80 protein-coding genes and 3 pseudogenes are annotated in these 87,722 nt (G+C 65.4%); 45 read left to right on the top strand and 38 right to left on the bottom strand.

Going from position 1 to position 87,722, the window contains the following annotated elements; genetic code table 11:
- The 10 genes and pseudogenes from RMP09_RS03440 to RMP09_RS03485 all read left to right on the top strand — a co-directional run.
- A pseudogene (locus tag RMP09_RS03440) lies at positions 1 to 310 on the top strand (3-isopropylmalate dehydratase small subunit); the annotation flags it as partial.
- 111 nt (positions 311 to 421) lie between these two features.
- Positions 422 to 1,492, top strand: a complete 1,071-nt coding sequence (gene leuB / locus RMP09_RS03445) for a 3-isopropylmalate dehydrogenase (protein WP_310564609.1) — start codon at positions 422 to 424, stop codon at positions 1,490 to 1,492.
- Positions 1,493 to 1,791: 299 nt separating this feature from the next.
- Positions 1,792 to 2,922: an aspartate-semialdehyde dehydrogenase gene (asd, locus tag RMP09_RS03450; protein WP_310564610.1), complete on the top strand. Its 1,131-nt coding sequence runs from the start codon at positions 1,792 to 1,794 to the stop codon at positions 2,920 to 2,922.
- Between the two features lie 172 nt (positions 2,923 to 3,094).
- Complete coding sequence (locus RMP09_RS03455; RefSeq protein WP_310564611.1) at positions 3,095 to 5,893, top strand: FimV/HubP family polar landmark protein; 2,799 nt, start codon at positions 3,095 to 3,097, stop codon at positions 5,891 to 5,893.
- 98 nt (positions 5,894 to 5,991) lie between these two features.
- Positions 5,992 to 6,771 carry a tRNA pseudouridine(38-40) synthase TruA gene (gene truA, locus RMP09_RS03460; RefSeq protein ID WP_310564683.1) on the top strand — a complete coding sequence of 260 codons (780 nt, stop codon included), beginning with the start codon at positions 5,992 to 5,994 and terminating at the stop codon, positions 6,769 to 6,771.
- A gap of 113 nt (positions 6,772 to 6,884) precedes the next feature.
- Positions 6,885 to 7,562 (top strand): phosphoribosylanthranilate isomerase, encoded by a 678-nt coding sequence (locus RMP09_RS03465; protein WP_310564684.1) that lies wholly within the window; start codon positions 6,885 to 6,887, stop codon positions 7,560 to 7,562.
- Positions 7,563 to 7,614: 52 nt separating this feature from the next.
- Complete coding sequence (gene trpB, locus RMP09_RS03470; protein ID WP_310564612.1) at positions 7,615 to 8,901, top strand: tryptophan synthase subunit beta; 1,287 nt, start codon at positions 7,615 to 7,617, stop codon at positions 8,899 to 8,901.
- Positions 8,898 to 9,707 (top strand): tryptophan synthase subunit alpha, encoded by an 810-nt coding sequence (trpA, locus tag RMP09_RS03475; protein WP_310564613.1) that lies wholly within the window; start codon positions 8,898 to 8,900, stop codon positions 9,705 to 9,707. The genes trpB and trpA overlap by 4 nt, the downstream gene beginning before the upstream one ends.
- A 120-nt stretch (positions 9,708 to 9,827) precedes the next feature.
- The gene (gene accD / locus RMP09_RS03480; protein WP_310564614.1) at positions 9,828 to 10,706 is read left to right on the top strand and encodes an acetyl-CoA carboxylase, carboxyltransferase subunit beta; all 879 of its coding nucleotides are present in this window, start codon (positions 9,828 to 9,830) and stop codon (positions 10,704 to 10,706) included.
- Between the two features lie 10 nt (positions 10,707 to 10,716).
- Positions 10,717 to 11,382 carry an LON peptidase substrate-binding domain-containing protein gene (locus RMP09_RS03485; protein WP_310564615.1) on the top strand — a complete coding sequence of 222 codons (666 nt, stop codon included), beginning with the start codon at positions 10,717 to 10,719 and terminating at the stop codon, positions 11,380 to 11,382.
- 109 nt (positions 11,383 to 11,491) lie between these two features.
- Here the strand turns inward: RMP09_RS03485 and nagZ are convergent, their stop codons facing one another.
- The 22 genes and pseudogenes from nagZ to RMP09_RS03595 form a co-directional block, all read right to left on the bottom strand.
- A complete protein-coding gene (nagZ, locus tag RMP09_RS03490) occupies positions 11,492 to 12,577 on the bottom strand; it encodes a beta-N-acetylhexosaminidase (protein WP_310564616.1) in 1,086 nt (361 codons plus the stop codon).
- 269 nt (positions 12,578 to 12,846) lie between these two features.
- Positions 12,847 to 13,230 (bottom strand): annotated as a pseudogene (acpS, locus tag RMP09_RS03495) (holo-ACP synthase); the annotation flags it as partial.
- Positions 13,231 to 13,265: 35 nt separating this feature from the next.
- Positions 13,266 to 14,045, bottom strand: a complete 780-nt coding sequence (locus RMP09_RS03500; RefSeq protein ID WP_310564617.1) for a pyridoxine 5'-phosphate synthase — start codon at positions 14,043 to 14,045, stop codon at positions 13,266 to 13,268.
- 7 nt (positions 14,046 to 14,052) lie between these two features.
- Positions 14,053 to 14,832, bottom strand: coding sequence for a DNA repair protein RecO (recO, locus tag RMP09_RS03505; RefSeq protein ID WP_310564618.1), 780 nt, complete (start codon positions 14,830 to 14,832; stop codon positions 14,053 to 14,055).
- Between the two features lie 96 nt (positions 14,833 to 14,928).
- On the bottom strand, positions 14,929 to 15,957 hold the full coding sequence (gene era, locus RMP09_RS03510; RefSeq protein WP_310564619.1) for a GTPase Era: 1,029 nt from the start codon (positions 15,955 to 15,957) through the stop codon (positions 14,929 to 14,931).
- A gap of 35 nt (positions 15,958 to 15,992) precedes the next feature.
- Positions 15,993 to 16,691: a ribonuclease III gene (gene rnc / locus RMP09_RS03515; RefSeq protein ID WP_310564620.1), complete on the bottom strand. Its 699-nt coding sequence runs from the start codon at positions 16,689 to 16,691 to the stop codon at positions 15,993 to 15,995.
- Between the two features lie 31 nt (positions 16,692 to 16,722).
- A complete protein-coding gene (locus RMP09_RS03520) occupies positions 16,723 to 17,067 on the bottom strand; it encodes a DUF4845 domain-containing protein (protein WP_310564621.1) in 345 nt (114 codons plus the stop codon).
- A gap of 27 nt (positions 17,068 to 17,094) precedes the next feature.
- The gene (gene lepB, locus RMP09_RS03525) at positions 17,095 to 18,072 is read right to left on the bottom strand and encodes a signal peptidase I (RefSeq protein WP_310564622.1); all 978 of its coding nucleotides are present in this window, start codon (positions 18,070 to 18,072) and stop codon (positions 17,095 to 17,097) included.
- On the bottom strand, positions 18,072 to 19,880 hold the full coding sequence (gene lepA / locus RMP09_RS03530; RefSeq protein WP_310564623.1) for a translation elongation factor 4: 1,809 nt from the start codon (positions 19,878 to 19,880) through the stop codon (positions 18,072 to 18,074). The genes lepB and lepA overlap by 1 nt, the downstream gene beginning before the upstream one ends.
- Before the next feature lie 538 nt (positions 19,881 to 20,418).
- Entirely contained in the window at positions 20,419 to 21,897 is a 1,479-nt protein-coding gene (locus tag RMP09_RS03535; protein ID WP_310564624.1) for a Do family serine endopeptidase, read from the bottom strand.
- 89 nt (positions 21,898 to 21,986) lie between these two features.
- Positions 21,987 to 23,039, bottom strand: coding sequence for a MucB/RseB C-terminal domain-containing protein (locus RMP09_RS03540; protein ID WP_310564625.1), 1,053 nt, complete (start codon positions 23,037 to 23,039; stop codon positions 21,987 to 21,989).
- Positions 23,040 to 23,046: 7 nt separating this feature from the next.
- Positions 23,047 to 23,679: a sigma-E factor negative regulatory protein gene (locus RMP09_RS03545; protein WP_310564626.1), complete on the bottom strand. Its 633-nt coding sequence runs from the start codon at positions 23,677 to 23,679 to the stop codon at positions 23,047 to 23,049.
- Between the two features lie 121 nt (positions 23,680 to 23,800).
- Complete coding sequence (gene rpoE / locus RMP09_RS03550) at positions 23,801 to 24,445, bottom strand: RNA polymerase sigma factor RpoE (protein WP_310564627.1); 645 nt, start codon at positions 24,443 to 24,445, stop codon at positions 23,801 to 23,803.
- A gap of 71 nt (positions 24,446 to 24,516) precedes the next feature.
- A complete protein-coding gene (locus tag RMP09_RS03555; RefSeq protein WP_310564628.1) occupies positions 24,517 to 24,906 on the bottom strand; it encodes a hypothetical protein in 390 nt (129 codons plus the stop codon).
- 110 nt (positions 24,907 to 25,016) lie between these two features.
- Positions 25,017 to 26,261: a beta-ketoacyl-ACP synthase II gene (gene fabF, locus RMP09_RS03560; protein WP_310564629.1), complete on the bottom strand. Its 1,245-nt coding sequence runs from the start codon at positions 26,259 to 26,261 to the stop codon at positions 25,017 to 25,019.
- A 7-nt stretch (positions 26,262 to 26,268) separates the two neighbouring features.
- Positions 26,269 to 26,508 (bottom strand): acyl carrier protein, encoded by a 240-nt coding sequence (acpP, locus tag RMP09_RS03565; protein ID WP_310564630.1) that lies wholly within the window; start codon positions 26,506 to 26,508, stop codon positions 26,269 to 26,271.
- 107 nt (positions 26,509 to 26,615) lie between these two features.
- Positions 26,616 to 27,377, bottom strand: a complete 762-nt coding sequence (gene fabG, locus RMP09_RS03570) for a 3-oxoacyl-ACP reductase FabG (RefSeq protein ID WP_310564631.1) — start codon at positions 27,375 to 27,377, stop codon at positions 26,616 to 26,618.
- 24 nt (positions 27,378 to 27,401) lie between these two features.
- Positions 27,402 to 28,352 carry an ACP S-malonyltransferase gene (gene fabD / locus RMP09_RS03575; RefSeq protein ID WP_310564632.1) on the bottom strand — a complete coding sequence of 317 codons (951 nt, stop codon included), beginning with the start codon at positions 28,350 to 28,352 and terminating at the stop codon, positions 27,402 to 27,404.
- A gap of 34 nt (positions 28,353 to 28,386) precedes the next feature.
- The gene (locus RMP09_RS03580) at positions 28,387 to 29,364 is read right to left on the bottom strand and encodes a beta-ketoacyl-ACP synthase III (protein WP_310564633.1); all 978 of its coding nucleotides are present in this window, start codon (positions 29,362 to 29,364) and stop codon (positions 28,387 to 28,389) included.
- Between the two features lie 19 nt (positions 29,365 to 29,383).
- The gene (gene plsX, locus RMP09_RS03585; RefSeq protein ID WP_310564634.1) at positions 29,384 to 30,445 is read right to left on the bottom strand and encodes a phosphate acyltransferase PlsX; all 1,062 of its coding nucleotides are present in this window, start codon (positions 30,443 to 30,445) and stop codon (positions 29,384 to 29,386) included.
- A gap of 135 nt (positions 30,446 to 30,580) precedes the next feature.
- Positions 30,581 to 30,763, bottom strand: a complete 183-nt coding sequence (gene rpmF, locus RMP09_RS03590) for a 50S ribosomal protein L32 (protein WP_011794326.1) — start codon at positions 30,761 to 30,763, stop codon at positions 30,581 to 30,583.
- A 167-nt stretch (positions 30,764 to 30,930) separates the two neighbouring features.
- Complete coding sequence (locus tag RMP09_RS03595; protein ID WP_310564635.1) at positions 30,931 to 31,494, bottom strand: DUF177 domain-containing protein; 564 nt, start codon at positions 31,492 to 31,494, stop codon at positions 30,931 to 30,933.
- 47 nt (positions 31,495 to 31,541) lie between these two features.
- On the opposite strand from RMP09_RS03595, the gene RMP09_RS03600 reads away from it, so the two are divergent.
- On the top strand, positions 31,542 to 32,156 hold the full coding sequence (locus RMP09_RS03600; RefSeq protein ID WP_310564636.1) for a Maf family nucleotide pyrophosphatase: 615 nt from the start codon (positions 31,542 to 31,544) through the stop codon (positions 32,154 to 32,156).
- Positions 32,157 to 32,185: 29 nt separating this feature from the next.
- Entirely contained in the window at positions 32,186 to 32,953 is a 768-nt protein-coding gene (locus RMP09_RS03605) for an SAM-dependent methyltransferase (RefSeq protein ID WP_310564637.1), read from the top strand.
- A 6-nt stretch (positions 32,954 to 32,959) separates the two neighbouring features.
- Here the strand turns inward: RMP09_RS03605 and galU are convergent, their stop codons facing one another.
- Complete coding sequence (gene galU / locus RMP09_RS03610) at positions 32,960 to 33,850, bottom strand: UTP--glucose-1-phosphate uridylyltransferase GalU (protein ID WP_310564638.1); 891 nt, start codon at positions 33,848 to 33,850, stop codon at positions 32,960 to 32,962.
- A gap of 223 nt (positions 33,851 to 34,073) precedes the next feature.
- Here galU and uppS point away from each other — a divergent pair, with 223 nt between their 5' ends.
- The 18 genes from uppS to RMP09_RS03700 all read left to right on the top strand — a co-directional run bounded on the left by uppS (position 34,074) and on the right by RMP09_RS03700 (position 55,396).
- Positions 34,074 to 34,808, top strand: coding sequence for a polyprenyl diphosphate synthase (gene uppS, locus RMP09_RS03615; RefSeq protein WP_310564639.1), 735 nt, complete (start codon positions 34,074 to 34,076; stop codon positions 34,806 to 34,808).
- Between the two features lie 102 nt (positions 34,809 to 34,910).
- A complete protein-coding gene (locus RMP09_RS03620) occupies positions 34,911 to 37,190 on the top strand; it encodes an SLBB domain-containing protein (RefSeq protein ID WP_310564685.1) in 2,280 nt (759 codons plus the stop codon).
- A 16-nt stretch (positions 37,191 to 37,206) separates the two neighbouring features.
- Entirely contained in the window at positions 37,207 to 38,394 is a 1,188-nt protein-coding gene (locus RMP09_RS03625) for a Wzz/FepE/Etk N-terminal domain-containing protein (protein ID WP_310564640.1), read from the top strand.
- 10 nt (positions 38,395 to 38,404) lie between these two features.
- Positions 38,405 to 39,538: a glycosyltransferase gene (locus RMP09_RS03630; protein WP_310564641.1), complete on the top strand. Its 1,134-nt coding sequence runs from the start codon at positions 38,405 to 38,407 to the stop codon at positions 39,536 to 39,538.
- A 33-nt stretch (positions 39,539 to 39,571) separates the two neighbouring features.
- Positions 39,572 to 41,032, top strand: coding sequence for a mannose-1-phosphate guanylyltransferase/mannose-6-phosphate isomerase (locus RMP09_RS03635; protein WP_310564642.1), 1,461 nt, complete (start codon positions 39,572 to 39,574; stop codon positions 41,030 to 41,032).
- Between the two features lie 13 nt (positions 41,033 to 41,045).
- Positions 41,046 to 42,020: a GDP-L-fucose synthase gene (locus RMP09_RS03640; RefSeq protein ID WP_310564643.1), complete on the top strand. Its 975-nt coding sequence runs from the start codon at positions 41,046 to 41,048 to the stop codon at positions 42,018 to 42,020.
- A 62-nt stretch (positions 42,021 to 42,082) separates the two neighbouring features.
- Positions 42,083 to 43,231, top strand: coding sequence for a GDP-mannose 4,6-dehydratase (gmd, locus tag RMP09_RS03645; protein ID WP_310564644.1), 1,149 nt, complete (start codon positions 42,083 to 42,085; stop codon positions 43,229 to 43,231).
- 30 nt (positions 43,232 to 43,261) lie between these two features.
- A complete protein-coding gene (locus tag RMP09_RS03650) occupies positions 43,262 to 44,536 on the top strand; it encodes a flippase (RefSeq protein ID WP_310564645.1) in 1,275 nt (424 codons plus the stop codon).
- Between the two features lie 11 nt (positions 44,537 to 44,547).
- Positions 44,548 to 46,905: a polysaccharide pyruvyl transferase family protein gene (locus RMP09_RS03655; protein WP_310564646.1), complete on the top strand. Its 2,358-nt coding sequence runs from the start codon at positions 44,548 to 44,550 to the stop codon at positions 46,903 to 46,905.
- The gene (locus RMP09_RS03660; RefSeq protein WP_310564647.1) at positions 46,902 to 48,164 is read left to right on the top strand and encodes a glycosyltransferase; all 1,263 of its coding nucleotides are present in this window, start codon (positions 46,902 to 46,904) and stop codon (positions 48,162 to 48,164) included. The genes RMP09_RS03655 and RMP09_RS03660 overlap by 4 nt, the downstream gene beginning before the upstream one ends.
- Positions 48,165 to 48,172: 8 nt before the next feature.
- A complete protein-coding gene (locus RMP09_RS03665; protein ID WP_310564648.1) occupies positions 48,173 to 48,889 on the top strand; it encodes a glycosyltransferase in 717 nt (238 codons plus the stop codon).
- Positions 48,879 to 49,697, top strand: coding sequence for a glycosyltransferase (locus RMP09_RS03670; RefSeq protein WP_310564649.1), 819 nt, complete (start codon positions 48,879 to 48,881; stop codon positions 49,695 to 49,697). Before RMP09_RS03665 ends, RMP09_RS03670 begins: the two co-directional genes overlap by 11 nt.
- 21 nt (positions 49,698 to 49,718) lie before the next feature.
- Positions 49,719 to 51,002 carry a hypothetical protein gene (locus RMP09_RS03675; RefSeq protein WP_310564650.1) on the top strand — a complete coding sequence of 428 codons (1,284 nt, stop codon included), beginning with the start codon at positions 49,719 to 49,721 and terminating at the stop codon, positions 51,000 to 51,002.
- Between the two features lie 121 nt (positions 51,003 to 51,123).
- Positions 51,124 to 51,585: a DapH/DapD/GlmU-related protein gene (locus RMP09_RS03680; RefSeq protein WP_310564651.1), complete on the top strand. Its 462-nt coding sequence runs from the start codon at positions 51,124 to 51,126 to the stop codon at positions 51,583 to 51,585.
- The gene (locus tag RMP09_RS03685) at positions 51,570 to 52,706 is read left to right on the top strand and encodes a glycosyltransferase (protein ID WP_310564652.1); all 1,137 of its coding nucleotides are present in this window, start codon (positions 51,570 to 51,572) and stop codon (positions 52,704 to 52,706) included. The genes RMP09_RS03680 and RMP09_RS03685 overlap by 16 nt, the downstream gene beginning before the upstream one ends.
- Positions 52,707 to 53,549, top strand: a complete 843-nt coding sequence (locus tag RMP09_RS03690; RefSeq protein ID WP_310564653.1) for a glycosyltransferase family 2 protein — start codon at positions 52,707 to 52,709, stop codon at positions 53,547 to 53,549. It abuts the gene before it with no gap.
- Positions 53,550 to 53,825: 276 nt separating this feature from the next.
- Positions 53,826 to 54,347 carry a YdcF family protein gene (locus tag RMP09_RS03695; protein ID WP_310564654.1) on the top strand — a complete coding sequence of 174 codons (522 nt, stop codon included), beginning with the start codon at positions 53,826 to 53,828 and terminating at the stop codon, positions 54,345 to 54,347.
- 41 nt (positions 54,348 to 54,388) lie between these two features.
- Positions 54,389 to 55,396: an NAD-dependent epimerase gene (locus RMP09_RS03700; protein WP_310564655.1), complete on the top strand. Its 1,008-nt coding sequence runs from the start codon at positions 54,389 to 54,391 to the stop codon at positions 55,394 to 55,396.
- A 30-nt stretch (positions 55,397 to 55,426) separates the two neighbouring features.
- On the opposite strand, the gene RMP09_RS03705 is transcribed toward RMP09_RS03700, so the two are convergent.
- The 8 genes from RMP09_RS03705 to xdhC all read right to left on the bottom strand — a co-directional run bounded on the left by RMP09_RS03705 (position 55,427) and on the right by xdhC (position 62,810).
- The gene (locus tag RMP09_RS03705; protein ID WP_310564656.1) at positions 55,427 to 56,410 is read right to left on the bottom strand and encodes a S49 family peptidase; all 984 of its coding nucleotides are present in this window, start codon (positions 56,408 to 56,410) and stop codon (positions 55,427 to 55,429) included.
- Positions 56,411 to 56,432: 22 nt separating this feature from the next.
- Positions 56,433 to 56,813 (bottom strand): Rieske (2Fe-2S) protein, encoded by a 381-nt coding sequence (locus tag RMP09_RS03710; RefSeq protein ID WP_310564657.1) that lies wholly within the window; start codon positions 56,811 to 56,813, stop codon positions 56,433 to 56,435.
- Between the two features lie 19 nt (positions 56,814 to 56,832).
- Entirely contained in the window at positions 56,833 to 57,492 is a 660-nt protein-coding gene (locus tag RMP09_RS03715; RefSeq protein WP_310564658.1) for an HAD-IA family hydrolase, read from the bottom strand.
- A 65-nt stretch (positions 57,493 to 57,557) separates the two neighbouring features.
- Positions 57,558 to 58,424: an S-formylglutathione hydrolase gene (gene fghA / locus RMP09_RS03720; protein ID WP_310564659.1), complete on the bottom strand. Its 867-nt coding sequence runs from the start codon at positions 58,422 to 58,424 to the stop codon at positions 57,558 to 57,560.
- Positions 58,425 to 58,450: 26 nt separating this feature from the next.
- Positions 58,451 to 59,359: an alpha/beta hydrolase gene (locus tag RMP09_RS03725; RefSeq protein ID WP_310564660.1), complete on the bottom strand. Its 909-nt coding sequence runs from the start codon at positions 59,357 to 59,359 to the stop codon at positions 58,451 to 58,453.
- Between the two features lie 2 nt (positions 59,360 to 59,361).
- Positions 59,362 to 60,468 carry an S-(hydroxymethyl)glutathione dehydrogenase/class III alcohol dehydrogenase gene (locus RMP09_RS03730; protein WP_310564661.1) on the bottom strand — a complete coding sequence of 369 codons (1,107 nt, stop codon included), beginning with the start codon at positions 60,466 to 60,468 and terminating at the stop codon, positions 59,362 to 59,364.
- A gap of 128 nt (positions 60,469 to 60,596) precedes the next feature.
- Positions 60,597 to 61,793, bottom strand: coding sequence for a urate hydroxylase PuuD (locus tag RMP09_RS03735; protein ID WP_310564662.1), 1,197 nt, complete (start codon positions 61,791 to 61,793; stop codon positions 60,597 to 60,599).
- A 195-nt stretch (positions 61,794 to 61,988) separates the two neighbouring features.
- Positions 61,989 to 62,810: a xanthine dehydrogenase accessory protein XdhC gene (gene xdhC / locus RMP09_RS03740; protein ID WP_310564663.1), complete on the bottom strand. Its 822-nt coding sequence runs from the start codon at positions 62,808 to 62,810 to the stop codon at positions 61,989 to 61,991.
- A 204-nt stretch (positions 62,811 to 63,014) separates the two neighbouring features.
- Between xdhC and RMP09_RS03745 the strand changes: the two genes are divergently transcribed.
- A complete protein-coding gene (locus RMP09_RS03745; RefSeq protein WP_310564664.1) occupies positions 63,015 to 63,560 on the top strand; it encodes a hypothetical protein in 546 nt (181 codons plus the stop codon).
- Positions 63,561 to 63,787: 227 nt separating this feature from the next.
- Here the strand turns inward: RMP09_RS03745 and uraH are convergent, their stop codons facing one another.
- Positions 63,788 to 64,141: a hydroxyisourate hydrolase gene (gene uraH, locus RMP09_RS03750; protein ID WP_310564665.1), complete on the bottom strand. Its 354-nt coding sequence runs from the start codon at positions 64,139 to 64,141 to the stop codon at positions 63,788 to 63,790.
- A 71-nt stretch (positions 64,142 to 64,212) separates the two neighbouring features.
- Between uraH and RMP09_RS03755 the strand changes: the two genes are divergently transcribed.
- The 13 genes from RMP09_RS03755 to RMP09_RS03815 all read left to right on the top strand — a co-directional run bounded on the left by RMP09_RS03755 (position 64,213) and on the right by RMP09_RS03815 (position 80,555).
- Positions 64,213 to 64,881 (top strand): GntR family transcriptional regulator, encoded by a 669-nt coding sequence (locus RMP09_RS03755; protein WP_310564666.1) that lies wholly within the window; start codon positions 64,213 to 64,215, stop codon positions 64,879 to 64,881.
- Entirely contained in the window at positions 64,878 to 65,828 is a 951-nt protein-coding gene (gene puuE, locus RMP09_RS03760; RefSeq protein ID WP_310564667.1) for an allantoinase PuuE, read from the top strand. Before RMP09_RS03755 ends, puuE begins: the two co-directional genes overlap by 4 nt.
- Before the next feature lie 10 nt (positions 65,829 to 65,838).
- Positions 65,839 to 67,695, top strand: coding sequence for a 2-oxo-4-hydroxy-4-carboxy-5-ureidoimidazoline decarboxylase (gene uraD / locus RMP09_RS03765; protein ID WP_310564668.1), 1,857 nt, complete (start codon positions 65,839 to 65,841; stop codon positions 67,693 to 67,695).
- A gap of 8 nt (positions 67,696 to 67,703) precedes the next feature.
- A complete protein-coding gene (locus tag RMP09_RS03770) occupies positions 67,704 to 68,951 on the top strand; it encodes an ArgE/DapE family deacylase (protein WP_310564669.1) in 1,248 nt (415 codons plus the stop codon).
- Between the two features lie 142 nt (positions 68,952 to 69,093).
- The gene (locus RMP09_RS03775) at positions 69,094 to 71,394 is read left to right on the top strand and encodes an NADP-dependent malic enzyme (RefSeq protein WP_409559680.1); all 2,301 of its coding nucleotides are present in this window, start codon (positions 69,094 to 69,096) and stop codon (positions 71,392 to 71,394) included.
- Positions 71,395 to 71,603: 209 nt separating this feature from the next.
- On the top strand, positions 71,604 to 73,091 hold the full coding sequence (locus tag RMP09_RS03780; RefSeq protein ID WP_310564670.1) for a nucleobase:cation symporter-2 family protein: 1,488 nt from the start codon (positions 71,604 to 71,606) through the stop codon (positions 73,089 to 73,091).
- Between the two features lie 54 nt (positions 73,092 to 73,145).
- Positions 73,146 to 74,180: a BMP family protein gene (locus RMP09_RS03785; protein WP_310564671.1), complete on the top strand. Its 1,035-nt coding sequence runs from the start codon at positions 73,146 to 73,148 to the stop codon at positions 74,178 to 74,180.
- A 271-nt stretch (positions 74,181 to 74,451) separates the two neighbouring features.
- Positions 74,452 to 75,483, top strand: a complete 1,032-nt coding sequence (locus RMP09_RS03790) for an ABC transporter substrate-binding protein (RefSeq protein WP_310564672.1) — start codon at positions 74,452 to 74,454, stop codon at positions 75,481 to 75,483.
- Between the two features lie 67 nt (positions 75,484 to 75,550).
- Positions 75,551 to 76,381, top strand: coding sequence for an ABC transporter ATP-binding protein (locus tag RMP09_RS03795; protein WP_310564673.1), 831 nt, complete (start codon positions 75,551 to 75,553; stop codon positions 76,379 to 76,381).
- 92 nt (positions 76,382 to 76,473) lie between these two features.
- On the top strand, positions 76,474 to 77,238 hold the full coding sequence (locus tag RMP09_RS03800) for an ABC transporter permease (protein ID WP_310564674.1): 765 nt from the start codon (positions 76,474 to 76,476) through the stop codon (positions 77,236 to 77,238).
- A 128-nt stretch (positions 77,239 to 77,366) separates the two neighbouring features.
- The gene (locus RMP09_RS03805) at positions 77,367 to 77,843 is read left to right on the top strand and encodes a nucleoside deaminase (RefSeq protein WP_310564675.1); all 477 of its coding nucleotides are present in this window, start codon (positions 77,367 to 77,369) and stop codon (positions 77,841 to 77,843) included.
- Between the two features lie 29 nt (positions 77,844 to 77,872).
- Positions 77,873 to 78,703 (top strand): urease accessory protein UreD, encoded by an 831-nt coding sequence (locus RMP09_RS03810; protein WP_310564676.1) that lies wholly within the window; start codon positions 77,873 to 77,875, stop codon positions 78,701 to 78,703.
- A 160-nt stretch (positions 78,704 to 78,863) separates the two neighbouring features.
- Positions 78,864 to 80,555, top strand: a complete 1,692-nt coding sequence (locus RMP09_RS03815; RefSeq protein ID WP_310564677.1) for a response regulator — start codon at positions 78,864 to 78,866, stop codon at positions 80,553 to 80,555.
- A 5-nt stretch (positions 80,556 to 80,560) separates the two neighbouring features.
- On the opposite strand, the gene RMP09_RS03820 is transcribed toward RMP09_RS03815, so the two are convergent.
- The 3 genes from RMP09_RS03820 to RMP09_RS03830 are packed head-to-tail and all read right to left on the bottom strand — an operon-like array spanning position 80,561 to position 84,559.
- Positions 80,561 to 82,000 (bottom strand): sulfatase-like hydrolase/transferase, encoded by a 1,440-nt coding sequence (locus RMP09_RS03820; RefSeq protein WP_310564678.1) that lies wholly within the window; start codon positions 81,998 to 82,000, stop codon positions 80,561 to 80,563.
- A gap of 13 nt (positions 82,001 to 82,013) precedes the next feature.
- Positions 82,014 to 83,591: a sulfatase-like hydrolase/transferase gene (locus RMP09_RS03825; RefSeq protein ID WP_310564679.1), complete on the bottom strand. Its 1,578-nt coding sequence runs from the start codon at positions 83,589 to 83,591 to the stop codon at positions 82,014 to 82,016.
- Entirely contained in the window at positions 83,588 to 84,559 is a 972-nt protein-coding gene (locus RMP09_RS03830; protein WP_310564680.1) for a tripartite tricarboxylate transporter substrate-binding protein, read from the bottom strand. The genes RMP09_RS03825 and RMP09_RS03830 overlap by 4 nt, the downstream gene beginning before the upstream one ends.
- A gap of 108 nt (positions 84,560 to 84,667) precedes the next feature.
- Between RMP09_RS03830 and RMP09_RS03835 the strand changes: the two genes are divergently transcribed.
- The gene (locus tag RMP09_RS03835; RefSeq protein ID WP_310564681.1) at positions 84,668 to 85,390 is read left to right on the top strand and encodes a Crp/Fnr family transcriptional regulator; all 723 of its coding nucleotides are present in this window, start codon (positions 84,668 to 84,670) and stop codon (positions 85,388 to 85,390) included.
- Here RMP09_RS03835 and urtE read toward each other — a convergent pair whose 3' ends face one another.
- From urtE to RMP09_RS03850, 3 genes and pseudogenes are all read right to left on the bottom strand, one after another.
- Positions 85,391 to 86,089, bottom strand: coding sequence for an urea ABC transporter ATP-binding subunit UrtE (urtE, locus tag RMP09_RS03840; RefSeq protein ID WP_310564682.1), 699 nt, complete (start codon positions 86,087 to 86,089; stop codon positions 85,391 to 85,393).
- A 576-nt stretch (positions 86,090 to 86,665) separates the two neighbouring features.
- The gene (gene urtD / locus RMP09_RS03845; protein WP_177136242.1) at positions 86,666 to 87,541 is read right to left on the bottom strand and encodes an urea ABC transporter ATP-binding protein UrtD; all 876 of its coding nucleotides are present in this window, start codon (positions 87,539 to 87,541) and stop codon (positions 86,666 to 86,668) included.
- Positions 87,538 to 87,722, bottom strand: a pseudogene (locus RMP09_RS03850) (urea ABC transporter permease subunit UrtC); the annotation flags it as partial. The pseudogene RMP09_RS03850 and the gene urtD, both read right to left, overlap by 4 nt.

Here is an 87,722-nt window from a genome sequence, read left to right on the forward strand (position 1 = left end):
CGCCGACATCTTCTTCAACAACTGCTTCAAGAACGGCCTGCTGCCCATCGTGCTGAGCGAAGCCCAGGTCGACCAGCTGTTCAACGAGGTGAACGCCTTCCCGGGCTACCAGCTGACCATCGACCTGGAACGCCAGCTGATCGTCAAGCCGCAAGGCGAAGAGATCCCCTTCGAAGTCAATGCCTTCCGCAAGTACTGCCTGATCAACGGGCTGGACGACATCGGCCTGACGCTGCGCCACAAGGACAAGATCGCCGCGTTTGAAAAAGAGCGACTGGCGACCAAGCCCTGGCTCGCGAGAACCATGTAGTACCCCCGCGCCGCCTGCGGCGTCACCCCCTCAAGGGGGCGGTTGCCAGTGGCCCGGCTAAGCCGGTTCCACGGCAACCTCGATGAAACCAACTCCCACTGAAGCTCTCTCATGAAAATCGCAGTTCTCCCCGGTGACGGCATCGGCACCGAAATCGTCGCCGAAGCGGTCAAGGTCCTCCACGCGCTGGACCTGAAGTTCGAGATGGAATCCGCCCTGGTCGGCGGCGCCGCCTACGAAGCCCATGGCCACCCGCTGCCCGAGTCCACGCTCAAACTTGCCAAGGAAGCGGACGCAATCCTGTTCGGCGCCGTGGGCGACTGGAAGTACGACAAGCTGGACCGCCCGCTGCGCCCCGAGCAGGCCATCCTGGGCCTGCGCAAGAACCTGGGCCTGTTCGCCAACTTCCGTCCGGCCATCTGCTACGAGCAGCTGGTCGGCGCCTCCAGCCTCAAGCCCGAGCTGATCGCCGGCCTGGATATCCTCATCATCCGCGAGCTGACGGGCGACATCTACTTCGGCCAGCCGCGCGGCCGCCGCATCGCCACCGATGGCCACTTCCCCGGCGCCGAAGAAGCCTTCGACACCATGCGCTACTCCAAGCCGGAGATCGAGCGCATCGCCCACGTCGCCTTCCAGGCCGCGCGCAAGCGCAACAAGAAGGTCACCAGCGTCGACAAAGCCAACGTGCTGGAAACCTTCCAGTTCTGGAAAGACGTGGTCACCGAGGTGCACGCCCAGTACCCCGACGTGGAGTTGCAGCACATGTACGTGGACAACGCGGCGATGCAGCTGGTGAAGGCGCCCAAGGCGTTCGACGTGGTCGTGACCGGCAACATGTTCGGCGACATCCTGTCCGATGAAGCATCCATGCTGACCGGCTCCATCGGCATGCTGCCTTCGGCCTCGCTGAACGCGAAGAACCAGGGCCTGTACGAACCCAGCCACGGCAGCGCGCCCGACATCGCGGGCAAAGGCATCGCCAACCCGCTGGCCACCATCCTGTCGGCGGCCATGATGCTGCGCTTCAGCCTGAACCAGGAAGCCGCGGCCCAGCGCATCGAAGCCGCCGTGCAGCAGGTGCTGGCGCAGGGTTTGCGCACGCCCGACATCTACAGCGAAGGCACGACCAAGGTCGGCACCGCGCAGATGGGCGACGCGGTGGTCAAAGCGCTGGGCTGATCCAGCCCCCTCCCCCACAAAAGGGCAGCCTCGGCTGCCCTTTTGTCGTCTGGCTGGCGCTGTCAGCTGGCGTCAAGCCATGCTCCGCTACAATCGCGGGCTATGTTTGCCAACAGCCCGTTCGCCCTGAACATCGCACCCGCCGCCATGGCTGGTGTGGCTGCGTGCGCAATCACCATCAAAACCACGACCATTAAGGGCTGATCCAGCCTGGTTCGTCGTGCGCCCTCCCCGGCCAGACGAGCCGGGTTAGAACAGTCTGGTCTGGCACTGTTTCTTTACATGAAAGGGCGTTTGAAATGAGCAAGTTGGTTGGTCTGGTCGGCTGGCGTGGCATGGTCGGCTCGGTGTTGATGGATCGCATGGTCGAGGAAAAAGACTTCGACCTCATCGAGCCGCTGTTCTTCTCCACCTCCAACGCCGGCGGCAAAGCCCCTGCGATGGCGAAGAACGAAACCACGCTGCAGGACGCGCACAACATCGACGCGCTCAAGCGCTGCGACATCATCCTGACCGCCCAGGGTGGCGACTACACCAACGAGGTCTACCCCAAGCTGCGCGCCGCCGGCTGGAACGGCCACTGGATCGACGCCGCCTCGTCCCTGCGCATGGAGCAGAACGCCGTCATCGTGCTCGACCCCGTCAACATGCCGGTGATCAAGAACGCCCTGTCCCAGGGCGGTAAGGACTGGATCGGCGGCAACTGCACCGTCAGCTGCATGCTGATGGGCGTGGGTGCGCTGTACAAGGCCGGCCTGGTCGAGTGGATGAGCACCCAGACCTACCAGGCCGCTTCGGGCGGCGGTGCCCAGCACATGCGCGAACTGCTGACGCAGTACGGCACGCTGAACGCCGAAGTGAAGGCCCTGCTGGACGACCCCAAGAGCGCCATCCTGGAGATCGACCGCAAGGTGATCGCCAAGCAGCGTGCCCTGACCGGCGCCGAGACCGCCAACTTCGGCGTGCCGCTGGGCGGCAGCCTGATCCCCTGGATCGACAAGGACCTGGGCAACGGCATGTCCAAGGAAGAGTGGAAGGGCATGGCCGAGACCAACAAGATCCTGGGCCTGGGCGAAGGCTTCGGCTCGGCCGCCATCCCGGTGGACGGTTTCTGCGTGCGCGTGGGCGCCATGCGCTGCCACAGCCAGGCCCTGACCTTCAAGCTCAAGAAGGACGTGCCCGTGGCCGACATCGAGGCCATGATCGCCGCCGACAACCCCTGGGCCAAGGTGGTGCCGAACACGCGCGAAGCCACCATCCAGGACCTGACGCCCGTGGCCGTGACCGGCACCATGACCATCCCGGTCGGCCGGATCCGCAAGCTGGCGATGGGCCCGGAATACGTCGGCGCCTTCACGATCGGTGACCAGTTGCTGTGGGGCGCAGCCGAACCGCTGCGCCGCATGCTGCGCATCCTGCTGGACGCCTGATCGCCACCCCTTAGCGCGACACACCAAGCCGGCCCAAGGGCCGGCTTTGTCGTTGTACCACCACAACGCGATCCGACCAACGGCAGGCTCAGAAACTCAAGCGGATTCTCAGCTTGTCACCGTAATGCGTTGATGTTATGGTCAATTCTCGGTTTTTTACGTCGAGGTTCACGTGCCCAACAACATCCGCCACGCCCCGTTTTCGCAGGTCTGCGCCAGCCCCAGCACATCCGGCTCGCGTGGCCTTGCACGGTTACACGCGGTGGCCGCTGCGGTGCTACTGTGCACCAGTCTGAGTGTCACGGGCGAGGCGCAGGCCCTGGCCTTGGGGCGCATCGTGGTCCAGTCGGCCCTGGGTGAGCCGCTGAGGGCGGAGATCGACGTACCGGAAATCACGGCAGAAGAAGCCGCCAGCCTGCGCGTGGGCGTGGCGCCTGTGGATGCGTTCCGCGCCGCGGGCATGGACATCAACCCCGCCCTGGGCGAACTGCAGGTGAGCCTGCAACGCCGGCCCGACGGTCGCCAGTTCCTGCGCTTGACCAGCCCGCGCCCGGTCAGCGAACCCTTCATGGACATGATTCTGGAGGCCAGCTGGGCGTCGGGTCGCATCGTGCGCGACTACACCCTGCTGTTTGACCCACCGAACCTGCGCCAGGCCGCTGCAACACCGCTCGCACCAGGCGTGAGCGCACCGGCCGCCCCATCGGCCCCCACTGCGGTACAGGCACCGACCCGGTCTGCGCCGCCGCCAGCACCCGCCACTGCATCGCCATCCGCGCCCAGGGCTGCCGCCCCGGCCCCCCGCCCGGTGCAGGCGCCCAGGCCAGCACCCGAGCGCACAACCGCACCGGCACCAGTGGCAGCGGAGGGCGGCCAGCAGCAGCGCGTGCGCGCGGGTGACACAGCCAGTCTCATCGCCACGCGCAACCTGCCGGCCAACGTGTCGCTGGACCAGATGCTGGTGGCCATGCTGCGCAGCAACCCCAATGCGTTCATCGGCGGCAACATCAACCGCATCAAGGCCGGCTCTGTGCTCGACATGCCGGGCCAGTCGCAGGCCGACGCTATTCCGGCCGCGGAGGCCCGCCAGGTCATCGCGGCCCAGAGCCGCGATTTCAACGATTTCCGACGCCGCCTCGCGAACAAGGTGCCCACCGCGGCCGTCGCAACGGCCGACCGCCAGACCACGGGTCGCGTGCAAGCCGAGGTGGAAGACAAAAAACCCGCGCCGCCCACGCAGGACAAGCTGACGCTGTCCAAAGGTGCCACACCGACCCAGACCGCCAAGGAAGACAAGATCGCCCAGGAGCGGCAGAGCAAGGAAGCCGCCAGCCGTGCGGCCGAACTCTCACGCAACATCGAAGAACTCGCCAAGCTGGGCACCAGCACGGCCGCGGCCACCACGCCGGCGGTTGCCGCGGCTGGCACCCCCACCGCACCGAGCCTGAGCGTGCCAGGGGCAGTCGCCACCACCACGGCGGCGATGAGCAGCCCCACGGTGGCGGTGGCCACGCCGACCGCGACCGTGGCCGCAGCGCCGACCGAAACGACCGCCGCCCCCGCCGCCCCCGCCGCGCAGACGCCAACCGCAGCCGCTCCGGCCCCCGCGGCCCTGCCGGAACCGGCGCCGGAAGCCGAAGAACCGGGTTTCATGGCCCAGCTGATGGAAAACCCCCTGGTGCTGCCGGCCGCTGGCGGTCTGCTGGCCCTGTTGGCCGGCCTGGGCATTTACCGCCTGCGCCAGCGCAAGAAGGGCCCGGGCGTGGACAGCTCCTTCCTCGAAAGCCGTCTGCAGCCCGACTCGTTCTTCGGCTCCAGCGGTGGCCAGCGCATCGACACCGCCGAGGCCGCCGCATCTGGCTCCTCCATGGTCTATTCGCCCAGCCAGCTTGATGCGGCCGGCGATGTGGACCCGGTGGCCGAGGCCGATGTCTACCTGGCCTACGGCCGTGACCTCCAGGCCGAAGAAATCCTCAAGGAAGCCATGCGCAGCACGCCGACGCGTGTGGCGATTCACAACAAGCTGCTGGAGATTTACGCCAAGCGCCGCGACGCCAAGGCGTTCGAGGTGGTGGCCACCGAGGCCTACGGCCTCACCCAAGGCGCGGGCACCGAGTGGGAACACGCCTGCGAGTTGGGCAAGGAACTGGACCCGAACAACCCGCTGTACCAACCCGGCGGCAGTCCGGCCCCCAAGCCTGGCGCCCCGGCGGGTGCGGTCACGGTGCCGTTCGGCAGCAGCACGCTGGCCCAGCACACCCGCCCCGGCGCCGTGCCGTCGCCGAACGAGATCGCCGACCTGAACCTGGCGCTGGACCTGGACCTGGACGAACCCTCCGGACACGCCGAACTGACGGCCTCGGCAGGGCCTGCCTCCGCAGACGCGGCCATGTCGGACATGGACGACCTGAACAGCACCGAAACCCTGACCCGCGCTGCGGCACCGGCCGCCACCGAGGAGCCGTCGGGCCCACCATCGATGTCGATGGACTTCGATCTGGATTTTCCTTCCGAGCCCATCGGGCTGGCGCCTGCGGCCCCGCCGGCCATGGGCGCGCCCGCGTCCGCAGGATCCGACACGCCGACCTTCGACGACAACGAGGTGCTGCCCGACTTTGCGCTGGACGCACCGCCGGCGCTGACACCGGTGAGCGATGACACGCTGAGCTTCGCCGCGCCCGCGAACGAGCCTGTGGCCCCACCGCCTTCCGACATGCTCGCCTTCGACCTGAGCGACATCAACCTGGACCTCGATGAAAAAGCGCCCGCACAGCCCGCGCTGGAAGCCGAGCCGTCTGGCCTGGGAGGCCTGACGGCCGAGAATCCGCTCGAAACCAAGCTCTCGCTGGCCGAAGAGTTCCGCGCCATCGGCGATCTGGAAGGCGCCCGTTCGCTGGCCGAAGAAGTGCTGGCCGAAGCCTCGGGCTCACTCAAGTCCAAGGCCAGTGCGTTCCTGAACGATCTGGCCTGATCGTCCGGACGAACGCGCTCTTGTCTCCCGAGACGCCCCCCGGCGACAGCGCCACCGACCCGACCACCACCGGCGCGCCCGCACCGACCCCGCGGCGCATCGCGCTCGGTGTGAGCTACCGTGGCAGTGCCTACGATGGCTGGCAAAGCCAGCCCAGCGGCAACACCGTGCAGGACCGGCTCGAACGGGCGCTGGCCAAGTTCACCACATTGGAATCGGTGCACACGCTGTGCGCCGGTCGCACCGACGCCGGTGTGCACGGGCTGATGCAGGTGGTGCATTTCGACTGCGCGCTGCAGCGCCCGGACACCGCCTGGGTGCGCGGGACCAACCGGTTTCTGCCACCCGACATCGCCGTGCAGTGGGCACGTGAGGTGCCGCCGGGCTTTCATGCCCGCGCCAGTGCCACAGCGCGTCGCTACGCCTACGTGCTGCTCGAATCGCCGGTGCGACCGAGCGTGGACAACGGACAGGTGGGCTGGGTGTTCCGCCCGCTGGACCAGTCCGCCATGCAGAGCGCAGCCAACACGCTGCTGGGCGAGCACGACTTCACCTCGTTCCGCGCCTCGTCGTGCCAGGCCCACAGCCCGGTCAAGGACATGCGGCGCATCAGCATCGCCCGACGCGGGGCCTACTGGCGCTTCGAGTTCGAGGCCTCGGCCTTCCTGCACCACATGATCCGCAACATCATGGGCTGCCTGATCGCCGTCGGCACGGGCAACCGGCCGCCGCAGTGGATGGCCGAGGTGCTGGCGGCAAAGAGCCGTGACGCCGCCGCACCCACCTTTGCCCCTGACGGCCTGTATTTCCTGGGTCCGGTCTACGATCCGTCCTGGAACCTCCCGGAACGCACGCCCGCATTCGACTGGTTGCCGTGATGCCCCCCCCCCGCGCCGCCTGCAGCGTCACCCCCCTGGGGTGACACGGGCGGGCCGTCCTGCACTTGACGAAGGGCGTTTACGCGGAGTCCTTGACCCAGCCACTTTCGCCGATGCAACCTCTTCGAACCCGAATCAAGATCTGTGGCCTGACCCGCGAGGCCGATGTGGACGCCGCCGTGCAGGCCGGTGCCGACGCGATCGGCTTCGTGCTCTACCCCCAAAGCCCGCGTTTCGTGAACCCCGAGCGGGCCGGCGAACTCGCCCGCCGGCTGCCGCCCTTCGTGACGCCGGTGCTGCTGTTCGTCAACGCCAGCCCCGAGTTCATCGCCCAGGGCGTGGCCGCGGTGCCCAACGCGCTGCTGCAATTCCATGGCGACGAAACGCCCGCCGACTGCGCAGCCGCCGGCCGGCCGTTCGTCCGCGCCGCCCGCATTCCCCCTGGCCCGGCCGGCGCGGGCTTCGATCTCCTAAAATACGCGTCTGATTTCGCTGCGGCCCAGGCCATCCTGCTCGACGCCCATGTCGAGGGTTATGGCGGCGGCGGTCAATCCTTCGACTGGAACGCTTTCCCTTGGTCACATCCGCTACTAAACGCCAGCTCTCGCCTCGTTTTGTCTGGTGGACTCACGCCTGCAAACGTGACCGATGGCATTCGCCTCGTACGGCCCTGGGCCGTTGACGTGAGCTCCGGCGTCGAGGTGTCCAAGGGCATCAAGGACGCCGACAAGATGCTCGCCTTCGTCGCCGCCGTGCGCGCGGCCGATACCCCGCCATCCCGTCCGAGCTGAACCCGCTGCAGGGTCGCTCGGCCCCCAGAACCCAGTTCGAACCAAGAACCCCATGGACACCTACCAGCAACCCGACGCCCGCGGCCATTTCGGCATCTACGGTGGCAGCTTCGTGAGCGAGACGCTCACCCACGCCATCAACGAGCTGAAAGCCGCCTACGCGAAGTACCAGAACGACCCCGACTTCCTGGCCGAATTCCGCAAGGAACTGGCCCACTTCGTCGGCCGCCCCAGCCCGGTCTACCACGCCGATCGTATGAGCCGCGAGGTCGGCGGCGCGCAAATCTTCCTCAAGCGCGAAGACCTCAACCACACCGGCGCCCACAAGATCAACAACGTGATCGGCCAGGCCATGCTCGCCAAGCGCATGGGCAAGCCGCGCGTGATCGCCGAAACCGGCGCCGGCCAACACGGCGTGGCCACCGCCACCATCTGCGCCCGCTACGGTCTGGAATGTGTGGTTTACATGGGCAGCGAGGACGTGAAACGCCAGAGCCCCAACGTCTACCGCATGAAGCTGCTGGGCGCGACCGTCGTGCCCGTGGAGTCGGGCAGCAAGACGCTCAAGGACGCGCTCAACGAAGCCATGCGCGACTGGGTCGCCAACGTGGACAACACCTTCTACATCATCGGCACCGTGGCCGGTCCGCACCCCTACCCGATGATGGTGCGCGACTTCCAGAGCGTGATCGGCAACGAGTGCCTGGTGCAGATGCCGCAGATGCTCAAAGAAGCCGGCTGCGAGGGCGAGCAACCCGACGCGGTGGTCGCCTGCGTGGGCGGTGGCAGCAACGCCATGGGCATCTTCCACCCCTACATCAACCACGCCGGCACGCGACTGATCGGCGTCGAAGCCGCCGGCGAAGGCCTGGACAGCGGCAAGCACTCGGCCTCGCTGCAGAAGGGCAGCCCCGGCGTGCTGCACGGCAACCGCACCTATGTGCTGCAGGACGACAACGGCCAGGTCACCGAGACGCACAGCGTCAGCGCCGGCCTGGACTACCCGGGCGTCGGCCCCGAGCACGCCTTCCTCAAGGACATCGGCCGCGCCGAGTACGTCGGCATCACCGACAAGGAAGCGCTGGAAGCCTTCCACTACCTCTGCCGCACCGAGGGCATCATCCCCGCCCTCGAATCCAGCCACGCCGTGGCCTATGGCATGAAGCTGGCCAAGACCATGAAACCCACGCAGTCGGTGCTGGTCAACCTCTCGGGCCGTGGCGACAAGGACATCGGCACCGTGGCCGACCTGTCCAACGCCGACTTCTACTGCCGCCCCAGCTGCCGCGGCCAGTCCGTCAAGGGCGGCACCGAATCCGTTGTGAAGGTTGCCAAATGAGCCGCATCGAAAAGACCCTGAGCGCTTTGAAGGCGCAGAACCGCAAGGCGCTGATCCCCTTCGTCACCGCCGGCTTCCCCTACGCCGACATCACCCCCAAGCTGATGCACGGCATGGTCGAGGGCGGCGCCGACATCATCGAACTGGGTGTTCCGTTCTCCGACCCCTCGGCCGACGGCCCGGTGATCCAGAAAGCCGGCGACCGCGCGCTGGCGCTGGGCATCGGCCTGGCGCAGGTGATCGCCATGGTGCGCGAGTTCCGCAAGGACAACGACACCACGCCGGTGGTGCTGATGGGCTACGCCAACCCGATCGAGCGTTACGACCAGAATCACGGCGCTGGCGCCTTCGTGCGCGACGCCTCGGCCGCCGGTGTGGACGGGGTGCTGGTGGTGGACTACCCGCCCGAGGAGTGCGAGGACTTCGCCGCCGCGCTGCGCGCCGCGAACATGGACCTGATCTTCCTGCTGGCGCCCACCTCCACCGACGAGCGCATGGCGCAGGTGGCTCGCGTGGCCAGTGGCTACGTCTATTACGTCTCGCTCAAGGGCGTGACCGGCGCCGGCACCCTGGACGTGGGCCAGGTCGAGGCCATGCTGCCGCGCATCCGCGCGCACGTGAGCATCCCCGTCGGCGTGGGCTTCGGCATCCGCGACGCCGAGACCGCCAAGGCCATCGGCAAGACCGCCGACGCGGTGGTGATCGGCAGCAAGATCATCCAGCTGATCGAGAACGAACCGTTCGAGAAGGTGGTGCCGGTGGCGGCCCATTTCCTGCGCACCATCCGAAAAGCGCTGGACGCATGAACGTGGCCCCCACGCTCCGCCGCTGCGCGGGTCGCTGCCCCCCGTGGGGGCTGATCCGGCTTGGGGCGGCCCGGCGCCGGATCGCCGTGGTTTAATTCCGCCGTCGTTAAGGAGAGAACCATGTCCTGGCTTGAAAAACTGCTGCCGCCCAAGATCACGCACACCGACCCGGCCGAGCGCCGCAGCGTGCCCGAAGGCCTGTGGATCAAGTGCCCCAGTTGCGAGGCCGTGCTCTACAAGAACGATCTGGAGAAGAACCAGAACGTCTGCCCGCACTGCAGCCACCACCACCGCATCGGCGCCCGGGCGCGCCTGAACGCCTTCCTCGACGCCGAGGGCCGCTATGAACTGGCGCAGGAAGTGCTGCCGGTGGATGCACTGAAGTTCAAGGACAGCCGCAAGTACCCCGAGCGCCTGAAAGAAGCCCTGGAAACCACGGGCGAGACCGACGCGCTGGTCGTCATGGGCGGCGCGGTGCAGGGGGTCAGCCTGGTGGTCGCGTGTTTTGAATTCGACTTCATGGGCGGCTCCATGGGCTCGGTGGTCGGCGAGCGTTTTGTGCGCGGCGTCGAAGAAGCCATCGCCCAGAAGGTGCCCTTCCTCTGCTTCACCGCCACCGGCGGCGCGCGCATGCAGGAAGGCCTGCTCTCGCTGATGCAGATGGCCAAGACCAACGCCGCATTGACCCGCCTGGCCAAGAAGAACCTGCCCTACATCAGCGTGCTGACCGACCCGACCATGGGCGGCGTGAGCGCCGGCTTCGCCTTCGTCGGCGATGTGGTGATCGCCGAGCCCAAGGCGCTGATCGGTTTTGCCGGCCCGCGCGTGATCGAGAACACGGTGCGGGTGAAGCTGCCCGAAGGCTTCCAGCGCGCCGAGTTCCTGCAGACCAAGGGCGCGGTGGACTTCATCTGCGACCGCCGCGAACTGCGCAGCACCGTGGCCAACACCCTGGCCATGCTGCAGCGCCAGAGCGCAGACGCCGTGGTGGCCGACTGAAGGTGCCCGCTTGAGTGAAGCGGCCACGCCGCTGACCCTGCAGCAACTGCCCCTGTTCCCGCTGCAGACCGCCCTCTTCCCGGGGGGCTGGATGCCGTTGCGCATCTTCGAGGTGCGCTACCTGGACATGATCAAGCGCTGCCATGCGGCGGGCGCGCCGTTTGGCGTGGTCTGCCTGAGCGAGGGCAGCGAGGTGCGTCGGGTGGACCCGGCCACGCCGGACGGCTTCGCCCACGAGGCGTTCTTTGACGTGGGCACGGTGGCGCGCATCGAACAGGTCGACACGCCGCAGCCCGGCCTGATGCTCATCCATTGCCGGGGCCAGCAGCGTTTCCACATCAACGCCCGCCACCGACTGCCCCACGGGCTGTGGGTGGCCGACGTGAGCCTGGACCCGGCCGAACCGCAGGTGCCGGTGCCCGAACACCTGGCCTCCACCCGCGATGCGCTGCAGCGCGTGCTGACCAACCTGCAGGAACGTGAGCCCGAGGGCATGAACGAGCTGCCGCTGCAGCCGCCCTACCAATGGGACGACAGCGGCTGGGTCGCCAACCGCTGGGCCGAGCTGCTGCCGCTGCCGCCCGAACTCAAGCACCGTCTGATGACGCTGGACAGCCCGCTGCTGCGGCTGGAACTGGTGTCCGACCTGCTCGACCGCATGGGCGTGGAGAGATAAATGCCCCCAAGCTCCGCCGCTGCGCGGGTCGCTGCCCCCCTAAGGGGCTGGGCCAGCCTTGGGGCGGCCCGGCGGCTGGCCCAGCCCCCACTCTCCGCCGCTGCGCGGGTCAGGGAAGCAGCGAAAGCGCGTGCATGTAGCGCGCGCTGACCATGAGCTGGTCCCAGTCCATGGCCTTGCCCTGGGGCAGCAGCGCTAGGCGGCGCTCTTCGCTGGCCGGGTTGGGCGTCCAGTCGCCCTGCACCATGGCCTTGGACAGCGCTTCGATCGCTTCATCGATTGGCGCACCGCCGTCCACCACGCTCTGGTTGCACAGCAGCACCATGTCGCCACCAGCGGTCAGCGCGGCCAGCGCGGCTTCGGTGAAGCTCACGTTGCGCCCCTCGATGTGGCGCGCCGCTTCCATGCTCAGGTCGTCGCTGAAGATCGCACCGGTGAAGCCCAGGCGGTGGCGCAACACGTCCTGCAGCCAGCGCGCCGAGAAGCCGGCCGGCTTGCGGTCCACCTTGGGATAGATCACGTGCGCGGGCATCACCGCGTCCAGGCTGGCCGAGAGCCAGCCGTAGGGGGCGGCGTCTTCGGCCAGGATGGCCTTGAGGCTGCGCGGGTCCACCGGAATGGCCAGGTGCGAGTCCGCCTTGACGAAACCGTGGCCCGGGAAGTGTTTGCCGCAGTTGCCCATGCCGCTGCTGCGCAGCCCCTGCATCAGCGACTGCGCCAGCAGGCTCACCACGCGGGGGTCGCGGCCGAAGGAACGGTCGCCGATCACCGAACTTTCACCAAAGTCCAGATCGAGCACCGGCGTGAAGCTCAGGTCCACCCCGCAGGCGCGCAGCTCGGCGCCCAGCACGTAGCCGGCCGCGACCGCGGCATTGCTGGCGCGCAGCGCCGGTCCGCCCTCGCCTTCACCCTTGCGTGGAGCCGACAGCCACAGCTGGCCAAAGGCCGCCATGGGCGGCAGGTGGGTGAAGCCGCCGGTGCGAAAGCGCTGCACACGCCCGCCTTCGTGGTCCACCGCGATCAGCAGGTCGGGCCGCACCGTCTTGATCTGCCGGCACAGGCGCGTGAGCTGCTCCCGGTCCTGCCAGTTGCGGCCAAACAGAATGACGCCCCCGACCAGCGGGTGGGCCAGGCGGGTGCGGTCGGCGGCGGTCAGGCTCAGGCCGGCCACATCGATGATCAGGGGTGCGTGCATGGGGTGACTCCTCGTGCCCGGTGGGCACCGGATGGGAATGTTCAGAGCCGACCGCCGAAGCGGCCGAGGATGGAGCGGTCGGCCGGGACGGCCGAGGCCGGTGCAACCGTTGGTGGCGAGGCCGCGGGGACAGCTTGTGCCGGGACTGCGGCGGGTGCCTCGGGCACCTCCGACGCGGCCGGTAACGGCGCCGGTGTAGCCGCGGTGGCGGTCGGCACCGCGCCCTTCGTCGTGATGTCGGACGCGTGGGCCGGCGTGGCGCCCGCGTGCTCGACCACCACGTAGCTGGCGGCGTAGTCGGTCTCGTCGGTCACGCTCACATGGGCCTTGAGCCCCTGGGCTTCAAACCACTGCTTCAGGTCGCCGTGCAGCACGATCAGCGGCTGCCCGCTGGGCGCGTTGGCGATCTCGCAACGGCGCCAGGTCATGGGCAGGCGCATGCCCAGGCCCACAGCTTTGGAGAAGGCTTCCTTGGCGGAAAAGCGCGTGGCCAGGTAGCGGATGCCCCGTTCCGGCGAGCGCGCCGTGCGCTGCTGCCAGACCTGCACCTCGGCATCGCTCAGCACCTTGCGCACGAAGCGTTCGCCCTGGCGCTGGAAGGTGGCCTGGATGCGGCGCACGTCGCAGATGTCGGTGCCGATGCCGAAGATCATGGAAGTCGTTGGTTGGCGTGCTGCGTGCGCCGCGGTCAGCCCGCGAAGGCCTCGTCGATGCAGCGGTTGTAGTCGGCCACCGTGGCGGCATAACCCAGCTCCAGCGCATCGGCCATCAGCGCGTGGCCGATCGACACCTCCTGCACGCCGGGCACGGTGCGCAGGAAGGCGGTCAGGTTGTCGCGGTTCAGGTCGTGTCCGGCGTTCAGGCCCAGGCCCGCGTCGAGCGCGGCCTGGCCGGCGGCGCGAAAACGCGCCAGCTGTTCGTCACGCTGTGGCGTGTGCCAGGCGGCGGCGTAGGGTTCGGTGTAGAGCTCCACCCGGTCGGCCCCCGCGGCCTTGGCGCCCGCCATCTGGTCGGGCTCGGCGTCCATGAACAGGCTCACGCGCACGCCCAGCGCACGCGCTTCGGCCATCAACGGGCGCAGGCGCTCGGCGTCCTGCGGAAAGCTCCAGCCGTGGTCGCTGGTGAACTGGCCTTCGCTGTCGGGCACGAAGGTCAGCTGGTGCAGCGGCAGTCCGCGCGCCTTCACCGCGCGCGCGATGGCCATCAGGTTGTGGAAGGGGTTGCCTTCGATGTTGTATTCGCGGTCGGGCCAGGCCTGCATCAGCTCGGCCAGGTCGAACACGTCGTGGTGGCGGATGTGGCGCTCATCGGGGCGCGGGTGCACCGTGATGCCGCGCGCCCCGGCCTGCAGGCACAGTGTGGCCGCGCGCGTGACCGACGGAATGCCCAGGTGGCGCGTGTTGCGCACCAGCGCGACCTTGTTGAGGTTGACGGAGAGCGCGGTGCGGTGGGGGGTGACCAGGGTCATGGGCGGCTCAAGACTGGGGAGGGTCGGAGGGGGTGCGCGGGCGGGCGATGGCCTGCATGTCCAGCATCAGCTGGCGCGTCTGGAACACCCGCACGCCGCTATGGTAGTGCAGCAGCTGGCGCAGTTGCGGCTGCAGCGCCTGCTGAGCGCCGGCGCAGGCGCGCAGCGTGGCGATCAGCGGGTCGTGGCTGTCCAGCGCCTGCTGCAGGCCCTGCCATTGCTCGCCACTGAGGCTGTGCACATCGTCCGCCTGCGCCGGGCGCAGGCCGCTTTCGGGCACCAGCACATACGAGCGAGCGGCGTCCAGCGGTGCCAGCGTGCTGCTTTCGTGCGCCAGGTCAGGCAGCAGGCCGGTGTCGCGCAGCAGCAGCAGCTCGAACGCGCGCAGGATGAGTTGTTGCGCATCGCCCCGTTCGGCCAGCAGCTGCACCGCCAGCGTGAAGTGGTCGAACAGGCCGGCGTGCGGGTCGTCGCGCGCCAGCAGGCGCATGAGCAATTCGTTGAGGTAGCCGCCGGAGATCAGCGCCTCGCCGGTGGGCATGACATGCCCGCCCTGCCACTGCGCGGCCTTGAGGGTGCGCACCTCGGCGTCGCCCCCCCAGCTCAGCAGCAGCGGCTGCAGCGGCAGCAGCACCGGGCGGAACTGCGAGGTCGGTTTCTTGACCCCCTTGGCCACCAGCGCGATGCGGCCGTGGTGGCGGGTGAAGACTTCGAGGATGAGACTGGACTCGCTCCAGTCGTAGCGGTGCAGGACGAACGCGGGTTCTTCGTGTGCCCGTTTGCTCATCGCGGAATCAGCCCTGCCGCCGTGCCGCCCCCAGACGGGGCAGCGCCCTCGGGGGGCAGCGACCCGCACAGCGGCGGAGCGTGAGGGCTGGGTGCATCACTCGTAGCCGAAAGAGCGGACGCGCGCATCGTCGTCGGCCCAGCCGGAGCGGACCTTCACCCACAGCTCCAGGAACACCTTGCAGTTCCAGATTTTCTCCAGCTCCTGGCGGGCTTCGGTGCCGATGCGCTTGAGCTTCTCGCCGCCCTCGCCGATCACCATGCCCTTGTGCCCTTCGCGCTCGACCACGATGGTGGCGGCGATGCGCTTGAGCTGGCCTTCTTCCTCGAACTTGTCGATCACCACGGTGGAGGTGTAGGGCAGCTCGTCGCCGGTCAGGCGGAACAGCTTCTCGCGCACCATCTCGGCGGCCATGAAGCGCTCGCTGCGGTCGGTCAGCTCCTCGGGATCGTGCATCCAGGGCTGTTGCGGCAGGTACTTGGCGCAGATGGCAAACAGGCGCTGGATGTCCTTGCTCGCCTTGGCCGACATGGGCACGAACTCGGCGAAGTTGCGCCGCTCCTGCATCGAACGCAGCCAGGGCGCGAGGTCGCCGCGGCGGTGCACCAGGTCGAACTTGTTGGCCAGCAGGATCACCGGCACGTTCTCGGGCAGCAGGTCCAGCACCTTGGCATCGGCCAGGTTGAAGTGCCCAGCCTCGACCACGAACAGGATCAGGTCGACGTCGGACACCGCGCCCAGCACGGTCTTGTTCAGCGAACGATTGAGCGCGTTGCCGTGGCGCGTCTGGAAGCCCGGCGTGTCCACGAACACGAACTGGTTGGGACCCTCGGTGCGGTAGCCGGTGATGCGGTGGCGCGTGGTCTGCGCCTTGCGCGAGGTGATGCTGATCTTCTGCCCGACCAGCGCGTTGAGCAGCGTGGACTTGCCCACGTTGGGTTTGCCGACGATGGCGACAAAACCGCAGTGCTGCTCGGCCGGGTCCACCGGCTCGGGCGCGGCGGTCTGCGGCTCGTCATCGGACACGGCCACGGCGGGCGTCTTGCCCAGCGCCTGGGCCAGCATGGCGTCCAGCGCGGCGTTGGCGTCGGTCGCCTGGGTTGCGGTTTTCGGAGGTCGGGCCATGAGGGCTGCAGTCAAGAAAAAAATGGTGGGGCCGCTCAGGCGGCAGAACGACCGGTGTCGGTGCTGTGAATGCGTTGCAGCATGGCCGCCGCTGCGGCCTGCTCGCCCGCACGGCGGGAGGCGCCGATGCCACGCTCACTCTGACCGGTTTCCTGCACGGTGCACTCGACGTCGAAGGTCTGTTTGTGCGCCTCGCCCAGAGTGGCCACCACGCGGTAGACGGGCAATTTCATTTTGCGCGCCTGCAGCCACTCCTGCAATTCGGTCTTGGGGTCCTTGCCCATGGCGCTCATCTGGGCGCTCAGCTCGACACCGGCGTACAGGCGGCGCACCAGCGCGTTCGCGGACTCGAAACCGGCATCCAGATAGACCGCGCCGATCAGCGCCTCGACCGCATCAGCCAGGATGGAGGGCCGCTTGTGCCCCCCCGAGCGTTTCTCGCCATCACCCAGGCGCAGGCAATTGGACAGGCCCAGGCCGGTGGCGATCTGGAACAGCGTGTCCTGCTTGACGAGGTTGGCGCGCACGCGTGAGAGGTCGCCCTCGGGCAACTGGCTCAGGCGCTCGAACAGCAGGCCCGAGACGGCCAGGTTGAGCACCGAATCGCCCAGGAACTCCAGGCGTTCGTAGTGGTCGCTGCTGAAACTGCGGTGCGTGAGCGCGCGTTCGAGCAGCTTGGGATTGGCAAAGGGGTGGAAAAGGCGTTTTTGCAGCGCCAGCAGTTCGGGACTCACGACGCCTGGCACCCGCTGTGCGGGCCGGCGCTCACTGAGAACGCCCCTGGTATTTCATCACCAGGTAGGCCGGGCCAGAGAGGTGGATCTCGCGGGTGTATGCGAAGGACACGACCACGCGATCGCCTTCCTTGCCGACTTCCAGGTCCTTTCCGGCAATGGAGCGGATGTCATCGATCTGCGACGCCTTGTCGAAGATCGAGCGCACTTCGGGCACGGTGGTGCCCGCGGAGGCCTTCTGTGCGGCCTTCTGCACGGCCAGGAATTCGATGTAGGTGGGCACGACCTGAGCGACCACCACGCCGGCGAACGCCAGCACGATCCCCACGACCAACAGACCCAGGAAAGTCAGGCCCCGCTGCTGCTTGTGTTGCATGTGTTCAATCTCCAGAGGTTCAAGCCGTCACTCGAATGAGCCGATGCGCCCGAGATCGCCGAAATTCATCCAGACGAAGAAGGCGCGGCCCACGATGTTCGCCTCGGGCACGAAGCCCCAGTAGCGCGAGTCGAGCGAGTTGTCCCGATTGTCGCCCATCATGAAATAGTGACCCTGTGGCACTTTGCACACCACGCCTTCGACGGTGTAGTTGCAATGGTCGCGGTACTTGAAATCGGCCACACCGGGCACGAAAGCCGGCCGCTCGTCGTCGTTGAGCGTGTTGTAGGTGCGGCCACCGAGCTGCTCCTGGAAGGCCTTGGCATAACGCATGCTGTCGCCATCGAAGAACTCGGGCTGCGCCTGTTTGGGCACCGGTTTGCCGTTCACCGTCAGCCGCTTGTTCAGGTATGCCACCTCGTCGCCGGGCACCCCGATCACGCGCTTGATGTAGTCCAGGCTGGGCTGCGGCGGGTAGCGGAACACCATCACGTCGCCGCGCTGGGGTTCGTGGTTGGCGATGATCTTGGTGTTGATCACCGGCAGCCGCACGCCGTAGTGGAATTTGTTGACCAGGATGAGGTCGCCCACGCGCAAGGTCGGGATCATGGAGCCCGACGGGATCTTGAACGGCTCGAACAGGAACGAGCGCAACACGAACACCGCCAGGATCACCGGGAACAGACCGGCGGTCCAGTCCAGCCACCAGGGCTGCATCAACAGTTTCTGACGCGCCGGCTCAACGTCGCCTTCGACCTGGCTGAAGCCCTGCTTGAGCAGCGCCGCCTTGCGCGTGTTGTGCTCGTCCAGCATGCGCTGGGCCGCTGCACGGCGCTGGGGCAGGAACACCAGCTTCTCGACCACCCAGTAAATCCCGGTCACCACGGTCGCCAGCAGCAGCAACAGGGCGAAATTGCCTTCGACCACCCCGGTGTACCAGGCCCCCGCATAACCGACGAAAGCCGCCAGGACCACCGCGGTGATCGCGCTCATCGTGTGCTGCATCACTCCTCCACCTGCAGGATGGCCAGGAATGCTTCCTGCGGCACTTCAACCGAGCCGATCTGTTTCATGCGTTTCTTGCCTGCTTTTTGTTTTTCGAGGAGCTTGCGCTTGCGGGTGATGTCGCCGCCGTAGCATTTTGCCAGCACGTTTTTGCGCAAGGCCTTGATGGTCTCGCGCGCAATCACGTTGCCGCCGATGGCCGCCTGGATCGCCACGTCGAACTGCTGGCGGCTGATGATCTCGCGCATCTTGGCGGCCACGGCGCGACCACGGTACTGCGACTGGCTGCGGTGCACGATGATGGACAGCGCATCGACCTTCTCGCCGTTGAGCAGGATGTCGACCTTCACCACATCGGACGCGCGGTACTCCTTGAACTCGTAGTCCATGGAGGCATAGCCGCGGCTGACCGACTTGAGCTTGTCGAAGAAGTCCAGCACGATTTCGCCCAGCGGCATGTCGTAGGTCAGCATGACCTGCTTGCCGTGGTAGGCCATGTTCAGCTGCATGCCGCGCTTCTGGTTGGCCAGCGTCATCACCGCGCCCACGTATTCCTGCGGCATGTACAGGTGCACCGTCACGATGGGTTCGCGGATCTCTTCGATGCGACCCTGGTCGGGCATCTTGGACGGGTTCTCGACCATGATGACCTCGCCATCGGGCTTGACCACCTGGTAGACCACGCTGGGCGCGGTGGTGATCAGGTCCTGATCGAACTCGCGCTCCAGGCGCTCCTGCACGATCTCCATGTGCAGCAGGCCCAGGAAGCCACAGCGGAAGCCAAAACCCAGGGCCTGTGACACCTCGGGTTCGTAGTGCAGCGCGGCGTCGTTGAGCTTGAGCTTTTCCAGCGCATCGCGCAGCGCGTCGTACTCGCTGGCCTCCGTCGGGTAGAGACCCGCGAACACCTGCGGCTGCACTTCTTTGAAGCCGGGCAGCGCCTGCTCGGCGGGGCCGAGGTTGTTGGGCAGCTTCTTTTCCAGCGTGATGGTGTCGCCCACCTTGGCCGCCTGCAGTTCCTTGATGCCGGCGATGATGAAACCCACCTCGCCCGCTTCGAGCGACTCGCGCGGCTCGTTGGCTGGCGTGAACACCCCCAGGTTGTCGGCGTTGTAGACCGTGTTGGTCGCCATCATCTTGAAGCGCTCGCCCTTGCGCAGACGGCCATCGACCACCCGCACCAGCATCACCACGCCCACGTAGCTGTCGAACCAGCTGTCCACGATCATCGCGCGCAACGGTGCGTCGGGGTTGCCCTTGGGGTGCGGGATGCGCGCGACCACCGCTTCCAGAATGTCCTCCACGCCCATGCCGGTCTTGGCCGAGCAGGGAATGGCGTCGGTGGCGTCGATGCCGATCACGTCTTCGATCTCGGCCTTGGCGTTGTCCGGATCGGCATTGGGCAGATCCATCTTGTTGAGCACCGGCACCACCTCCACACCCAGGTCGAGCGCGGTGTAGCAGTTGGCCACGGTCTGCGCCTCGACGCCCTGGCTGGCGTCCACCACCAGCAGCGCGCCTTCGCAGGCCGACAGCGAGCGACTCACTTCATAAGAGAAGTCCACGTGGCCGGGCGTGTCGATCAGGTTGAGGTTGTAGACCTTGCCGTCACGTGCCTTGTACTGCAGCGCGGCGGTCTGCGCCTTGATCGTGATGCCCCGCTCCTTCTCGATGTCCATCGAGTCGAGCACCTGCTCGCTCATCTCGCGGTCGGACAGGCCGCCGCAGCGGGAAATGATGCGATCGGCCAGCGTGGATTTGCCGTGGTCGATGTGGGCGATGATGGAAAAATTGCGGATGTGATGCATCAGAAAACCGGCTTGAATGGGGCGCTTGGCACCGGGGTGCAGGCCTGCGCGCGAAGGCCATAAAAAAGGGCGCGTCAGCTGTTGACGCGCCCTAACCAACAATCAATGGCAACTGCGATAGTTGGGGTTTCATTGTAGGCAAAAAGCCCAGAATGCACACCCTCGGATCGCCCGCCGAGGCTTGTTGCAGCGCAGCAACACGAAAATTATCTACAGCATATCCACAGGTCAGTGCACAGCGCCTGTGGGTCTGCTGTGGATGTCATCTGGACAAGCTGTGAACTTCCCGCATCGTGAACCGCGACGCCGGATGAACGGCACAAAACCGATCGGATATGCCTCGATTTTATCGAATTCGATCGCGACGGGATTTTTGATTGTGAGCATTCACTGACTTTTTGAGCTTTGAACACCGCCAACCCGCCGCCGGCCGGTGTGGCAAATCGGCCACCGACCGCCCCATCCCCAGGAATCCCGGGTTGGGCGGGGGGTTATTTCACACCCCCCGGCCTGGCCGAGCCGCCGGATCCGGTCGTTCTCAGCGCACCGGACGGATGACGGCGTACTGCGCCCACTCGCCCCGGCGGAACAGCACGTTCACCGGCCGCGTCTTGTCCAGCCGCGCCAGTGCGGCGTCCACTTCCTTGACGCTGCCCACCTCGGTGTTGGCCACGGCCACGATGACATCGCCCTCGCGCAGACCCGCGCGCGCAGCGGCGCCATCGGCCGCGACCACGCGCACGCCGCTCTTGAGTTCCAGCTCCTTCTTTTGCGCCGCCGTCAGCTCGGCCAAAGAAAGCCCCAGGGACTGGGCCGCAGCAGAAGCCTGCGGCTTGGTCGGCTCGGGCGCAGCGGCCCGTTGTGGCGGGTGGTCGGCTTCGAGTTCGGCCACGGTCACCGTCAGGTCGCGCTGCCCCCCCCGGCGGAACACCGTGAGCGTGCTCTTGCTGCCGGGCTTGGTGTTGCCCACCAGGCGCGGCAGGTCGACCGATTTGTCGATCACCTGCCCATCGAATTTGAGAATGATGTCGCCCGGCTCCACGCCCGCCTTGGCCGCCGGCGAGTTGGGTTCCACGCCGCGCACGAGCGCGCCACGGGCCTGTCCCAGGCCGATCGACTCGGCCACCTCTTTGCTGACCTGATCGATCTGCACGCCGATGCGCCCGCGCGTGACGCGGCCGCTGGATTTGAGCTGGTCCGACACGCGCACCGCTTCGTCGATAGGAATGGCGAAGGAGATGCCCTGGAAGCCACCCGAGCGCGAGTAGATCTGGCTGTTGATGCCCACCACCTCGCCACGCATGTTGATCAGCGGGCCACCCGAGTTGCCGGGGTTGATCGCCACATCGGTCTGGATGAACGGCAGGAAATCGCCCGTGTCGCGCTTCTTGGCGCTCACGATGCCGGCCGTCACGGTGTTTTCCAGGCCGAAGGGCGAGCCGATGGCCATCACCCACTCCCCCACGCGCAGGCGGTTGACGTCGCCGATGCGCACGGCCGGCAGCCCACTGGCTTCGATCTTGACCACCGCCACATCGGTGCGCTTGTCGGCCCCCACGAGCTTGGCCTTGAACTCGCGCTTGTCGGGCAGGGTCACGATCAGCTCGTCTGCGCCATCGACCACGTGCGCATTGGTCATGATCAGGCCATCGGCGCTGAGGATGAAGCCGGAACCCACGCCTCTGGGCTGCGCCTCTTCCTGGCCATTGCGCTCCTGGCGCCCACGCGGCGTCGCACCCGGCGGCAAAGGAATGCCAAAGCGCTTGAAGAACTCCAGCATCTGCTCGTCGGCCGAACTGTCGGACGCGCTGGCCTTCTCCAGCGTGCGGATGTTGACCACCGACGGCCCGACCTGATCGACGAGGTCGGTGAAGTCGGGCAAGCCGCGCACGCTGGCCGCAGTCCCGGCACTTTGTGCCGCAGCGGGCAGGGCCGGCGCGAGCGCCAGGCAAGCCACCGCCAGGGCCGAGGTCCAGACGCTGCGCGCCCAAGGCGCACAAGAAGGTTCACGAAGCATGTTGCAAGCTCCTCAAGGAAAACAATCAGAAAAGATCGGGGCCGGGTCGCAGCGCTTCAAGCCCACGCCGCACCCCCAAAGCATGCGATTCAGTGCGTGCGCTCCAGCGCCAGGGCAAAACGCCGCAGCGTGGCCGATGGCACCTCACCCATGACCGTGAGCCAATGTCCGCCCACCCGACGGGTGACCGAATGCGTGGCCCCCATCACCGCCAGCTTCTCGTGCGTGTGGCGGGCCGCGTCATAGGGCTCGACGAACAACGAGACCGAGGCCAGGCCGTCGGAGAACACCCACTGCATGGGCGCTCCGCCCACCGTGACGCCCTCGGCGTCCCGCGTGTGGCAGCTCATCGACAGAAAACCCGGCACCGACTCCTTCAGGCGCCAGCCCTCGGCCTCGGGGGTGGTCTTGCGCAGCACCGGTTTGTGCAGCTCGTAACCCTTGGTGTCGTTCATCAGCTGCTTGAGTTTGTCCATGCGCACCGGCGCATCCAGCTGCAGCTCCGTGAAGGCCACCTGCTCCAGCACCGCACCGTGCTCGCCCAGGGTCTGCATCTTGACCACCAGGCCGGTCTTCTTCTCCGACCAGATGCGATAACCAAAGCGCAGCGTGTCCTTGGGGGTGATCTCAACCACATCGGCCAGGTGCCCCGCCACGCGCTCGGCGGCACTTTCACGCACGCCATAGAACTCCGGGATCTGGTTGCCCGGGGTGCGCAGCAGTTCGGGGAACAGCCCCAGTGACTCCCGCTTCTCCACCCACGCCGTCTTGGACTCGGGCGCGAAGGTGATCACCTCGTTGTTGCGGCGCACGGTCGTGCGCGGCGCGCCGGTCAGGGTCTCGACGCGTTCCATCTGCTGCGTGCCATCACACACGTGCCAGATGCGCGAGGAGGACATGGCCGAGCCCGCCGACACCACCAGCGTGCCCATGTAGGCGCGCTGGCGCGACGCCTCGTGCATGCGCGTGAGCCATTCGGTGACACTGCGCCCAGCGCTGGACGGCGCCTGCGCCAGCGCCGGCGCCCCCATCACCACCGACAGCACCATCAGCAGCGCCACGGGCCAGCGGTTGCGGCACAACGGCGCACGTCCGGCGGAAGACAACACAGACCGGGTGGACGGCAGCAGGACAAGGCTCATGGCGGCTTCAGCGCTGGGGCTCGGATGTGTGGGTGGCGTCGCGCAGGAAGCCCGCCGGCATCTGCAAGGCCGACATGCCGCCGTACTGGCGGTGTTCGGCCAGCAGTTGCTCCAGGCGGGCATCGCGCAACACCGGGCCTTGCGCCGTGTCCACCACCACCGCGGTGAGCGGCTCGGCCTGCTGCACCGCATTGACCAGCGACACCCCGGCCGGGGATTGCAACAACGCCATCTGCGGCCCGACCGCCGCGCCACCAGAAGACGCTGGCGCACCGCCGATCACGCTCCAGCTGACGGCCATGACAGCGGCCAGCGAGGCCACCCCCGCCACCAGCTTCCAGCGGAACACCGCGTCGTTGGCGGCCGGTGCACGCACCGGCAACACCATCGGTGCGGAGGGCGCCGCCGACGACACCAGGTCGTTCTGCAACCGGGCACGCACGCCCGCCACAAAAGCGTGCGGCGGCAGCGCCGCTGGCTGCGGAGCCCCACCGCGCAACACCTCGCCGATCACCTGGTATCGCAGGCAGGTGGTGCGCACCTCGTCGTCTTCGGCGAGCGATTGCAGCAACGCGTCCAACGCCGTCACATCCAGCTCCCCGTCGACCAGGGCCGACAGATCGCTGACAGGCTCATCCACGCTGCGTCGACCGTGAGTGGGCTGCTGAGTGGCCTCCGTCAAGAGGGCGTTGTCGTGTGCGGCGTTCATTGTCATGTTCCCAAAATCTCAGGTGTCTTTGGCGTTGGCGACCCGCTGCGGCTCACCAGCGTTTGCCCGACTGGTGTTCCAGCATGGGCTTGATGCGGTTGGAAATCGCCTCGCGCGCCCGGAAGATGCGTGAACGCACCGTACCGATCGGGCAATCGAGTGCCTGGGCGATTTCTTCGTAGCTCATGCCGTCCATTTCACGCAGGGTGATGGCCATGCGCAGTTCTTCAGGGAGCGCCTCCAGCGCGGCGTTCACAGTCTGGGCAATTTCCTTGCTGGCGAGCACCGCTTCGGGGGTCTCTTCGTCGGCCACCTGTGCGTTTAGTTCGCGTTCGGACGAGGAAGTTTCATCGTCGTCACCCGATTGCAGCTGAGACTGGAAGACCAGGGGGTCGCGTTTGAGTTCCAGCAACTGCTTCTTGGCCGTGTTGACCGCGATGCGGTAGAGCCAGGTGTAGAACTGGGCGTCGCCCCGGTACTGGGCCAGCGCCCGGTACGCGCGCACGAAGGTTTCCTGCGCGATGTCGGGCACCAGATCCACATCGCGCACCATGCGGCCGATCAGCCGCTCGACGCGGCGCTGGTACTTGATGACCAGCAGATCGAAGGCCCGTTGCTCGCCCGCCAGCGTGCGTTGCACCAGCATGGCGTCGCTGTCGGGGTTGGGCGGAGCGGTGTGGTCTTCGGAGGTGGTCATGCAGCGGGGGGTGGGGCCGGGAAAATATACCCCATCGCCATGCCCTGCCCAGCGGTGGGCAGCGATCGCCGCTACCCACGGCCCGCATGGGTCGTCAGCGCGCGTCGCAGATCGTCCCAACGCCCCGGATCGCGCCGGGCCTCCAGCCACACCCAGCGCGCGCGCATGGCTCGCGGATGCAGGCGCAGCAACAGCACTTTCTGTGCGTCCAGCACCCACTCCACGCGCTCCAGATCGGGCGCAACATCGCCAATGCCGTGCCAGCGCCAGCCGCCGGCACGCGCGCCGGGCATGGCGGCGGCGGGGGCTGCCCGGGCATCCCACTGCAATTGCCCACCAGGAGAGCGCCACCACACGAGCAGCGCCAGCGCCGACCAGGACAACCACACCAGCCCGCCACCCCAGAGCCACACCGCACGGGCAGCCGGCCATCCGGCCGCCAGCCAGGCCAGCGCGAGCAAGCCCAGCCCACTGAGCCCCGCCAACACGGCCCCGTGAACAGCACAACGCCCCACCGGATACGTCACCGATGGGGCGTTGTGCATGAAAAATCAGCGGTCAGAGTCGCGAATCAGACGCGCTTGAACACCAGCGTGCCGTTGGTGCCACCAAAACCGAAGTTGTTTTTCACGGCCACATCGATCTTCATGTCACGCGCCGTGTTGGCACAGTAGTCCAGGTCGCACTCCGGGTCCTGGTTGAAGATGTTGATGGTCGGCGGGCTCTTCTGGTTGTGCAGGGCCAACACGGTGAACACGCTCTCAATGCCACCGGCGCCACCCAGCAGGTGTCCGGTCATGGACTTGGTGGAGTTCACCACCGTTTTCTTGGCGTGATCGCCCAGCGCCGCCTTGATGGCGTTGGTCTCGTTCACGTCGCCCAGCGGTGTGGAGGTTCCGTGGGCGTTCAGGTAGTCGACCTGGTCGGCGTTGATGCCGGCGTTGCGCAGCGCATTCACCATGGCGCGGCGCGGGCCGTCCATGCTGGGCGCGGTCATGTGGCCGGCGTCGGCACTCATGCCATAGCCCACCACCTCGGCGTAAATCTTGGCACCACGCGCCTTGGCGTGTTCGTACTCTTCCACCACCATCACGCCGGCGCCCTCGCCCAGCACAAATCCGTCGCGGTCCTTGTCCCAGGGTCGGGAGGCGGTGGTCGGATCGTCGTTGCGGGTAGACAGCGCGCGCATGGCGGCAAAGCCGCCCACGCCCAGCGGGGAGACGGTGCCTTCGGAACCGCCGGCCACGATCACGTCGGCGTCGCCGTACTCGATCTTGCGCGCGGCTTCGCCGATGCAATGCAGGCCGGTGGTGCAGGCCGTGACCACAGCCAGGTTCGGCCCTTTGAAGCCGAACCGCATGGACACATGGCCCGAAATCATGTTGATGATCGAGGCGGGCACGAAGAACGGCGAGATGCGACGCGGACCGCGGCTCGCGTATTCGCCGTGGGTATTTTCGATCAGCGGCAGGCCACCGATGCCCGACCCGATGATGCAGCCGATGCGCGTCGCTTCTTCTTCACCCAAGGCCTCGCCCGTGGGCAAGCCGGAGTCGACCACAGCCTGATGGGCCGCGGCAATACCGTAATGGATGAAACTGTCCATGGTCCGCGCCTCTTTGGCGCTGATGTAGGACTCCAGATCAAACCCTTTGACCTCACCCGCGATCTTGCACGCGAAGTTCGACGCATCGAACTTGGTGATGAGGCCGATACCGGATTGACCAGCGAGGATGTTGGTCCAGGCCTCAGTCACCGTGTTGCCCACGGGACTGATGCAGCCCAGACCGGTCACGACGACACGGCGGCGGCTCATGGATCGATCAGGCCTTCTGGTGGCTCATCGCGTAATCGATGGCGTTTTGGACCGTGGTGATCTTCTCGGCGTCTTCGTCGGGGATCTCGATACCGAATTCGTCTTCGAGGGCCATGACCAGTTCCACGGTGTCGAGCGAGTCGGCGCCCAGATCGGCCACGAAAGCCTTCTCGTGAGTGACCTGACCTTCTTCCACGCCGAGTTGTTCGGCAATGATTTTCTTCACGCGTGCTTCGATATCGCTCATAAGTCCCTCTGAGGGTGGTTGAAATACAGACCGCCATTTTAGCCGGGCCAGGGGAAGGTCCCTAGCGCCGACCCGCCGGGCGGTTTTATGCGGCGTGTTTCTAAAGTTCAGGCCATGAACATGCCGCCGTTGACGTGCAGCTCCTGCCCCGTCACGTACGCGGCCTGCGGGCAGGCCAAATAGGCCACCGCGTGGGCGATGTCGGCCGGCTTGCCCAGGTGCCCCAGCGGGATCTGGCCCAGCAAGGCCTTTTGTTGTTCTTCGGGCAGTGCCGCGGTCATGTCGGTTTCGATGAAACCAGGGGCCACGCAGTTGACCGTGATGTTGCGGCTGCCCAGCTCGCGGGCCAGCGCGCGCGTCATGCCGGCCACACCGGCCTTGGCGGCCGCATAGTTGGCCTGACCCGGATTGCCCGAAGCCCCCACCACGCTGGTGATGCTGATGATGCGGCCGTAGCGCTGCTTCATCATCGGCCGGATCACGGCGCGGCTCATGCGGAACACCGCCTTGAGGTTGGTGTCCAGCACCGCATCCCAGTCGTCATCCTTGAGGCGCATGGCCAGCATGTCGCGCGTGATGCCCGCGTTGTTGACCAGCACGTGCAGCGCACCATGGGCCTTGGTGATCTCGTCGATCAGGGCTTCGGCCGCAGCGGCGTCGTTGACGTCCAGCTTCGCGCCTCGGCAGCCTTCGGCCGCACCGGCCACACCCTGAAGGGCGGCACCGATCTTGGCGGCGCCATCGTCGCTGGTGGCGGTACCGATCACGATCAGGCCCTTGGCGGCGAGTTCGTGCGCGATGGCCGCGCCGATGCCGCGCGAGGCCCCCGTCACAAGGGCCACCTGGCCTGCAAATTTCACTTCAGACATTCCGAGTTCCTTCTTCCGCTGGGCTCAGGCCAGCAAGGTCTTCACTTCGGCCAGCGTGGCCGGATCGTACAAAGCCACCCCCGTCAACTCGGCATCGATGCGCTTGGTCATGCCGGCCAGCACTTTGCCCGGACCACATTCGACCAGCGTGGTGATGCCGCGCGCCCGGATGGCCTGCACGCACTCCACCCAGCGCACGGGACCGAAGGCTTGACGGTACAGCGCGTCGCGGATGCGTTCGGCATCGCTCTCGACGGCCACATCGATGTTGTTGATCACCGGGATCTGCGGCACCGCGAAGGCGGTGGCCGCCAGACGCTCGCGCAGCTTGTCGGCCGCGGGCTTCATCAGGCTGGAATGGAAGGGTGCAGACACCGGCAGCGGCAGCGCGCGCTTGGCGCCGTTGGCCTTGAGGACTTCACAGGCTTTCTCAACGGCGGCCTTGCTGCCGGCAATCACCGTCTGCGCGGCATCGTTGAAGTTCACCGCCTCCACCACCTCGCCGCTGCCGGCGGCAAACGCTGCCTGCGCTTCGGCGCAACCGGCCTTGACCCGCTCTGCGTCCATGCCCAGGATGGCGGCCATGGCGCCCGTGCCCACGGGCACGGCTTCCTGCATGGCGGCGGCGCGAAAGCGCACCAGCGGTGCGGCCTGCGCCAGCGTCAGCACACCTGACGCCACCAGGGCGCTGTACTCGCCCAGCGAATGACCGGCCACAGCCGCCGGCAGCGCGCCACCTTCGGCCCGCCAGACGCGCCAGGCGGCCACGGCGGCCACCAGCATCACCGGCTGGGTGTTGGTGGTCAGGGCCAGCGCCTCTTTGGGGCCTTCTTTGATCAGCAGGCCCAGGTCTTCGCCCAGCGCATCAGAGGCTTCTTTCAAAGTCTCGGCCACCACGGGGTGCTCACCCCAGGCGTCGAGCATGCCCACCGATTGCGAACCCTGACCCGGGAAAACGAATGCAAAAACGCTCATGGCGATGAATCCAGGAGTTGGAATGAACAGGCGGTCAGAAATCGACCAGCACCGCGCCCCAGGTGAAACCGCCGCCCACGCCTTCAAGCAGCAGGGTGTCGCCCTTTTTCACCTGACCCGCGCGCACCGCATGGTCCAGCGCCAGCGGAATGGACGCGGCCGATGTGTTGCCGTGCTGGTCCACCGTGACCACCACCTTGTCCATGGGCAATTTGAGCTTGCGCGCCGTGCCCGCCATGATGCGGATGTTGGCCTGGTGCGGAATCAACCAGTCGATATCGGCTGCGGTTTTTCCCGCCTTGTCCAGCGCGGCACGCGCGGTGTCTTCCAGCACCCCCACGGCGAGCTTGAACACGGCCTGACCATCCATTTTGAGCAGCGGGTCGCCCATGATCTGCCCGCCCGAGACGTGGCCGGGCACGCACAGAATGTCGGTGTGCTTGCCGTCGGCATGGATGTCGGTGGACAGGATGCCCGGCGTGTCAGACGCCTCCAGTACCACGGCACCAGCGCCATCACCGAACAGCACACAGGTCGTGCGGTCATTGAAGTCCAGCAGGCGCGAGAACACTTCGGCACCGATCACCAGCGCCTTGCTGGCCGTACCCGTGCGGATCATGGCTTCGGCCACGGTCAGCGCGTAGATGAAACCGCTGCACACCGCCTGCACGTCGAACACCGGACAGCCGGCGATGCCCAGCTTGTTTTGCACGATGGCCGCGGTGGACGGGAACACCATGTCCGGCGTGGACGTGGCGACGATGATCAGATCGATGTCAGCACCCAACACACCCGCAGCCGCCAGGGCGTTGCGCGCGGCTTCGGCGGCCAGGTCGCTGGCGAACACACCGTCGCCGACGAAGTGCCGGGCACGGATGCCGGTGCGCTCCACGATCCAGTCGTCGCTGGTTTCCACGCCCCGCGCCGCCAGCTTGGCCACCATGTCGGCATTGGTCAGGCGCTGGGGTGGCAGGCAACTGCCGGTGCCGGAAATACGGGCAAAGCGTGTCATGCGGGTCGGGTCGGTTGGATCAGATGGTGGGGATGCTTTTGAGTTCGCTGGGCACCGCGTCGGGCGAGATCAGCACCGCCGCATGGGCGATGCGCTCCTTGACGCTTTCCAGCAAGCGATTGTGGGCGGCATCATAAGCCCGTGCCAACGCCTGCTCGAAGGCAAACGCATCGGCCGAGCCGTGGCTCTTGAACACCAGGCCGCGCAGCCCCAGCAAGGCGGCCCCGTTGTAACGGCGGTAGTCGGCACGACTTTTAAAGGCTTTTAAAACCGGATAAGCGCAAATGGCAGCCAACTTCGTCAACCAGTTGCGTGAAAACTCTTGCTTGATGAAGCCCGCCAGCATGGTGGCGACGCCCTCACTGGCTTTCAAGGCCGCATTGCCGACAAACCCGTCACAGACCACGATGTCGGTCGTGCCCTTGAAGATGTCGTTGCCTTCGACGTTGCCAAAAAAATTGATGTCGCCATGGCTGGCGGCGTTGCGCAACAGGATGCCGGTTTTTTTGATGACATCGCTGCCTTTGATGACCTCTTCACCCACGTTCAGCAAACCGACGGTCGGCTCGCTGCGACCGGTGATGGCCACCACCAGCGCCGACCCCATGACAGCGAACTGCAACAGGTGCTCGGGCGAACAATCCACGTTGGCCCCGAGGTCCAACACCGTGGTACCGCCGCCTCTGGCATTGGGCAGCTGCGAAGCGATGGCCGGGCGGTCAATGCCGTCCAGCGTCTTGAGCACATAGCGGGCAATCGCCATCAGCGCGCCGGTGTTGCCAGCGGACACGGCGGCCTGGGCCACCCCGTCCTTGACCTGCTGGATCGCCACGCGCATCGAAGAGTCCTTCTTCCTGCGCAGCGCCACCTCCACCGGATCGTCCATGGCGACCACTTCGGACGCAGGCACCACGCGGCAACGCACGTTGTTGAGCAGCTGCGGCCAGTCTTTGAAGGTATCGGGCAACCCCACCAGCAACAACTGGGCTTGCGGATGGCTGGCCAGGAAGGCCGAGCAGGCAGGCAAAGTGGCCGCCGGGCCGACATCGCCTCCCATGCAATCCACGGCGATGGTGATCATGAGGACGTTCCAGAACGGGCGCCCGGGGCGCCATCAGAATGAAAAAAGCCCGCATGCGGCATGCGGGCCCGGGCCTTGACGGCGCTGTTCAGCCCGAACGCGTGGCCGCGATCAGGCGGAAAGCCCACCGCCGATTCAGGCTTCAGACTTGTTCTTGAGCACCTGGCGGCCACGGTAGAAGCCGTTGGGGCTGATGTGGTGGCGCAGGTGGGTTTCGCCGGTGGTCGGCTCGACGGCGATGCCGGGCACGGTCAGGGCGTTGTGCGAACGGTGCATGCCGCGCTTGGAGGGGGACTTTTTGTTTTGCTGGACGGCCATGTTGGGCTCCTGAAATCGGTAGGGTCTGGGGGTGCGCCTGATCCAGGTTATCGAACCATGCGTCGGCCATGTCCTGGAACATTTTGCCGATGCGCGATTCGGATGCCAGCGCAAAGCCAAGCATTATAGCTCGATCCGCCAACACCGTCCAGACGGACCACGACCGATCACTTTTTCAGCTTTGCCAGCTCCGCAAACGGGTTCTTGCGCGGCGGCTCGCCAGCGTCGGCCACGCCATCGACGGCGCCAACCGCCATCACCACCGGCTGCGGGCAGGTCTCGTGCATAGGCACCAGCGGCAGCTCCATCAGCAACTCGTCTTCAATGAGTTCGCGCAAATTGGGGCGCGGCTCCAGCGCCAGCACATCCTCTTCACTGTCCTCGTCCTCGGCGGCGGCCGTGGCCTCGTCGTTCACAAAGCGGAACCAGCGGTCCACCACCAGCGCCACAGGCACGGGCGCCAGGCAACGCTGGCAGGCCAGCGGCAACTGCGCCTGCGCCTGCAGGTGCAACCACACAGACGGCTCTGCACCGCGGGCGCCCGGACGCAGCTCGCCCTGCGCGATCCAGGACACCATCCAACCGGCCTGATCGGCGCCAGGCGACACCTCGGCCCGCAAACGATCGAACTGGGTCAAGGGCTCGTCCATCGCCAGTTGAGCGCCGGCTTGCGCGAAAGCGCGCATGTCCAGGCGCGCGGGGTTCCAGGGGGTTTTGGGGGCGGCTTTCATGCGGGCAGTGTAAGAGAAGCACCACCATTGCAAGGACAATAGCGCCCATGTCCGACGCCACCATTCCTCAGGCCCCCACCCCCTCGCGCGCCCTGATCCTGGGCTCCACTTCGCGCTACCGCCAAGAGCTGCTCAGCCGACTGGGCATTCCCTTCAACACCGACAGCCCCAACGTGGACGAAACCCCGCAAGCGGGCGAACGCCCCGCCGATCTGGCGCGGCGGCTGGCGCTGGCCAAAGCACGCGAGGTGGCGCAGCGCCATCCGCAGGCGGTGGTCATTGGCAGCGACCAGGTCGCCGACCTGCACGGCGAACCACTGGGAAAACCCGGCACGCACGAACGTGCAGTGGCCCAATTGCGGCGCATGCGGGGGCAGACGGTGGTGTTCCAGACCGCCGTGGCCGTGGTCTGTCAGGCCAGTGGTTACGAGCAGGTCGACCTGGCCCCCGTGGCCGTAGTGTTCCGGAATCTGGGCGACGCGGAAATCGAGCATTACCTGCGCACCGAACAGCCTTACGACTGTGCCGGCAGCGCCAAGAGCGAGGGCCTGGGCATTGCCCTGCTTGAACGCATCGACAACGACGACCCGACCGCCCTGGTCGGACTGCCGCTGATCCGCACCTGCCGCATGATCCGCGCCGCTGGCGTGCCCGTGCTGTGAGCGCCCCCCGCCTTGGCACCCTGTATCTGGTGCCCACACCGCTGGACTTTGGCTGCGCGCCCCACGCAGGTGAGCCCCCCGCCCCACTGACGCAATGGCTGCCGCAGGAAACCCTGCACACCGCCGCGCGGCTGACACACTGGATCACGGAAAACGCCAAGAGCACCCGCGCCTTTCTCAAACGGGTGGAACAGCTGCACCCCCTGGCCGCGCCGATGCAAGCGCAGCGCGTGGCAGAACTGCCCAGGCAAGCCCACAAAAAAGGCGACCATCAAACCGCGGGCGACGGGGACCGCGAAGCCCTGGCCTTACTGGCGCCAGCCCAAGATGGCCATGACATCGGGCTGGTGAGCGAAGCCGGCATGCCCGCCATCGCAGACCCGGGCAGCTCCATCGTCCGGGCGGCGCACACGCTGGGCATGGCGGTCCAGCCCCTCACGGGCCCGGTGTCGCTCATGCTGGCCCTGGCGGCGAGCGGCCTGAACGGGCAGAGCTTCGCCTTCGTGGGCTATGTGCCGCAAGACCCGACCGAACGGACGCGCCGCCTGCGAGAACTGGAAGCGCTGGCCCTCAAGACCGGCCAGACCCAGATCGTCATCGAAACGCCCTACCGCAACGCCGCGCTGCTGCAGGCCCTGCTGCAAAACCTGCACCCCCACACCCGCCTGGCGGCCTGCTGCGGCATGACCCTGCCGCAACAGGTCACCCGCAGCGCCGTGATCAGCGACTGGAAGCGGCGGCCACTGGCCCAGGGCCTTCCCCTGGATCTGCCCACCGTCTTCCTACTGGGGCGCTGAAGCCGCTCAGCCCAGCGCCTTCACCATGTGCGCACGCACCGCATCGCGCAGGCTCGGGTCGGCCAGCGCCAGATCGATGGTGGCCTCCAGATACCCCTCCTTGCTGCCGCAGTCGTAGCGCTTGCCGTCGTAACGGAAGGCATAGACCTTTTCGGTCCCGATCAGCGCGGCAATGCCGTCGGTGAGCTGGATCTCCCCACCCGCACCGCGCGGCTGGCGGCGGATGCTGTCGAACACACCCGGCGTCAGGATGTAACGCCCCGCCACCGCCAGGGTCGACGGCGCGGCATCCGGCAACGGCTTCTCCACCATGCCAAACACCTCGGCCATCGTGTCGTTCACGCCATGCACGTCCACCACACCGTAGCGGCGGGTTTCGGCGCGCGGCACATCCTGCACCGCCAACACCATGCCCGGTCGTTGCGCATAGGCCTGCACCATCTGCTGCAGCACCGTCGCACCGCCCTGGTGTTGCTCGCGGCCCAGCATCAGGTCGTCGGCCAGCAACACCGCAAAAGGTGAATCGCCCACCACCGACGCGGCACACAACACGGCATGCCCCAGCCCCAAGGGCCGGGGCTGGCGAATGAAAATGCAGTCCATGTCGTCGGGCTTGATGGCGTGCACCACCCGGAGCAAGTCGTTCTTGTTGCCACGCTCCAGCTCGTATTCCAGCTCGAAGGCCGCATCGAAGTGGTCGCCAATGGCCCGCTTGTGGCGCCCGGTGATGAAAATCATCTGACGGATGCCCGCTGCGTAGGCCTCTTCCACCGCGTACTGGATGAGCGGCTTATCGACCACCGGCAGCATTTCTTTGGGGATGGCCTTGGTGGCAGGCAAAAATCGGGTGCCCAGACCACCGACAGGGAACACCGCTTTCAAAACAGGTATCGACATTGCGTATCCTCCCAGGTTGACGTGATTTTTCACACACCCCAGTGACCGATTCCGGCACCATCTGAGGTGAAAACGCCCGGCCCATCGAGGCCAAACTGTCGCCCTCGGTACAATCCCTAGTCGCAGCTGCCAGGCACAAGGCGGCCGACAAGACCGGGACGCTCATGGGGGGCGTTTTTTTTTCGTCATCGTAAGTGACAGAACGCCAAGCAGTAACTCGTCCATGACCGTTGTCCCCTTTCCCGCCTCGGCACCGCAACACATTGCCATCGTGATGGACGGCAACCGGCGCTGGGCTGCGGAACGGAGCGTACCCAAGGCCCTCGGCCACGCCAGCGGCGCACGCCGCATCCGCCAGATCGTGCAGGCCTGCAGCGACCGCGGCATCCGGTACCTCACCCTCTTCGCCTTCAGCACCGAAAACTGGCAACGCCCGGTTGAAGAAGTCAGCAGCCTCATGGGCCTGTTCGTGCACTACCTGGAAAAGGAAGTGGACGACATGAATGCCAACGGCGTGCGCCTCAAGGTGGTGGGCGCGCGCAGCGGCTTTGACCCTCGACTGCAGCGTCTGATGCAGGCGGCGGAAGACAAGACCGCGGGCAATCAACGCATCACCCTGACCATTGCGGCCAACTACGGCGGCCGCTGGGACATGCTGCAGGCCATGCAGTCCTGGATGAAAAACCACCCTGGCGAAACCGCAACCGCCTTGAGCGACGAGGCCCTGCGCCCCTACCTCAGCATGGCCTACGCCCCAGACCCGGACCTGATGATCCGGACCGGCGGCGAATCGCGCATCAGCAATTTCCTGCTCTGGCAGATGGCCTACAGCGAGTTGTTCTTCACCGAAGCCTTGTGGCCCGACTTCACGCCCGCCCTGCTGGACGAAGCCATCGGCTGGTTCCAGCGCCGCGACCGCCGTTTCGGCGGCACCAGCAACCGACAGGTCATGCGCTGACCCCGAGCGGGCCAATGCCCTGCCGCCCCACGTCTCGAAGCCCGCTCTCGCCTCCCATTCCCTTTCTTTTTTTTCTCCATGCGAAGAATCCTGTTGCTCCTCGTGATGACGGCGTCCTGGCTCACCTCGCAGGCGCAGCCCGCCGTCGGCGCTGCCGCCGCCGCACCTTCGGGTGCACCCGCTGCGTCACTCATGGCACCCGTGGTGGCGGGGCCGGCGGTGGGCGCCACGGGATCGGGGGAAGCCGCGACCAGCCAGACCAACGCATCCGAGGCTTCAGCCCCGGCCGCAGACGACGGCACGCCCGACGCGCAACGTTCAGCGCAGCACAGCCGCGCACTCAGCCAGTTCCAGGTGTTCGTGCGCGAATCCACCGGTCAGCTGCTGCCCATGTTCGGCAGTGAACTGTTCTCTCGCACCGGCAGCTACTCCCCCGACGCTGCGCAGCCTGCGCCCGGTGATTACGTGCTCGGCCCGGGCGACGAAGTGCACCTGCAGGTGTGGGGCGCGGTGGAATTCACCGGCGTGTTCACCATCGACCGCAACGGCCAGATCGCCCTGCCCAAAGTGGGCACGGTCACGCTGGCCGGGGTGGCCATGCGCAACCTCGAAGGCGTGCTGCAAAACCAGCTGGGCCGCGTCTTCACCAACTTCAACCTCAACGCCAACCTGGGCCGCCTGCGCAGTATCCAGGTGTATGTGGTCGGTCAGGCACAACGGCCGGGCACATTGAAGATCTCGAGCCTGAGCACCCTGGTCAACGCCCTGTTTGCCAGTGGTGGCCCCACCGCCACGGGCTCCATGCGCAACGTCCAGCTCAAACGCGGCGGTCGTGTGGTCACCACGCTCGACCTGTACGAGTTCATCGCCAAAGGCGACAAATCGAAAGACGTGCCCCTGCAAGGCGGCGACGTGATCGTGATCCCGCCCGTGGGGGCGCGCGTCGCCGTCACGGGTGCGCTGGACAACGCCGCCATCTACGAACTCAAGCCCGGCGCCGACTCGCTGGGCGACGTGCTCGCGCTCAGCGGCGGCGTGCCGGCCCTGGCCAGCACCGCCAAAGCCTTGCTTGAACGCATTGCCCCCGATCAAACCCCGCCGCGCCGCGTGCAAGATATCACCCTCGACGCCTCTGGCCTGCGCCAGCCGCTGCGCGACGGCGACGTGCTCACCGTGCTGGGCATCAGCCCCGCTTTTGGCAACGCCGTCACGCTGCAAGGCACGGTGGCCGCGCCGCTGCGCTACAGCTGGTTCACCGGCATGAAGCTGCTGGACCTCATCCCCGAACGCGACGCCCTGATCACCGCCGACTACTACAAGCGCAAGAACCTGCTGGTGCAAAACGCCAACGTGGCACAAGACGCTGGTGGAAACATCGCCGGCCGCACCCGCGATCTGGCGGACCAGATCAACTGGGACTACGCCGTCATCGAACGCCTCAACCGCGACACCCTGGCCACAGAACTCATCCCGTTCAACCTGGGCAAGGCCGTGCTGCAGCGCGACCCCACCCAGAACCTGCCCCTGCAACCCGGCGACGTCGTCACCATCCTCAGCCACAACGATCTGCGCTTGCCCCAGAGCCGGCAGACAAGGCTGGTTCGCATCGAAGGCGAAGTGGCGGCCCCCGGCGTGTACCCGGCCTTGCCGGGCGAGACCCTGCCCCAACTGCTGCAACGCGTTGGCGGCCTCACGGCCAACGCCTACCTGTTTGGCACGGAATTCACGCGCGAATCCGTGCGCCGTCGCCAGCAAGACAACCTCGACGTGCTGATCCGCCGACTCGAAGCCCAGAGCCAGGCCCAGACCAGTTCCGTCGTCGCCAACCTGGGCAGCAACAATGCCGAACAGGCCCAGCTGCTGATGCAACAGCAGCGCACCCAGCTGCAATCGCAAATCGCACGCCTCAAGACCATGCGCAGCAACGGCCGCATGGCGCTGGAGCTAGACGCCAAAGGGCGCGAGCTCAACAGCCTTCCTGCGGTCCCGCTGGAAGACGGCGACCGCGTGGTCGTGCCCGCCGCGCCGGGTTATGTGGCGGCCTTTGGATCGGTCAACAACGAAAACGTGTTCATCCACAAACCCGGCAAAACCGTGGGCGACGTGCTCGCGAATGCCGGCCTGACCGAAGACGCGGACCCCGACCACGCCTTCCTGCTGCGGGCCGACGGTACCATCGTTGCCCGACGTGATCGCGGCGGCTTCTTCGGCTCTGGCTTCGAATCGTTGGAAATGATGCCTGGCGACACGGTGGTGGTGCCCGCCCTGGTGGACCGCGAGAGCCGCTACAACTTCATCACCCGCGCGCTCAAAGACTGGACGCAGATCTTCAGCAACTTCGGCCTGGGTGTGGCCGCCATCAAGACCATCAAGTCCCTCTGATTTCAGAATCCGCCGCATGACCGAGCACACCAACGCCCCCGACGTGGGCGACGACGAAATCAGCCTGCTGGACCTGCTGCAAACCGTGGTGGAGAACCTGCGCCTGCTGGTGCTGGGTCCGCTGGCGGTGGGCGTGCTGGCCCTGGGCATCAGCTTCGCCATCAAGCCCACCTTCACCGCCACCACCAAGTTTCTGCCGCCGCAGCAGCAGCAAAGCGCCGCCGCCGCCATGCTGCAAAGCCTTGGTGCGCTGGGTGGCCTGGCCGGCGCTGCCACCGGGCTGAAGAATCCCAACGACCAGTTCGTGAGCTTTCTACAAAGCCGCACCTTGCAAGACACGCTGGTCGAGCGCTTCAAACTCATGGAGCGCTACGAATCCGAGTTCCAGGAAGACGCGCGCAAAACCTTGTCCGCCAGTGCCCGCATCAGTGCCAGCAAAGACGGCCTGATCACCGTGGACGTGGACGACCACGACCCGGCTTTCGCCGCCGAGCTGGCCAATGCCCATGTGCAGGAACTCACCCTGCTGCTCGGCCGCCTGGCCGTGACCGAAGCCCAGCAACGCCGCCTGTTTTTTGAAAAGCAACTCGCCGACGCCAAGACCAAACTCACCCAGGCCGAACAAGCGCTGCAGGCCAGCGGCGTGAACATCAGCGCGCTCAAAGCCAACCCCGAGGCAGCGGTGGCAGCCCTGGCCCAGCTGCAAGCCAGCATCACCGCGCAAGAAGTGAAGGTGGCCACCATGCGCGGCTACCTCACCGAAAGCGCCCCCGACTTCCGCCAGGCGCTGAATGAGCTCAACGCCCTGCGCACCCAGCTGCGCCGGGCCGAAGCCAGCCAGCCCCCCCCCCCCCGGGGCGACAGCGACTACGTGGCCAAGTACCGCGACTTCAAGTACCACGAAACCCTGTTCGAACTGTTCGCCAAGCAGTACGAACTGGCCCGAGTGGACGAAAGCCGCGAAGGCGCCGTCATCCAGGTGGTGGACGTGGCCCAGGCCCCCGAACGCAAGAGCAAACCAAAGAAAGCCATGATCGCCGTGCTGGCCACCCTGGCCAGTGGCTTTGCACTGTTGCTGTTCGTGTTTGTGCGCCAGGCCCTGCGCAACGCCGCGCAAGACGACGAAGCCGCCACCAAACTGCACAACCTGCGCGCTGCCTGGGCCCGTGCCCTCGGGCGCAAGGCCCCCGCTTCGGCCAACTGAACCCCGCGTCATGCCCAACTACCTGCTCATCAGCCTGGCTGTCTCTCTCGGCGTGGGGTTGCTGCTGATGCTCACCAAGCACTGGCACGGCCACTTCAGCATGGACCACACCCACGGCGTGCAGAAGTTCCACACCAAACCCACGCCGCGCATTGGTGGCGTGGCGGTGGCGGCCGGCCTGCTGACCACATGGGCGTTTGCACCCGACGACGTCAACGCCCTGCTCGCCCCCATGTTGCTGGCCAGCCTGCCCGCCTTTGTGGCCGGCCTGGCCGAAGACGTGACCAAACGCGTGGGCGTGGCGGCCCGCCTGCTGGCCACCATGCTCAGCGGCGTGGTGGCCTGGTCGCTCACAGGCATCGCGCTCAACCGCATGGACATCCCCGTGCTGGACGACATCGTGGCCTGGACGCCTGTGGCCGTGGCCTTCACCGCGTTTGCGGTCGCTGGGGTGGCCAATGCGGTCAACATCGTCGATGGCTTCAACGGTCTGTCCAGCGGCACGGTGCTGATTCTGCTGGCCGCCCTGGGTGCCATTGCCCATGGCCAGGGCGACCTGCCCCTGGCCACGGCCTGCGCTGCGGTGGGCGTGGCGGTGGCCGGCTTCTGGCTGGTGAATTTTCCGCTGGGCAAGATCTTCCTGGGCGACGGTGGGGCCTACCTCAGTGGCTTCTGTCTGGGCTGGCTGGCGGTGCTGCTGCTCATGCGCCACCCGGGCGAATCCACCTGGCTGCTGCTGCTGGCCTGCGCCTACCCCGTGACCGAAGTGCTCTACAGCGTGTGGCGCCGCCGCCGCGCCCGCCTGCCATCGGGGGCGCCCGACAACCTGCACCTGCACAGCCTCGTCAAGACCCAGGTGGTGTCGCGCCGGGTGCCCCACTGGCCCCCCCGCCTACGCAATGCGGCCGTCTCGCCACTGATGTGGGTGTTTGCCGCTGTGCCCGCCGGCCTGGCCGTGGCGTTGCAGGACGCCCCCGTCTGGGCCGTGCTGATGGCGCTGGCGGGCTGCGTGCTGTGGTACCACCTCAGCTATCAGCACCTGGCCCGGCAACAACAGGTCCCGCCGTTGCCCGACAGCGGTCCCGTGCCGCTTGACGAACCCGAGGCCGTACCGGCCGGCACACGCCCATCCAGTCAGTTCTGACCGACACGGCCGCCACCCGTTGGCGCCAGCACCATGAAGTCCACGCCCATCTTTCCCGTCATCCTCTGCGGAGGCTCCGGCACCCGCCTGTGGCCGCTCAGCCGCAAAAGCCACCCCAAGCAGTTTGTGCCACTGATCGGCAACAAAAGCCTGCTGCGCCTGACGGCCGAGCGCCTGGCCTTTGCCCGCTCGCCCTTGCTGTGCGTGGCGGCCGAAGACCACCGTTTTCTGGTGGCCGACGACCTGAAGGCCGCCGGCCTGGGCGGCGACCTGCTGCTGGAACCCGCCGGCCGCAACACCGCCGCCGCCATGGCGCTGGCCGCCATCCACGCCCACACGCACGCTGGCACCGAAGGCACTGACCCGCTGCTGCTGTTCTGCCCGGCCGACCATCACATCCCCGACGCAGAAGCCTTTGCCGCCATGGTTCAGCAGGGCGAGCCCGCGGCGCAGGCCGGCGCCATCGTCACCTTTGGCGTGGTGCCGAGCTTCCCCAGCACGGCCTACGGCTACATCCAGCAAGGCGATGCCCGGCCCGACGGCAGCCGCTCCGTGGCGCGTTTCATCGAAAAACCCCAGGCCGACGCGGCCCAGGCCCTGCTGCTGCAGGGCAACGTGCTGTGGAACGCGGGCATCTTCCTGTCTCGTGCCAGCGCGTTGCTGGCAGCGCTGCAGCAGCATGCGCCCGATATCCTGGCCAGTTGTCAGGCGGCCATGGCCGGTGCGACCACCGAGACGCCACCGGCGGGCCGCGAGCAGCCGGGCGTCCACTTCGTGCGCCCCCAGAAAGCAGCCTTCCTGGCCTGCCGCTCGCAGAGCATTGACTACGCCGTGATGGAACACCACCCCGACGTGGCCGTCGTGCCCTTTGTGGGCCAATGGAGCGACGTGGGCAGCTGGAACGCCGTGGCCGACCTGACCCCAGCCGACCCCCATGGCAACCGCATCGACGGCCAAGGCCATGCCCTGCAGGCACGCAACACCTACATCCACGCGCCCAGCCGTACCGTGGTGGCCCTGGGCACGCAAAACCTGCTCATCATCGACACCCCCGACGCCCTGCTGGTGGCCCAGCGCGACCATGCCGAACAGGTGAAAGACGTGGTGGCGCACCTGGAAAATGCCCACCTGCCGCAAGCCACCCTGCACCGCCGCGTGGCCCGCCCCTGGGGCTGGTACGACAGCATCGACATGGGCGAGCGCTTCCAGGTCAAGCGCATCGGCGTCAAACCCGGCGCCAGCCTGAGCCTGCAAAAGCATCACCACCGTGCCGAGCACTGGATCGTTGTGCAAGGCACGGCAGAGGTGACGAATGGCAGCAAAGTGTTTTTGCTGTCAGAGAACCAGAGCACTTACATCCCCATTGGCGAGGTGCACCGGCTGCACAACCCCGGCAAGCTGGAATTGGAAATGATCGAAGTGCAGTCCGGCAGCTACCTGGGCGAAGACGACATCGTGCGGCTGGAAGACACGTACGGCCGCGCGCCCCAATGACTCACAAGCAAACATGACAGAACACTCGAAAATTTACGTAGCCGGCCACAGAGGCATGGTGGGCTCAGCCATCGTGCGACGCCTGCTGGCACATGGCCACCCGGCAGAACGCATCGTCACCCGTACCCACACCGAGCTTGACCTGACCGACCAAGCCGCCGTCCGAGCCTTCTTCAAAGCCGAACGCCCAGACCAGGTCTACCTGGCCGCCGCCAAGGTAGGCGGTATCCACGCCAACAACACCTACCCGGCCGACTTCATCTACCAGAACCTGATGATCCAGGCCAACGTGATTGAGGCGGCGTTTTGCAACGGCGTGCAAAAGCTGCTGTTTCTGGGCAGCAGCTGTATCTACCCCAAGCTGGCGCCCCAGCCCATGGCCGAAGACGCTCTGCTCACCGGCGCGCTCGAACCCACCAACGAGCCATATGCCATCGCCAAGATCGCTGGCATCAAACTCTGCGAAAGCTACAACCGCCAGTTTGGCGACAGCCATGGTGTGGACTACCGCAGCGTCATGCCCACCAACCTGTATGGCCCGGGCGACAACTACCACCCGGGAAACAGCCACGTCATCCCGGCACTGATCCGCCGCTTTCATGAAGCCAAGGTCAGTGACGCACCCGAGGTTGCCATCTGGGGCAGCGGCACCCCCATGCGCGAATTCCTCTACGTCGACGACATGGCCGCCGCCAGCGTGCACGTCATGAACCTGCCCAAGGCCACCTACGACCAGCACACCCAGCCCATGCTCAACCACATCAACGTGGGCTATGGGTCCGACATCTCCATTGCCGACTTGGCCCGCGCAGTGGGCGCCACCGTGGGCTACACCGGGCAAATCACCTTCGACCCCACCAAGCCCGACGGCACGCCACGCAAGCTGATGGACAGCCAGCGCCTGCACAGCCTGGGGTGGCAAGCCAAGGTGGGCCTCACCTCTGGCTTGGCCCTGGCCTACCAAGACTTCCTGCAACACCGGGCCTGAGCGCCTGCGTATCCGTTCGCCCTGAACCTGTCGAATGGCTCAAACAAAATATCGCACGACCCATGACCCAAGCCACAAGCACAACACCCAAAGTCGCCCTCATCACCGGCGTGACCGGCCAGGACGGCTCGTACCTCGCCGAGTTCTTGCTGGAAAAAGGCTACATCGTTCACGGCATCAAGCGCCGCAGCAGCCAATTCAACACCCAGCGCGTGGACCACATCTACCAGGACCCGCACATCGACAACGCACGCTTTCACCTGCACTACGGCGACCTGAGCGACACCAGCAACCTGATCCGCATCGTGCAGGAAACGCAGCCCGACGAGATCTACAACCTGGGCGCGCAAAGCCACGTGGCCGTGAGCTTTGAAAGCCCCGAATACACCGCCGACGTCGACGCCCTGGGCACCCTGCGCCTGCTCGAAGCCATCCGCATCCTCGGCCTGGAGAAGAAGACGCGCTTCTACCAGGCCAGCACCTCCGAGCTGTACGGCCTGGTGCAGGAGATCCCGCAGAAGGAAACCACCCCCTTCTACCCGCGCAGCCCCTACGCCGTGGCCAAGATGTACGCCTACTGGATCGTGGTGAACTACCGCGAGGCCTACGGCATGTACGCCTGCAACGGCATCCTGTTCAACCACGAAAGCCCGCGCCGCGGCGAAACCTTCGTCACCCGCAAGATCACCCGCGGCCTGGCCAACATCGCCCAGGGCCTGGAAGACTGCCTGTACATGGGCAACATGGATTCCCTGCGCGACTGGGGCCACGCCAAAGACTACGTGCGCATGCAGTGGATGATGCTGCAGCAGCAACAGGCCGAAGACTTCGTCATCGCCACCGGCGTGCAGTACAGCGTGCGCCAGTTCATCGGCATGGCCGCGCAAGAACTGGGCGTTACCCTGCGCTTTGAAGGCGAAGGCGTGAACGAACAGGCCATCGTTGCCGCCATCGAGGGCGACAAGGCCCCCGGCCTCAAGGTGGGCGACGCGGTCGTGAAGGTGGACCCGCGCTACTTCCGACCCACCGAAGTGGAAACCCTGCTGGGCGACCCGTCCAAAGCCAAGGCCAAGCTCGGCTGGGGTCCACAGATCACACTGAAGGAAATGATCACAGAAATGGTTATGGCGGACTCAATCGAAGCCCGCCGGCATGCGCTATTGCGCTCTCACGGCATGGCGACCAGCATCAGCTCGGAAGCACGCAGCTGATCCGAAGTAACCAGCAATCAGGTTCGATAGATGTCAGGGCTCAGAAAAATCCTCCAGAACTCCAGCTGGATGGCAGCCGAGCAGGTTGTGAGGATGATTGCGGGCCTTTTCATCGGTATCTGGATCGCTCGCCACTTAGGCCCCAGCGACTACGGGGCTCTCAGCCTCGCACTGGCGCTGTCTTCACTGATCGGTATCTTTGCGACGCTTGGCCTCACCAGAACCGTCGTCAGGGAGTTAACGCTACACGCCAGCGATGAGGCTTTTGCAAGGCGCATGGTGGCGACCACACTCGCTTGGCGCCTGTTGTTTTCCTTGCTTTGCTACGTGGTGACGGTGGCGATATGCCTTGCCTTTGACCAGGGACGTCCTCTGCTCGTCAGCATTGTCGCCGCCACCATTGCATTCAGTTCATTTGACGTTCTGGACCTCTACTTCCAGTCCAAGACAGCCTCCCGCTACAGCGTCGTGGCGCGCAGCATCAGTTTTTTTGCATTTCTGTGCATCAAAGTCGTACTGCTTCTGAACAACGCGGACGTGGTGCTCTTTGCTGTGGTCACCTCACTCGAGGCCATGGGCAGCGCGCTGGCATTGTGGATCGCCAGTCGTTCATTTGGCATCAAAGCGCGACCACAGGACGTTGACATGCGCTACGGCTGGACACTGATTGCACACAGCTGGCCAGAATTGTTCGCGGGGTTTGCCTGCCTTGTCTTCATGCGCATTGATCAGATCATGCTGGGTAACATGCTCGGAGACACTGCCGTCGGTCAGTACTCGGTGGCATCGAGACTGGCTGAATCCTGGTACTTCATTCCCAGTGCATTGGTCGCGTCGTCGTTCCCGGCCATCGTCCGCCAGCGCACCCAAGACAAGGCGCTCTACCTCAAGCGCATCCACCAACTGATGGTGGCTTTGGTAGCGGTGTCGTACGTGGTCGCCGCACTGGTCATGCTCCTCGCGCCGTGGGTGATCAACACACTATTTGGCTCGGCATACCAAGACTCCGCCTCTATCTTGGTGATTCTCGTCTGGAGCGGCCTGTTCGTCTCGCTGGGTACGGCATCTGGCTCCTGGATCATGGCCGAATCAAAACCCATGCTGAACCTCACCCGCAATGTCATGGGTGCTGTGGCAAACATTGCATTCAACCTCTACCTGATCCCGCGCCATGGTCCCGTTGGAGCCGCAGTCGGAACCCTCCTGTCGCTCAGCTTGGCATATCTATTGAGCGACTTCATGAACCCGCAGACTCGCCACATCGGCGTGCTCAAACTAAAAGCACTTCTTCTGATCTGGAAGTAGGCAGACCATCCGTGAACCTAAACACCCTATACAAAACCGCAAGCTACCTGCTGAGCGCACGCCCATTCCCGCTGGAAAAGCCCATCGTGCTCCAGTTCCCTGTCATCGACATCTGCAACTCTCAATGCCAGATGTGCCGCATCTGGGAAAACAAAAAGTCGGATGACCTTACCCCTGAGCAACTCCGGTTGGGACTGCGCAACCCATTGTTCAGTGAAGTCTCCGGTGTTGGCCTCAACGGTGGCGAGCCCACCCTGCGCAAGGACCTGGGTGAACTGACGGCTGTACTGTTCGAAGAACTGCCCAAGCTGCATTCCATATCCCTGATCACCAATGCCTACAAATACGATGAAGTGATCGCCCGGATCACAGACGTCGGCGAGGTGGTCAAAAAACACGGCGGCATGCTCGACGTGATGATCTCGCTCGATGGCTTCGGTGAAGTGCACGACAAGGTACGCGGAAAACCCGGCAACTTTGAGCGGGCCCAGCATGTCATCGAGTTCGCCCAGGCGTCCCCCTTGGTGCACAACGTGCGCATTGGCTGCACCATCATCAAAGAAAACGTCTATGGCCTGAGCGACCTTTTCGAGTTCTGCCAATCCAAAGGGCTGTACATCAAGTACAGGCTGGGCATCCCACACCAACGGCTGTACACGCAGAACCTACTCGACCCGTATGCATTGGATGCCACCGAGAAATACCACATCGCCGAGTTTCTCGAAGGCCTGATCGCCCACTACGAAACCAGCGAGCACCAAAAATTCTTCTATCGCTCGCTGATCGACCAGATCGTTCACCACGCCCCACGCAAGGCTGGTTGCGACTGGAAGCACCGCGGCGCCACCATCACGTCCAAGGGTGAGTTGCTCTACTGCGCCGTGCAAAGCAAGGTACTCGGGAACATCACCGAACACAACAGCGAACAACGGTACTTCGGGAACGAAGACCATCTCAAAGACATCATCCGGAACCACTGCGACAGCTGCAACCACGACTACGTCGGCATCCCGCCACGCGGCCAACACGTCAAACAGTTCGCCATGCAAGTGGCCAACAAATTGCACGCACAAAACCTTCTCAAAGGTGCCTATCGCCGCATTCTGAGAAGTGATCGCCGCCGCAGTCAGCAGTTTGCCGCCAACATCGACCGACTCCGCACACTGGGCAACACCGCCATACCCTGGCCCGCGGGCGGCAACGGCATGCGCGTGCTGATTTGCGGCTGGTACGGGACAGAAACCCTGGGCGACAAGGGCATCCTCGGTGGGGTGCTGCAGGCCTTGCGGGACCACCTCGGGACAGTCGACGTCGTGCTCGTGTCTCTATTCCCCTACGTCAGTGAAATGACCCGGCGCCAGATGGACGAACTGAAAGGCGTCCACGTCGTGACCCGCGAACAAGGCGTGCAACTGGCAGCCCAAGCGGATCTGGCGGTATTCGGCGGTGGCCCTCTGATGGCGATTGATGAAACCGCCGATATGCTGGCCATCTTCGAGGCGGCCAAAAATGCCGGCCGCAAAACCTTGGTGGCCGGATGCGGCGTAGGCCCACTCGGAGCGGCGTGGCACGACGCAGCCATCGGGCAAATTCTCCAACGCGCCGACGCACGCATCTACCGCGACGAAAAGTCACGCAGCATCGCTGCCAAGCTGGGAGTAGATGTCCATGCGGACCTGGTGGCAGAAGACCCCGCCTTCACATGGTTGGCAACGCAGCGTGAGGCACTGAACCAAACGAAGCCTGACGACGCGGGCAAAGTCCTGCTGCTTGGGCTGCGCGACTTCCCCTACGTGACCTATGCGCGCCACCTGAGCGAAGAGGCCTGCCTCGAAGCCAAGCAGCGCTACGAAAAGGCCGTGCTGGATGCGCTGAGTCTGCTCGTTGAGCAGTACCCAGACTTGGTCATACGCCCCCTGCCCATGTGCACCAACCATTTTGGTGACGACGACCGCTGGTACTACCGGCGCCTTTTCCGGGGAAATGACAAGCTCGCCAGCCACCTCGACCTGTCCCTGCTGGGGGCGGAGCTCGCCCCCATGGACTACTGCCACGCCTTCAAGCAGGCAACCGTTTCGCTCACCATGCGCTTTCACTCCGTGGTGTTTGCGCTAGGACTTGAAGTGCCCACCGTAGCCATCGACTACACACTCGGCCAAGGCAAAGTCCATGCACTGGCCGAACGCTTCGGCGTGCCCTACTGCAGCTTGAGCGAGCTCGACGCCGCCTTCATCGTGCGGGAAGTTTCCGCGCTGCTTGACATACCTCGCCCCCAGGCACCCGGGTTTGCTCCTTCATTCACCAAAGCCATGCAAGCCGTGCTACCGGCTCTCGGCTTTGCTGTGCGTGACACCGAATCTGCCCCATGAAGCCGCTGCGCATCCTGCACGTCTGCACAAGTGACAAAGTCGGAGGCGCCGCACGCGCCGCCCATCGACTGCACATCGCCCAACGTGAGGCGGGCATGGACAGTCACATGCTCGTTCTGCACCGCACCGAGCCGTCGCCCCATGTCCATGCGCCCCTCAGCAAGCTAGCACAACTGGCACAGCGGCTGAAGCTCGCGCTCTCCGTCCGAACACTTGAACGCCAGCAGACCCCGTCCAACCCGGTTCTGCATTCCATGAACCGCTTCAACAGCGGTCTGGGCCGCTGGATCAACCGAAGCGACTTCGACATCGTCAACCTGCACTGGCTGGGCGCAGAAATGCTCTCAATCAACGAGATTGGTCGCATCCGACAGCCCGTGGTCTGGACCATGCACGACATGTGGCCGTTCTGCGGTGCAGAGCACTACGACGACCTGGACTACCCGGGGCGCTACCTGAACGGCTACACCGCAGCCTCCCGCCCGTCCAGCTACCAGGGAGCGGACATCGACGCCCGCGTCTGGCGCCACAAAAAGAAAGCCTGGGCAGGCAAACGCTTCCACCTCGTCAGCCCCAGCCAATGGCTGGCCGGTTGCGCGCGCCAGAGTGCACTGATGGGCCAACAACCCTGCCACGTCATTCCCAACTGCGTGGACACCCGCGTTTTCAAACCGCTTGATCGCAGACTGGCTCGGCAGATCCTGAACCTGGACCCCGACAAGCGCTACATCCTCTTTGGTGCCATGGCCAGCACGAGCGACCGCCGCAAGGGTTTTCATCTACTTCAGCCCGCCCTGAAACAACTGGCTGCACGCAACGGCATCGGTCACAACACAGAGCTGCTCATATTCGGTGCCAGCGAGCCAGAACAGCCCATAGACCTGGGACTGCCAGCCCACTACATGGGCCACCTGCACGACGACATCAGCTTGGCTCTCCTCTACGCAGCCGCAGACGTATTTGCTGCCCCGTCCATGCAAGACAACCTGCCCAATACCCTGGTGGAAGCCATGGCCTGTGGCACGCCGTGTGTCGCCTTTGCACTGGGCGGCATGACCGATCTGATCGCACCGCAAAACACGGGCGCCTTGGCACGACCATTCGAGGTTGAAGACTTCTGTGACGCGCTGGCGAGCATGCTTCAACACCCCCCAGCGCGTGAAACGATTCGTCGGACAGCCACTGAGCGGTATTCGCCAACTCAAGCAGCACAGAGATATGAACAGGTGTATGCACTGGCGACAAGTGCGTCTACCTGATCCTCCCCATGACCACTCATAACCACCCCATCGTCTCCATCATCACGGTGGTGTTCAACGGCGCCAAAACACTGCGAGCCACGATGGACAGCATCGTCCCGCATCTGAGTGACGAAGTGGAATACATCGTCATTGATGGGGGTTCGACCGATGGCACTCAGGACATCATCGCGGAATACGCAGGCCACCTGGCCTATTGGGTCAGCGAGCGGGACAGAGGCATCTACGATGCAATGAACAAGGGAAAAAAAATGGCAAGTGGCCGCTTCTTGCTTCACATAAATGTGGGCGATCGCTTGATTCATATTCCGATCTCAACACTTGCCTCCATGCCCACCAATGTCGTCTGCGTAGCAGGGCGAGTGCATAGAACCAAAACAGGCACTTTTTCCCCGTCCAACGGATTCAGCCTAAATTATCACAACACCTTGCACCATCAAGGTTGCTTTTATTCCAAACAACACTCGCCTGATTACAACACCACATACAGAGTATTTGCCGATTTTGATGTCAATCAAAAAATTTCATCAGATTACAGAAAAATCGCAATAACCAACGAAATTATCGCCTCGCACGAAGAGGATGGGATTTCAAACAACCCAAAATACTTTCGAGAAGTATACGAAATAGTAAAAAAAAACCGGGGTTGGATTTGGTTGACAGCATGCTGGCTTCATTTCAAATGGCAAGGCCTAAAGGCAAAAACGAGATCATATGCAAAATGAAATACTAGCACTAATCATCGTTTACGGCCAAATACCAGTCGAAACAACCTCGTATAAAACATTAGCAGCCACACGAAAAACCTCAGCAAAAGTACGCCTATTGATCTGGGATAACTCACCGGAACCACATCATACAAATGAGTCCTTTGCATTAAACTTCGAACAGGCGACCTATATATCCACACCAGAGAATTTTGGTCTTTCAACCATCTATAACAAAGTCATAAAAAAGCATCTACATCACACGGAGTTCCTGCTGCTTCTAGATCAAGATTCAGAAATTCCCAGTGATTTTTTCGAGCACTTTTCTCGACACTCAAGCCAACATCCAGAAATAGACTTATTCCTGCCAACCATAAGAGCAAACGGACGTTTTGTCAGTCCATTACCTTACTTCTATGGCTGGGGAAGATACTGGATGACACCCCGCAAGGGCATCCAATCCAGCAAGTTTCGCTGCGCAATCAACAGCGGGATGATGATATCCGGAAAATACCTAAAAGGCGACTTTTCTGGCTACGACGAACGCCTGCGATTTTACGGAACAGACACCCAGTTCATGGTTACATATGCGAGGAGCCGAAAGGAGTTTTTCATTATGGACACAACAATTGATCACGACTTAAGCTTCTTCGGAGCAACCAGCAAGAACAAGGCCTCCAAGTTTCTTGAGATGAAAAGCGCATATACATGGATTTACGAGAAACACCCATACTATCAACGCGCCCTAAACATCATCGTAATGAGCATAGTTTCTATTATCTACGCGCTCAAACACAAATCCCTATCTTTCTTAAATAAACAATAGAAGCCGCCGGATGAGCGCCAGATGTTAGAAATTAATATCACGACTGCAGTTTTAACTTTTATTATCGCCTTATTTATACAGGCGCATGTGACTCGCAGACATTTATCTGGCATCCTCGATCCGCTTACATACTTTATCGTTACATCGTCCTTCGCTGTAACGCTGGCAGCAACTTTGGTAAATGACGCCTACATCTTTTCACGCGTTGCAATTTACCTGTTTTTTTTCTGGCTCGGATTTTTCATCACATCCCCTTCGTCTAAGAATCGAGACACCACAAAGACAGAGCATCGCATCCGCAAAGATGCATCATTTTCCATCATCATAACAACCGGAGTGCTGCTTGTTATCACTGCAAACATATTCGCATGGCAACGAGCAGGAGTTCCGCTTTTTTCCATTGACCCGTCGCTGCAAAAATCTGAGTCTTTGAAAGATGGCCTAGGAATCGTTCGCCGCCTCAACTGGGGGCTGGGAACATTTCTATTCATGGGCTCAGTATTCTGGATACTATTCAATCAAAGCAAAATTGCAGTTACATACCTAACTTCATTAGCATTAGTTGCAATATTAAACGGCAGCAAATCTGCACTGCTACCAATAGTTTTTGCAATTGGTTTATTCTTAAAAAATCCATTCCTGAACAACAAGCTCAACTCCATCAAGGAGCATACACGGAGCCTATCTCGTTACACATTGATCATTGCCGCAGTCCCCGTCTTAGCCGTTTTTCTTATTGAGTCAGATGACATAACTGAAGCAGCCATTGCGCTGGGAACTCGGCTGCTATATTTTGGTGACGCACTACTGTACTGGAGTGATTCTGAGTTAAGACAGCACTTCAAATCAATTCACCCCCCACACAGCTATCCAATGCACCTTTTTGGCGGGATACTTGGTGCCACAAGATTAGTGCCGTACTCCGCACCGATAGGAAATGATTTCGTTCAGTTCTCACTAAGAGTCGGCCAAGAGCTCTCTGACTCTCTCGGCCCCAATGTACCCTTCTATGTAAAAGGCGAAATATTCTTTGGAACAGTCTTTGCCGCAGCTTATTCGACCATTATTGGCATGGCGATCGCGTTCTTCCGCAGAATATTTTCTCAAAGAGAATATTCGAATCTTACGTCCTACACCATTGCTGCCACACTGGCTGGTCTATCAATGACGCTACCAGTAGAGGATTCACTAATGATCAATCGGATCTTCGATTTCGCCCTGTTCCTCACACCTACAATAATCTTTTCCCGGATCCTCATCTGGTCTACTCGAAGGCTAACACCTAATAGCAATGACTATTCTTAGCACATATGGACTACTCGGTAGTATTCGACTTGTAAAGGATCTTGCACTCACCAAAGCACTCCACCCAAAATCGCGGCTTATTCGTCGCCCCGTTTACATTAGGGGGAGAAAGTTCATTAAGTTGGGCAAAGGCTTGACATGCGGACCGGGATTACGACTTGATGCATTCCCAATTGAGCCCAACAAAGTTATTCTATCCATTGGAGACTCTGTTCAAGTCAATGATTATGTTCACATTGCCGCTGCCGTTCACGTCTCAATTGGCGAAAACACTTTAATTGCAAGTCGCGTCTTCATCTCAGACCACAATCACGGTCGTTTTGATGGAAATGCGCTGAAAGACGGTCCAGACACGCCACCAGTTCAGCGTCCGCTGCACGCAAAGCCCGTGCGCATTGGCAAGAATGTCTGGATTGGAGAGTCGGTATGTGTGCTACCGGGCGTGACCATTGGTGACGGTGCGGTGATCGGGGCCGGTTCTGTGGTGACGAGGGACATCCCGGCGCGGTGTGTGGCAGCAGGCAATCCGGCCAGGGTGATACGCAAATGGGACACCAACACCCACGAATGGAAGCGGGTCTGATGCACAAGCAAAAGCATTTGGTGGTTTCCGCCGTCAACTTCAGCGAAGGTGGTCCGCTGACGGTGTTGCAGGAAAGCCTGGAGGCTGCAGCGCATTGCTTGCCTGCCGACTGGAAGATCACCGCACTGGTCCATCGCAAAGACCTGATCACGAATCCACGGATCGAGACACTGGCGTTCCCACAGTCCAAACGTTCATGGTTCACCCGCCTGTGGCTGGAGTGGGTGGCGTTTGGCCGTCTTTCGAAGTCGCTCAAGCCCGACTTGTGGCTCTCGCTGCATGACATCACACCCCGCGTCCAGGCGCGTCGCCAGGCGGTGTATTGCCACAACCCTTCGCCGTTTCACAAGCTCACTTGGCGCGATGCACGGCTGGAACCGTCTTTCGCAATGTTCAACCTGCTGTACGGTCGCTTGTATGGCGCGTTTCTTTCGCGCAACCACACCGTGGTGGTACAGCAGGCTTGGCTTCGTCAGGCGTTCAGGCACCTCTACGCACACCCCAATGTGGTGGTTGCTTACCCCACAAGCCCTGATGAAGTGGGCCGTGCGCTCCCACCGCCCCGCACCGCGGGCCCGTTCAGTGAGTCGCGCCCGCTGGTCATGCTGTACCCCGCATTGCCCCGGGTTTTCAAGAACATTGAGGTGCTGTGCGAAGCCATGAAGCGTCTTCCTCCGGCCACAAGAGGCGCCGTAGAACTGCGGCTGACCTTGAGCGGCACAGAGAACCCCTACGCACGCGACCTGCACCAACGGTTCTCATCGGTTTGTGGCATCAGGTTCATTGGAAGGCAAACCAGGCAGCAAATGGCAGAGGCGTATCGCTCCTGTGATGTCGTGGTGTTTCCATCAAGACTGGAAACCTGGGGGCTTCCGATCACAGAGGCGAAGGCGCTGAACAAGCCGTTGCTGGTGGCCGATCTTCCATACGCACACGAAACGGTGGGGGACTGCTCTGCGGTGAGCTTTCTTCGGGCAACCGATGCCCAAGCGTGGGCCAACGTGTTTGAACAGATTGCGTGTGGTCAGCACGCGTTCGGAAGACAGACCCGCACTGCCCCCGAGGCCCCATTCGCCGCAGACTGGCCACAGCTGTGGCACTTGCTTACCCAAGGCCTTTGAATGAATCTCTCCGCCTCTTTGGTTTTGTTCCACAACGACCCGACCCAATACGGGCAGGCCATGCGGTGTTTTCTCGAAGGTTGCGACGGCGTCCTGTATGTGGTGGACAACTCCATGGTCCCGCTACAACACGAGCTGTTTGCACACCCGCGTGTTCGCTATGTTCACGCAGGGGACAACCTCGGCTTCGGCAAGGCCCACAACCGTGCAATTGCGATGGCGGCTGGCACATCCGACGCGCACCTGCTACTGAACCCCGACATTTCATTTGAGCCTCATGTACTGCCTGAACTTGGACGGTTCCTGAAGGCGAATCAAGAAGTTGGCGCCGTGATGCCGCGAATCACCTACCCAGATGGCAGTCTGCAGCGCCTGTGCAAGCTGCTGCCCACACCGGTCGATCTGATTCTTCGACGTTTCATCCCGTCTGAACGGATCAAGGCAAAGATTAACCAGCGTTACGAGATGCACGGTCTCACGCAGGACAGGCCATCTCGCGTGCCTACGCTGTCGGGTTGTTTTTTGCTGATCCGAAGTGATCTGTTGCACCGCATGGGCGGTTTTGACGAACGCTTCTTCATGTACATGGAAGACGTGGACTTGGTTCGCCGCATCGGCGACGTGGCCGAAACCGTTTATCTGCCTTCGGTTCAAGTGGTGCATGCCTATGCAAAGGGCTCCTACCGCAACCGAAAACTGCTTGGATACCACCTGCGCTCAGCTGTCTTGTACTTTTCCAAATGGGGTTGGTGGCTGGACCGTACGCGACGCGAACGCAATCGCAAAGCGCTTCGGTTGGTGCAGTCGGGCACACAAGCGGCGGCAAAGCATGCAGCCCCTTGAGAGATAGCGCTTTTCGGCCGAGGCCTGTTTGGACATTGCATGACTTCACTTTTTCGCGACTTCATGACATAGCCACTGGCGTGGGTGGCGCTGATGATGCTGTGCGCGTTGTGGCATTCAGCGCGTCCGGATGTCAAAGGGGTACGGTATTGGTTGGGAGGCGCTCTGTTGTTACTGGTGCTGGTCGGTTGGCTCCCACTGCCTCAGCATGTCATGCACGAACTCGAGAAATCTCATTAAGCAAATACACGAGCGCTGGTCGACTATGCTGGCGTATTGGTCCTGGGCGGATCGTTTTCACCTGATTCGGTGCAATCTGGGCGCTCTTCGGCGCAACTGAATTCGAATGCCGAGCGGTTGACACAAACCGTTGCACTGGCATGGTCCAACCCGGAACTGCGCATGGTCTTCACGGGAGGATGCGCGGGCCCGGATGGCTGCTGGCCCGAAGCTGACATGGCTCGAGAGTTTTTCAAGGATATGGGGCTTGCCCCAGATCGCTTCGAGTTCGAAGGAACGTCACGAAACACATTCGAGAACGCCCGCAACACGACACAACTGGAGGGAGTTGACCGATCTAAGCCATGGCTGTTGCTCACGTCGGCATGGCACATGCGACGCGCATTGGCCACTTTCCGAGCGCAAGGCTGGAATGTCACACCGCTGCCGGTCGACTTCCTGGGCGCGCGCCATCCGAACTGGTCCAGCTATTCTCTGGTACGCGGCGCTGAATACTGGCATCTTCTCCTTCACGAGTGGTTGGGCATGTTCGCCTACCGCGTTGCGGACAAAGCGTAACCCGTCCTGTATGTCGCGACCTCCAAGCATTCTTTTCGATCATGAGAATCCTCCTCACCGGTGCCGCCGGCTTTATCGGCATGCATGTGGCCCAGTTGCTCGTTGCGCGCGGCGATGAAGTGCTGGGCCTGGACAACCTGAACGACTACTACGACCCGGCGCTCAAGCAGGCGCGGCTGGCGCAGCTGCTGTCGCTGCCGGGTTTTCGGTTTGTGCAGGCCGATGTGGCCGACCATGCGGCGCTGGACGCACTGTTTGCGGCCGAACGCTTCACGCACGTGGTGCACCTGGCGGCACAAGCGGGGGTGCGCTATTCGCTGCAGAACCCGCGGGCCTATGTGCAAAGCAACCTGGTGGGCTTTGGCAACGTGCTGGAGGCCTGCCGCCAACACAAGGTGCAGCACCTCGTGTACGCCAGTTCCAGCAGTGTGTACGGCGCCAACCGCGAGATGCCGTTTTCGGTGACGCACAACGTGGACCACCCGGTGAGCCTGTACGCGGCCAGCAAAAAGGCCAATGAATTGATGGCGCATTCGTACAGCCACCTGTTCGACCTGCCCACCACGGGGCTGCGCTATTTCACGGTGTATGGCCCCTGGGGCCGGCCGGACATGGCGCCCTGGCTGTTCACCAGCGCGATTCTGGACGGGCGGCCGATCGATGTGTTCAACCATGGCCACATGCGACGCGACTTCACCTACGTGGACGACATTGCCGAGGGCACGGTGCGCGCGCTGGACCACCTGCCCCAGCGCAGACCGCGTCCGGCCGAGGGCAACCTGCAACCGGGTAGCAGCGACGCGCCTTACCGCGTCTACAACATCGGCAACCACCAGCCGGTGGCGCTGATGGACTTCATTGGCACGCTGGAGCAGGCACTGGGCCGCGAGGCGGTGAAGAACTTCAAACCCATGCAGCCGGGCGATGTGGAGGCCACCTACGCCGACACCGAGGCCTTGCGCCGCGACGTGGGCTTTGAGCCGCGCACGCCGCTGGCCGAAGGCTTGGCGCGCTGGGCAGACTGGTACCGAGCCTACAAGGGCATCTGAACCCGCATCTGGCAGCTGCTCGCAGTTCGCTCAGCGCAGCTGCACACCAGCTCCCGCGGCCGCTTTGTAAAACCCCTGCCCGATGCTCACGCCAAACTGCTTGGCCAGGCGCAGGCCGACGTTTTCGCGCTGGGTGTAGTCGACGATGTCTTCGGCCTTGACCACTTCGCGGGCGACGTGGTCGAGGTTGCCCAGGCCGTCGGCCAGGCCCATGGCCACGGCTTGCTGGCCGTTCCAGACCAGGCCGCTGAAGGTGTCGGGCGTTTCTTTCAGCCGGGTGCCGCGGCCCTTTTTGACCACGGTGATGAACTGGGTGTGGATCTCCCCCAGCATGGCCTGGATGTAGGCCTTCTGCGTTTCGTCCTGCGGGCTGAAGGGGTCGAGCATGGCTTTGTTGGCGCCGGCGGTCATCAGGCGGCGTTCCACGCCCAGCTTGTCCATCAGGCCGGTGAAGCCGAAGCCGTCCATGAGCACGCCGATGCTGCCGACCAGGCTGGCCTTGTCGACGTAGATGTCGTCGGCTGCGGCGGCGATGTAGTAGGCCGCCGAGGCGCAGGTTTCTTCGACCACGGCGTACACCTTCTTGCCGTGCAGGGCTTTGAGGCGGGTGATTTCGTCGTTGATGATGCCGGCCTGCACCGGGCTGCCGCCGGGGGAGTCGATCAGCAGCACCACGGCCTGGGCGCCCTCGTCTTCAAACGCGCTGTGCAGCGAGGCGACCACGTTCTCGGCGCTGGCCTCGGCGCCGGAGGCGATCTCGCCCTTGATGTCGATCACCGCGGTGTGCGGCGTGCTGACCGAGGCGTTCATGTTCTCGGCGTTGTAGATAAACCAGGCCACGGCGCCGAACACGCCCAGCCACAGCAGCCGGCTGAACAGGCGCCAGCGGCGCGCGGCCTGCTGTTCCTTGAGCTGGGCGAACAGCAGCTTTTCGATGGTGGCGCGTTCCCAGCCGGCGTTGGGGCTGCCGGTGTGGCCGCTGTTGCCGGGTGGGCTGTTGAAGTCGTCGTTCATGGGGTGGGTGGGCGCGAGGCGCTCAGAAGGACACGGGTTTGAGCAGGTATTGTGACTGCCAGTGCACGACACCATCGTGTTCGACGAGGCCGATCTTGATCAGGCCGCCCTTGCAGGGGCCGCCCCTGCACTGGCCGGTGTCGGGCTCGTAGTGGGCGCCATGCGTGGCGCACAGCAACCAGCGGCCGCTGTCGTCAAAAAAATGGTCGGGGCGCCAGTCCATCTCCATCGCCACGTGGGTGCAGCGGTTCAGGTAGGCGTGCACCTGGCCCTGGTAGCGGATGGCGAAGGCCCGGCAGGTCTGGCCGCCGTAGACGACGTCAAAGCCGACGGCCACGCCGCCGTTGACCAGGTCGGTGCTGTTGCAGAGCGGGATGAGCGGATCGTCGGGCTGGGCGTCCATGGCGTCTTGCGTTGACGGATCAGGCGTGGGCGTTGAGCCAGTGGTGCAGGTCGTGCACCGAATGCGCGATGTGCAGCGGGCCCAGCGCGTGGAAGGCGTCGGGCTCGTGCGCGCCGTAGCTCACGCCCACGCTGGCGCAGCCGGCGTTGACGGCCATCTGCAGGTCGTGCGTGGTATCGCCGATCATGAGCGTGCGCTCGGGCGCGACGCCGAACTCGCGCATGAGTTCGTGCAGCATGAGCGGGCTGGGTTTGCCGGCGGTTTCGTCGGCGGTGCGCGAACTGTCGAACACGCCCTTGAGCTCCACCGTCTGCAGGGCTTCGTCGAGCCCGCGGCGGCTTTTGCCGGTGGCCACCGTGAGCCAGTGGTGCCGGGCCTTGAGGTCGGCCAGCATGGGCAGCACGCCGTCAAACAGGCTGATGTCGTGCTGGTGCGCGACGTAGTGGTGCTTGTAGCGTTCGCCCAGCTGGGGGTATCGCTCGGGCGGCACGTCGGGCGCGGCGTGGGCCAGCGCCTGCATCAGCCCCATGCCGATGACGTAGCTGGCCGCTGCGTCGGTGGGCACGGTGCCGCCCACATCGGCCACCGCCGCCTGGATGCAGCGCGTGATGATGGCCGTGGAGTCGAACAGGGTGCCGTCCCAGTCGAAGGCGATGAGGTCGAATTGGCGTGGGCGCATGGGCGGGCGGGAAGGGGAGGACGCCGGATTATCGGCAGTCCGCCAAGGCACCTGAGGGTGCGGGGTCAGGCCAGCAGCGCTTGGGCATGGTGGCGCAGGTGGTCGTCGATGAAGCTGCTGATGAAGTAGTAGCCGTGGTCGTAGCCGGCGTGGCGGCGCAGGGTCAGCGGCTGGCCGGCCTGCGCGCAGGCGGCTTCGAAGGCTTCGGGGTGGAGCTGCTCGACCAGGAATTTGTCGGCCAGGCCCTGGTCGATGAGGATGCCCCCGGGGAACGGCGCCGCGGTTTGTGCGGCCATGAGCAGGCTGGCGTCGTGCGCCTTCCACGCGGTTTCGTCCTGCCCCAGGTAGCCCAGGAAGGCCTTGTGGCCCCAGGGGCACTGGGTCGGCGCGCAGATCGGCGCAAACGCCGAGAGGCTGCGGAACACGCCGGGGTGGCGCAGCGCCAGGGTGAGCGCGCCGTGGCCGCCCATCGAATGGCCGGTGATGCCCAGACGCTGGCCATCGAGCCCGAATTCGGCCACCACGCCGGGGATCAGGTCCTGCAGCAGGTAACTTTCCATCTGCCAGTGGCCGGCCCAGGGGTGTTCGGTGGCGTCGAGGTAGAAGCCGGCGCCGACGCCGAAGTCCCAGTGGTGGTCCTCGCCGTCGATGCCGCTGTTGCGCGGGCTGGTGTCGGGGAACAGCAGGGCCAGGCCCAGCTGGGCGGCCAGGCGCTGCGCGCCGGCCTTCATGGTGGCCGTTTCTTCGGTGCAGGTCAGGCCGGCCAGGTAGGTCAGCAGCGGCACCTGCGCGCCGGCCAGCGCCTGCGGCGGCAGGAAGAGCGCAAAGCGCATCGGCAGGCCGATCTGGTTGACCGAGAAGTGTTTGTAGAAACGCTGCACGCCGCCAAAGCAGCCGTGTTCGCTGAGGAGTTCGAGTCGTTCGAGGGCCATGGTGGGGTTCGTTGTGGCAGGGGTGGTCAGCGGCGGATCAGGTCGAGCACCGCGTCGGCAAACGCGCGCGGCGCTTCCTGCGGAAGGTTGTGGCCGATGCCGGGCAGGATGCGGTGCTGGCGCGGGCCGGTGAAGCGGTGGGCGTGGGCGGCCGCGGGCTCCCAGGGCCGCACGCCGTCGGCCGTGCCGTCGAAGCTGATGGTGGGCACGGTGATGGGCGGCTGGGTGGCGATGCGGCGCTCCACCTCGGCCACCGCCGGGTCGCCCGGCACCAGGCCGAAGCGGTGGCGGTAGGAGTGGATGACCACGTCCACGAAATCGGGGTGGTCGAAGGCGGCGGCACTGCGTTCAAAGGTGGCGTCGTCGAAGGCCCAGGTGGGTGACCACAGCTGCCAAAGCAGGCGGCACAGCGCGCGGCGGTCCTGCGTCAGCGCGGCGCGGCCTCGCTCGCTGTGGAACAGGTACTGGTACCACAGGCGCTGCTCGTTGGCAGGCGTGTCCGGCACCATGGCACGGGCGATGTGCTGCAGGTTGTAGCTGTTGACCGTGACCAGGCCGGCGCAGCGCTCGGGCCACAGCGCGGCCACCACGCAGGCCGCGCGCCCGCCCCAGTCGTAGCCAGCCAGCACGGCACGTTGCATGCCCAGCGCGTCGAGCAGCGCGAGCAGGTCCGCACCCAGCACCGCCTGCTCGCCCGAGCGCGGCGTGGCGGCGTCGAGAAACCGCGTGCCACCGTAGCCGCGCAAGTACGGCACGACCACCCGGCAACCCGCCTGGGCCAGCATGGGCGCCACGTCCACGTAGGCATGGATGTCGTAGGGAAAGCCGTGCATCAGCAGCACGGCCGGCCCGTCGGCGGGACCGGCCATGTGGCAGGCCACGTCGAGCACGCCGGCGCGCACGCGGGTATCGGCGTTCAGCTGCGGCAGCGCCATGCTCAGAACTCGACCACCGACCGGATCGACTCGCCGCGCTTCATCAGCGCGAAGCCTTCGTTGATGTCTTCGAGCTTGAGCTTGTGGGTGATGAGGCTGTCGATATCAATCTTGCCTTCCATGTACCAGTCCACGATCCTGGGCACGTCGGTGCGGCCGCGCGCGCCGCCGAAGGCCGAACCTTCCCACTTGCGGCCGGTCACCAGCTGGAACGGGCGGGTCGAGATCTCGGCGCCGGCCTCGGCCACGCCGATGATGATGCTGCGGCCCCAGCCCTTGTGCGTGCACTCCAGTGCCTGGCGCATCACCTTCGTGTTGCCGATGCATTCGAAGCTGTAGTCGGCGCCACCGTCGGTCAACTGCACGATGGCGTCGACCACGTTTTCATGATCCTTGGGGTTGATGAAGTGCGTCATGCCGAACTTGCGGGCCATGGCCTCGCGCTCGGGGTTGAGGTCGATGCCGATGATCTTGTCGGCGCCCACCATCTTCGCGCCCTGGATCACGTTCAGGCCGATGCCGCCCAGGCCGAACACCACCACGTTGGCGCCCGCCTCCACCTTGGCGGTGAAGATCACGGCGCCGAGGCCGGTGGTGACGCCGCAGCCGATGTAGCAGACCTTGTCAAAGGGCGCGTCCTCGCGGATCTTGGCCAGCGCGATCTCGGGCACCACGGTGTGGTTGGCAAACGTGGACGTGCCCATGTAGTGCAGGATGGGCTGGCCGTCGATCGAGAAGCGCGATGTCGCGTCGGGCATCAGGCCCTTGCCCTGGGTGCCGCGGATGAGCTGGCACAGGTTGGTCTTGCGGCTCAGGCAGAACTTGCACTGGCGGCACTCGGGCGTGTAGAGCGGGATGACGTGGTCACCCTTCTTGAGCGTGGTCACGCCGGGGCCGACGTCGACCACGATGCCCGCGCCTTCATGGCCCAGGATGGCCGGGAACAGACCTTCGGGGTCCGCGCCCGAGAGCGTGTAGTAGTCGGTGTGGCAGATGCCGGTGGCCTTGATCTCGACCAGCACCTCGCCGAACTTCGGGCCCTGCAAATCGACGGTTTCGATGGTCAGGGGTTCGCCGGCTTTCCAGGCGACGGCGGCGCGCGTTTTCATGTGGGGTCTCCCGTTGGATGGAAAACCCTGAGGGTACTTCAGCGCAGAACGTTTCGCCGCCGGGCCGCCCCAAGGCGAAACAGTCCCCCTGGGGGGCAGCGACCCGCGCAGCGGTGGAGCGTGGGGGCCTAGTTCGTGGGCGCGCCGGCCTTGAACCACTGCGCAAACAGGGCCCGCTCGTCCTCGGTGAGGCCGGTGGCGTTGTTCATCGGCATGGTTTTCTGCACCACCACCTGCTGGTAGACCATCTGCGCGTTCTTCTTCAGTTCGGCCGCCGAATCCAGGCGCACGCCTTTGCTCTGCAGCGCCTCGCCATGGCACATCACACAGCGCTGCGCCACCACCGGCTGCAGCTGCGCATAGCCCACCGCTTGCGGTGCGGCCGCGGTCGCCACCGTCGCAGGCCGCAGCCAGACGATCAGCGCCAGCAGCGCGACCACGCCCACGGCGGCGTACTTCCATGGGTGCGGGTTGCGGCCGAGCTTGTGGCCGTGGCGCATGACGAAGAACTGGCGGATGGCGGCGCCCGCGAACATCATGCCGATGAGGATCAGCCAGTTCTGCGGGTGCGCGTAGGTGAAGCTGTAGTGGTTGCTGAGCATGGCAAACAGCACCGGCAGCGTGAAGTAGGTGTTGTGCACGCTGCGCTGCTTGCCGCGGATGCCGTGGATCGGGTCGACCGGCCGGCCGGCCTTCATGTCGGCCACCATGGTGCGCTGGCCGGGGATGATCCAGAAGAACACGTTGGCGCTCATCGAGGTCGCGAGCATCGCGCCCATGAGCAGAAAGGCCGCACGGCCAGCGAACATCTGCGTGGCCGCATAGGCCGCGATGCAGACCAGCAGCAACACCAGCGCGCCCACTTTGGCGTCACCGTTCTTGGTCTGCCCCAGGGTGCGGCAGATCGCGTCGTAGGCGAACCAGAACACCACCAGGAAGGCCAGCGCGGCGGCGATGGCGCCGGCCGGTGACCATTCCATGATGCGGGGGTCGATCAGGTAGACGCTGGGGCTCCAGAGGTAGGAGATGAGGAACAGCGCGAAGCCCGAGAGCCAGGTGGAATAGCTTTCCCAGTAGAACCAGTGCAGGTGCTCTGGCAGCCTGGGCGGCGCGGCCTTGAACTTGACCGGGTGGTAGAAGCCGCCGCCGTGCAGCGCCCACAGCTCGCCGCTGACGCCGTCTTTTTTGAGTTGCTCGTCTTCGGGCGGCGTGAGGCTGCTGTCGAGGAAGACGAAGTAGAAGGAAGAGCCGATCCAGGCGATGGCGACGATGACGTGCAACCAGCGCAGCAGCAGATTGGCCCAGTCGAGCAGGTAGGTTTCCATGGCACCTCAACACGTGGACGGAAAGTCCGTCAGGGTTTGCGACTCACCACCGCGGGCGCTCTGAGTCGACTGAGGGCCGCGATGAGTGGGGATGTGCCCCACCCGCTCCGCTGCGACCGAACCAAAAGTGTATACACTTTTTGCCAACATTCCAACAGCAAATATCCGGTGCGGCCCGGACCGGCGGGGTCGGTGTCAGGGCGCACCCACCGCTTCGCACAACAGCAACAGCTGCGCCACGACCGATGCGGCGATCACCTCGGGCGCCTTGTCCACGATGCCGGGCAGGCCGATCGGGCAGGTGACCTGGTCCAGCTCCGCTGCGCTGAAGCCGCGTTCGGCCAGCCGGTGCCGAAAGCTGGCCCACTTCGTCCGGCTGCCGATGAGGCCGACCCAGCGCAGGTCGGCGCGTTCGCGCTGGCGTCGCAGGCAGGCGGCCACGATGTCCAGGTCTTCGGCGTGCGAGAAGCTCATGATGAGCACATGCGCGCCTGGGACCAGATCGGCCACCGCGGCTTGCACCGGGTCCGAATGTTCGGTGTGCACCTGGTCCGGCAGATCGGGCGGAAACACCTCGTCGCGGCTGTCCACCCAATGCACCGCAAACGGCAGCGGCGCCAGTGCCTGCACCAGCGCCCGCCCCACGTGCCCCCCACCGAACAGCGCCACCGGCGTGAGGCGGGGCAGCAGCCGCTGGCGCAAGGCCGCAGCATCGGCCGCGCCCACGGGCTCGCAGCGCAGCACCAGGTGCCCCCCGCAGCACTGGCCCAGGCTGGGACCCAGGGCGACGGACTGCTCCCACGGCCGGGTGTCGCCAGCGGCCAGGCGCTGGCGGGCCTGCTGCAGCGCGGCCCATTCGAGCTGACCACCCCCGATGGTGCCCACCTGGTCCTGCGCGAACACGGCCATCCAGGTGCCCGCCTCGCGCGGCACCGAACCGCGCGTTTGCGCCACGGAGACGAGCACGGCGGGCTCAAGCGCCAGACGGTTCAGGAAGGCGTCCAGGTGGTGACTCATCTGTGGTGTGTTTGCGATAAAAACGTGTAAAAACGTAAGTGCGGTCAACAGTCGGCAGTATCCGGCGCGCATGGCATGGCACCGGATTTGAACCGCCATACACTGCATACGCTGGCGCATATGGCCGCCATCCGCAAGGGCCGGTGGCGCTGCAGGCGCCGGACGGTTCCCCCGCTTTCCAGTCTGCCACCTCTGAGAGTCGTCATGTCCCAACCGACCCCACATGCATCCCGTCCCGCCACACTGGGCGGTCTGCTGGCCGCGCTGATGGCCGCCTTGCTGGCCGCCTGTTCGACCCCGCCGCCCCCGCCGCCGGTGGCCGCACCCAAGGCCCCGCCCGCACCGCGCCCGGCCCCGCCCGCGGCCACGGCACCCGCGGTCAGCCCGCTGCCGCCGGGGACCAAGCTGTCGGCCGCCGTGTCGGCCCAGGATTACCGCAAGGACGGCGCCCGCCACATCTACGCGCAGAACGGCCACCGCATCTACAAGGGCAAGATGCCGCCGCTGCTGCAAGGCGTGGGCGTGATGCAGATGGACATCGACGGCCGCGGCCAGATCGTCTCGATGAGTTGGCTGCGCCCGCCCAGTCACTCGGGGGCTCGCGCCGAAATCGAGCGCACCGCACGCGCCGCCGCCCCCTACCCGGTGCCGCAGCGCCTGGGTCGCGTCACCTACACCGACACCTGGCTCTGGGACAAGAGCGGCCAGTTCCAGCTGGACACGCTGACCGAAGGCCAGCGGGATCGGTAGAGAAATCCCCCCTGCGCGCCTGACGGCGCTTCCTCCCTGCTGCGCGGGGGGACGGCCCCTGTGGCCGGGCAAAGCCCGTTCCACGGGGCCCCTGGATCGGGACACGCGTGCCGGAGAGACCCCGGGAGCGCAATGACTTGTTCAAAGATGCGGTGGTACCGGCTTTGCCGGGCCACTCGCATCGCACCCTGGACAGTGACGCCGCAGGCGGCGCGGGGGATCCCGTGTCAACTCCCCCGGTACGTGGAATAACTCCACGGACTCACCAGCAGCGGCACGTGGTAGTGCTGGTCGGTGTGCGCCACACCAAAGTCCAGCGCCACGCGGCTGAGAAAGTTCGGCTCGGGCAAAGCCACGCCCTTGGCCGCGAAATAGCCCTTCACGTCAAACACCAGCCGGTAGGTGCCGACCTTCAGGCTCGCGTTGTCGTACAGCAGCCCGTCCGGGTTGCGGCCGTCGTGATTGAGGGTGAAACGCTTGACCAGCGTGGCCTGCTCGCCCTCGGTGGTGTAAAGCTCAACGGCCATGCCAGCGGCCGGGCAGCCATTCATCGTGTCCAGTACGTGGGTGCTCAGGCCCATGGTGAAGTCCTTGTCAAGTTCGGTCTACCGAAAGTGTATACACTTTTTGTTTTTCTGGATATGATGATCCCATGGAAACCTCCAGCACCCACCAGATCGTCGAGTCGCTGACCCGCGCCATCGTCGAACACCGCCTGCACCCGGGCACCAAACTGGCCGAGCAGAAGCTGGCCGACCACTTCGGTGTTTCGCGCACCCTGGTGCGGCAGGCCTTGTTCCAGCTGTCGCAGAACCGGCTGATCCGGCTCGAACCCGCCCGCGGCGCCTTCGTGGCCGCGCCGTCGGTGGACGAGGCCCGCCAGGTGTTCGCGGTGCGCCGCATGCTCGAAGTCGAGATGACCCGTGCTTTCGTGCGCCAGGTCACCCCCACCAAGATCAAGGCCTTGCGCGAACACGTGGCGCAGGAAAAGCAGGCCGTGGCCAGCCAGGACGTCTCGGGCCGCACCGAGCTGCTGGGCGATTTCCACGTGCGCATGGCCGAACTGATGGGCAACCAGGTGCTGGCCGAACTCCTGAGTGAGCTGATCTCGCGCTGTGCGCTCATCACCCTCATGTACCAGAGCACCAACGCCGCCGAGCACTCCAACGAGGAGCACGCCGACATCGTCAAGGCCCTGGCGGCCAAGGACGAAACCCTGGCCGTGCGGCTGATGGACGAACACCTCCTGCACGTGGAAGAAGGCCTGACCTTCGACCGCAAGCTGCCGACCAACGACCTTTCACTTGCCCTGTCCACATGATCTACGACAGCACCGCCCCCTACCCCCGCGACCTGATCGGCTACGGCCGCGACGTGCCCCACGCCCGCTGGCCGGGCGGCGCCCGCGTGGCGGTGCAGTTCGTCCTCAACTACGAAGAAGGCGGCGAGAACTCGGTGTTGCACGGCGACGCCGGCTCCGAACAGTTCCTGTCAGAGATGTTCAACCCGGCCGCCTTCCCGGACCGGCACATCAGCATGGAAGGCATCTACGAATACGGCTCGCGCGCCGGGGTGTGGCGCATCCTGCGCGAGTTCGAGCAGCGCGGCCTGCCGCTGACCGTGTTCGGCATCGCCAGCGCGCTGCAGAAGCACCCCGAGCTGACCGCGGCCTTGAAGGAACTCGGCCATGACATCGCCTGCCATGGCCTCAAGTGGATCCACTACCAGAACGTGGACGAGGCCATCGAACGCGCCCACATGGCCGAGGCGATGCAGATCATCGAAGGCCTGACCGGCGAAAGACCACTGGGCTGGTACACCGGCCGCGACAGCCCCAACACGCGCCGCCTGGTGGCCGACTTCGGCGGCTTCGAATACGACAGCGACTACTACGGCGAAGACCTGCCGTTCTGGATGAAGGTGCGCAAGAGCGACGGCAGCGACGCGCACCAGCTCATCGTGCCCTACACGCTGGACTGCAACGACATGCGCTTTGCGCTGCCGCAGGGCTATTCGCACGCCGACCCGTTCTTCCAGTACATGAAGGACACCTTCGACGCGCTCTACGCCGAAGGCGACCCGGCCGGCCTGGACCGGCCCAAGATGATGAGCATCGGCATGCACTGCCGCCTGCTGGGCCGCCCCGGCCGCATCACCGCGCTGCAGCGCTTTCTGGACCACATCCAGTCGCACGACCGGGTGTGGGTGGCGCGCCGGCTCGACATCGCGCGGCACTGGAAGGCCACGCACCCGCTGAACCCCGCCTGAGGCCGCACACATGCCCCTGACCCTGGACCAACTCAACGCCGCGCCCCTGCCCGAGGCGCTGCAGATGCTCGACGGCCTGTACGAGCACTCGCCCTGGATCGCCGAACGCGCCCTGGCGCAGCGGCCGTTCGCCTCGCTGGCGCAGCTCAAGCACACGATGACACGCGTGCTCGACGAAGCCGGCCTCGAACCGCAGCTGGCCCTGATCCGCGCCCACCCGGAACTCGCCGGCAAGGCCATGGTGAGCCAGACGCTCACGGCCGAGTCGACCCACGAGCAGACCAAGGCGGGTCTCACGAACTGCACGCCCGAGGAGTTCGCGCTCATCCAGCGGCTCAACGCCGCCTACAACGCCCGCTTCGGTTTCCCCTTCATCCTGGCGGTGCGCGGCCCGCGCGGCACAGGCCTGACCAAGGCGCAGATCATCGAGGCCTTCGAGCGCCGCGTGCATGGCCACCCGAACTTCGAACGCGCGGAATGCCTGCGCAACATCCACCGCATCGCCGAGATCCGGCTGAACGACAAGTTCGGCTTCGAGCCGGTCGACGGGCAGCTCGTGTGGGACTGGCAAGAGAAGCTGGCCCAGCACAGCGACCCGAGCTACGCCGAACAGGGCCAGCTCACCGTCACCTACCTGACCGACGCGCACCGCGCCTGCGCCCAGCGCATCAGCCACTGGATGAAGGACTGCGGTTTCGACGAGATCGAGATCGATGCGGTGGGCAACGTGGTGGGGCGCTACCACCCGGCGGGCGCCTTTACAGCCGTTCGGGCTGAGCCTGTCGAAGCCCTCGCGAACCCTTCGACAGGCTCAGGGCGAACGGCTGGTGTTGGCGCACAAGCCAAATACCTCATCACTGGCAGCCACTACGACACCGTGCGCAACGGCGGCAAGTACGACGGGCGCCTGGGCATCTTCGTGCCCATGGCCTGCGTGCAGAAGCTGCACGCGGCCGGCCAGCGCCTGCCCTTCGGCATCGAGGTCGTGGGCTTTGCCGAAGAAGAAGGCCAGCGCTACAAGGCCACCTTCCTCGGCTCAGGGGCGCTCACCGGCCACTTCGACACGGCCTGGCTGGACCAGCAGGACGCCGACGGCATCACCATGCGCGAAGCCATGCAGCACGCCGGCCTGTGCATCGACGACATCCCCAAACTGCAGCGCGCCCCCACGAAGTACCTGGGCTTCATCGAGGTGCACATCGAACAGGGCCCGGTGCTCAACGAACTGAACCTGCCGCTGGGCATCGTCACCAGCATCAACGGCAGCGTGCGCTACCAGGGCGAAGTGATCGGCATGGCAAGCCACGCCGGCACCACGCCCATGGACCGGCGGCGCGACGCCGCAGCCGCCGTGGCCGAACTGATCCTCTACGCCGAGCAGCGCGCCGCGCAGGACGGTGACTCGGTTGCCACCGTGGGCATGCTGCAGGTGCCCAACGGCTCGATCAACGTGGTGCCGGGCGCCTGCCGGTTCAGCCTGGACATGCGCGCACCCACCAACGCACAGCGCGACGCGCTGGTGCAGGACGTGCTGGCCAAACTCGATGAGATCTGCACGCGCCGCGGCCTGCGCCACACGCTGGAAGAAACCATGCGCGCCGCCGCCGCACCCAGCGCCCCCGAATGGCAGGCGCGCTGGGAAGCCGCCACCACCGCCCTGGGTGTGCCACTGCACCGCATGCCCAGCGGCGCCGGCCACGACGCCATGAAGCTGCACGAGGTGATGCCGCAGGCCATGCTGTTCGTGCGCGGCGAGAACAGCGGCATCAGCCACAACCCGCTCGAATCCAGCACCGCCGACGACATGGACCTGGCCGTCAAGGCCTTCGACCACGTGCTGCAACAACTGTCCACCGCATCCCACTGAAAGCACACATGACCACCGCCCAACAACAACTCGACGCCTGGATCGACGCCCACTTCGACGAAGAGGTGCGGTTCCTGCAGGAACTCATCCGCGTGCCCACCGACACGCCGCCCGGCAACAACGCGCCGCACGCCGAGCGCACCGCCGAGCTGCTGGCCGACATGGGCCTGCAGGCTGAAAAACACGCCGTGCCCGAGGCCGAGGTCAAGGCCGCCGGGCTGGAGACCATCACCAACCTGATCGTGCGCCGCCGCTTCGGCGACGGCGGCCAGACCATCGCCCTCAACGCCCACGGCGACGTGGTGCCGCCCGGCGAGGGCTGGACCCACGACCCCTACGGCGGCGAGATCGTGGACGGCAAGCTCTACGGCCGTGCCGCGGCGGTGAGCAAGTGCGACATCGCGAACTTCACCTTCGCCATCCGCGCACTGGAGTCGCTGGGCGCGCCCCTGAAAGGCGGCGTGGAACTGCACGTGACCTACGACGAGGAATACGGCGGTGAGGTCGGCCCCGACTGGCTGCTCAAGAACGGCCTGACCAAGCCCGACCTGATGATCGCGGCCGGCTTCAGCTACCAGGTGGTGGTGGCGCACAACGGCTGCCTGCAGCTGGAAGTGACCGTGCACGGCGACATGGCGCACGCGGCGATTCCCGACAGCGGCACCGATGCGCTGCAGGGCGCGGTGCACATCCTGAACGCCCTGTACGCGCTCAATGCCGACTACCTGAAGGTCGCTTCGGCCGTCGAGGGCGCCAGCCACCCCTACCTCAACGTCGGCCTGATCCAGGGCGGCACCAACACCAACGTGATCCCCGGCAAGGTGGTGCTCAAGCTGGACCGCCGCATGATCCCCGAGGAAGACCCGACCGAGGTGGAAGCCGACCTGCGCCGCACCATCGCCGAGGCCGCGGCCCGCTACCAGCCGCCGCGTGGCGGAAGCGCCATCAGCGTGGACGTCAAACGCATCCTGCTGGCGCGCGCGCTCAAGCCCCTGCCCGGCAACAAACCCCTGGTCGAAGCGATCCAGAAGCACGGCCAGGCGGTGTTCGGTGAAACCATTCCCGCCGTGGGCACGCCGCTCTACACCGACGTGCGCATCTACGGCGAGCACGGCATCCCCGGCGTGATCTACGGCGCCGGCCCGCGCACGGTGCGCGAGTCGAACGCCAAACGCGCCGACGAAAACCTGGTGCTCGAAGACCTGCGCCGCGCGACCAAGGTGGTGGCGCGCACCCTGTTCGACCTGTTGAAGTGACCCCCACGCTCCGCCGCTTCGCGGGTCGCTGCCCCCCATGGGGGTGCGATTCGGCTTGGGGCGGCCCGGCACCGAATCCCTTTCTTTCGACGTGCCACAATGACCGCCCGCCCCGCCGGGCGGTTCGCACATTGGAGACACCATGACCCCCGCCGAACAAGCCCTGCGCGACGCCGCGCTCGAATACCACCGTTCGCCCAACAAGGGCAAGATCGCGGTGGTCCCGACCAAGCCCCTGTCCAACCAGCGCGACCTGTCGCTGGCCTACTCGCCGGGCGTGGCCTTCCCCTGCCTGGCCATCGAGGCCGACCCGTCGCTGGCCTCGGAATACACCTCGCGCGGCAACCTGGTCGGCGTGATCACCAACGGCACGGCCGTGCTGGGCCTGGGCGACATCGGCCCGCTGGCCTCCAAGCCGGTGATGGAGGGCAAGGGCTGCCTGTTCAAGAAGTTCGCCGGCATCGACGTGTTCGACATCGAGCTGGCCGAGCGCGACCCCGACAAGCTGGTGGACATCATCGCGGCGCTCGAACCCACGCTGGGCGGCGTGAACCTGGAAGACATCAAGGCGCCCGAGTGCTTCTACATCGAACGCAAGCTGCGCGACCGCATGAAGATTCCGGTCTTCCACGACGACCAGCACGGCACGGCCATCATCTCCAGTGCGGCGCTGATCAACGGCCTGGAACTGGTCAAGAAAGACATCGGTTCGGTCAAGGTCGCCGTCAGCGGCGCGGGTGCGGCGGCCATCGCCTGCCTGGACCTGATGGTCAACCTGGGCGTGAACATTGAAAACATCCTGGTGTGCGATTCCAAGGGCGTGATCCAGACCGAACGCGCCGACGCGCTGGCCGGCAAGCTCGACGAGTCCAAGCAGCGCTACTGCCGCACCACCGCCGCCCGATCGCTGGCCGACGCCATGAACGGCGCCGACGTGTTTCTGGGCTGTTCGGCCGCCGGCGTGGTCGATGCCGACATGGTCAAGAGCATGGGCACGATGCCCATCATCCTGGCGCTGGCCAACCCCGAACCTGAAATCCGGCCCGAAATCGCCAAGGCCGCGCGGCCGGACTGCATCATCGCCACCGGCCGTTCGGACTACCCGAACCAGGTCAACAACGTGCTGTGTTTCCCGTACATCTTCCGCGGCGCGCTCGATTGCGGCGCCACCAAGATCACGGAAGAAATGAAGATGGCCTGCGTGCGCCAGATCGCCGACCTGACCAAGGCCGAGACCAGCGACGAGGTGGCCGCCGCCTACGCCGGGCAGGAACTGGTGTTCGGCCCCGACTACATCATCCCCAAGGCCTTCGACACGCGCCTGATCCTCAAGATTGCGCCCGCCGTGGCCCAGGCCGCGGCCGATTCGGGCGTGGCCACGCGCCCCATCACCGACATGGACGCCTACCGCCAGTCGCTCTCGCGCTTCGTGACGCAGACCGGCATCCTGATGCGGCCGGTGTTCAACGCCGCCAAGGCCCTGCCCGCGAACAAGAAGCGCGTGGCCTACGCCGACGGTGAGGACGAACGCGCGCTGCGCGCCGCGCAGATGGCGATCGACGAAGGCATCGCCACACCCATCCTGATCGGCCGCCCGGCCGTGATCAACGCGCGCATCGAGAAGGCCGGCCTGCGCATCCGCCTGGGCGTGGACGTGGAGAACGTCAACCCCGAGGACGATCCGCGCTTCCGCCAGTACTGGGAGCACTACCACGGCATGATGAAGCGCAACGGCGCCACGCCCGAAGTGGCCAAGGCCGCGGTGCGCCGCTCCAACACCATCATCGGTTCGCTGATGGTCTCGCTGGGCGACGCCGATGCGCTGGTGTGTGGTCTGGTGGGCACCTACGCCACGCACCTGGAGCGCATCGACGCCATCCTGGGCAAGAAGCCCGGCGTGAGCAACTACGCCGCCGTCAACGCGCTGATGACCAACCAGGGCCCGCTGTTCATCGCCGACACCTACGTCAACGAAGACCCCAGCGCCGAGCAGCTGGCCGAGATCGCCTGGATGGCCGCGCAGGAAGTGCAGCGCTTCGGTCTGCCGCCCAAGGTGGCCTTCCTCTCGCATTCGAGCTTCGGTTCCAGCAAGCGGGCCTCGGCCAAGAAGATGCGCGCCGCCCGCGACCTGTTCGTGGCCCAGCACCCCGAGATCGAGTGCGACGGCGAGCTGCACGGCGACGCCGCGCTGCAGCCCGAGATCCGCGCCGCCTACATGGGCGACTCGACGCTGACGGGCTCGGCCAACCTGCTGATCTGCCCCAACGTGGACGCGGCCAACATCCTCTACAACGTGCTCAAGACCATCGCCAGCGGCGGCGTGACCGTGGGCCCGGTGCTGACCGGCGTGGCGCGCACCGCCTACATCCTGACGCCGGCGGCCACGGTGCGCCGCGTGCTGAACATGACGGCACTGGCCGCCGCGGCGAACGCGCGCAACTGAGCGGGCGACCGCCTCGGCCAAAAGGGACGCTTCGGCGTCCCTTTTTTTTGCGCGCCTGGCGTGCCGCCCGGCGACGAGCGGCTGGCCCAGCGGCGCACGATCAAGGGTTTCCCCGATGGGAGTCGCATAGTTTGGTGCACATAATTTGTATACAGTTTTGCATGCATAGCAAGCCTTTGCTTGCCCCACCCGAACGAGGAGACCTCCAAATGAGCAACACCGTCCACCCCGTGGATGAAGTCCTGCCCACCGGCAAACTGGCCGCGCTGGGCCTGCAACACGTGCTGGTGATGTACGCCGGCGCCGTGGCCGTGCCCCTGATCGTGGGCCGCGCCCTCAAGCTCAGCCCCGAACAGGTGGCGATGCTGATCTCGGCCGACCTGTTCTGCTGCGGCCTGGTCACGCTGATCCAGTCGCTGGGCGCGACGCAGTGGTTCGGCATCAAGCTGCCGGTGATGATGGGCGTGACCTTCGCGTCCGTCGCGCCCATGGTGGCCATGGCCAACAGCAACCCGGGCACCGAAGGGGCGGGCCTGATCTTCGGCGCCATCATCGGCGCGGGGGTCATCTCCATCCTGATCGCGCCCCTGGTCAGCCGCATGCTGCGCTTCTTCCCTCCGGTGGTCACGGGCTCGATCATCCTGGTGATCGGCATCAGCCTGATGCGCGTGGGCATCAACTGGATCTTCGGCAACCCGGTCGGCCCCACCGCGCCCGCCGTGATCAGCCCGGAACACGCGCAGTGGCTGGCCCAGGTCAGCGCCAGCGCCGGCGCACCGGGTTCGGTGCTGCCGGCGATCCCGAAGGACCTGGCGCTGGTGCCCAAACTGCCCAACCCCAAGTACGCCGACCTGGGCGGCGTGGGCATCGCCGCGCTGGTGCTGGTGTCGATCATGCTGATCGCCCGCTTCGCCAAGGGCTTCCTGGCCAACATCTCGGTGCTGCTGGGCATCGTCATCGGCGGCGTGGCCGCCACGCTCATGGGCGTGATGAACTTCGACAAGGTGGCCAAGGCGCACTGGGTGGACGTGGTGCTGCCGTTCGAGATCGCCTCCCCGGTGTTCAGCCCCATCCTCATCCTGACCATGACCCTGGTGATGATCGTGGTGATGATCGAATCGACCGGCATGTTCCTCGCGCTGGGCGAGATGACCGACCGCAAGGTGGACCGCGCCGCCCTCACCCGCGGCCTGCGCACCGACGGCCTGGGCACCCTCATCGGCGGCATTTTCAACACCTTCCCCTACACCAGCTTCTCGCAGAACGTGGGCCTGGTCGCGGTCACCGGCGTCAAGAGCCGTTTCGTCTGTGTGGCCGGCGGCGTCATCCTGATCGTGCTGGGCCTGCTGCCCAAGATGGCGGCGCTGGTCGAGTCGCTGCCCACCGTGGTGCTGGGCGGCGCCGGCCTGGTGATGTTCGGCATGGTGGCGGCCACGGGCATCCGCATCCTGGCGGGCGTGGACTTCAAGGTCAACCGCTTCAACGCCATGATCGTCGCCATCAGCATCGGCGTCGGCATGATTCCGCTGATCGCCCCCAACTTCAAACAGTGGATGCCGCACAGCATCCACCCGCTGATCGAGTCGGGCATCCTGCTGGCTTCTATCGCGGCGGTGTTGCTGAACCTCTTCTTCAACGGTGGCAAAGCGGACGAGGCGGCGGCGATCCGCGCCGCACAACAGGCCGAGGCGCACTGAACGGCAAGCGTCCAGGCCACCACGCCAGTCCCACCCCCTATGCGAATGACCAGCATGATGAAGCGCCCTCCTTCCACATCCACACGCCGGCGTTTCGTCCTGGGCGCAGCCGGCCTGGGCGCCCTGCCCTTGATCACGGCTTGCGCCGGCCCCGCGAAAGCCGCACCCGACTTCAAGGTCGGCGCCCTGCTGGCCGGTCGCATCGACGACCGGGGCTTCATGGAGGCGGGATGGACCGGTCTGGAGCGCGCGCGCACCGAACTGCGCGTGCAAACGCGCCACATCGCCAACATCCCGCCGAAGAAGGACCAGCTGATCGCGGCACTCACCGAACTGGCCGGTTCGGGTGTCGATCTCGTGGTGGCCCACGGCGGGCAGAACAACGAGGCCTGCGCAGAAGTGGCCGCGAAGTTTCCCGGTGTGCGCTTTGCGGTCACCCAGGGCGCGGTCCAGTCCGCCAACCTGTGCAGCTACGACGTGCTCCAGGAAGAGTCGGCCTACCTGGGTGGCGTGCTCGCGGCCCTGACCAGCCGCACCGGCGTCATCGGTCACATGTCCGGTATCCGCGTGCGGCCGGGCCTCAAGGGCCGCGCCGCCTACGTCGCGGGTGCCAAGTCCGTCCGGCCAGACATCCGCGTCCTGACCAATTTCTCGGGCCATCAGGACGACAACGCCTTGTCGCAGCGCATTGCATCGGCCCAGATCGCGGCGGGCGCGGACGTGATCTTCACCATGCTCAACGCCGGCCGCGATGGCGTGACCCAGGCCTGCCGCGCCAGTGGCGCGCGCCAGATCGGCAACGTGATCGACTGGGTGGCCGTCGACCCGAAGGTGTTTGTGGCCTCGGCCATCGCCGATGTCAGCATCGGCATGTTTGAAGCCATCAAGGATGCGCAGGCGGGTCGTTTCCCCGCAGGTCAGGTCCGGCACATCGGCATCGCGAACGAACGCGCCGTCCGGCTGTCGATGGCGCCGGACGTGACTGCGCCGGTGCGCGAGCGGGTGGCGGCCACGGCGCGCGCCATCGCCGCGGGCCAGATCCAGGTACCGGTGGACTACAACGGCCCCGAATTCGCCACGCCCGCCTGAAGGCCGCGCGAACCGAGCACATGAAAAGGGCCCTTCGGGGCTCTTTTTTCATGGCCGACCCTCGGGATGCCCCGCATTGGTGCCGCACAGGAAGTCGTGCACCATCCTGAGCCGCGCTGGAACCACCGGTGGGCAGGTATGCGCGCAAACACTGTATACAAACAGTGTGTTCAGTTTTCAATCCTCGTCGTCCGCTGGTATCCAACTTGCTAACAGTTCACCCAACCCGGCCTGTGGCCCGCCGCCCCCTCATCCATTGAACGGAACCGTCATGAACAAGCGCCATTTCATCCAGACCACCGCCGCCCTGGTCGCCGCCGCAGCTTTCAGCGTGGCCCATGCCGAGACCCCGATCAAGTTCCAGCTCGACTGGCGCTTTGAAGGCCCGGCCGCGCTGTTCCTGCAGTCGGCCGCCAAGGGTTACTACAAGGCCGCCGGTCTGGACGTGAGCATCGATGCCGGCAACGGTTCGGGCGGCACCGTCACGCGCGTGGCCTCGGGCACCTACGACATGGGCTTTGCCGACATGGCCGCGCTGATGGAATTCCACGCCAACAACCCGGACGCACCCAACAAGCCGGTGGCCGTGATGATGGTCTACAACAACACGCCCGCCGCGGTGCTGGCGCTCAAGAAGAGCGGCATCACCAAGCCGGCCGACCTCAACGGCAAGAAGCTCGGCGCCCCGGTGTTCGACGCCGGTCGCAAGGGTTTCCCGGTGTTCCAGAAGGTCAACGGCATCGGCAACGTGACCTGGACCTCGATGGACCCGCCGCTGCGCGAGACCATGCTGGTGCGCGGCGACGTCGACGCCATCACCGGCTTCTCGTTCACCTCGCTGCTCAACCTGGAAGCGCGCGGCGTGAAAGCCGAGGACGTGGTCATCCTGCCCTACGCCGACCATGGCGTGAAGCTCTACGGCAACGTGGTGATCGCCAGCCCCAAGCTGATCAAGGAGAACCCGGCCGCGGTCAAGGCCTTCCTGGGCGCGTTCACCAAGGGGGCCAGGGAAGTGATGGCCAACCCGGCCGCGGCCATCGGCACCGTGAAAGAACGCGACGGCATCATCAACGTGGCGCTGGAAACGCGCCGCCTGCAGCTGGCGGTCGACTCGGTGATCGCCAGCCCCGACGCCCGCAAGGAAGGCTTCGGCCAGATCGTGCCCGGCCGCATGGCGCTGATGGCGTCGCAGGTGTCCGACGCCTACGGCACCAAGTCGCGGGTGGACCCCAAGGTGGTGTGGAACGGTTCCATGCTGCCGTCGGCGGCCGAACTCAACGTGCTGCCCCCCGCGAAAAAATAAGACCGGCTCGCGCCATTGGCCTGGGCCAGCCGCACATCCGTGGCTGGCCTTTTTTCAGAACCGCTCCATGACCGCCACCCCGTCCCACGACAAACCCTTCGTCGACTTCGATCAGGTCTGGCTCGCCTACAACGACGAACTGCAGGCCCAGAACCTCTTCGCGGTGGAAGACATCAACCTCAAGGTGCGGCAGGGCGAGTTCATCGCCATCGTCGGGCCATCGGGTTGCGGCAAGTCCACCTTCATGAAGCTCGCCACCGGGCTGAAGATGCCCAGCATGGGCAAGATCACCATCGACGGCCAGCCGGTGACCGGGCCGCTGAAAATCTCGGGCATGGCTTTCCAGGCACCGAGCCTGCTGCCCTGGCGCACCACGCTGGACAACGTGCTGCTGCCGCTGGAAATCGTGGAGCCGTTCCGCAGCCAGTTCAAGGACCGGCGCAAGGAGTTCGAGGAACGCGCGAAGAAACTGCTGGCCAGCGTGGGCCTGGGCGGCATGGAGAAGAAGTACCCCTGGGAACTCTCGGGCGGCATGCAGCAGCGCGCCAGCATCTGCCGCGCGCTGATCCACGAACCCAAGATGCTGCTGCTGGACGAGCCTTTCGGCGCGCTCGATGCCTTCACGCGCGAGGAGCTCTGGTGCACGCTGCGCGACCTGTGGGAAGCGCAGCGCTTCAACGTGATCCTGGTGACGCACGACCTGCGCGAGAGCGTCTTCCTGGCCGACACGGTGTACTGCATGAGCAAGAGCCCGGGGCGCTTCGTGGTGCAGCGCGAAATCGACATCCCGCGCACGCGCGACCTGGAAGTGACCTACACGCCGCAGTTCACCGACATCGTCCATGAACTCCGCGGCCACATCGGCGCGATGCGGGGAGCTCCCCCCGCGCCGGCCTGACGGCCGTCACCCCTCGGAGGGGGGCAACACCAGCGGCCCGGCAAAGCCGGTTCCGCGGTGTTCTCGAACAACACCCACGGAGTCCTTTCGCCATGAACAAAAAACAAGTCGAACGCTGGTCCCCGTTTCTGCTGCTGATCGTGATCGTCGTGGTCTGGGAGGTGATCTGCAGCGGCTTCGGCGTGTCCGAATTCATCTTCCCCAGCCCCTCGCGCATCTGGGAACAGACGCTGGAGCACAAGACCACCATCCTCGGCCACGCCTGGCGCACCTACTGGGTGACGATGGCGGGCTTTGGCATCGCCATCGTGGTCGGCGTGCTGCTGGGTTTCCTGATCGGCAGCTCGCGCCTGGCCTACGCCGCGGTCTACCCGCTCATGACCGCCTTCAACGCCCTGCCCAAGGCGGCCTTCGTGCCCATCCTGGTGGTCTGGTTCGGCATCGGCGCGGGGCCGGCCATCCTCACGGCGTTTCTCATCAGCTTCTTCCCCATCATGGTCAACATCGCCACCGGCCTGGCCACGCTGGAGCCCGAGCTGGAAGACGTGCTGCGGGTGCTGGGCGCCAAGCGCTGGGACGTGCTGATCAAGGTCGGCCTGCCACGTTCGCTGCCCTACTTCTACGGCTCGCTCAAGGTCGCCATCACGCTGGCCTTCGTGGGCACCACGGTGTCGGAAATGACCGCCGCCAACGAAGGCATCGGCTACCTGCTGATCTCGGCCGGCAGTTCCATGCAGATGGGTCTGGCCTTCAGCGGCCTGCTGGTGGTGGGCATCATGGCCATGGTGATGTACGAGCTGTTCAGCTTCGTCGAAAAGCACACCACCGGCTGGGCCCACAGAGGATCTCAGGGATGACCCCCCTGCGCGCCTGACGGCGCTTCCCCCCTGAAGGGGGGACGACACCTGCGGCCGGGCGAAGCCCGTTCCGCGGTGTCCCTTGAGGGAAGGCACTTCATCTCGGCAAGAAAGTTGGACAACACAACATGAACCCTGACCAGATCGCCCGCCACCTGCGCCGCGCCAACGAGGTCGCGCTGCGCGCCATGCGTATGGGCCGCCACCCGTTCGGCGCGCTGCTGGTGGCACCCGACGGCGAGACGGTGCTGGCCGAGCAGGGCAACATCGACACGGTGCACCACGCAGAAGCAACGCTGGCGCGCACGGCTTCGCTCAACTACCCGGCGGACTACCTGTGGGGCTGCACGCTGGTGACCACCTTCGAGCCCTGCGCCATGTGCACCGGCACGGTGTACTGGGCCCACATCGGCCGCATCGTCTACGGTGCGAGCGAAGAGGCCCTGCTCGCGCTCACCGGCAACCACGCCGAAAACCCCACCCTGGCCCTGCCCTGCCGCGAGCTGATCGCACGCGGGCAGAAGGCCATCGAAGTGATCGGCCCCATCCCGGCGCTGGAGGCCGAGATGGTGGCGCCGCACCGCGACTTCTGGTCCCGGCGGTGAGCGCCGCGGCACCTGCCTACACTCGTCCGATGCCCTGGCACGCCCACCTGTCTCTGAACTACACCGCGCAAGGCCCACGCACCGTGCTGCAGCACGCGCACGACGGCCCGCTGCGCATCTTCAAGAGCCTCTACCCCGAAGGCGATGCCATCTGCCACAACGTGATCGTGCACCCGCCGGGGGGGCTGGTCGGGGGTGACGTGCTGGACATCGCGGTGCAGGTGGGCCCCGGCGCGCACGGCTTCATCAGCACGCCGGGCGCCACCCGTTTCTACGCCGCCGACGACCAGCCCGCCACGCAGCGGGTGCAGCTCCAGCTGGCCGAGCAGGCGCGGCTGGAATGGCTGCCGCTCGAAACCATCGCCTACCCCGGCTGTGACGCGGTCAACCACTGGCAGGCCACGCTGGCCGAAGGCGCCGAGCTCATGGCCTGGGACGTGACCGCGCTGGGCCTGCCCTCGGCCGGGCAGCCCTTCGACAGCGGGCGCCTGCACCAGCGCATGCACATCCCCGGCCTGTGGCTGGAAGAAGCCCGCATCGCCGCCACCGACCGGCGCCTGCTCGACTCGCCGCTGGGCCTGGCCAGGCAACGCTGCATGGGCACGCTGGTGCTGGCCACCGGCAGCCCGCTGGGGCGCGAGCGGCGCGAGGCCCTGCTGGACGCGGTGCAGACCGCCCTGGGCCAGCGGCCCGATGGCGTGCAGGCCGGCGCGACCTGCCCCCATGCGCAGCTGCTGGTGGTGCGGGCGCTGGCCCCGCTGGTGGAACCGCTGATGGCCGCCCTGCAGCAGGCCTGGGCGGCCTTGCGGCCGGTGGCCTGGGGGCTGCCGGCACAGGCGCCGCGCATCTGGCAGGTCTGATCGATCCCACCGGGGCGCCCCCGTCTGGCGGCCGTGGCGCCGGAAATAAGCGTGTTTTGTCACACTGTTCGCCGCACCAGAGCCCCCGGCAAACGCCCAGAATCGGTGCAGGGAACCCATGGGGGCTCCAGAAACCCTGTTGGCCAGACCTTCTTCCACCATGAACCCCAGCGCAACCGCTCTGCACGATGCCAAAGCCCTGGTCATCGATGGGAACCCGCAGTCGCGCTCCATCATCGTCAACCAGCTGCGCGACGCCGGCGTGGGCACCATCGTGCAGTGCTCGCGCCTGGTGGACGCGCGTGTGAAGCTGGAAGTGGGCAACTTCGACGTGGTGATCTCCGAACAGTACTTCGAACGCGAGAACACCACCGGCCAGGACCTGCTGGACGACCTGCGCCGCAACCAGCTGCTGCCGTTCTACACGGTGTTCGTGATGGTCACCTCCGAGGCCGCGTACAGCAAGGTGGCCGAGGCCGCCGAATCGGCCCTGGACGCCTACCTGCTCAAACCCCACACCGCGGCCGGTCTGGTCGAGCGCATCGTGCAGGCGCGTGAACGCAAGGAAGCGCTCAAGGACATCTTCACCGCCATCGAACGCGACGCCTACGAAGAAGCGGCCCAGCTGTGCAAGCGGCACTTCGAACAGCGCCAGACCTATTGGCTGTACGCCGCGCGCATCGGCGCCGAACTGATGCTGCGCTCGGGCCAACTGGCCGATGCCCAGAAGCTCTACGAAGCCGTGGTGGAGGCCAAGACCCTGCCCTGGGCCAAGCTGGGCGTGGCGCGTGCGCAGCTCGAAGCCGGCTACCCGCAGCGCGCCACCACCACGCTGGAAAGCCTGATCGAGACCGAACCGGGCTACACCGACGCCTACGACGTGATGGGCCGGGCGCAGTTCGAGCTGGGCAATTTCCAGAACGCACTGGCCACCTTCAAGATGGCCACCCAGCTCACGCCGGCATCGGTCAACCGCCTGCTCAAGCACGGCATGATGGCCTGGTACGCGGGCGAACGCGACGAGGGCGTGGCCCTGCTCGACCGGGCCACCCGCATCGGCCTGGACTCCAAGCTCTACGATCCCCAGGCCCTCGTGCTGCTGGCCTTTGCCCGGCTCGACGCCGACGAGCAGCGCGGCCTGACGCGCTGCCTGGAAAACCTGGAACACCTGATCGACCGCCAGCCCGACAAGCCGCGCCTGCCGCGCCTGCTGGACGTGATCAAGGCCCTGGTCTTCATCCACGATTACCAGACCGCCCGCGCCCTGGAAGAAGTGCGCCGCATGGCCAAAACCATCCTCCAGCCCGAGTTCGATTTCGAGTCGGGCTGCAACCTGCTGGCGCTCATGACGCGGCTGGCCGTGCGGTCGATCCAGCTCTACGAGGTGGACGCGGCGGTGGACACCCTGGGCCTGCGTTTCTGCACCAGCCGCGCCCTGACCGAGCTGCTGGCCTGCGCCGCGGTGGGCCGCAACGACTTCATCAACCGCATCCGCAACGCGCACAACGACATCCTCAAGCTGACCGAAGAAGCCATGACGCTCAGCCTCAAGGGCGATCCGCAGGGCGCGGTGGTCAAGCTGCTGGCCGACGGCGAGCGCACGCTCAACGCCAAGGTCATCGAATCGGCCCATCTGGTGCTGCAGCGCTACCAGGCCCGCATCCCCGAGCATGCGGAGCTACTGGCGCGCGCGCAGGGCCTGCGAGAGAAGTACCGCACCACCGATATCCACGCCGGCCTGGGCGAACAGGCGGCCACCGGCCGCGCCGCGGGCGGTGTGTCGCTGCCCGCCGGCTACCGCCCACAAAACCCCGAAGGCCTGCTGGCCAAGATGGGCACGGTCGGCGCCTGAAGCGATCAGGCTTTCGGTGCTGGGCTGGCGCCCTGTGGGCCGATGCGCAGCGCGGCTTCGCGCCCCCCCATGCGGGCCACCAGGGCGTTCTGGTCGTCCTTGGCCTGCCGGTCGACGCCCTCCGGGTCCAGCATCCGACGCAAGGCGGATTGCATCTGGCTCAACACCTCACGGTGCGCGGACTCTCCCGCCAGGTTGTGCTCTTGCAGCGGGTCGGACACCCGATCGAACAGCTCCGGTTCGAAGCCGACGTAATGGTGATAGGCCCAGCGCCCCTGGCACACCAGGTAGGCCGCGGCAGGCGATCCCACCGCGTGGTACTCGCTGAAGCCCATGCGCTGCGGGTCGTCGGGGGCGTGGGCCAGTTCGAGCAGAGACTGCCCGGAAAACGCGGCCGGGATCGCCAGCCCGGCACCCTGAACCAGCGTCGGCGCAATGTCGATCAGGTTGACGGCGGTCTGGCAGAGGTGACCACGGGGAACCTGGGGACCGGCCATCAGCAGCGGCACCTGCACCGCCTCGCGATAGAGCGTCGACTTGTTCCACAGGCCACGGGCGCCCTGGTTGTCGCCATGGTCGCTGGTGAAGATCACCCGTGTTCCAGCCTCCAGACCGGTCTCGGCCAGCGCAGCCAGGATCCGGCCCAGCTGTTCGTCGATGAATTCGATCAGGGCGTAGTAGCAGGCCAGCGCCAGGCGCCGCCGCTCGGGCGTGCCCAGTTCGGCGTCGCAGTCGTAAAACGCGGCATGCCGCTGCACCCAGGGGTGGCGCTCGAAGCCGTCCATCGGATGCAGGCGCGGCGCGGGCAATGCCGCCATGTCGATGTGGTCGAGAAACCGCTGCGGCACCACCAGCGGGAAGTGCGGCGCCACCAGGCCCACGTACAAGGTCCAGGGCTGCGCATCGGGATGCCGGGCGCGCTCATGCAGCCACTGCACCGCGGTCGTGGCGCTGGCCACGTCGTAGTCGTTGTAGCGGCTGCGCCCCGGACCGAGTTCCTGAAACAGCCGCGAGGTCCGGGCTTCGTCGGGCAGCGGATCGCGCACCGAACCCCAGACCTGGCCGACGCCGCCGGCCAGGTGCAGCGGGTCGTGCTGGCGGTCGAACCCGGTCGGCGCCTGTGCGTTGGCGTAATGCAGCTTGCCGATGGACTCCACCCGCTGTCCGGCGGCCTGCAGGGCGTGGCCCCAGCCGGGCACCCGTCCGTCGTAGCCGATGGCGTTGTCCCAGTACCCGATCTGGTGCACCCAGCGTCCGGTGGCAAAGCTGGCACGCGCCGGCACGCAGATCGGCGACGGCGTGAAGGCCTGGGCAAAGCGGGTGCCCCGGGCCGCGAGGGCGTCCATGTGGGGCGAGCGCACGAAGGGGTGGCCGGCGCAGCCCATCGCCAGGCCGTCCTGCTCGTCGGTCATGATGACCAGGTTGTTGCACGGTTCGAGGTTCAAGGGGTACCTTCTTTCAGGCGGGGCCCACCGGTTCGCAGAAACTCGCCCGCACATCCGGCGGGCGCGCCATGATGCGGTCGGTCAGGGCTTGGCGCAGTCCACGGTACGCGGGGTCGTCGAAGCGGTTTTCGCATTCATACGGATCGTTGACCAGGTCGTACAGTTCGCCGGCGCCGCTGTCGAGCTCCAGCGTCAGCTTGGCGTCCCGCGTTCGCACGGCCCGCAGATCGAGCGCCACGCCGCAGCGCGACGGCCCCAGGCGCCATTCATTCAGTGCGTGGTCGCGGTCCGCCCCCGGCCGATCCTCGATCAGTGGTCGCAGGCTGCGGCTGTGGGCCGCGGAGGCCACCGGCGTGCCCGCGTAGTCACCGAAGGTGGCCGCCAGATCCAGCGTCGACACGGGATCGGCCACCACCCGGCCGGCTGGTACGCCGGGCCCCTGCACCAGCAGGCCCACCCGCATCAGCCCTTCGTAGAACATGGGTCCCTTGAGCACCAACCCGTGGTCGCCCAGCCACTCGCCGTGGTCGGAGGTGAACACCACCAGCGTGTGCTCCAGCAGTCCTTCCTCCCGCAGCGTGTTCTGGAGCCGACCCAGTTGGTGATCGATCAGCGAGATCATCCCGTAGTAATTGGCCACGATCTGCCGAAACTGCTCGTCGGTCTGTGGACCGATGCGCGAATACTCCTGCCGGATCTTGCGCGTTGCCGGGGTGCCACCGGGGGTGTTCTCCAGCGCCGCCCGGTGCCACCAGGGGCGGCGCTCCAGGTCGCGCTGGCGGTGCGGCGGCAGATCCACCTCGTCGGGCCGGTGCAGCAGGCTCCAGGGCACGGGCGCGTCAAACGGATGGTGCGGATCGGCAAACGAGACCCAGGCGCACAGCGGTGTGTCATCGCCGCCCCGTTCGCGACGACCCTGCTCACGCAACATTTCCACCGTGCGGTCGCCGACCCAGGTGCTGTTGTGCCAGGCGACCGGCAGGGCGCTCGAATGGGTCTGCGCGCCCTGCACCGGCGCACCGACATGCTGTGAATAGAGGGCGTTCTTGAGTTCTCCCAAGCCATCGCCGTGGTACCAGCGCTCGTAATGCAGCCCCCCGGGCGCAGGATCGGGCAGCCAGTAGTTGTGGCCCAGCTGCATCAGTTCGACCCGATCGAAACCCATGTAGGGCCCCTGCCATCCGGGGCCGAACTGCGGTGCGCTCGGGATGTTCTCGCAACGCCCCGTGGGGCGATCGCCGTAGGAGTGGTTGCTGGAGAAATGCGCCTTGCCGATGAAATGGCTGCGGTACCCGGCCCGCGACAGGCTGCCAGCGAACCCTTGCTGCGCGAGCCCTTCGTCCAGGTCGATGCCGTTGTCATGCACACCGTGTGTCAAGGGCAGCAGGCCGGTCAGCACCGAGCAGCGCGCCGGCATGCAAGCCACGTTGGGGGTGATGCAGGCCGAGAAACGCGTGCCGGCCCGGGCCATCTGATCGAGATGGGGGGTGTGCACCCGGCGTCCTTCGAAACCATAGGCATCGCCGCGGTGCTGGTCACTCATGACCATCAGGATGTTGGGGCGCCTCGGCGCACGGCCAACCGGGCTCATTCTTTGGCCGTATAGCCAGACGCCTTGACCACCGGACCCCAGCGGCGGGTGTCGTCCTCCAGCCGGCTGCGCGTGGTCTTCGCGTCCAGCACCAGGGAATCGAACTCCAGCTGGTTCAGCGCCTCGACCACCCGTGGCTGGCGGGCGGCCTTGACGAAAGCGGACTCCAGCTCGGCCAGCCGGGGCGACGGGGTCGTGGCCTTGGCAAACACCGCAAACACCTCGGACAGCAACACATCCGGATAGCCCTGCTCCTTGAACGTCGGCACATCGGGCAGTTTGTCCATGCGCCGATCGCCGGTGAAACCGATGATCCGCAGCTTGCCTCCCTGGTGCTGCTTCACCAGGTTGGGCAAAGTGGTCGCCAGCGACGGCAGGCTGCCGCCGAGCACGTCGGTCATGGCGGCCGCGCCGCCCTTGTAGGGCACATGCAGGAAGTCAATGCCCGCCTGGCGACCGAGCATCACCCCCATGAAGTGCATGCCCGTGCCGGCGCCCGGCGTGCCATAGCTGGCTTTGCCCGGATGGGACTTGGCCCAGTCGACAAATTCCGGCCAGGTTCTGGCGGGCGTGCCCGGCCCCACCGCCAGGCCGAAATGGAACGAACACAGGGTGGCCAACGGCGCCAGATCCGCCAGGCTGTACTTGAGGTTGGGATAGACGTGGGCGTAGAGCGACAGATTGCCACCGGGCATGACCAGGACCGTTCCACCATCGTCCGGGGACTGCAACAGCGCCGAGACCGCCAGTTGGCCCCCGGCGCCGGCCTTGTTCTCGACCACGACGTTGTAGCCGGCGGCCCGCATCTCTTCGCCAACCTGGCGCGCCACCACATCCACCGCACCGCCGGCCGGGTAACCGACCAGGATCTTCAGCGGCTTTCCCTGGGCCGACACCGTCATCGGCAGGGCGGCGACCCAGGTCGTCAGGGCCAGGGACATCAGCAGTGTCCGGCGTGGCAGATTCATAATGGTCTCCGTCGTAGTTTGAACGCAGGCCCATGTTGGGGGCGGGTGCCCCGGCCTTCAGTTCCCGCGGGAACACAGCACCCCCGTGGATTCCCTCGGTACCCGCCCATGGCATCCCCTTCCGCCACCCGATCCACACCGTCCGCCGGCGAGGCCCTGCCCGACGGACAGACCAGCCAGGCCATCAACCGGACGCTCACCCAGGTGTTGCAGGAGCGCCTGTCTCTCGATGAACGGCCCTTGCGGCGATATGGTCCAGGACAGGTCGTGATCGCGGCCGGACACAGGGTCTCCCGCCTGCCCCTGATCGTGCAGGGCACCATCGACGCCGTGATGCACGGGTCGTACGGCAAGGGCTTGCAGACCGTACCGATCCAGTTCGGCCGCGGCGAGATCGTGATGCTGTCCTACCTGTTTGGCGAACAGCCGAGCACGGTGGACATGGTGGCGATCGAGCCGACGGAGGTGCGATGGATCGGCACCGACGAACTGGAGCGACTGGTGCAGTCCGAGCCGCTCCTGGCGGTGCTCCTGATCCGCTTCCTGAGCCGGCGCCTGCGCGAAGTGCAGGGGCGCGAGCGCGCCTGGATGCAGCGCAGCGTGCCATTGCGTGTGGCTGCGGCGCTGGTCCGCATGGCCAGCGACCGCGACCCGGTGCAGGGCGAGTGGGTGCTGAAGGTGACCCATGACCAGATCGCGCGCCGCGCCGGCGTCAGCCGGCCGAAGGCCTCGCTGGCCATGAAACAGCTGGAGCGGGAAGGTCACATCAGCCTGGGCAGAGGCACCGTCCACATCCTGGATCTGTCGGCCCTCCAGGGAAAAGCCGGGTAGTCAGATCGCGACCAGCTGGCGGATGCCCTTGGCCTGCATCTCGCGGCCCGGCCCGCTGGCGATGACTTCGCCGCGCTCCATCACCACGTACTGGTCGGCCAGCGCTTCGGCGAAGTCGTAGTACTGCTCCACCAGCACGATGGCCATGTCGCCGCGGTCGGCCAGCAGGCGGATCACCCGGCCGATGTCCTTGATGATGTTGGGCTGGATGCCTTCGGTGGGTTCGTCCAGGATCAGCAGTTTCGGTCCGGCGGCGAGCGCCCGCGCGATGGCGAGTTGCTGCTGCTGACCGCCTGAGAGGTCGCCGCCTCTTCGACCCAGCATCTGCTTCAAGACCGGGAACAGTTCGAACAGTTCGGCCGGGATCGGCGTGCCGCCGCGCTTGTAGGCCAGGCCCATCTGCAGGTTTTCCTGCACGGTGAGGCGGCCGAAGATTTCGCGCCCTTGCGGCACGAAGCCCATGCCCTGGCGTGCGCGTTCGTAGGGCGTGGCGTTGTGGATGGCCTGGCCCGCCAGCGTGATGCTGCCGCTTTTGATGGGCACCAGGCCCATGAGGGATTTGAGCAGCGTGGTCTTGCCCACGCCGTTGCGGCCGAGCACCACGGTGACTTTGCCCAGTTCGGCGCTGAGGTTGACGTTGCGCAGGATGTGGCTGCCGCCGTAGTACTGGTTGACGTCTTTGACTTCGAGGAGGCTCATCTTGTTTTCTCCGGCTGGTTGGGTTGGCCGGGTCTCGCCCCGGCGGCCGACTCACTTTCTTTTGCTTCGCCAAAAGAAAGTAGGCAAAGAAAAGGCGAGCCGAATGCGCTGTCCCTGCGCTTCGCTCCGGGCACGCTGCGTTGCTCGGTCCGGGCGGGGTCTGCGCAAACTTGTCCGCTGCGCGGCCTTCGGACATGCGCAGCCCTGTTCCCGCCCGGTCCTGCGCTACTCGCCAGCGCATGACGGCAGGAATCGGGTACGGACTCCCCCGCGATCCACCACGGTTGCAAGAAGGGAAGCCCGTCCCCGCCTGTGCCGTCCGACCGGGCTGAGCAGCGCAGGGGCGCGGGGATCAGAAATTCGCATGTCCGACGGCCGCGCAGCGGACTAGTTTGCGAATTTCCCCCGCGACCCGAGCAGCGCAAGGAACCGCGCAGCGGCCCGGTCGTCGGCTCGCCTTTTCTTTGCTTACTTTCTTTTGGCGAAGCAAAAGAAAGTGAGTCGGCCGCCGGGCCGAGACCCGGCTCGCCACAGACGCCACTCCTCGACGACAAAGACAAAGACAAAGACAACAAGTCAGCGCCCAAGGTAAACCTCGATCACCCGTTCATCCGCCTGCACCTCATCCAGCGTCCCCTCGGCCAGCACCGACCCGTCACACAACACCGTGACCTTCTCCGAAATGGTGCGGATGAAGCTCATGTCGTGCTCCACCACCATCAGCGAATGTTTGCCCTTCAGCGTCAGGAACAGCTGCGCCGTGCGCTCCGTCTCCTCGTCCGTCATGCCGGCCACGGGTTCGTCGAGCAACAAGAGCTTCGGGTCCTGCATCAGCAGCATGCCGATCTCCAGCCACTGCTTCTGCCCGTGGCTCAGGTTGCCCGCCAGACGCGCCGCGCTGTCGGCCAGGTGGATGGTGGTCAGCACCTCGCCGAGGCGGTCCTTCTCTTCGCCCGTCGGGCGGAACACCATGCTGTGGCGCACGCGCTTGTCGGTCGCCAGCGCGAGTTCCAGGTTCTCGTACACGCTGAGCTGCTCGAACACCGTGGGCTTCTGGAACTTGCGGCCGATGCCCAAAGCGGCGATCTCGGGCTCGCGGTAGCGCAGCAGGTCGATCGTGCTGCCGAAAAACACCTGGCCACTGTCGGGCCGGGTCTTGCCGGTGATGATGTCCATCATCGTGGTCTTGCCCGCGCCGTTGGGGCCGATGATGCAGCGCAGCTCGCCGGGCGCGATGTCCAGGCTCAGGCCGTTGATGGCCTTGAAGCCGTCGAAGCTGACGTGCACGTCTTCCAGGTACAGGATGCGGCCGTGCGTGGTGTCCACCTCGCCGGGCGTGTGGATGCGGCCGTAAGCCGCGGCACGACCACCCGATTCGGTCCGGCCCAGCACGCCCGCTGTCTGCAGTTTTTCAAAGCGCTGCGCGCCTTCTTCCATCAGATCGGGCGTCATGCTCTCGCTCCACGGATTTTCTTCACCAACCCCACCACGCCCTGCGGCATCCACAGCGTGACCGCGATGAACAGCGCGCCCAGGAAGTAGAGCCAGAACTCGGGGAAGGTCACGGTGAGCCAGCTTTTGGCGCCGTTGACGATGAAGGCGCCGATGATGGGGCCGACCAGCGTGGCGCGGC

Origin of the sequence: Hydrogenophaga sp., assembly GCF_031426985.1 — a bacterium.
GTDB lineage: Bacteria > Pseudomonadota > Gammaproteobacteria > Burkholderiales > Burkholderiaceae_C > Hydrogenophaga.

Coding starts and splice junctions, on each gene's coding strand:
- RMP09_RS03810 (WP_310564676.1), top strand. CDS start 77,873: ATGCCCTGGCACGCCCACCTGTCTCTGAACTACACCGCGCAAGGCCCA.
- uraD (WP_310564668.1), top strand. CDS start 65,839: ATGCCCCTGACCCTGGACCAACTCAACGCCGCGCCCCTGCCCGAGGCG.
- RMP09_RS03670 (WP_310564649.1), top strand. CDS start 48,879: ATGCAAAATGAAATACTAGCACTAATCATCGTTTACGGCCAAATACCA.
- xdhC (WP_310564663.1), bottom strand. CDS start 62,810: ATGAGTCACCACCTGGACGCCTTCCTGAACCGTCTGGCGCTTGAGCCC.
- RMP09_RS03815 (WP_310564677.1), top strand. CDS start 78,864: ATGAACCCCAGCGCAACCGCTCTGCACGATGCCAAAGCCCTGGTCATC.
- gmd (WP_310564644.1), top strand. CDS start 42,083: ATGACCCAAGCCACAAGCACAACACCCAAAGTCGCCCTCATCACCGGC.
- RMP09_RS03650 (WP_310564645.1), top strand. CDS start 43,262: ATGTCAGGGCTCAGAAAAATCCTCCAGAACTCCAGCTGGATGGCAGCC.
- RMP09_RS03715 (WP_310564658.1), bottom strand. CDS start 57,492: ATGCGCCCACGCCAATTCGACCTCATCGCCTTCGACTGGGACGGCACC.
- RMP09_RS03775 (WP_409559680.1), top strand. CDS start 69,094: ATGACCCCCGCCGAACAAGCCCTGCGCGACGCCGCGCTCGAATACCAC.
- RMP09_RS03700 (WP_310564655.1), top strand. CDS start 54,389: ATGAGAATCCTCCTCACCGGTGCCGCCGGCTTTATCGGCATGCATGTG.
- recO (WP_310564618.1), bottom strand. CDS start 14,832: ATGAGCAAACGGGCACACGAAGAACCCGCGTTCGTCCTGCACCGCTAC.
- RMP09_RS03745 (WP_310564664.1), top strand. CDS start 63,015: ATGTCCCAACCGACCCCACATGCATCCCGTCCCGCCACACTGGGCGGT.
- RMP09_RS03625 (WP_310564640.1), top strand. CDS start 37,207: ATGACCGAGCACACCAACGCCCCCGACGTGGGCGACGACGAAATCAGC.
- RMP09_RS03640 (WP_310564643.1), top strand. CDS start 41,046: ATGACAGAACACTCGAAAATTTACGTAGCCGGCCACAGAGGCATGGTG.
- RMP09_RS03540 (WP_310564625.1), bottom strand. CDS start 23,039: ATGAGCCTTGTCCTGCTGCCGTCCACCCGGTCTGTGTTGTCTTCCGCC.
- plsX (WP_310564634.1), bottom strand. CDS start 30,445: ATGATCACCATCGCCGTGGATTGCATGGGAGGCGATGTCGGCCCGGCG.
- RMP09_RS03725 (WP_310564660.1), bottom strand. CDS start 59,359: ATGGCGCTGCCGCAGCTGAACGCCGATACCCGCGTGCGCGCCGGCGTG.
- RMP09_RS03690 (WP_310564653.1), top strand. CDS start 52,707: ATGAATCTCTCCGCCTCTTTGGTTTTGTTCCACAACGACCCGACCCAA.
- RMP09_RS03500 (WP_310564617.1), bottom strand. CDS start 14,045: ATGACCCTGGTCACCCCCCACCGCACCGCGCTCTCCGTCAACCTCAAC.
- urtE (WP_310564682.1), bottom strand. CDS start 86,089: ATGAGCCTCCTCGAAGTCAAAGACGTCAACCAGTACTACGGCGGCAGC.
- RMP09_RS03805 (WP_310564675.1), top strand. CDS start 77,367: ATGAACCCTGACCAGATCGCCCGCCACCTGCGCCGCGCCAACGAGGTC.
- RMP09_RS03600 (WP_310564636.1), top strand. CDS start 31,542: ATGTCCGACGCCACCATTCCTCAGGCCCCCACCCCCTCGCGCGCCCTG.
- leuB (WP_310564609.1), top strand. CDS start 422: ATGAAAATCGCAGTTCTCCCCGGTGACGGCATCGGCACCGAAATCGTC.
- rpmF (WP_011794326.1), bottom strand. CDS start 30,763: ATGGCCGTCCAGCAAAACAAAAAGTCCCCCTCCAAGCGCGGCATGCAC.
- fabF (WP_310564629.1), bottom strand. CDS start 26,261: ATGAGCCGCCGCCGTGTCGTCGTGACCGGTCTGGGCTGCATCAGTCCC.
- RMP09_RS03795 (WP_310564673.1), top strand. CDS start 75,551: ATGACCGCCACCCCGTCCCACGACAAACCCTTCGTCGACTTCGATCAG.
- RMP09_RS03730 (WP_310564661.1), bottom strand. CDS start 60,468: ATGAAAACGCGCGCCGCCGTCGCCTGGAAAGCCGGCGAACCCCTGACC.
- RMP09_RS03830 (WP_310564680.1), bottom strand. CDS start 84,559: ATGAATCTGCCACGCCGGACACTGCTGATGTCCCTGGCCCTGACGACC.
- accD (WP_310564614.1), top strand. CDS start 9,828: ATGTCCTGGCTTGAAAAACTGCTGCCGCCCAAGATCACGCACACCGAC.
- urtD (WP_177136242.1), bottom strand. CDS start 87,541: ATGACGCCCGATCTGATGGAAGAAGGCGCGCAGCGCTTTGAAAAACTG.
- fabD (WP_310564632.1), bottom strand. CDS start 28,352: ATGAGCGTTTTTGCATTCGTTTTCCCGGGTCAGGGTTCGCAATCGGTG.
- asd (WP_310564610.1), top strand. CDS start 1,792: ATGAGCAAGTTGGTTGGTCTGGTCGGCTGGCGTGGCATGGTCGGCTCG.
- RMP09_RS03665 (WP_310564648.1), top strand. CDS start 48,173: ATGACCACTCATAACCACCCCATCGTCTCCATCATCACGGTGGTGTTC.
- fabG (WP_310564631.1), bottom strand. CDS start 27,377: ATGTCTGAAGTGAAATTTGCAGGCCAGGTGGCCCTTGTGACGGGGGCC.
- lepB (WP_310564622.1), bottom strand. CDS start 18,072: ATGCAGCACACGATGAGCGCGATCACCGCGGTGGTCCTGGCGGCTTTC.
- trpB (WP_310564612.1), top strand. CDS start 7,615: ATGGACACCTACCAGCAACCCGACGCCCGCGGCCATTTCGGCATCTAC.
- RMP09_RS03835 (WP_310564681.1), top strand. CDS start 84,668: ATGGCATCCCCTTCCGCCACCCGATCCACACCGTCCGCCGGCGAGGCC.
- RMP09_RS03780 (WP_310564670.1), top strand. CDS start 71,604: ATGAGCAACACCGTCCACCCCGTGGATGAAGTCCTGCCCACCGGCAAA.
- nagZ (WP_310564616.1), bottom strand. CDS start 12,577: ATGCACGCACCCCTGATCATCGATGTGGCCGGCCTGAGCCTGACCGCC.
- RMP09_RS03660 (WP_310564647.1), top strand. CDS start 46,902: ATGAAGCCGCTGCGCATCCTGCACGTCTGCACAAGTGACAAAGTCGGA.
- RMP09_RS03580 (WP_310564633.1), bottom strand. CDS start 29,364: ATGACACGCTTTGCCCGTATTTCCGGCACCGGCAGTTGCCTGCCACCC.
- RMP09_RS03630 (WP_310564641.1), top strand. CDS start 38,405: ATGCCCAACTACCTGCTCATCAGCCTGGCTGTCTCTCTCGGCGTGGGG.
- RMP09_RS03790 (WP_310564672.1), top strand. CDS start 74,452: ATGAACAAGCGCCATTTCATCCAGACCACCGCCGCCCTGGTCGCCGCC.
- puuE (WP_310564667.1), top strand. CDS start 64,878: ATGATCTACGACAGCACCGCCCCCTACCCCCGCGACCTGATCGGCTAC.
- era (WP_310564619.1), bottom strand. CDS start 15,957: ATGGCCCGACCTCCGAAAACCGCAACCCAGGCGACCGACGCCAACGCC.
- RMP09_RS03705 (WP_310564656.1), bottom strand. CDS start 56,410: ATGAACGACGACTTCAACAGCCCACCCGGCAACAGCGGCCACACCGGC.
- trpA (WP_310564613.1), top strand. CDS start 8,898: ATGAGCCGCATCGAAAAGACCCTGAGCGCTTTGAAGGCGCAGAACCGC.
- RMP09_RS03465 (WP_310564684.1), top strand. CDS start 6,885: ATGCAACCTCTTCGAACCCGAATCAAGATCTGTGGCCTGACCCGCGAG.
- uppS (WP_310564639.1), top strand. CDS start 34,074: ATGACCGTTGTCCCCTTTCCCGCCTCGGCACCGCAACACATTGCCATC.
- RMP09_RS03785 (WP_310564671.1), top strand. CDS start 73,146: ATGATGAAGCGCCCTCCTTCCACATCCACACGCCGGCGTTTCGTCCTG.
- RMP09_RS03755 (WP_310564666.1), top strand. CDS start 64,213: ATGGAAACCTCCAGCACCCACCAGATCGTCGAGTCGCTGACCCGCGCC.
- RMP09_RS03770 (WP_310564669.1), top strand. CDS start 67,704: ATGACCACCGCCCAACAACAACTCGACGCCTGGATCGACGCCCACTTC.
- RMP09_RS03635 (WP_310564642.1), top strand. CDS start 39,572: ATGAAGTCCACGCCCATCTTTCCCGTCATCCTCTGCGGAGGCTCCGGC.
- RMP09_RS03735 (WP_310564662.1), bottom strand. CDS start 61,793: ATGGAAACCTACCTGCTCGACTGGGCCAATCTGCTGCTGCGCTGGTTG.
- RMP09_RS03825 (WP_310564679.1), bottom strand. CDS start 83,591: ATGAGCCCGGTTGGCCGTGCGCCGAGGCGCCCCAACATCCTGATGGTC.
- acpP (WP_310564630.1), bottom strand. CDS start 26,508: ATGAGCGATATCGAAGCACGCGTGAAGAAAATCATTGCCGAACAACTC.
- RMP09_RS03685 (WP_310564652.1), top strand. CDS start 51,570: ATGGAAGCGGGTCTGATGCACAAGCAAAAGCATTTGGTGGTTTCCGCC.
- RMP09_RS03675 (WP_310564650.1), top strand. CDS start 49,719: ATGTTAGAAATTAATATCACGACTGCAGTTTTAACTTTTATTATCGCC.
- RMP09_RS03520 (WP_310564621.1), bottom strand. CDS start 17,067: ATGCAACACAAGCAGCAGCGGGGCCTGACTTTCCTGGGTCTGTTGGTC.
- RMP09_RS03710 (WP_310564657.1), bottom strand. CDS start 56,813: ATGGACGCCCAGCCCGACGATCCGCTCATCCCGCTCTGCAACAGCACC.
- RMP09_RS03535 (WP_310564624.1), bottom strand. CDS start 21,897: ATGCTTCGTGAACCTTCTTGTGCGCCTTGGGCGCGCAGCGTCTGGACC.
- RMP09_RS03800 (WP_310564674.1), top strand. CDS start 76,474: ATGAACAAAAAACAAGTCGAACGCTGGTCCCCGTTTCTGCTGCTGATC.
- fghA (WP_310564659.1), bottom strand. CDS start 58,424: ATGGCCCTCGAACGACTCGAACTCCTCAGCGAACACGGCTGCTTTGGC.
- uraH (WP_310564665.1), bottom strand. CDS start 64,141: ATGGGCCTGAGCACCCACGTACTGGACACGATGAATGGCTGCCCGGCC.
- RMP09_RS03595 (WP_310564635.1), bottom strand. CDS start 31,494: ATGAAAGCCGCCCCCAAAACCCCCTGGAACCCCGCGCGCCTGGACATG.
- galU (WP_310564638.1), bottom strand. CDS start 33,850: ATGTCGATACCTGTTTTGAAAGCGGTGTTCCCTGTCGGTGGTCTGGGC.
- rpoE (WP_310564627.1), bottom strand. CDS start 24,445: ATGACCACCTCCGAAGACCACACCGCTCCGCCCAACCCCGACAGCGAC.
- lepA (WP_310564623.1), bottom strand. CDS start 19,880: ATGCATCACATCCGCAATTTTTCCATCATCGCCCACATCGACCACGGC.